The following is an 81,648-nucleotide window of genomic DNA, read 5'->3' as shown; positions in this document are numbered from 1 at the left end:
GCTCCAGAGCCGAGGCCGCCATGACCGAACATTTCGAAACCGCAATCTCCGTCCTCATCCGCGCCGGAGTGACGTGAAAAACACCCGCAAAAACCGCCCCGGGGCTCGGCCGAGGCGGCGAACGGCGCGGTCGGACCCTGCCGGGGTCGCGCGGGAAACACGCGAAGCTTGCCGGTTCAATCGCCCGTCCCCATCCCTGGAACGGCACCGGCGCAGCGGAGTGCCCGCTGCCGATGTTGGGCCGGCAGAGCGCCGCTCCCATCTTGGGCCTGCAAGGCGTTTGAACCGCGCCGGGTTTGCCGAAAGGCCGATTGCGTTTGGTTGCGCGGCCGTGTCTTCACGCTTCCAGCGTCGCCGAGATGTTTGCCTTTGTTTCCGCTGGCGGGCCGTTGATCTTCTCTGCGAGAGCGGTGTCCTTGCTGTCGCCAAGGCTGCCGACCGAAGGGTCGATGATGCGCCATGTCTACGCCATTGGGTCACGCAGAATGGCGAAGGCTCGCCCAGCCCCTCGGTGTCGCGAATGGACGGGGATCGCGAGCCCCGCTCGTTGTGATTGACCACTCCCCAGGCTTTCGAGGGGTCCCGTTCATGGGCCGCCGGGCCACGGACATCCAGGACGAAACCGGTCTGCGCTGACGTGCCGGCGCGCCAGCCGAGGATCTTGCAAGGGACGCCGACCTGCCCGTTCTCCTCGAACACATGGCGGATCTCGGGTCGCAGGATGGCATCGCGGCGGGCATGGACGAGCGGGCCGGATCACCCGGCTTCGCCAGGTGATCGCGGTCGGAGTACGGGGGCAGCACCGCGCGGATCGGGCCGCCAGTGTCGCTCGGACCAGGGGCGCGTGGCTGGCTTGCCCGCGTGCGTATCCCGATGCGCCTCGATGCAATCCATCACCACCGCGACCGGCGGTCGCGCTTCGCCATGGCGACATGCGTCGAGGCTTTGCGAAGAATTTCATTTGCCTGACGTAGCTTTCGGCTCGCCCGCTCGGGCGCCGTCATCCTCTTGCCCAAGTCGCCAAGAACGTCCGCGAGCCCGCCGCTGTCGACCTCGGCCTTTGTGGACCCGGAGGTTTGGCGTCTTCGCCGAGCAGCCGATCATCGCGACAGTCGACGTGATCGCTTTCCAGTCAGAGCTGTGCGGGCCGATGCCACCTCAAACCCTCCGCACCGCGCTTTCGCAGACCTGAGGGGGGGCTTGTTCACTGTCTTTGCGCACGATGCCCAATGTTCCTCGGGGGTTGCAGCCCGCGGCAAGCTTGGAGCGGTTCACCGTGGGTCCTCGGCGCAGCGCGGGGAAAACCCCGGAGCCCCCGTCCAAAGCGACAGGGCTTCAGCCGCGCCGCCCTCCGCTCGAGGTCAGGAAATCATAGGCGACGAGGCCGATCGTCAGAACCGACACCGCAATGAGATCCGGGCTTGGCACCTTGACGATCAGGACCAGAACGAAGCCGGCAAGGGCAAGGAAGGCAATCAGCGCGAGAAGACGGTTCATCTCGTTCTCCATGGTCTGAGGTCATTGGTCGGCCCATGCGTGGAGCCAGCGGGCCGTGCGTAGGAGCCGCGCGTCATTGCCGCGCGCCCCCACCAGCTGGACCCCCATCGGCAGGCCGTTTTCCGCGGTCAGGATGGGGACGGTGACCGCAGGCGTTCCCATCAGCGTCCAAAGGCCGTTGAAGATGGGGTCCCCGGTCGAGCCAAGGCCCTCCGGAGCCGGTCCCGGCGCGGCGGGGCAGAGGATCGCATCGCAGCGCTCGAAGACCTCGGCGAGGCCCGCGTGCAGCACCTTGGCCCAATCCAGCGCAGCGAGGTAGTCGCGGGCACGGATATCGTCGCCTTCGGCCAAGGCCGCGCGGGTGCTTGGTCCCAGCAGCGCGGCCCCGTCGCGGCCATAGCGATGGAAGTTGCGCGCCATCTCGGCGAGGTTGATGCACCGGCGATGCGACGCGGCGCTGTCGAACTGCCGCGGCAGCTCGACCTCGAAGACCTGATCGCCGAGCGCCGCGCACAGCTCGTCAAAGGCGGCGCGGAGTTGCGGCTCGGCGATGTCCCAGCCCGGAGGCCGCAGGAAGGCAAGGACAGGGAGGAGAGGCGGGGCCGAGAGGGTGGTTTCCAGCAGCCGTGGTGGCGGGGCGAGGGTGGTGGCGCTGTCGGCCTCGTCGTGGCCGAAGAGCACCTCGGCCAGCAGCGCGGCACCTGCGGGATCGCCTGCAAAGACGCCGACCGTATCGAGCGACTGCGACTGCAGCAGCACCCCGCGGCGGGGGATGGCGCCGAAGGTCGGCTTGTAGCCGGTGACCCCGCAGAACGAGGCGGGGCGGATCACCGAGCCGCCGGTCTGCGTGCCGAGGGCCAGCGGCACCATGCCGTCGGCCACCGCTGCCGCAGAACCCGCAGACGAGCCGCCGGGCGTGTGGGCCGGGTTGTGCGGGTTGCGCGTTGCCGACGGGTCCATGAAGGCCAGCTCGGTGCTCACGGTCTTGCCCAGGATCACCGCCCCCGCCTGCCGCAGCCGCTCGACCACGAAGGCATCGCGCAGCGGCACCCGCCCGGCATCGACCGCGCAGCCGTTCTCGGTGGGGATCCGCGCCGTGTCGATCACGTCCTTCACGCCGACCGGAAGGCCGTGCAGCGGCCCGATGGGCTTGCCCGAGGCGCGGTGCGCGTCGAGCTGCCGTGCCTGCGCGCGGGCGAACTCGGGGTCGTGCCAGGCCCAGGCGCCGACCTCGTGCTCGCGCGCCTCGATGCGGGCGATGCAGGCCTCGGTCAGCTCGAGCGCCGAGAGCGCGCCCGAGGCGAGCCGGTCCCGCAATTCCACCGCCCCGAGCGACATCAGGAGCGGCCCTGCGCCCTGTCGCTGCCTTGCCCGATCAGCTGCCATAGAATTTCTCCGGAAGGTAGTAGACGATCTGCGGGAAGAGATACATCAGGATCATGGAAACGAAGACGCAAAGAAGGAACGGCATCACGCCCGCGAAGATCTGTGTCAGCCGTACCTCGGGCGGGGCGATGCCCTTGAGGTAGTAGGCCGACATCGCCATCGGCGGCGTCAGGAAGCTGGTCTGCAGGTTCAGCGCGACGAGGATGCCGAAGAACAGCGGGTCGATCTCGAAGAAGCGCAGCAGCGGCAGGAAGATCGGCACGAAGATGATGATGATCTCGGACCATTCCAGCGGCCAGCCGAGCAGGAAGATGATCAGCTGCGCCATGATCAGGAACTGGATCGGCGTGAGGTTCATCCCCTGCACGAATTCCGAGATCACCTGCTCGCCGCCAAGATAGGAAAACACCGCCGAGAAGGTGTAGGAGCCGACGAAGAGCCAGCAGACCATCGCCGTGGTGCGCGCGGTGAGATAGACGCTCTCGCGCAGGCGCCGCCAGGTCATGGCGCGGTAGATTACCGCCAGGAAAATCCCGCCGAGGGCGCCGATCGAGGCCGCCTCTGTGGGGGTCGCGAGGCCGAAGAGGATCGAGCCCAGCACCGCGAGGATCAGGAAGGCCAGCGGCAGGAAGGAGGTGACGATCATGAAGATCAGCCGGCTCATCGGGATGTCGGGCACCTCGTCGTCGGTCGGCCTTGGGGCCGAGGACGGCTGCAGGATCGAGCGGCCGACCACATAGACGAGGTAGAGCCCGACCAGCGTGAGACCGGGCAGCAGCGCCCCGGCATAGAGCCGGACGATCGAGACGTTCGCCGCCGCCGCGTAGACGATCAGCATGATCGACGGCGGGATCAGGATGCCGAGCGTGCCGCCGGCGCAGATGATGCCGCTGGCAAAGGACGGGTTGTAGCGCGCCTTGAGCATCGCTGGCAGCGCCAGCAGGCCCATCAGCGTGACCACAGCGCCGACGATGCCGGTGGCCGTGGCGAAAAGCGCGCAGGTGATCAGCGCCGCCACCCCCATCGAGCCGGGGATGTTCTTGGACGCGATGTTGAGCGTGGTGAACAGCCGGTCGACGATGTTGGCCCGTTCGACGATGTAGCCCATGAACAGGAACAATGGCACCGCCGTCAGCACCTCGTTCGACATCACCGTGAAGGTCTGGTTGACGAAGAGGTCGAATATCCGGTTGTTGAAGAAGCCCTCTATCCAAGTGCTCCACTGGTCCCAGGTTCCGGCGGCCTCGTCGAGCCGGTCGAAGGCGCGCCACATCCGACGCGCGTCGAAATAGGCGTAGTAGCCAAAGCCGATGCCCATGGCCATCAGCGTGAAGGCGATGGGAAAGCCGAGGAACACGAAGCAGATGAACAGCCCCAGCATCATCAGGGCGATTTGCGGGTCGGTCATATGTGGTTGTCCTTCTCGGCCGCGCTGGCCTGTTGCATCAGCAGGTCCTCGGTCTCCCTCACGTCTTCCTCCGCCTCGATCCACGCGTTGGTGCGGATGGCGATGATGCAGCGCATGACCTGGGCGATCCCCTGCACGAACAGCAGGACGCCGGCGACCACGATGACCGTCTTGAACTGGTAGATCGGGACGCCCGCCGGGCTGTTCACCGAGACCTCGCCGTACTGCCAGGACCGCGCCGCGTATTTCCAGCCGGCGAAGATCAGCGCGAGCACGCCGGGGAAGAAGAAGAGGATGTAGAGCAGCAGGTCGATCGCGCCCTGCGTGCGCGGCTGCCACAGCCGGTAGAGGAAGTCGCCCCGGACATGCCCCCCGCGAGACAGCGTGTAGGCCCCGCCCATCATGAAGAGCGCGCCGTACATGATGAACGACACGTCGAGCGCCCAGGCGGTCGGGCTGTTGAGCACGTAGCGCACGAACACCTCGTAGCCGGTGCCCACCGACATCAGAATGATCAGCCAGGCAAAGGCCTTGCCGAACCAGGCCGACAGGTTGTCGGCAAAACGGATGAAACCGATCATGCGGCCCTCCTTGCGGATCTTGGCGGCCCGGGCCGAGAGTGACCAGGGCCGCCTTGTTCTCTTCAGATGCCGTTCAGAGCTTCAGCCGGCCGGGGAAGTAGTGCTCGTAGGCGAGCGCGTAATCCGGTGCGTTCATCAGCTCGTAGAAGGTGACCTGCTCGACCCAGGCGCGCTGGCTGTCGAGGCACTTCTTCATGAAGGGGTCGGTCTCGAGATCGGTGATCAGCCCGTCCCAGGCCTTGATCTGCGCGTCGAGAATGTCCTTCGAGGTGCGGTGCACCTTCACCCCGGCCTCGTCCTGCAGCCACTTCAGATCGGCCGAGTAACGCCGCATCGCCTTGGCGGTGTTGGCGGTCGAGACGGCTTCGACCGAATGCACGAGGATGGCCCGCAGGTCCGGTTCGAGGTCTTCCATCGTCAGCTTGTTGAACAGGAATTCGAAGCTTTCAGAGGCCTGGTGGTAGGACGACAGATAGTAGTTCTTGGCCACGTCCTGCGCGCCAAAGTCCTTGTCCGACGACGGGTTGTTGAACTCGAAGGCGTCGATCACCCCGCGCTCCATCGCCGGGACGATCTCGCCGCCGGGCAACTGGGCGACGGACATGCCCATCGCCTGCATGAGGTCGGCGGCAAGCCCGACGGTGCGGTACTTGAAGCCCTTGAGGTCGGCGGCGGTGTTCACCTCTCCCTTGAACCAGCCGAAGGGCTGGGCAAACATCGGGAAGCCGAGGTAGCCCTCGACGTCGAGCCCCATGATGTCCTGCGTCAGCTCGCGGTAGAGCTCGGCGCCGCCGCCCTCGTAGAACCAGCTGAGCATGGTCGTCGCCGAGCCGCCGAACACCGGGCCGGTGCCGAAGAGCGACGCCGCCTTGTGCTTGCCGTACCAGTAGACCGGCACCGAATGCGCCGCGTCCAGCAGCCCGTCGTTGATCGCGTCGAGAACCTGAAATGCCCCGACGACCGCGCCCGCGGGCAGCAGGTCGATCTTCAGACGTCCGCCGGCCATCGCTTCAACGCGATTGACGTAGTCCTGCGCGAACTCCTGCCAGATGTTGGACGCCGACCACGAAGTCTGCATCTTCAGCACCAGCGGTGCCTGTGCCAGCACGGCGGGCGCGGCGAGCGTGCTGCCTGCCATCGCGCCCCCGGCGAGTGCTGTCCTTTTCAAGAACGACCGGCGGCCGATCTTCAGTGCTTCCGTCATCTTTCTTCCTCCCTTGATGATGTTTCCGGTCTTCTGCGTGGCGCGGTCTGCAGACCGTTGCCGCGCGGTCCGGGCGTCCTGTCGCGACGCCCGCCCCTTTCGGCGACCCGCCCCTCCCTCCGTGGCATCCTCCCTCCCAAGAGGATTGCCGGGGGCGCGGCACCGGTGTCCTGATCTGCTTCTTTCCTTCTCTCCTTCTCCTCCTGCGGTCGCGCGCCGGTCAGACCGGCCCGCTTGGAACAAGCACGAAATCGAATTCCGAGCGCCAGCGTGTCTCGCCCTCGTCCATCGGCTCGAAGCTGGCGATCAGCGAGGATTTTACTCCGAAGACCGCATCAGAGGACAAATATGCGTCCCCAGCGACGAAACTATGGGTCACGACGGTCTCGTAGCCTTCTGCCGAAACGATGAAATGCATGTGCGCAGGCCGGTAGGGGTGACGTCCGAGCCCAGCGAGCAGCTGGCCAACCGGCCCGTCATCCGGGATCGGATATGACACCGGCCGGATGCCACGGAACCGGTAGTGCCCATCCGCCCCCGTGGTGAACACCCCGCGGTTGTTGAAGGCAGGCTGGAGTCCGGGCTGCTGGACGTCGTAGAAGCCGTCCTCGTTGTCACACCAGACGTCGAGCGTCGCCCCCTCGACCGGTGTGCCGTCCAGGGTGAGCACCCGGCCCTCGAAGAGGCAGCGCTCGCCGCCGCCGTCCAGCGAAATGTCCGTGCCCATCTCGTAGCGTGGCGCACCGTCGACGTGGAAGGGCCCCAGCACCGTGTTCTCGGTCGCGCCGGGCGGGCGCCGGTTGTTGATCGCATCGACCAGCATCGAGGCTCCGAGCACGTCCGAAAGCAGGATGAACTCCTGCCGCGTGTCGTCGCAGATCTGCCCCGTCCGGGTCAGGAAACCGATCGCCGCTTCCCATTCAGCCTGCGTGAGGTGCACGTCCTTGATGAAGTCATGAAGGTGACGGACCAGCGCGCGCATGACTTCGGCGAGCCGGGCGTCCGCCTCCGCGCCGATCCGGGCATTGACCGTCTCGGCAGAGGTGTCCTCGGAAAAATGGCCGCTCAAGCCCTCGTGCTGCATCGGATATCTCCTGGATCGGTGGCCACCGGGCGCGTGCCGGCAAGGGCCCCGCGCAGCAGGTCGTTCAGCCCCGCGGGGGTCAGCGCGCGGGGATTGGGGTAGGGTTTCGCAAGGGCAATCTCGACGGCGCGCGGCACGTCGGTTTCGGCAAGCCCGAGATCCGCCAGCGCCAGCGGCGCCCCGATGTCTGCGGCGAAATCCCATAGTCCGCCACCAAGGTCGCCACCGAAGAGCTGCGCTGCCTCGGCGAGCTGCCCCGTCGCCGCCGCCGCGTTGAATCCCGCGCTGTGCGGCAGGAGGATCGCGTGGGTCTCGGCGTGGGGCAGGCCGAACGAGCCGCCGAGCACGTGGCAGAGCTTGTGGTGCAGTGACATGGCGACCGAGCCCAGCACCGTCCCGCAGAGCCAGGAGCCGTAGAGCGCTCGGCTGCGCGCCGCGAGATCATGCGGTGCCGTGGTGATGACCGGCAGCGCCACCTTCAGTGCGCGCAGACCTTCCAGCGCCATGAGCGAGGTGACCGGGTTGGCATCCGGTGCATAAAGGCCCTCGATCGCATGGGCCATGGCGTTGAGCCCGCTGGCAACGCTCATGGCCACCGGCAGGCCGAGCGTCAGCTCCGGGTCGTAGATCACCGTCTCCGGCCGGATCCTCGGGTCGCGCAGGGTGGTCTTCACCCCGTCTTCGGTCTGGCCCAGGATGTCGGTGACCTCCGATCCGGCGTAGGTCGTGGCGATCACCAGTTGCGGCGCGTCGTTGCGCCAGGCAATCGCCTTGCCGAGCCCGATGGTCGACCCGCCACCCAGCGCCAACACGCAATCCGCGCCGCTCTGGTCATAGGCGGCCATCGCGGCCTCTGTCACCTGGGTTGGCGTGTGCATGGCGGCCGCGGTGAAGCACCCCGCGGCGCGGGGACCCAACCGCCGCGCCAGCGCGGCAAGGTCCGCGGCCTGGGCGGGGGTCGACAGCAGCAGGGCGCGGGATCGGCCGAGCGCCTCGACTTCCGCGCCTGCCTCACCGATCGCCCCGGCGCCGAAGACCACCCGCCCCGGCGTGCCTTGGTATCGAAACGCCCTCATCGCTGCCCCTCCTTGCGCAGCTGGCCCCGTGGCCTGCGCCGGCGGAGCTCCGACCCGAGCAGGAAGATGATGATCAACAAGGTCAGCGCGAGGATCGCGCCGCTGATCGGGCGTTCGACGAAGGTCATCAGGTCGCCGCGCGAGAGCATGAGCGAGCGCCGGAAGTTCTGTTCCAGCAGCGGCCCGAGCACGAGGCCGAGCAGCAGCGGCGCGGTGGGAAAGCCGTGACGGCGCATCACGTAGCCGCCCAGGCCGAAGACCGTGGCGACCGCGACGTCGAAGACCGAGCTTCGGATCGAGAAGACGCCGACGCAGATGAACACCAAAATCGCGGGATAGAGCGCCGCGTAGGGAATGCGCAGGATGCGCACCCAGAGGCCGATCAGCGGCAGGTTGAGGAACAGCAGGACGACATTGCCGATCAGGAAGCTGACGATCAGCCCCCAGAACAGGTCCGGGTGGTCGCGGATCAGCTGTGGCCCGGGCACGATGCCGTGGATGATCAGCGCGCCGAGCATGATCGCGACGATGGCATCGCCGGGAATGCCGAGGCTCAACGTCGGCACAAAGGCGGTCTGGGCGGCGGAATTGTTGGCCGACTCCGGGGCGACGATGCCCTCGAGCGCGCCCTTTCCGAAACGATCGGGGGTCTTCGAGGTGCGCTTCTCGACGGCATAGGCCACGAAGGTTGCCAGCGCCGCCCCGGTGCCGGGCAGGATGCCGAGGATCGCGCCGATGGAACTGCCGCGCAGCGCCGGGAAGATCGCGCCCCGCGCCTCGCGCGCGGTGGGCAGCATGTCCCGCATCCGGATCCGCGCGACCTGAGCGTCTCGCGCGCCGATCCGCCCGACGTTGGCCAGCACCTCGGCGATCCCGAAGAGCCCGGTGGTCACCACCACGAGGTTCACCCCGTCGGCCAGCGACAGCAGTCCGAAGGTCATGCGGTCGACCCCGGAGTTGGGGTCGGTGCCAACCATGGCCAGCAGCAGCCCGAAGAGCGCCATGGCCAGCGATTTGCCCTTGGAGGCATTGCCCACCATCGCCGCGGCGAGCAGCCCGAGGACGATGAGCGAGGCGTATTCCGGCGAGCCGAAGCTCAGCGCGACGCTTGCCAGGAGCGGCGTGAAGGAGGCGACGACGATCAGCCCGAAGATGCCCCCGAAAAAGGACGACAGCGTCGCGGTGAAGAGCGCGACCCCGGCCCGGCCCGACTTGGCGAGCGGGTTGCCATCGAGACAGGTGACCGCCGCACCCGCGGTACCGGGCAGGTTGAGCAGGATCGCGGCGGTCGAGCCGCCATACATCGAGCCGTAGTAGATCCCCGCCAGCATGACGATGGCGTCCGTCTGCGGCACGTAGAAGGTCAGCGGCAGCAGCATCCCGACCGTGGCCAGCGGACCCAGCCCCGGCAACACGCCAATGAACATGCCCACCGTCACGCCCAGCACACAGTAGCCAAGGGTCGAGAGGTTCAGCATGACCGACAGGCCGAGCGCGATATTGTCCACGAAGGTCACGGCCTCACCACGTCACCAGGGTCATCGGGAGCTTCAGCAGGACGACGAAGACCAGCGCGCAGAACCCCGCGACCAGAGCCGCAAGCACCGCGACCTGCCAGAGTCGCAGGCTGCCGTCCGCCATGGCCGCAAGCAGGATGCAGGCGAGAATCCCCGGCACCGCGCCCGCCACCGGCGTGAGCAGGGCGAAGGCCAGAAGCCCCGCCGTGACGAAGAGCAGCACGCGGTAGGGGACGGGCTCGGCGCTCAGGTCGTCGCCCTCTTCTCGGCGCATCACGACGCTTTCGATCGCGATAAGACCCCCGGCCAGCAAGATCAGGACACTGACGATCATCGGGAAGGCTCCCGGACCGATGTTGCGCATCTCTCCCAGGCTGTACCTCGACGCCAGCACGACGCCGGTCAGGCCGAGCGCCATGACGGCGACAGCCACCGAAGCGTCGCGCCAGTCGATGGCTGCGAGCTTGTTTGGCAAGGTTCCTCCCCTTCTCCCGAGGTCAATGCTCGGTGTACTTCGGCGCTGTGTCAATTGCTTTGTTGTTCATATATGTGAACTGTTCATATTCTTGTTTACAGCTCGTCGCCGGCGCGCCTATCACAAATGCAAAAGCGTTCACTGGGAGGAGAACCAACGATGACACGCTTGATGACCGCAGCCGCCCTGGGGCTGGTGTTTGCGACAGCCGGAGCCGCCACGGCCCAGGACTGGCCGAAGCGGGCCGTGGACATGGTCGTGGCCTATGGCGCGGGGGGCGGAACCGACACGATTGCCCGCCAGCTTGCGGAGCCCATGTCGGCGAGCCTCGGCCAGCCGGTCGTGGTCAAGAACCTGGCCGGGGCAGGGGGGACGATCGGCGCGGCCGCCGTCGCCGGGGCGGAACCCGATGGCTACACGCTCTACATGATGGCCGCCGGGCACAGCGTGGCCGCCGCGATGTACAAGGAACTGCCCTACGATCCAGCCGAGGATTTCGTCGGCGTTTCGGGCATTGCCACCATGCCGCTGGTGCTGATCACCCGGCCTGAGTCGGAGATCGACAGCGTCGCCAAGCTCGTCGAGATGGCAAAGGCCGATCCGGGCGGGTTGACGATCGCCTCGGTGGGCGTCGGCTCGACGCAGCATCTCACCGCGGCGCTGATCGCCTCGGAACTGGGCATCGAGCTGCTGGAAATCCCCTATGCCAAGACCCCCGAGGGGTTGGCCGCGGTGATGTCCGGCGAGGTTGACATGATGGTCGAGGTCGCCTCGACCGTGATCGGCCAGATCGGCTCGGGGGATCTGCGGGGCATCGGCGTCACCTCGCCCGAGCCCCATCCCGCGATCCCCGAGGTCGGGAGTTTCACAGAGGCGGGCTATGATCTCGATGTATCAACCTGGTATGGCGTCGCCGCACCCGCCGGGACCGACGCGGCGATCCTGAGCGCCGCAAGCGCCGCCGTGGCTGAGGCGACCCGCTCGGATGCCTTCGCCAAGTCGCTGGAGGAGGGCGGCTTCATCCTGGCCCCATCGTCGCCTGAAGCTTTCACCCAGACCTTCCGCGACGCCGTGGGCGTCTGGAAGGCGGTCCGCGAAGAGGCGGGCATCGCGCAGAACTGACGCCCGCAAACCACAAGCGCGCCGGCCCGCCCACCGGCCGGCGCCACAAGGAAAGGTACGAAACTCCATGCAATTGCTCGTGATCTGCGGAAGTCTGAGAACGGGGTCCTTCAACCGCGCGGTCTGCAACACGCTGCCCGAGCTGGCGCCTGAAGGCTGCGAGATCCTCCAGGCGCCGGACTTCGGTGCGATCCCCATCTACAACGCCGACGCGCAGGGCGCGGACGGGTTCCCGCAGGAGGTCGTCGAGCTTGCGGAGATGATCGCGCGGGCCGACGGCGTGGTGATCGTCAGCCCGGAGTACAACTTCTCGGTTCCGGGCGGGCTCAAGAACACGATCGACTGGATCTCGCGGCTGCCGGATCAGCCTTTCAAGGGGAAGCAGGTCGCTCTGCAATCGGCGGCGGGCGGGATGCTCGGCGGCGCGCGCATGCAGTATCACCTGCGCCAGATCATGGTGTTCCTCGAGGCGAAGGTCTTCACCAAGCCCGAGGTCTTCGTCGCCTTCGCGAAGTCCAAGGTCGACGAGAGCGGCACACGGATCGCCGATGAGACAACGCGCGAGATGATCCGCGCCCAGCTTGCTGCATTCGCGGCGGAAATCGGCGGCTGAGGCATGGAGGTCACGTGGAACACACCCCCGACAAGCGCGTGCCGCGCATGAGTTCCGGCACCGGCGACGCCGAGGTCGCGCCGTCGTTCCGGCGGTCGCCCGCCCCCCCCGGCGATGTCAAATCCGCGTTGCGGGTGATCCAGGTGCTCGACCTGCTCGGGCAATGGGGCAGCGCGCGCACGCATGTACAGATCGCCGAAGAGCTGAACATTCCCAAGAGCAGCCTGACCCAGGTGCTGAAGACGCTGCTGCGCCATGATTACCTGTCCTTCGACGCGGAGGGCCGGGGGTATCTTCTGGGTCCGGCGATCACCGACCTTGCGGGCCGGTCGCGGGCCAAGCGGGATCTCGCGGAAGCCGCGGTGCCGGTGCTCGAATGGATCACCGAGCAGACCGGGGAAAGCTCGGCGTTGAACCTGCGCGAGGGGGACAACCATCGGGTGGCAGCCACGGTGCTCAGCCCGCACCGGATCGTCGCGCACCTCAGGCTCGGCGACCGGGCGCCCTTGCATGCCACCTCGGGCGGGCAGGTCATCCTGGCCCATCTGTCAGAGCCCATGCGCGAGGAATACCTCGCGCGTGCGCGCTACCAGCGGTTTGCCCGCAACTCGCTGCTGAGTGCCGAGGCCGTACGCGAGAAGCTGCGGGCGATTGCTGCCGCGGGCTATGCCACGGTCGAAGAGGAATATACGCCGGGCATCGGCGGCATCGCGCGGGTCATCCTGTCGCCACAGGGCCGGCCGCTGGCCTCGCTCAGCGTCACGGTGCCGGCCGAACGGATGACCGACGAGTTGCGCGCCAAGGCGCTTGACGTGATCGACCGGGCGGCGACCTCGCTCAAGCACCGGGCCGGGCTGACCTGACATGCCACAGGCGAAACCGTTTCACCCCCCATTTCCCGTGTCCGATTGCAGGAGGATCCGATGAACACAGCCCTATCCAAGGCGACGCGCCAGCGCGAGGACATGCAGGATCTGCGGGACCTGGTCGAGAACTGGGTGATTTGGCGCGATGCGGGCTTTTGGGAAAAGTTCCGCACCGTCTGGCACGACGACGGGCGGATGATGGCGACCTGGACGCAGGGCACGGCGGACGAGTTCATCGCGATGAACCGGGCGGGCTGGGACAAGGGGGTGAGCATCCTGCACTTCCTTGGCGGCTCGAACATCGAGATCGCCGGGAACCGGGCGATCACCCAGACCAAGATGACCATCTCGCAGCGTGCCGAGGTGCATGGCGTGCAGGTTGACGTGGTCTGCACCGGGCGCTTCCATGATTTCTGGGAAAGACGCGAAGGGCGTTGGGGGCTCTGCCTGCGCCAGCCGATCTACGAGAAGGACCGGATGGACCCGGTCGATCCCGCCGCGCGGCTCGAGCTCGATCCCGAGGTGCTGGCCCGCTATCCGACGGGCTATTGCCACCTTGCCTACCTGCAGTCCTCGATCGGCTATCCGGTCAAGACCGACATGCCCGGACTGAGGGGAGAGAAAGTGGCGGCGCTTTATGCCTGCGGCGAAAGCTGGCTCGCCGGTCGGCCGATCGAGTGGGAAGGACATGTCTGGGGACGCTGAGAGGAGCGGCGTCCCCGCCGCACTTTGTTGAAGCCATGGCGCCCGTTGCAGGGTGCCGAAGGGAGGAGAAGATGAAAGCCTACGTGATTGCCGGCCTCGCTGCCGGATTTATCGGCCATGGCCAGATGGTGCTTGCCCAGGCCGATCCCCCTGCGCCCGCCGCTCCGGCGACGGTCGCGCCTGCCGAGGGGCCGCTGCAGGGCCGCCCGGAAACGCCCGGCGCACAGGCGCTGGCGATCCAGACGCCGATGCCCCTGCCGACTGCCGAGGGCGACCTGCCGCTCGACCTGATCAAGGTCCCCGAGGGCTTCAAGGTCGAGGTCTTCGCCAGCGGGGTGAACAATGCCCGCGCGCTGCGCGTCACCGAGGCGGGGACAGTGATCGTCTCGAACTGGGAGGGCAACGCGGTCTGGGCGATCCCCAGCGGCGGCGCGCCGAAGATGATCTACGAGAACCTCGACTGGCCGAACGGCATCGCGCTGCACGGCGGCGATCTCTACATCGCCGAGCACCAGCGGATCGTGAAGGCGGCGGACATCGATGCGAACCTCGACAGCCCGCCGGAGCTGCAAGAGATCTACACCGATCTGGGCGAGCCCCGGCCGCACGGCTGGCGCTACCTTGCCGTCGGGCCGGACGAGAACCTCTACGTCACCAATTCCGCGCCCTGCAACATCTGCGCGATCGACGCGGGATTTGGCGAGATCCGCAAGGTCAGCCTCGACGGCAGAAGTGCCGAGACGATCCTGCGGGGGATGCGCAACTCGGTGGGCTTCGACTTCCACCCCGAGACCGGCGAGCTATATTTCACCGACAACCAGCGGGACTGGCTCAGTGAAGACCTGCCCGAGGACGAGCTCAACCGGCTGACGAAACCGGGCGAGCAGCATTTCGGCTTCCCGTTCTGCCACAACGGCACCTTCACCGATCCGGAATTCGGCTGGGGCTATTCCTGCGCGGATTTCGAGGCGCCGATCGCCCTGCTCGGGCCGCACAGCGCGCCGCTCGGGATGCGCTTCTACACCGGGGACATGTTCCCCGCCGACTACGCCGGGCAGATCTTCATCGCCCGTCACGGGCCGTGGAACCGGACCGAGAAGATCGGCGGCGATGTGGTCGTGGCCTATCTCGACGACGCCGGCAACGTGACCCGGATCGAGCCCTTCCTGACCGGGCTCATCCAGGACAATGAATACGTGGGTCGCCCGGTCGATGTCGAGGTCATGGCGGACGGCTCGCTGCTGGTCTCGGACGACTGGAACGGGGCGGTCTACCGGGTCAGCTATGGCGAGTAGGGCCGGCGCGGCCGTGCTCGGGGCGCTTCTGCTTGGGCCGATGCAACACGCATCGGCCCAGGAGGGTTTCCTGGCCGTGCAGGAGCAATGTGTCGCCTGTCACGGCTCAGGGGATTCCACCACGGCCGAGGTGCCCTCTCTCGGGGGCATCGACTCCTATTACGCGCTCCTGCAACTGGTCGCCTTTCGCTCGGGCAACCGCGCCGGTGATGCCATGCAGGCGCTGACGTCCGAGATGACCGACAACGACCTGCGAGCCGCCGCGGCATGGATCGCCGGCCTGCCGCCACCGCAGGTGCCGGCACCGGGCACGGGGGCGGGATCGGACGCGGGCGCGCTGGCACAGGACCACCGCTGCAACACCTGCCACGGCGCGGACTTTCGCGGGGGCAAACAGATCCCTCCGCTGAGGAACCAGCGCGCGGATTACCTGCGCAAGGCTCTGCTCGATTTCAGGGCCGAGCGGCGTCTGGGCAGTCGCGCCGCCATGGTCGAGATCGCTCAGGCGCTGACGGAGGAAGAGGTCGATCTTCTCGCAGATTACCTGGCAACGCTGCCCTAGCGCGGTGTCTCCCGGCGGCGCGCACCCGGCGGAAACCGGAAAGAGACGGCACGGTCGCCATGGGACATGTGGTCTTCGTGTCAGTTGCGACATTGCGATTGGGGCAAGTTGAGAGGAGCTGACGGTGCCTGGCTGGCCGCCGGTCAACGCCCAGATCCTCCGTGGGCGCAGCAGCGGCGCTTCGGCCCGGCTCTCCTGCATCCACGCAGCCGCGCTCCAATTGTCTGCGGTTGCGCAAAGCGGGAAGAGCCCTCCGCGAGGACGGGCATGGGTTGCGGAACGGCGCAAGGTCCTTGAGCCTTGGGACTGCGACGTCTCTCATGAAGCCGGCACCGTGGCGTCGGCGCAGCCCCGCCAAGGCCGCGCGCGGGCCACGTCGGTTGAAACCGAGCATCTCGCGTGTCGTGTCGGCCAAATCCTAGACACTCGCCTTCGGGTCCGCCCCTTCGACAATCCCGAGCAGATCAGCGGCGTTCAGGTCGGTCACTGCACCCCCCTCGGCGTCGGGGACGGCGCAGCAGGGCCGGGCATATCGCGCGACCCGCGCCTGCGCAAAGCGGGCGTTGGGATTTCGGCGTAGAAGACGCCGAGGTGGCTCTCGTCCTCGACCACGAGGGCGTTGGTCGGCGCACAGCCGGTGGTCTCGACGATGATCATCCGCGCCGCGGGCTGGTGACGAAGGCGTTGAAATTCCGGGCCGCCGGTTGCGTCTCAGCGTCATCGGTCAGCATGACGATATCCGAGCCACCGCGGGGAGGTAGACCTCGGTGTCCGGCGCCGTGACCGGCGACGCGGGTCATCAGCGACGTGCCGCCCTCGGAGGCGAAGCGGCCATGGAGCGCGGGGCTGATGGAGATTCCCAGTGTAGATGCGGAGGTGCCTAGCTGTGAAGTCTCGGAAGGTTGTTCACCCGCTGCCCAGTGGGCGTAGCCCGCGGCCTCTCGGTCTCGTGGTCATTCGGCGGGCGGGCCGGGCGGTCATCCTTTCAGTCCAATATTCGCCAGACCCTGCGTGACGGGGCGCTGCGCGAGCAGGAACCCCAGCACCAAAGGCGCGATGGCTTGCACGGCCCCGGCCATCAGCGGCCCGACATCGTCGCCGTTATCCGCGTCGAGGAAGAACAGGATGCCGCGCGACGGAGTGGCGATCTGCGGATCGCTGGCAGCGATCATCGGTCAGAAGTGGTCGTCTCGATGCGCAGTCACCGAGAGGATCGCGGCAACGTGGAGCGGGGCCGGGAACGCGGCGAAGAGCGACCCGTGCCCGCTGAACCGCAGGTGCGCCAGCGGGTAGGCGCAGGGCGCCGAGACCGGCAGTTGCAGCACGAGGATGCCGCCGGTGACAACCACGCCGTTGATCAGATAGCACGGGATCTCGGTCCGGATCAGCGCCAGCCGGTGGTTGGCCAGCCTCGGCGCCTTCGGCAGCGGGGCAATCGAGAGGGTGAAGACCTCTGGCTGCGGCTTGAACGAGACCGCGACCGTTCACGCAACGGGCAGCAGCGCCAGCGCCGCGCCGAGCGCCAGGGGACCAAGAAGGATCATGCGTTTCATCGGCAGTGTTCCTTGCGCTCGACGGCACAGACCTGCAGTGCGGTGAGCGGCAGAGCGAGGAAAAACACCGCGTGGAAGACGCCGGCATGGCCCGCCTTGAAGTGGACGAAGCCTTCCCGGTAGGGCGCTTAGACGATGGTGTCCGAGGCAAAGGCCGGGCCGCCCTTGGTCAGCGTCGCGACCGCCTCGAACTGGCGAAAGGCGTTGGCCGCGAAGGTCACCACCACGAAGAGCGTGGTCGGTCCCGGCATCGGCTTGGAGACCAGGCAGAAGCGCCACCAGCAGCCCATCCCGACCGAGACCGGGATGACGATCGCCACATAGGTCAGCGTGTTGAGGATGCGTTGCTCCTCGGCCGCGAGCCAAAGAGCTGGGCGAAATTGTCGAGACCCACAAGTCCTTGTCCCCTGCGCCGATCCGCCAGTCGGTGAAGGCGAGCACGAAGACCACGCCCACCGGCGCGAAGATGATCAGCAGCGCAGCCCCCGAGGTGGTGCGCACTTGCAGCAGGGTCTCCTCGAAGGCGGCGCTGTTGAGCGTGCCACGGCGCGTCCCCTTCGGGTCGATCCGAAGTCCCTCGGGCCGGATGCTGATCGTGTCCCGCGCGCCGCGCGGGTGCAGCGCCGGTGCCTCGACGCCGGGAGCGAGGATGTGCATCCAATGCGCCCCGACGAAGCTGGCGACCTCACGGCTGGCGGGGCGATGGCAGATATCGGCAGGCGGCGCGCATTGCGCGCTGCGCCCGCCGATCATCACCGGCGATCGACAGCACGTCGGCCCGGTCGTGGGTCAGCAGCAGGAAGGGTTGGCCGGTGCGCCAGTTCACCTCGCGGATTGCCCCGCAGGTGCTGTGGCGCAGCGCGGTGTCGAGGTTCTTCAGCGGCGCGTCGAGCAGGAAGGCCGCGGGATCGCGCACCAGCGCCGGTGCCAGCGCAACGTGCTGCTGCTGCCCGCCACAGAGCTGATCTGGCTTGCAGTCGAGCAGTGCGCCGAGCCGCAGCATGAGCGCAATTTCAAGCGTGCGGGCCTCGATCTCGGACGCCGCGGCGCGGGTCTGGGTGCTGAAAAGCGCCGCACCGGGCAGTCGTGCGGGAACCGTCCGCAGCAGGGAGGCAATATTCTGGCGCACGGTCAGATGCGGGGAGTGCGCGCTTTCCGATCCACGTAAGAGACCGCTCATTTCATGCGCCCCCGAGCACCGGCAAGCTGGATAGCTTCAGGGCGCGCGCGGTCTCGACCGCCTCGTCGGGGCTTCGGGTCTGGTGCGCGCCCTCCAGCGGTGCGGCCCCGGAAACCCGGTGCTGAGCGAAATTGCCACAAAGGGGTTGGCCTTGGCCAGATCGAATCCGGCAAGAAGACCGATGGGCAGGCCGCCAGCGGCGAGGACACCCTTGCAGGTTGCTGCCACGACACCGGAACGGCCGGCGCAGATCACCAGCGTCTGCATCTGGCGCCGGCGTATCGCCAGCGCACCGGGCCCAGGCATCCGGACCAAGCGTGCGCCCGACTGCACGGATCGTGCCATCGGCGGCTCGGGAGAGGATTCCGGGCGTCGCGGCAGTCTCTGACCAATGCAGACTTTCTTCCGAGGGTGATCGATAAATGACTCGGCTCGAGGACAGCTCTCTCTCCTGCGCAGAACTTGTCGGCGCTCCAGAATCGCGTCTTCGCGTCCGGTTTCGTGACCATGGAGTCTCTGGGAAGGCGCTGACCGAGGAGTTCGGCGTGTCGGTGAAGGCCGCCGCCGCGGTCCGCCTGGCGCCGCGGCCCGGATTCCGGATTTTCATCACCGGCATCCGCACGGCGGTGCTGTTCGATGCCGACGCGCATGAGGTCGATCTGATCGGTGACCGACTGTTGGGCCGGGACGGACCGGCCTCGGGCGAAGAGGTGATCCTCCGGCGCCCGGACCTGCAGGACGATTTTGGGCTGATCGCCCGTTCAGCCGTCGACGAGCTTGGCAGTGTGATGGATTTCAACACGTCGAAGATCGCGGCGAAGCAGGCCGAGATCGCCTCGGCTTCTGCTGCCTATCCGCTGCCGGCCCGCAGCACGTTCCGGCGCACCGCCGTCGCGACGATTGCCCCATCTGGCCGGTTCCAGGCGGTGTTCACCGGGGCACCGGCCGCCAAGCGCGCCACAGGAGGCGGGAAGGGGAACTGCGCTCCCTCAAGGGCCATTTCTGCCGTCTTCCGGCGCGCCCGGATCGCCGGGCAGCGCAATGTCGCGACCTTGGTCCATCGCGGTACGGAGGAGCGCCAGCGTGGCCCGATGAATGCGCCGCAGCCGGTCCCCTTGGGTTTCGGTGCCGCGCAGCGGGCCGGGAATCTCGAGCCCAAGCGGCAGGTTGGCGGGCAGAACGCGCAGAAGCGAGACCAGGTCGATTTCGCCGTCGCCCGGCAGAAGGCGCTCGCGGCGGGCCGTGTCCAGCAGCGCCTCGGTGCTGTAGGAGGGGCAAACCGGCGCATCACACAGATGTGCGAAGGGCAGGCGCGCCGCGGGGATCTGCGCCAGTTGCGCCAGGGATGAACCGGAGCGGTCGAAATGCAGGCTGTCTACAAGGATGCCGGGCAGCGGACCTGCCTCCTGCACCACCCGCCAGCAGGTCGCGAGGTCGGGAACCGCGGTCCAGGGAAAAAACTCCAGCACGGCGCGAAGACCGCGTGCGTGGCAGGCTTCGGCCAGGTCGGCCAGGCGCGCCGCAAGGCGCGATAGGTCGCTGTCGTAAGGGGCGGCAATCACGTGGCGCGCCTGCAGTTCCGCCCCGGTGTCCAGCACGGGCAGCACGTCTTCGACGCGGAATTCCGGTGTCAGCCGCAGGAACTCGACGTCGGCGACCTCGAGCCCCGTGGCAGCGAGGGCATGCCGCGTCGCGCGCCTCTCGTGTGTGCTTGCAAGCGGGTAGCCGGGGCTGTCCTCCGTCACCCGCAGAAGGCGAAGGCCGACGCCATCGAAGCCGGCGCTTGCGGCTGCCTCGATCAGGGCAGGCGGGGCGAGGTCGATGGCGGTGAGATGGGCGACGGTCAGCTTGCGGTTCATGGCCGCCCCTCCGCAGCGTCGCGCCCGGCTATGAAGCCAAAGGTCATCGCCGGCCCGAGGTTGATGCCGCCCGCCGGGTAGGCCCCGCCGAAGACGCTCGCCATGTCGGTGCCCGCAGCCCAGAGGCCGGGGATCGGCGCCCCATTGGCGTTCAGCACCTGCGCGCGGCCATTGGTGGCAAGCCCGGCGAAGGTGCCGAAGCTGCCCGGCACCACCTCGACGGCAAAAAATGGCGCGCGGGCGATGGGTGCAACGCAGGGGTTCGGCTGCTGCTCAGGGTCGCCCTGGAGGCGCATGTAGGGGCTGGTGCCGCGGTGGAAAAGCGGGTCCTCGCCGCTGGCGGCGTGGCGGTTCCATTCGGCGACCGTGGCCTCCAGGCCCGCCGGGTCGATGCCGCAGGCCCGCGCCAGATCGGGCAGGGAAGCGCCGGTTTTCAGATAGCCGCGCCGCACCCAGTGTCGCCACGGAGCGGGCTGCGGACGGACCACGCCCAGACCGAAACGGCGCAGGAAGCGATGGTCGCAGACCAGCCAGGACCGCGCGGGCGCGTCTTCGGGCAGCGCGGCAAGCAGCGCTTCGACGTAGTCGTGGTAGCCCAGTCCCTCGTTGCAGAAGCGCCTGCCGCTCGCCAGGACGCCGATCACGCCGGGCTTGCCGCGCTCGATGATGTGGGGAAACTGACCGATGCGCCCGTCCGGCCAGCGCACCACCGAAACGGGACAGAGCGCGGCTGGCCCTGCCAGATCGGTGCGCAACTGGCCGCCGACGGCCCGCGCCATGGCAATCCCGTCGCCGGTTGCCTCGGCCACCGCCAGCGTCCGGTGTTCGGCGTCGCGGGCGAAGGTCCGAGCGCGCAGCGCCGGGTCATGGCCATAGCCGCCGGTGGCCAGCACGACTCCGCGACGGCACAGCAGGCGCGATCCGTCCGCCAGTCGAACGCCGCCGATCTTCTCCTCCTGCCGCAGCAGTTCCGCGACGACGGCGCCAGGGCGAAGTTCGACGCCGAGGTCGAGCGCCGAGCGGATGAGCCGGGCGACCAGCGCATTGCCGTTGCGCAGGTCCATGCCGCGCCCGTATAGCACCAGGTCGCGGGCGTGGCGCAGCACGCGGCGGGTGGCGTGCAGGAAGGCCGGACGTGAGCGTGTCATGGTCATGAAGGCACGCAGGTCTGGCCCGGCCTGGATCGTCATGCCGAAAAAGGTCGTCTCGCGCGGGGGCTTGCGCAGCAATAAGATTGTCTGTCCAAGCCGCCGCCCGTCGAAGGGCTTGGCGATGACCGATCGCCCGCCGGTGCCTGCGCCGGGCAGGTGGCCGTAGGTGTCGGGGATGGCGCTGCCGGGCTCGAACTCGAGCGCGGTGCGGGAGTCAAAGAAGGCCACCATCTCGGGCGCGGCAGCAAGGAAGGCATCCACCCTTTCGGGATCGAAGTGGGTGCCGAGCACGGCCTGCAGGTAGGTCCGGGGGGCGTCGGCGAGTTCATCAATGCCCGCGCGGCGGACGACGGGATTGCACGGCGCCCAGATCCACCCGCCCGACCAGGCGGTGGTCCCGCCAAGCACATCTGCCTTTTCCAGCACGGTCACCGACAACCCATGCGCCGCCGCGGTCACCGCCGCCGCAAGCCCTCCGGCACCGGAGCCGATCACCAAGAGATCGACTGTCCGGGTCATCGCGTCTGGCGTCGTCGCGTCTTGGGTCATCCCGTCCTCCTCCACCCGGATGACCCTGCTTACCCTTGTGGAGGGTATTAACGTCAATGACCATATATGCGATGAAGATAACATCAGGTTATTCAGGAGGCGTCGATGCGCGAAATCACCCTGCGGCAGGTCGAGGTCATCCGGGCGGTGATGCTCCGTGGCACGATCAGCGGCGCCGCGGAACTGCTCGGTGTCTCGGCGCCGGGCATCTCTCGGCTGGTTAAGCACACCGAAGAGGCGCTGGGGCTGCGGCTCTTCGAGCGCAAGGCCGGGCTCTTCGTGCCTTCGGTCGAGGCGGGAAAGATCTTCGACCAGGTCCGCGAGGTCTACAAGGGTGTCGAGAACCTGCAGAGCGCGATCAACTCGCTGCAAAAGGGCGAGGAGGTGCAGCTGTCCTTCGCCTCTGCGCCGTCCGTCGCGCAGTTCATCGCGGCGCGCGCGATCCAGACCATTCGCTCCCGGTACCCGGATCTCTATATTGACCTGAACATTCTCAAGATCGAGGAAACCACCGACTACCTGCTGCTCGAACGCGGGGAATTCGTGATCATGAGCTCCGCCGTCGACAACCCCGGTGTCCAGAGCGAGAAGATCGCGCATGGGAGGGTCGTGGCGATCTTGCCCGAGGGCCATGCGCTGGCCGAGCGCGACGTGATCTCGGTGCACGATCTTGCCAAGGAGCCGCTGATCGGCATCGACCCCGGCGATCCCTACGGCCGCATCGTCTCGCGTCCGTTCCGCGAGGCGGGGATCGAACTGCGCCATTCCATGCGCGGCCGTTTCGCGCAGACCATCGTCAGCCTTGTCCGCCACGGGCTCGGCGTCGCGCTGATCGACGAATTCTCTGTGGCAGAGGTGTACTTGCCGGGTGTCGTTCGCAAGCCGATCATCGAGGAGACGGCGATCGATATCTACGCGGTCACGAAGAAGGACCGGGTGCTCTCGAATTTCGCCGAGTACAGCATTCGACAGTTCCGCAAGGAGCTGAACGACGCGGGGCGAAAATGGGAAGAGAGCAACAGGTAAATTAACATAAGGTTACTCAACGTCCAAAATTGATATTTGACGTTACGCCCAGGGGAGGCCCAAAAAGGTGTCAACGGACGTGGGGAGGTTCACGTTCGGGACCTTTTGACGGGAGGAAACCATGAAGCGTTTTGTCTTTGGCGCCGCGTCGGCGCTTGTCCTTGCCGCGACCGCAGTCGCCGCGCAGGACTACCCCAGCAAGGAAATCCAGGGCATCATCCAATGGGGTGCCGGTGGCTCCACCGATACCGTGATGCGCTCGGTCACGCCGCACGCAGAGGACGTGCTTGGCGGCACGGTCGTCATGCAGAACGTCACCGGCGGCGTCGGTGCCATCGCGCTGAACCAGGTGGCGGGGCAGGCGGCCGACGGCTACACTCTGCTGATGGGCGCGGAAAACCCATTGCTCTACAAGGTGATGGGCCTCGGAGACAAGGACTACTCGGACTTCACGCCGATCAACATCCTGGCCCGCGGCACTCCGATCCTGGTGGCCAATCCCGATGCGCCCTTCGACGACTATCCAGGCATGCTCGCCTACATCAGGGAGAACCCCGGCGAACTGCGTCTCGGCGCGACCGGACCGGGCGGGCTGCCTTCCGTGGTGACGGCCATGATCAACACGGTCGAAGGCGAGATGGAGGTGATCTCGGTGCCCTACGACGGGGACGGCCCGGCGCTGACCGCGCTGCAGGGCGGTGCGATCGACGTCATGCCCGCGGTCCTGGGGGCTGCGATCGAAGGCATCCGCGCCGGCAACATGAAGCCGCTCGCCGTCTTCGATGTCGCGGCCAGCGACAGGCTGCCCGAGGTGCCCCCGGTGACCGATTTCAACGAGGGCTACAAAACCTACCTGCCCTGGGGTCCGTTCTTCGGTGTCTTCGTCAAGAAGGGCACGCCGGATGATGTCGTCGCCAAGCTGGTCGACGCCTATGCGGCAGGCGCCGAGACCGCCGAGTTCAAGGACCTGATGGAAAACCGCGGTTTCTCCATGCTCTCGATCTCTGGAGCCGAGGCCACGGAGTTTCTCGCCAAGTGGCAACAGGGCACCACCTGGCTGCTTCAGGACGCGGGTCTGACAAAGACCTCGCCGGAAGAGTTCGGCATCGCCCGTCCCTGAAACGGATCGGGGAACCGGCACCAGCCGGGCCTGGATCGCGCTGGCGCCGCACTTCTGCACCGGGAGTGCGGCGCTTTTCCTATCGACGTCCAAGACGACCCCAGGGAGGAGAGTCCCATGTCCCGAATTGAAACGGAACACCACGACGGCACGTCCGACGCTACGCCGGGCGGGTATGAGGGGCAGCGCCGCCCCGGCGAGCTGGTCTTCGGCGCGCTGATGGTGATCGGCAGTCTCGTGCTGCTGTGGAATGCCTACGGGATCTCGGGCTTCGAGGCGCTTTCCGCCCCCGGAACCGTGCCCATGGCGACAACCGCCGTCATGGTGGTGACCTCTGCCATCATCTTCCTGCGCGACCTGCGTCTGCCGCGCGTGGCGGGCGAAAGCGTGGCGAAGGACATTCTTCCGGGCGTCGTGCTGATCATCGCGCTGATGCTCGTGGCCTACGGGTTCCTGCTCAAGCCGCTTGGCTTCCTGCCGACGTCGGCGCTCTTCCTGATCGCCGCGCTCAAGCTGCTTGCCCGGCGCGGGTGGCTCTGGACCGCCTTCGTCGCGCTCGGAAGCCTGCTGCTGGTCTGGATCGTCTTCCGCATCGTCTTCACGGTGCTGATGCCTGCGGGCATCGTGCCCGAGGCCGAGGTGATCCAGGCCGTCCGCAATCTCTTCGCGGGAGGCCAGTGATGGACACGCTTCTTGCCTTCCTGACCGTCTTCACCCAGCCCGAGCTTTTGCTGCTGGTGGGGCTCGGCACCTTCGCGGGCGTCTACGTCGGCGCCATTCCGGGGCTCTCGGTGACCATGGCGGTCTCGATCCTGATCTCCTTTACGTTCTCCTGGGACGTCTACCCGGCGATCTCGCTGATGATCGGTATCTTCATGGGCGGCGTCTACGGCGGCTCGCGGACGGCGATCCTGCTCAACATCCCCGGCGCGCCCTCGGCGATCGCCACGGCGCTTGACGGCTATCCCATGGCGCAGCGCGGCGAGGCGGGCACGGCGATCGGCGTGACCACGGTCATGTCCTTCTTCGGCGGCTTCATCGGCATCGCGGTGCTGGCGCTCGCGGCGCCGCTGGTGTCGGATTTCGCGCTGAAATTCCAGCCGCGGGATTACATGCTGCTGGCCGTGCTCGGCATCCTGCTGGTGGGGTCGCTCTCGTCGGGCAGCCTGGTGAAGGGCATCTTCGCCGGCGCGCTCGGCATCGCCATCGGTGCGGTGGGGCGCGACCCGCTGACCTTCACCGAACGCTTCACCTTCGATCTGACCATCATGCAGAGCGGCATCAGCTTCATCGCGGTGATGATCGGCATGTTCGGCGTCTCGGAGGCGCTCATGCAACTGCACCACGTGGACAAGACCGCGGTGCGGCAGAAGATCACCCGCATCGTTCCCTCCTTCGGAACCATCCGCAAACACCTGCCCCTGTCGCTGCAGACCTCGACCATCGGGGTGATCATCGGCGCGCTTCCGGGCACCGGCGGCGACATCGCGGCGCTCATGGCCTATGACCACGCGAAGCGGGTGACGAAAAAGCCCGAGCGTCCCTTTGGTCAGGGCGCGATGGAAGGTCTGGTTGCGCCGGAGACCGCCAACAATGCGGCCGTCGGCGGGGCGTTCATCCCGATGATGACGCTGGGCATTCCCGGCGACGCGGTGACCGCAATCATGATCGGCGCGCTGTTCATCCACGGTCTGAATCCCGGCCCGATGCTGATGATCGACCAACCCGACATGTTCTGGTTCATCGTCGGCGCGCTGGTGATGGCCAATTTCTTCATGCTGCTCTTCGGCCTGACCGGGATCAAGCTCTTCACCAGGATCGTCGAGATGCCGCGCGGGGTGCTCATCCCGCTCATCATGCTGCTGTCAATCGTCGGCGCCTACGCGGTGAACAACTCGATCAGCGATATCTACTGGATGCTGGGCTTCGGCTTCTTTGGCTACTTCATGCGTCACTACGGCTACCCGCTGGGGCCGGTGATCCTCGGCGTGATCCTGTCGCGGCTGCTCGACGACAACTGGCGCCGGGCCATAATCTCGGAGCGCGAGGACCTCGGTCGGTTCTTCCACGGCATCTTCACCAGCCCTCTGTCGCTGGTGCTGTTCATCGCGGTGATCTTGATCTTCGTGTCGCAGACGCCGCTCTGGGCCCGCGCGAAAGCCAAGCTGTTTGGCGATCCCGCCGAAAGGGTGCAGCAATGACCACACTCAAGAGCCTCAAGCTCGGGCTCATCGGCGACAATATCGCGCGCTCGCGCTCGCCCCTTCTGCACCGCCTCGCCGGGCAGCAGAACGGCGTCGAAGTGACCTATGACCGGCTGGTCCCGAGGGAGATGGACCTCGGCTTCGACGAGATCTGCGATGGCTGCGCGCGGCAGGGCTATCGCGGGATCAACGTGACCTATCCCTACAAGGAGAGCGCCGCGAGGCGGGTCGAGGTGGATGATCCGCTTGTGCGGGCCATCGGGGCGGTCAACACGGTGATCTTCGGTGAGCCCCGCCCCAAGGGCTTCAACACCGACTATTCCGGCTTCATGGCGGCCTATCGGCGCGTGATCGGCGAAGCCGCCACCGGCACGGCGCTGATGATCGGCACCGGCGGGGTCGGCCGCGCGGTGGCCTTCGGGTTGGCGGGGCTAGGCACGCGCAGCCTTCGCCTTGTCGACCGCGATCCCGCCAAGGCCGAGGCGCTGGCCGAGGCGCTGAAGTCCGTCGCACCGGACATGGAAATCAGCATCTGGCTCAGTGCCGACAAGGCGGCAGAGGGGTGCAGCGGCCTGATCAATTGCACCCCCGTAGGCATGGTCGGCCATGAGGGAACGCCGCTGGCACCCGCTGCAATGAACGGCGCATCCTGGGCCTTCGATGCGGTCTACACACCGGCGGACACGCAGTTTCTGCAAGATGCCGCGGCAGCAGGGCTGAAGGTGATCTCGGGGTGGGAGCTCTACTTTTTCCAAGGGGTCCACGCCTGGCGGCTCTTCTCGGGCCTGGGGTTGGACGCGGTGGCACTGCGCTCTGCGCTCCTCGAAATCGGAGAAGCTCTATGAAAACCTGCATCGCAACGGTCTCGATCTCGGGCACGCTCTCCGAGAAGCTCGAGGCAATCTCGGCGGCAGGTTTCGACGGGATCGAGATCTTCGAGCAGGACTTCATCACCGACAGCGGCAGCGCGCGGGATGTCGGCAAGCGCATCCGCGACCAGGGGTTGAGCATCGACCTCTTCCAGCCCTTCCGCGACTTCGAGGGGCTGCCGGGCGCGCTGAGGGCCAAGGCCATCGACCGCGCTGAGCGCAAGTTCGACCTGATGCAGGAACTGGGTGCCGAGCTGATGCTGGTGTGTTCCTCGGTCCACCCCAAGGCGCTTGGCGGCATCGAGCGGGCGGCCGAGGACCTGCGTGCGCTCGGCGAGCGGGCGGCCGCCCGCGGGCTGCGGATCGGCTACGAGGCATTGGCCTGGGGTCGTTTCGTCAACGACCACCGTGACGCCTGGGAGATCGTGCGCCGTGCCGACCACCCGAACCTCGGGATCATCCTCGACAGTTTCCACACGCTTGGCCGGAACCTCGACCCCACGTCGATCCGGCAGATCCCCGGCGATCGCATCTTCTTCGTGCAGATGGCCGACGCGCCCCGGATCGACATGGACCTGCTCTACTGGTCGCGCCACTTCCGCAACATGCCGGGTGAGGGCGATTTGCCGGTCACCGACTTCCTGCGCGCGGTGCTGGCGGCGGGCTACACCGGACCGGTCAGCCTCGAGATCTTCAACGACCAGTTCCGCGGTGGCAGCCCGCGCACCATCGCGCGTGACGGCTATCGGTCCCTGGTGACGCTGCTCGACGACGTCCGGCGCGCGGAGCCCGAGGTGCGGGCCGATCTGCCGGTGATCCCGCCGCGGCAGCGGCTCGAGGGCACGGCTTTCGTCGAGTTCGCGACGCGCGGTGCCGAGGGTGACACGTTGCGCAGCCAGCTCACCGCGCTCGGTTTCGTCGAGACCGGCCGCCATCTCGCCAAGGCGATCACCCTCTGGCAGCAGGGCGACATCCGTATCGTGCTGAACGAAGAAGAGGGCGACTTCGCGGGATCCGCCTTCAACATGCACGGCACCTCGGTCTGCGACATCGGCATCTCCGTCGCCTCCTCGGCCGAGACCCTGGCGCGGGCCACGGCGCTTGGCGCGACCGGCTTCGCGCAGTCACCCGCTGTGGGACAGCTCGACATCCCGGCAATCCGCGGCCTCGGCGGCGGCCTGCTGCATTTCCTAGATGAGCGCCATGCCTCTGTCTGGCGCGACGAATTCGGCGTCGACCGCTCCGGCCCTCGGGGCGCCGGGCTGGTGTCGGTCGACCACATCGCGCAAACAATGACCTACGACGAGATGCTGAGCTGGTCGCTCTTCTACAGCTCGCTTCTGGGGATGTCCAAGGCGCCCATGGTCGATGTGATCGACCCCGACGGGCTGGTGCGCAGCCAGGCGCTGGCGGCCCCCGACGGCGCCTTCCGGGTCACGCTCAACGGCGCCGAGACGCACCGGACCGTGGCGGGCTCCTTCCTGGCGTCGAGCTTCGGCGCGCCGGTCCAGCATATCGCCTTCGCGACCGAGGACATGTTCGCCACCGCACGCGCCTTCGCCGCGGCCGGGTTCGAGGCGCTGCCTATTCCCGGCAACTACTACCACGACCTCGCCGCCCGCTTCGACATCGCGCCGGCAGAGCTGGCACGGATGCAGCGTCACAACATCCTCTACGACGAGGACGAGACCGGGACGTTCCGCCAGCTCTACAGCCGCCCGGCGGCGGGCGGGCTGTTTTTCGAGATCGTCGAGCGGACCGGCGGCTACTCCGGTTACGGCGCGCCCAACTCGCCATTCCGGATCGCGGCGCAGAAACGGCTCGCCCCGCCGAAGGGATTGCCACGGGACTGAAGCGCGATCCGGGTCCTGCCTCATCCAACCTCATACGCATTTCATTGACCGGCCTTGCGAAACACTTCCGCTCGAGGTCGCGGCAGCCGGTCCGACATCGAGGCATTGGTCGGCAGCGACGACGAGGCGATCACGCGCCCGTTCAAGGCAGCGGGCATCCATCGCGGCGGCCCATGGCGTAGTTTCCGGGCTGCCAAATACATCGGGCGGAGCGGGCCGGCTCGTCCAAAAGCCGCCGCCTCCGCGGACCCATCAAGAACATCCTTTCGGCCGAGGCTGAGGCCAAGGTCCGCGCGGAGCCCGCAGTACCCCGGAACATCGCCTTGGCTGGTGTTGGAAAAAACCCGCATGGCCAGCACCCTGTCGGTGGCCACCCATGCAAGGTGTCTGTGAGCAAGCGGCGCGAAGCATTGGGTCGTCGATGCGCCTTCCAGCCGACGGGGCATCCGATGATCGCGGCGGGGCGCGGGCAGGCCGAATACGGTGCAGGCCTCGAGCTGGCCAACGGTCATGCCTCGGCTTTAGCTGTCTATCTGGCACCGAGCGGGCATGTGGCTCATGAACGGGGGCCCTGCTCGGCAGGGCGCCTACGGCGCAATGTTGCGACTTCAAATGCGGCAGAGACCTGGGGGGGTTCGCCGCCTTCGCGTGACCCAGCGCCTGTCGCGTTGGCCATCTGCGGCGCACATCGCGTTCGATACGGGACACACCCACAAGGTAGCCTGACCCGAAGCCGGACGGCCCCGCTTGCTTGCAAAGGTCGCGCGAAAGCGGTTTCGGTGGCGCGGGGGCTGCGAAGTTTCGCGCCCCGGCTTGTCCCTGGGTCAACATGCGGCTATTTCGCGACGCGACTGCCCGTGTGTCGACCAACCGACACATCGGGACGCGACGCAGACTCTGGGGAGGAGCAGGTTCATGCTCGACGAGACCACGATCGCCGAAATGCTCGGCCAGCATTACGACCTTGCGCCTTCGCTGGAGGCCGCCGAGCGTCTGGCGGATGTCTACGCCAGCATGAGCCGCGTTGTCAGCCCCGCCGACTGGGCGATCCACGCGCCCTATGTCGAAGCGATCAACAAGCTCAAGAAAGAGCGCAACGCGGTCATTCTTGCCCACAACTACATGACCGCGCAGATCTACCACGGCATCGCCGACGTGGTCGGTGACAGCCTGCAACTGGCCATCGAGGCAACCCGTGTGAAGGCCGATGTCATCGTGCAATGCGGGGTGCATTTCATGGCCGAGACCTCGAAGATCCTCAGCCCCGAGAAGACCGTGCTGATGCCCGACATGGACGCCGGCTGCTCGCTCGCGGAAAGCATCACCCCCGAGGGCATCGCCGAGATGCGCCGCCGCTATCCCGGCGCGCCGGTGGTCACCTACGTGAACACCTCGGCCGCGGTGAAGGCGGCCTCAGACATCTGCTGCACCTCGTCGAATGCCGCGCAGATCGTCGCTGCGCTGGATGCCGAGACGGTCATCATGACGCCCGACAAGTACCTGGCGCAGAACGTCGCCAAACAGGTGCCGCAGAAAAATATCGTCTGGTACGACGGCTCCTGCATCGTGCACGAGCGCTTCACCGCCGCCGAGCTGCGCGACTTCCGCAGCTGGCAGCCCGACACCCGGATCATCGCCCATCCCGAGTGCCCGCCCGACGTGGTGGCCGAGGCCGATTTCTCGGGGTCGACCGCCGGGATCATCGACTACGTCACCCGCGAGCAGCCGCAGAAGGCGATGCTGGTCACCGAATGCTCGATGGCTTCGAACATCTCGGACGCGCTGCCGGGGATCGAGTTCGTCGGCCCCTGCAACATGTGCCCCTACATGAAGATGATCACGCTGGAAAAGGTGCTCTGGTCGCTGCACAGCATGGAGGGCGCGGTCGAGGTCGATGCCTCGGTCGCCGAGGAGGCGCGCCGCGCGGTGCAGCGGATGATCGACCTGTCGAAGCGCGCGGCGGCCTGACCCGGTGACCGATGTCGCGACCGACCGCGTGGTCATCCTCGGCGCGGGTCTGGCCGCGCTCTACGCGGCGCTGGCACTGGCACCGCGCCCGGTGCTGCTGGTCTCGCCCGACCCGCTGGGCACCGGCGCAAGCTCGGCCTGGGCGCAGGGCGGCGTCGCCGCCGCCATGGCCCGGCCCGACAGCCCCGAGGCCCATGCCGCCGACACGCTGCGTGCCGGCGCCGGGATCGTCGATCCCGAGGTGGCGCATTCCGTCACGCGCGAGGCGCGGGACCACATCCTGAACCTGACCGATCTCGGCGCCCCCTTCGACCGCGACGCGGCGGGGGGCTACCTGCTCTCGCGCGAGGCGGCGCATGGCTTTGCCCGCGTGGTGCGGGTGCGCGGCGATCAGGCCGGCGCCGAGATCATGCGCGCGTTGGTGGCGCAGGTGCGGCAGGCAGCCTCGGTGCAGGTGCTCGAGGGCTGGCTGGCCACCGGGCTGCGCAGCGCCGAAGGCCGGGTCACAGGTGTCGAGCTGGCGCCCTCCGACGGCGGCGCGCCCGTGGCGGTGACCACCCCGGCTGTGCTGCTGGCAGGCGGCGGCTCGGGCGGGCTCTACGCGCTGACCACCAACCCCGCGCGCATCCGCGGGCAGGTCGCAGGGCTGGCCGCGCGGGCCGGGGCGGTGATGGCCGACATGGAGTTCGTGCAGTTCCACCCCACCGCCATGGACATCGGCCTCGATCCCGCGCCGCTCGCAACCGAGGCGCTGCGCGGCGAGGGGGCGGTGCTGGTCAACCGGCTGGGCCAGCGCTTCATGGAAGGCCAGCACCCCGACCTCGAACTTGCCCCGCGCGACGTGGTCGCCCGCGCCGTCTACGCGCAGAGCCGGTCCGGCCTGCGCCCGATGCTCGACACCCGCGACGCGCTCGGCCCCCGGATCCGCGAGGACTTCCCGGGCGTCGCCGCCGCCAGTATCCGCGCGGGGATCGACCCGGTCACCCAGCCCATCCCCGTCGCCGCCGCTGCACATTACCATATGGGCGGGATCGCGACCGATGCCGCCGGGCGCGCCTCGCTCGCCGGGCTCTGGGCCTGCGGCGAATGCGCCTCGACCGGACTGCACGGCGCGAACCGGCTGGCCTCGAACGGGCTCTTGGAGGCGCTGGTCTACGCCCGCCGCTGCGCGTCGGACATCGCCGGGGAACTTGGCGAGCTCCGGGACGCACCGCCGCTCGCCCTGCCGCAGACCGGCCCTGCCGAGGCGCCCGACCCGCAGCTCGTGGACCGCCTGCGCGATGCCATGACCGCCGGCGCCGGGGTGATCCGCACGGCAGAGGGCCTCGCCGCCTGCCTGCGCGAGATTGCCGTGATCGAGGCCGCGCAGCCGGGCTGCACACCGCTGCGCAACATGACCGCCACCGCGACGCTGATCGCCGCCGCCGCGCTCACCCGCCGCGAGAGCCGCGGCGCGCATTTCCGCTCGGATGCCGGCGAAGACGCGCCCGAGACCGGCAGCCGCAGCCGCATCACCCTTACGGAGGCCATGGCCCTCCGCGACACGCTCCAGAAGGAACCCGCCTGATGTCCCTGCCTCCGCTGCCCGACATGATCCTCGACCCGCTGGTGCGCGCTGCGCTGATGGAGGACCTCGGCACCTACGGCGACCTGACCACCCGCACGGTGATCCCGGCGGGCACCCGCTACCGCGCGCAGCTGCGTGCGCGCGAGGCGGGGGTGGTCTCGGGCATGCAGATCGCCCGCATGGCGTTTCACATGGTCGACCCGGCGCTGGAGCTGACCCTTCACAAGCCCGACGGCAGCCCCATCGCCCCCGGCGACGTGCTGATGGAGATCGAGGGCGAGGCCGCCTCGATCCTCACCGCCGAGCGCGTGGCGCTGAACTTCGCCGGGCGGCTCTCGGGCATCGCCACGATCACCGCCGGTTTCGTGGCGCAGACGCAGGGCACCAAGGTGCGCATCACCTGCACCCGCAAGACCACGCCGGGGCTGCGCCTCGTCGAGAAACAGGCAGTGCTGCACGGCGGCGGCTTCAACCACCGCTTTTCGCTGTCGGATGCGATCCTGGTGAAGGACAACCACATCGCCGCGGCCGGGGGCATCCGGCCGGTGCTGCAGGCGATCAAGGGGCAGGCCTCGCACATGGTGCGGGTCGAGATAGAGGTCGATACGCTGGACCAGCTTGTCGAGGTTCTGGACGAGGGCGGGGCGGATGTGGTGCTGCTCGACAACATGGATACCGGCACGCTGCGCGAGGCAGTCACTGTGAATGCCGGTCGGTTGGTGCTCGAGGCCTCGGGCAACATGAAGCTGGAGCGCATCGCCGAGGTCGCCGCGACCGGGGTCGACTACATCTCGGCCGGGGCGCTGACCCATTCGGCGCGGACACTCGATCTGGGCCTCGATTTCTGAGCGACGAGAGGGTGTCTTTCGGCCCGCGTTTCGCAGAGACCAGGGCAGGGGGGCAGCCACGCCGGTGACCATTCGCTGATGTGCGCGCTGGCACCACCTGTGCATCGGTTCGTTCCGGGCTGGTCCTTGCACGGAGAGCCCCGATCTCGACGTGGCCCGAAGCAGTGCGTCTGGGACGTCAGTCGGGCTTCGGCAGCGCGCGAAAAGTCACGCTTGCGCCTTCCAAGTGCTGTTGCGCAGCTTCACCGACAAGGCCCGCGGTTGACCGCAATTTCAAGAGCCGACCCGAGCGGGACAGGCATGAAGATGCGCTTGCTGCTGGACCTCGCCCGGCGCTCGCAGGTTCTTCACGGGCGATGACGCGTGGCCCGGGAGCTTGCTCAAGCGGCGGCCCATCGCGGCAAGGGCCCGTCGCCACACCACGCGGAGACGCGCAGCGGTGGAGAAAGCTGTACGGGCTGGAAGGTGCTTTGTTGCCGTATTTCCGATGCTTCCGGTCCGGAGCCGGCGGTCAATGGCCCAGCCTGTCGATTTAGCGTGGCGTCGCTGGAGCAGAGGGTCGGGCCTTACCGAAAAAGGCCGGCTGTCGAAGCTCCCGCCCGCGAAGCCGATCGGCTATTTCCTCGCCTGTCCCGGCCAGGCTCGCCACGCTCCGGCCCAGGGCCTGAGACGCGCTGCGGTCAGCGCCGATGAGCCAATCACAAGCGCGCACAGCAAGGTCTTCGACACGCTCCCCATCGTCCCTTCGATCAGCATCGCGTGTGCCACGCTGCCGACCACGACGACGGCGGCCGCCGTGCAATGCGCAAGCCGCCACGCCTGCGGACGCAGGGAACGTCTTTTTCTGACGCCCGCCAGGAGCGCCGCTGCGACCAGAGCCCACATCGCCACGACACCAAAGACCGAGAACAGGGTCGGCGCGGTGAAGGTCAAGGCATCCAGCATGTCGGGCGGACTCGCGATCCCAAGGCCGGCGACATGCATGGCCACGGCCAGCACCAGGGCCACGCCGGTCCACCGATGGACCCGTCGCCCAGCCCGCAACGGCAATCCGGGCAGCATCCCGGTGGCGAGCAAGGGCTGCACCAGCAGCAGGCACAGCGCAACCACGCCCGCGAAGCCTGCCGCAACATAGACCGGGGTTCGATACTGCAGGTACGAGCTCCCAGCAGCGACGAACAGCGCCGTTGCGATGACGGCGATGATCGCGGCCCAGCCGAGGATTGCGCGGCAGACGACTGCCAGTGTCACGCGGGTTCCAGCACGAAATGTGCCGAAAGACTCGTGTCACGCGCACTGGCCATGACCGGGCGGAGAAAGACTGTCCTGAAGCCGCCGCTGTCATAGGCGAGGTGCCCATGCGGTTGTCCGAAGATCGGTACAATTTGCGGCATATCGAGCTGGAATATGCCGTCCGCGTTGGTCAGGGTCGCGCCGTGGCTTCGGACCTCGCTCTCGCGTCCCTCGACGGTGTGCGCCCAGATCTGGATCCGAATACCCTTCAGGGGCGTGCCGTCACCCGCGCGGCGTACGGTTCCGGACATCGTGAAGCCGCCGCCGCCGATCCGGTCCACTACGGGAGCACCCGGCAGGTAATTGTTCGCACCGCCGCGCATGGATTTGGTCGGAGCGAGACCCTGTACGCGGGCAGGCGATGTCAGGCCGGGACCAGCGGCCAACAGGGCCGCAGCCCCCGCTGCCACAAACCTTCGGCGTACCATTGGAACTTGCGACATTGGTGAGCCTCCCTTCGACAGAGCGCGTGGCCACGCAGGAGTGTACCGCAATTTCGGGTCGAGACCTCGTTTTTTGGGTCCCGCCGCACGGTCTTGTGACCAACCCAGAGGTCGTGTCTCGCGGCGTGGAATGGCGGACCGAGACATGCCACTCCCTGTCGACACACGCCGCAGACGTCCGGCCCTCGCGCGTGGTTCTGCACAGGGCGTGCGTACGGCAATGAAGGGCTCGCAGCGGCCATGTGATCGCGCCACCGCTGGCTGCGTGCCGGAGGGCCGCTTCACGGGATGTCCGCGAGTCCGAGCAAGCCCCCCGCGAGCGTCGCAGCGCCAGGCACGTGTGTCACGCCGGGCTTTGGCCGGAAAACCGCGAAACCGGCGGCCTCGCCACCACACGCATTACCCCGGTCCGGATCAGGTGGATGGCGAACCGGAAGGTAAGGTCCGAGATCCCCCCGACCACCGCCTCGGCGACGGCCTTCCGGGCCCCGGTAGGCCTCAGTCGCCCCGGCGAGGCTGGGCCACGGGCGCGCCCGCGGTTTCGCCTTGTCTTGTGGCAATGTCGTATCGGTCATCGTGCCGCTCCGGGCCGGTCGGCCGGTTGTGGGTCTTCTCGCCCGCATCCCGGCACATCTGGAGGGAGGTCGGGCCGTGCGGTATGCGCTCCGCGCAGACGCCGCGCCAGCCGGTCAAGCGCGGGGGGGCGAAAGACCGAATTACCGGAGCATCGTGACTAAGCCGCAGAGCGCGCCGCAGTGGCTTCACAACGCATCCTCGCTCAGTCGAAGCCTCGTCCTGATCGATACGCGATGTATCGCGCGGCCGTATTGCCGGCCCAAAGGCCCGTTCAGAAGATCCCGTCGGTACGGCAATTGATATGGATCTCGGGGACTGAAGCCGTGTTCGACAGGCCAATCGCTTCCATCACCAGATGCGCGACCTCCTCGGGCTGGGTCATCTGCTCCGCGGGGCGGCTGCCGGCCGAAGCGGTTTCGCCCATTTCGGTCGCCACCAGCCCCGGACAGACCGCGGTGGCGCGGATGCCGTGGTCCCAGCCCTCGTAGCGGAGCGCATGGGCAAGTCCGACTGCCGCGAACTTGCTGACCGAATAGAGACCCGATCCGGCCGAGGCGACGCGCTTGCCCGAAAGCGAGCCGAGAATGACAACGCGACCGCGACCGCCCGCCTTGAGCGCTTCCCAGCCCGCCATCGCAAGCCGGCGCGGTGCGCGCAGATTGACCTCCAGCAGGGTATCGACCTCACCTTCCGACGCCTCGACGATGCTGCTCGAGGTGAAGAGCCCGGCGCTCGCCACGATGGCATCGATACGGCCATGCCTGGCGATCACGGCCTCGGCCCAACGCGCTTCGGCGGCGCGCTCGGTCGCGTCATAGGCGAAGGTGTCGAGCCGTTCGGGAACCATGCCCTCCGGCACTGCGGAGAGGTCGCGCAGACCAAGGCTCACGTGCCAGCCGCGCGCCTGAGCGGCGCGCGCGATTTCGGCACCGATGCCGCGGCTTCCGCCGCTGAGCAGCATCACGGGACAGTCGGTCATCTGTCGTCCTTTCGGTCAGTAGGCCAGCGATGGCAGCCAGAGCGTCAGCGCCGGGAACAGGATCAGGATCAGCAGCGTCGCGAGGTCCATCAGCAGGAACCACCAGATGCCGCGGAAGATCTCGGGCAGGGTCACCGCGTTGTTGAGCGCGCCGTTGATCATGTAGACATTGAGCCCGATCGGCGGCGTGACAAGGCCGATCTCCAGCAGCTTGACAATGATGATGCCGAACCAGATCGCGTCGATCCCGGTGGTTTGCACCAGCGGCACGAGGATCGGCAGCGTCAGCAGCAGCAGGCCGATGGAGTCGATCAGCATCCCGAGAACCAGGTAGATCACCGTCACCGCGAAGAGGATCCACCAGACCTCGCTGCTGACCGAGAGGATCGCGTTGGAGAAGGCTGTCGGCAGGCCCGAGAGCGCGAGGAAGCGGGTGAAGAACAGCGAGCCGATCAGGATGATGAAGATCGACCCGGTGGAGACCACCGCCTGCGTCACCGCCTCGATCACCGCGGCGCGGGTGAGCTTGCCGCGCACCGCTCCGATCACTGCCGCGAAGAAGGCGCCGAGCGCGCCCGCCTCGGTGGGCGAGAAGGCGCCCGAGAAGATGCCGCCCAGCACGAGCAGGATCAGCGTCGGCAGCGGCCAGACGTCGCGCAGCGCCTCGCGGCGTTCCGCCTCGGTCGGCGGCGGCGGGGTTTCCCCGGCCAGAGAGGGGTTCAGCTTCACGCGGGTGACGATCATCGCCATGTAGATCAGCGCCGAGAGGATGCCGGGGATGAACCCCGCCATGAAGAGCTGGCCGACCGAGACCTGCGCGTAGACGCCGTAGAGGATCAGCAGGACAGAGGGCGGGATCAGCGAGCCGAGGGTGCCCGAAGCGGCGATGGTGCCGGTGGCGAGTCCCTTGTCGTAGCCCTGTTTCAGCATCTCGGGCACCGCCATGCGCGACATGGCCGAGGCGGTGGCGACCGAAGAGCCCGAGGCCGCGGCGAAGAAGGCGCAGGCCCCGACCGAGGTGATCGCAAGCCCGCCCGGCAGCCGCGCGAGATAGAGCCGCAGCGACAGGAAGAGCCCGCGTGTCATGTCGGTCGAGGAACACAGGAAGCCCATCAGCAGGAACATCGGGGCGGCTGAAAGCTCCCATTGTCCGACGTAGTCGAAGGGCGTGGCCGAGATCATTCCCCAGGCGACGTTCATGTTGAACATCTGCGAGATGCCGACGATCGACACCAGGCCGAGCGCCAGGCCGATCGGCACGCGCAGCGCGATCAGCACGAGGGCGATGACGGTGCCGAGGATACCGATATCGAGATTGCTCATGGGTTCAGGTCCTCTCGGCGGTTACAGCGCGCGCCGCAGCGTCACGGATTTCAGCAGGTTCGACAGCACCGCCAGCCAGATGCCGGCGAAGCCCAGTGGCAGCGCCCAGCGGGCGGGCCAGATGTAGAAGGTGAAGTTGCTCATCGCCTCTTCGGCGCGGGAGGTCGCGCCGATCGCGTCCTGCGCGGATTGCCAGAACAGCATCCCGAAGAAGACCAGCCCCAGCCCGCAGGCCAGCACGTAGAGCGCAAGCTGCACGCCCTGCGGCAGCATCTTGGCGAAGAGATCGACCCGGATGTGCTCGCCGCGCAATTCGACGTAGCCGAGCGACAGGAAGACGATCACCACCATGTAGTAGTAGGAGACGATCTCGAGCGTGCCGATCAGCCGGCCGTCGAAGAAGTACCGCAGCGCCACGTCGGCGGTGATATGGGCCATCATCAGCAACATGAAGGCGCAGGCGAGCGCCATGACGGCGCGGTTGGTCCAGCGGATCAGGGCGTGCATCGAGGCACCTCCTTGGGGCGTGCGGAAACAGGGGCCCGACAAGGGGCCCCTGGCAGGTCGGATGCGGGGGAGTTACTTGACGCCGTAAGTCGCCGGATCGACGTCGCCGTAGATCTCGGACATGGCAAGCGCGGTCAGCGCATCCTCGTCCGAGGTGTCGACCTCGGCCAGAAGCGCGGCCCACTTGTCCATCGTGGCGCGGAACTCGTCGATCACCGTTTTGGCGTTGGTTAGCCCGTAGGTTTCCGTTGCCTCGTCGTAGACGCCTGCCAGCGTCTCGGCGCGGAAGTCCTCGACCGAGGCGAGCAGGTCGGCCTCGGGCTGGTAGACGTTGCCGCCCTTGTCCTTGGCGGTCTCGAGTGCCGCCTCTGCCTGCGCGGTGTAGTTGATGATCATCCGCGCCATGGAGCGGGCCGAGGCCTGCATGAACACGCTGCGCTGATCGGCGGTCAGGCCGGACCAGAAGCCGGGGTTGAATCCCCAGTTCGGCCCCGACCAGTACATGCCGGTGGGCAGCAGGGTCGTGTGCTCGGCCACTTCCAGAAGCGAACGGTCCACGAGGTCATTGGCCGCGTTGGTCGCGCAGTCGAGCGTGCCGCGCTCGATCCCGGTGTACATCTCGGACGAGGGCACGTTCACCGGAATGCCCCCGGCAGCCTCGACCCAGGCCGAGACGGCCGAGCCCGCGGTACGGATGCGCTTGCCCTTCAGCTCGGCGAGGGTGCGCACCGGCTCGGCGCACATCAGGATGTAGGGCGGGGTGGCATAGGCGCCGAGATAGACGATGCCCTGATCGTCCCACTCGGCCAGCTGCGCGGCGTTGTGCATCGAGAAATCGGTCACGGCGAAGATCGCGACGAGCGGGTCGGAGTAGTTGAAGCCAAGCTCCTGCACCGCGTTGGCCACCGGCAGATCCGAGGGCGTGTAGATGGCGGCGTGGTGGCCGACCTGCACGACGTTGTCGCGGATGCCCTGCATCGAGGCGCGCGGGGCCAGCAGCACGGTGCCGGTGAAGACCTGCGGGGCAAGCTCGCCGCCGGACAGGTCTTTCACGATCTCGGCCCATTCGGTGTAGCCGTATTTGGCCAGCGGATGCTGCGCGTCGTAGAAGGTGTTGGCGATGAAATCCGTCGCCAGGGCAGGGCTTGCGAGCACGCCGGCGAGCAGCGTGGTGGTCAGGAACTTCTTCATGTCTCTCTCCGAGTTGGTCGGCGGGCGGCTCGGGCCGCCCGCGCTTGGGGAAGTCTTTGCAGGGGATTAGAGGCTTGCCGCCTTCTTGATCGCGCGGCCGCCCTGCATGATGAGCGGCATGTGGGCGCCCTGCCCGGTCAGCAGGTCGAGGTTCTGCAGCGGGTTGCCCTCGACCGCGATGATGTCGGCATGGGCACCGGGAGCGATGACGCCGACCTCGCCTTCCATGCGCAGCACCTTGGCCGCGTCGACGGTGGCCGAGCGGATCACCGCGTCGGCGGGGATGTAGCGGCCGCGCAGCGGGAATTCGCCCGACTGCTCGGTCTGCATGCCGCCCAGCAGGTCCGAGCCGTATCCCATGGTCACGCCCGCCTCGTGCAGCTTCACCACGCGCTCGAGGCCCGCCTCGCGCACGTCGGCGACCTTGGCCACCGACTCCGGCGGCAGACCGAACTCGGCGCCCTTGCGGGCCAGCAGGTCGTAGGTGATGTTGGTCGGCACGACGAAGGCCCCCTCGCGGGCGACGCGCTTGATGGTCTCGTCACCGATCAGGTTGCCGTGCTCGATGCAGGTGATGCCGCAGTCGAGTGCCCGCACGATGGCCTCGTCGGCATAGAGGTGCGCAGCGACGTAGGTTCCAAAGCCATTGGCGACCTCGACCAGCGCGGTCAGTTCGTCGACCGAGTAGACGAGGTAGCCGATCGGGTCCGAGGGCGAGGAGACGCCGCCGTCCGCCATCACCTTGAGGAACTGCGCGCCCCCCTTCAGCTCTTCGCGCGCGGCGCGCAGAAGCTCGGGTTTGCCGTCGCAGATCCGCCCCAGCGTGCCGAGCGCCTGCGCGTACCAGCTGACGTCGCGGTTGTCATAGGGGCCGCGGTAGTCGGTGTGGCCGCCGGTCTGGCTCAGCGCCTTGCCGCAGATCACCAGCCGAGGGGCGGTGAAGTGACCTTCTTCCACCGCCTGTTGCAGCCCTCGATCGGCGCCGCCGAGGTCGCGCACGGTGGTGAAGCCGCGCAGGATCATGTTCTTCATCAGCGTCGAGGCCCGCGCCGCCACCAGCGAGGAGGGGAGCGAGGCATTGAGCCCGAGGTTCGCGGTCGAGGCGATGGTGTGCACGTGACAGTCGATGAGGCCGGGCATCACGGTCAACCCGTCGAGGTCCAGCTCTTCCCCGGCGGTGAAGCCGACGCAGGCGCCGACCTCGCGGATGCGGCCGTCTTCGATGGCGATCTGCATCGGGTCGGTGGGTTCTAGCGCGGTGCCGTCGACGATGCGGGCGTTCTTGATCAGCAGGGAGGTCATCTTGGTCATCCTTTCGGGTGTCAGATCAGCGCCGGCGCGAGGGTCTGCGCGACGAGGGTCATGTCCGCCATGTCGTCGGGGCTGTAGGCGTCGCGCGCGTCGTTCAGCGACAGCACGCCGACGCAGCGCCCGGCCCAGAGCACCGGGGCGCAGGCGCAGGCCTCGCAGCCCTTCGACAGGATCAGCTCGGCGTCGGGAAAGGCCCAGCGGACATCCTCGGCGGAATTGCCCAGCCAGCTTTGCCCGCCGTCGAGCACGACCTTGCCCCATTCGGTCAGCCCCATCGGCTTCAGCGCGCCGGTCGGGTAGTCCTTCTCCGAGCTGTGCATCCGCATGACGTTGCCGGTGCCCGGCAGGTTCCGCAGCACGGTCAGGAAGCGGAAGCCGAAGCGAACGCGGCAGGTCTCCTCGACAGCGCGGAAGAGCGTGTGGGGCTGGTTCAGCTGCGCCTGCGCGCGCAGCAGGGGCGCGAGATCGAGCGCGCGGGTAGCGGGGGAGGTCATTGTCTTATCCGTAGAAGAAGTTCGGGAGCCAGAGCGCGATGCCGGGGAAGACCGCCAGCAGCGCGACCCCCACCAGCATCAGCACGAAGAAGGGCAGCGCGGCGCGGGCGACGTAGCTGATCGAGCGCCCCGAGATGCCCTGAAGCACGAAGAGGTTGAAGCCGACCGGCGGGGTCACCTGCGCCATCTCGACCATCAGCACGAGGTAGACGCCGAACCAGATCGGGTCGAAGCCCGCCTGCAGCGCAAGCGGCAGCGAGATCGGCAGGCTCATCACCACGATCGAGGTGCCGTCGAGGAAGAAGCCGAGCCCGAGGTAGAAGAGCGAGAGCACCACCAGTAGTCCCCAGGGCGGCAGGTCGAGCGACGCGATGCCGTCCGCCACGTCCGCCGGGATGTGCAGGTAGCCGATGGCGGTCGACATGAAGGCGGCGGTGATCAGGATCGAGCAGACCATGGTCGAGGTGCGCAGCGCGCCCATCAGCGTGTCGCGCAGCAGCGTGAGCGACAGCTGGCGGGTCACGGCGGCGATGGCGATGGCGGCGATGACGCCCACGGCGGCGGCCTCGGAAGGGGTGGCGATGCCGGTGTAGATCGAGCCGAGCACGATGGTCATCAGCACCACCAGCGGCGCGAGATCCCAGAGCGCGCGCAGGAAGTCCATCGCGCTGCGGCGCTCGCGCGTGGCCGGCACCAGGCCGGGGTCCAACTTCGCCCGCAGCATGATGTAGCCTGAGTAGAGCGCGGTGATCATCAGCCCCGGCAGAACACCGGCGGCAAAGAGGCGCGAGATCGACTGCTCGGCGAGGATGCCGTAGACGATCATCACGATCGACGGCGGGATCAGCAGCCCGAGGCTGCCCGCGCCCGCCAGCGAGCCCAGCGACAGCCGGTCGTCATAGCCGCGCTGGCCCAGTTCTCGCGTGGTGATGCGGCCCACCGTGGCGGTGGTGGCGGGCGACGAGCCCGAGACCGCGGCGAAGAGCGTGCAGCCGAGCACGTTGGTGTGCAGCAGGCGGCCGGGGATGTAGTCGACGAAGGGCGACAGGCCGCGGAACAGCCGGGTCGAGATGTCGGTGCGGAAGATGATCTCTCCCATCCAGATGAACATCGGGATGGCCGAGAGCTCCCAGCTGGTGGAATAGCGGTAGATGATGCCCGCGGCGATCGAGCCGATCCGCGACAGGTCCATCCCGTGCAGGAAGAACAGCGCCGAGGTGGCGACCAGCGCCAGCGAGATGAAGACCCAGACCCCAAGGCCAAGGAACAGCAGAAGGAAGGCCAGCGTCGCGGCCGCGGTCAGGAGCGTGTCCATGTGATCTCTCCGTATGGGGCGGCTTATTCGACCGGGGTCGCCAGCGGCGTGCGGGGGGCGGGCGACGGGTGCCCGGTGAGGTGGCGCAGCCCGTGCGACAGCGCGGCCAGCGCAAAGAGCCCGAGCCCCAGCATGAGCGCGCCCTCGGGAATCCAGGTCGGCACCGCGGCGACCGACGAGGACACGGTGCCCCGCGACCAGGCCCGCGCGACGCGGATCCAGAACATCCAGGCCAGCCCCGCTGAAAGCGCGCAGGCCACCAGCGCGGCCCCGGCGGTCATCAGCTGCTGCGCCCGCTCCGGCAGGCGGTCGAGCACCAGCCTCACGCGGATCAGGTCGCCCTGTTCCAGCACGTAGCCCAGCGACCAGATCACGCAGACGCTGATCGCGTAGCCGACGAATTCGTCCAGCACGAAGGTCGAGGTGGCGAAGAAGCTGCGCAGGATGATCTCATAGGCGATGTGGCCCACCATGTAGATCAGCGCGCATGCGGCGATCACGGCGGCCAGTCGCGACAGGGCGAAAACGCCTGAATAGAAGCGGGTCATGCGAAGCTCCGGGGAAAGCGAAAGAAATGCGCGGGCGGCAACAGGAGCCACCCGCGCCAGTCGGGGAGAAATCAGCGGGACTCGTAGGCGCCCATGATGGTCTGCGCGCGCTCGCCGGTGTCCGCGATCCACTGGTCGATGAAGGGCTGCGCCGCGTCGGTCAGCGCCTGCGAGAACTCGGCGGGGATCTCCTCGGTCACCGTCATGCCGTTCTCGCGCATCGTGTCGAAGTCCTTGGCAGTGGCTTCCGTCAGCAGGCCCCAGCCGAAGTCCTCGGCCTCGGCGGCGGCTTCCTTCACGGCGGCCTGCTGCTCTTCGCTCAGGTCGTCCCAGGCATCGAGGTTGAGGTGGATCGCCTGCAGCGACGAGGCGTAGTTGACGTTGGTGAAGTCCGATTGCAGTTCCCACATCTGCACGCCGACGCCGCCGTTCGGCGAGGTCAGCACGGCGTCGATGGCGTTGGTCGAGAGCTGCGCGGGCACGTCGGCCCAGGAGATCTGGATCGGGAAGGCACCGGCGTTCTTGATGGTCTCGGTCGAGGCGACGTCATAGGTCCGCACCTTCACGCCCTCGAGGTCGGCGAGCGAGGTGAAGGCCTTGTTGCACCAGAGGCCGGACGACGGCCAGGGCGTTGCCAGCAGCAGCATCTGGTTGTTGTCCTCGAGCACCTTCTCGTACTCGGGCTTTGCCAGCTCGTAGAGGTCATGCACGTCGGCCGATGTCGGCGCGAGGAAGGGCAGCGACGAGAGCTGGAAGATCGGGTCGATGCCGGTCCAGAACACGAAGGCCGAGGAGGCTGCCTGCAGCGCGCCATCGCCCACCGCATCGAAATGGTCGACGCTCTTGTAGCCGAGTGCTGCGCCGTGGTGGACGGTCACTTCGACCTCGCCGCCGGTCTTCTCGGCAACGGCCTTTGCGAAGAAGTCGGCGGTCTGGCCCTGCAGCGAGCCCGCTGGGTATTCGCTGGAGAGGTCCCAGGTGGTGGCCAGCGCCGGCGCGGCGGCGAGGCCAAGGCCCGCGACGGTTCCAAGAAGCGTTCTGATGGTCATGTGGTCTTCCCTGTTGCGGCCCGTAGGACCGGGCGATTCCTCCAGCCTGTTCGTCGGGCATCGCGGCACTTACGAACAGTATTGTCCGCATCATGCGGTCAGCGCTGTTCGTAAATCAACTGTAGAGGTGCAAAAAAATGCATCGCAGAGGGAAAAAATCGGCGAATGGCGCGATCGACTGCGCAAGCCATTGATAAAGCGAGGCCTTGGCTGTGCTGAATTTACGAGCAACATTGTCCGGAAGTTCGGCTGGAACCGCAGATTACGCCTTCCGCGCGATCCTCTTCCACAGATCGACCAGCTTGATGGCGGTCTGCGGATCGGAATCGAAGCTCTGGTGCATGGCGATTCCGCGCAGCACCGAGAGGTGCAGCTGCACCTTCAGATCGGCCTCGGCATCGTCGACGTCGCCGCCGACAAGCCGCACGGTGATCCGGTCGCGCTTGCGGATCCAGGTCACGAGGATGTCGCGCAGCGCGTGGCCGAGCTCATTGTCCTGTCGTGCCGCCAGCATCAGTTCCATGGCCGCGATGTAGCGACCATCGGCGAAGATGTTCGCCCAAAGCGCGTCGATCAGCTCATCGACCGAAAGCTGCTCCTTGTCCGGATCCAGCCCGAAGGGGTAGCCGTCGCGCCAGTCGCCCACCAGCTTTTCGAAGGCGGCGACCAGCATGTCGTTGCGGGTCGGGAACTGGTGGGTCAGCGCACCGCGAGAAACTTGCGCCTTCTGAGCGATCAATGTGGTGGAGATCTGTTCGTAGCCTACTTCGACAAGCGCCTGAAGCGTGGCTTCGCAGACCTTGTTGCGGGTCTCCTGCGAGCGTTCGGCCTGTGTGCGACGTGGGCGTGCGACAGGGGGCGATTTGGCCTCGGCGCTCATGCTGTGTCCCGTGCTCGTGAAGTTACGAACTGGTCTACCTGTTTTTGAAGGCCATGCCAACGGCGATGGCAGAATAGCCGCTGCTGTTGGCGATTTTGCGGGTTTCGCGCACAAAAAACGCAAGGGTTTGCCTATGGGGCTGCCCGGACGGCGCGTCTTTCCACCGGCATCGCGGAGTGTGGCCTGCTGCCGGTGCGGGAGATGCGGCCGATCTAAAAAAACTGCGCGGCGAAATCCGGGGATGCCCTGTCGCGCCGGCCAAGCGCTCCAGCGACGAATTCGTTCCGGCGGGCGATATCGAGCTGAAACTCTGTTTCGGCCCCGGTTTTTGCGGCCTGCACCACGATGGTACGTTCGATCCCGGCCTCGGACGTCGGCGGCAATGTCACTGTGCCCAGCTGCGGGAGGCGCTCTGCATTGCCTTCGCATGACTGTCGCGACTTGCGCGCCGCCCTCCCTGTGTGCCCTCGGCTGTTGGCGTTGATCGCGCACAGCAGCGCGTCCACGGCCTCGTCGCCGATACGCGAGCGGATCGTATCCTGCAGCGGAGCGGTTACATCGCGGAACTGAAGCAGGTCGTCGTGCGGGCTTCCGTGCCACATCTTGTCGATGAGGTTCACGTTGGCCGGCACACTGTGGTTAGGGTCAGGACCCTTTGATTTGGTTGGGCGAACATGCCTCATCGTTCGGAAACGAGCGGTGAGCATGTCAGTTCTCTTCTGGGTGAACGATGCCGGATGGCGGGTCTGGAGCCTTGCCTTCCGAAGTCGGATGGCAAGCCCCGAGTTGATGACGGGCGTGTCCTGAGCGGGATAGTCATTCCTCAATCGCAATGGCTTGCGGTGGCCAGATGCCCCGAAGGAGGCTGGCTCCACAAGGCGCTCTCCACCGCGTTGGACGCGGTGGAGGTGGGCGGCCAAACGCCACCGGTTCGAAAGAGACCACGAACGGGGGCGTCATCGCCCGGATTGCGGCGGGGCTGGCGGCCGAGCACGGTGAGGATACGACCGTGGTGATCGACGCAACTCATCTGAAGGCCCATCGTACGGCGTCCAGCCTCGGCGTCAAAATGGGGGGCGTGGGCGTCTGATCGGCCGAACCAAAGGCAGCAGGAACACAAGGCTGCACGCCTTCTGCGACAGCCAAGGGCGGCCCATCGACCGGTTCCCGACTGCCGGCCCCGTCAGTAACCACATCGGGGCGCGTGCGCTGGTCAGCGGGCCGCCCGACGTGAAGCGGCTGCTCGGAGATCGTGGCCAGGCTGCCGACTTGTTCAGAGACGCCCTGCAGGGCAAGAGGATGCGTCCTTGCATCCCGTCCCGGAAGAAACGGAAGACGCCCGTCCGGCACGACAAGCGCAGGTACAAGCGGCGCAACCGGATCGAAATCAGTTTCGGCGGACTCAAGGGATGGCGGAGTGTTGCGACCCTTTGTGACCGCTGCCAACAAACCCTCTTCACAGGAATCGCACTCGCCGCGACCATTACCTTCTGCCTTTGAGAGTGAACGAGTGCTGACCCTGGGCAAGGCCTCGGGGAGCGAAAACCCGAAGAGTTCCCGATGCGACGCAGACATCTCAACGGCGCTCATGCGATTCCGGAACGGGTAGGTCGGTCCCCTCCCGACCGCGCTCATAGAGGGTCACTGCGACCTTCCGCGCGTGGCGTTGTTGGCACATGGATGGCGGACGTCAGGTCCGGGGCACATCGAGGCCCGCGGCACGCATCGAGATCGTCTCCAACGGATGCCGGACCCCGACGTTGCAGAGCCCTTTTCGGGCTGAACGCGCCTCGAGCCGGGCCTGGGCGCGCAGCAGGGACTTGCGCACTCTTTGGGTCTTGTTCGCGAAGGGTGTGACCGGGGTGCCGAGCGTGACGCTCGATGGCGGCACCGCAGCGGGCGCATCCTGCTGCCAGGTCGCTTGAAGGTGCGCGGCCAATTCGGCCTCCATCTGGTCGGGCGCGGGCAAATCGGCGCTGCGAGCAAGGCATATGAACCTGCCGTTGCCGTCGTAGCAGGTCAGTGCCGATGATGATTTCACAAAGGTCTGCAGCCCCTCCGCCACCTCCACAAGAAGGCTTCCGAATTCGGGCGTCGTTGTGCTGCGATAAATCTCCTCGAAGTCGTCGAGCCGGGCCCCGAAGATGCGGCTGCGTTCGATGTCGCGGCGCGGCAGCTGCGCGAGATAATTTCCAAGCGAGAACGGGTCGATCATCTGACCGGTGCCGAGGATGGTGACACTCTGTGATGCGGAGAAGGGATGCGCCCCGCGGGGCCTGCCGAAAGTGCTCAGCCGGCGGCGGTCGCACCGGAACATCCCGGGCGCGTCGCGCAGCCGTTCGGCGACACGCAGGCGTCCCCTGAGCGCCCGCGTATTCAGCGTCTTGACGATGTAGTCATTGGCGCCGGCGGCGAATGCGGCCTCGATGCTGCCCCCGTCGGTGCGGGCCGTGAGCATGATGACCGGGGTCAGCGTGTAGCGGGGGAGGCTGCGCACCTGTCGGCACAGCTCGATCCCGTCCATGCCCGGCATTTCGATGTCGAGCAGCAGGCAGTCAAAGGGCTGTTCCGAGCCCTGCAACATGCTCAGGGCCGCTGATCCCGAGGCCGCGCTCCTAACCACCATGTCGGTGTCAACGAGCAGCGGAATCAGATCTCGCATCACTGGGCTGTCATCGACGGCGAGCAGTCGCATGAAATGGTCCTCTTCGGTCAGTGGAGACAGGGCGGTGTCTTCAGGGCTCGCGGCAGCACGACCGGGCGGGCCGGATTACAGTACCGCTGCAAGCAGCGCGACCCAGCCCAAGGTGCCAAGGCAGGCTGCCGGAGCGATCCACCAGCCGGAGCAGAATACGCGGGGGGTGCTGTCCTTGTGGGTCGGGTCCATTGCGTGGGAGCGGAAATCGGCATCTCCCGCGGCTTCGTCACCTGCTGCAGGGGCAGCGCAGCGGTTCGCTGCGCCGCGCTGCCCGGCGGGCAATTGCGCCCAGGTCGTTCGGCAGCGGTCGCGAGCGGCATAGGTCAGGGTCCATGATGGCCGGGAGGGCTTCGGGCGCGGGTCCATGGGGCAGGCCTCTCGGTTGGAAACTGGGGGATCACTGGGAATTTGGGGGGCCTGCCCCGCCGAAGGGGGTGGGGGAGCGGGGCAGGCCGGTTTCAGCTGTTGTTCCGTGAGTGGGGTCAGCTGAAATCTTCTTCGCCGGGGCCGGAGAGGCCGCCGAGCAGGTCTCCGCCGAGCAGGGATCCATCGTCGCTCAGGCCATCCGTCAGCCCTCCGAGCAGGGACTCGCCGCTACCGAGCAGGCCTTCGTCGCCCAGAAGTCCGCTGTCACCCAGCAAGCCGTTCTCGCCGAGGATACCGTCCAGCGGGGTCTCGCCGCCGAGAAGGCTTTCGGTGGAGCCGCCATCGATGAGTTCGCCGAGGAGCTCGTCCACGCCGCCGCCACCGCTTCCGTCGCCGTCACCGAGCAGTCCCGTGCCGGTCAGCTCGCCGACAAGCCCGTCATCGCCGGTGATCTCGCCGAGCGCGCCATCGTTGCCGACCAATTCACCGAGCAGACCGTCGGAACCAGTGACCTCTCCAAGTGCGCCTGAATTGCCGGTGAGGTCGCCAAGCAGGCCGTCATCGGCGATCACCGGGTCGAGCACTCCCTCGCCGCTGTCGAGCAGTCCTCCGAGAACATCTTCGGTGCCACCATCGAGCAGTCCGCCAAGCAGGTCCTCGTCACCATCGGCGGCATCTCCGTCACCGAGCAGTCCCGTGCCGGTCAGCTCGCCGACAAACCCGTCTTCGCCGGTGATCTCGCCGAGCGCGCCGTCGTCGCCGACCAGCTCACCGAGCAGACCGTCGGACCCCGTGACCTCGCCAAGCGCGCCGGTGTTGCCGGTGAGCTCGCCGAGCAGGCCGTCATCGGCGATCACCGGGTCGAGCAGACCCTCGCCGCTGTCGAGGACGCCAGAGAGCAATCCGTCTTCGCCAAGTACGCCGTCAAGCAGCTCACCGGTGCCCGGTGTCCCGTCGGATGTGCCATCCGTGTCGCCGAGCAATCCGGTTCCGGTCAGCTCGCCGACAAGCCCGTCGCTGCCGGTAATCTCGGCAAGCGCGCCATCGTTGCCGGCCAGCTCGCCCAGCAGGCCCTGCGAGCCTGTGACCTCGCCGAGGGCGCCGCTATTCCCGGTGGCGTCTCCCAGAAGGCCGTCGTCGGAAACAAGTCCGTCGGCAATCCCGGTTTCCGAGCTGATGGTGCCGTCGCCGAGCAGGGGCTGGCCGATCAGGGTTTCGAAGGGCTCACTGAGCTCGGATTGAGGTCCGAGCAGTTCGCCGAGCAGGCCCTCAGACCCCGTCACCTCGCCGAGCACCCCGTCATTTCCAGTGACATCTCCAAGCAGGCCCTCGTCGGCGACCAGCGGGTCGAGGAAGCCCTGCGTGCCCACTCCATCGGTGCCATCCGTGGGATCGGTTCCGTCTGTCCCGTCGGTCGGGTCAGTGCCGTCCGTTCCGTCGGTCGGGTCGGTGCCGTCGGTTCCATCGGTCGGGTCGGTGCCGTCTGTCCCGTCGGTCGGGTCGGTGCCGTCCGTTCCGTCGGTCGGGTCGGTGCCGTCTGTCCCGTCGGTCGGGTCAGTGCCGTCGGTTCCATCGGTCGGGTCAGTGCCGTCGGTTCCATCGGTCGGGTCAGTGCCATCCGTTCCATCGGTCGGGTCGGTACCGTCGGTGCCATCGGTCGGATCGGTGCCGTCAGTTCCATCAGTCGGATCGGTGGCGTCGGTTCCATCGGTCGGATCGGTGCCGTCTGTTCCGTCGGTCGGGTCGGTGCCGTCTGTTCCGTCGGTCGGATCGGTGCCGTCGGTTCCATCGGTCGGGTCGGTGCCGTCGGTTCCGTCGGTCGGATCGGTGCCGTCGGTTCCATCAGTCGGGTCGGTGCCGTCGGTTCCGTCAGTCGGGTCGGTTCCGTCTGTTCCATCGGTCGGGTCGGTGCCGTCGGTTCCGTCGGTCGGATCGGTGCCGTCGGTTCCATCGGTCGGGTCGGTGCCGTCCGTTCCGTCGGTCGGGTCGGTGCCGTCTGTCCCGTCGGTCGGATCAGTGCCGTCGGTTGGGTCCTTCTTGGAGCCTCCGCCCCCGCCACTCGCCAGGGCGATGCCAAGAGCGCCGATGCCCGCTGCGGCGAGCGCGGCCTGTTCTTCCATGCTCATTCCGAGGCCGGCAGCCCCTTCGCCCTCGACCGCCGCCTCTTCAGAATCGCCAAGGATCAGGCTGTGCAGCGAATTGTTTTCTGCCGGCGTGTAATAATCATTGATGATCACCCGGTCGCCGTTCTTCAACTCGACGATCAGCGTCTTTCCTTGCCGCGTGTAGCGCGCAATGTCCGCGGAGACAGCATCGATGCGGATGCCGATTTCCTGACCTGCCTGAATAACCGTTTCAGCCATCTTTCAACCCTTGCAATATCACCCGCGCATTCGGTGCGGGGTCGTGAAAATAGAAGTACACTATTTGGTATGTATCAAAACATACGAAAGTATCGTCAGTCAACATACTATTGTCGTTTGGTTGGGTTGGAGAATTTTCACCGCGTTTCCAGGGCCTATTGCGCTTCCAGGGCGACATTGGGCGGGAAATTGGAAACAAAAGTAACGTAAATTACGGCGAATTGATGGAAAAATGCCTCTTTCGGCGCGCCGCGTTCTGGTCATGAGTGGTCGCTGGAATCATGAAGTCCCGGGTGATACATACGATAGTATGTGATTCAGTTGCTCGGACCCGAGACTTTTGTAGCGGACGGGGCGCAATCGCATCACAAGTGTCTATAATCACACCCTGGGCACGACTTGCTCGCCAGGCCGCAGGAGGGAACGCGATGACAGGAGAACGCCGTGTGCCGTCGCCGGAAAGCGGCGCGGAAGAGGATGTCTCGGTCTATCGGCCGGTGGTGCAGGTGATCGCCCGGCTCATCGCCACCGACCGCCGCGCGGCATTGCTGGCCAGCGAGGCGGGGCAGATCCTGTTGGCCAATGCCCCGGCCAAGGCGCTCGGACTTGACGCGGCGCGGCTTCGTTCGGTGCTTGACTGGCCCGAGATCAGCGCGCGTGCGCGGCGTGCCGGCAGCGCCCGGGTTGCGGTGACGCTGATGGGGCAGGAGCTGGAGGGCGAACTTGTCGCGCTGCCGGTCGGCCCCGCGACGGGCCTGTTCCTGCGGCTGTCGGACAGCGAGGACGAGGCGACATGGCTGCGGAACCGGGCGCGGGCGGCGACGCTGCTGCGCGTGGCGCATGACCTGCGGACGCCGATCCAGTCGCTGCTGGCCTCGGCGGAGGCGCTGGTCACCGGAGCGACCGCCGGTTCCGGGGCGCTGGCCGGCCTGCGCCGCGCGGCGGATCTGTCGTTGGCGCATGTCAGCAACGTGCTCTCGGTGCTGCGCGGCGAGCAGCGCGGCAGCGGGCTGCAGCCCGACGCCGCCTTCTCTCCGGCGGCCGAGGTGGAAGCGCTGGTGGCGATGCTGCAGCCGCTGGCCGCGCAGCGCGGCGCTGAACTCAGGCTACACGCCGGGTCCGCCGGGCCGGAGCAGGTCCACGGACCGGTGCGCTTCGTGCGGGCCCTGTTCCAGAACATGCTCGACAACGCGGTGAAACACGGCGGCGCCAAGATCGAGGCAGAGCTGTGGCTGACGCCTCTGCCGAAGCTTGGCCCGGACGGGGAGCCATTGTTGGAGATCAGGTTCGAGGTGCGCGACCTCGGTGGCGGCCTGCCGCCCGCGCAGCGCGCGCGGCTGCAGGAGGCGCTTGGCCACGTGGCGGCTGGGAATATGTCAGCGCTGGTCCCGGCCACGCCGGCAGATGCACGCCCGGCTCAAAGGCGTTCCGGCGGCCTAGAGGTGCTCGCGCATGCATTGATGCAACTGGGCGGCACGCTGGAAATCGAGGACAGGGCCGATACGGCCAAAGACGGCGCGGAAGTCATCGGCACGATATTGCGGGCGCGTTTCAGGTTGCCGACAGCGATCGACATCCCCGAGCCGGAACCCGAAGCCGACGCGGAGCGGGCGCTGGTCGGGGCGCGGATCCTGGTGATAGAGGACAGTCCCGCAAGTCGAAGCTGGCTCTGCCAGGTTCTGCGCAATGCCGGTGCAGAGGTGCAGGAGGCAGGGCGCGGCGCAGAGGCGCTGGAGTTGCTTCGCTTGGCCGAAGGCGGCCCGGCCGATATCGTGCTCTCGGATGTCACGCTGCCCGAGTTCCACGGCGTCGAGCTGGCGCGGCGCATCAGGGCGGGCGTGAGACAGGGCCTCTTCCCGGCGGCGCTGCGGATCGTCGGGCTCACCGCACATGTGGATACCCGGATCCGCGCGGCTTGCCTGAAGGCGGGTATGGTCGAGGTGCTGGAAAAGCCGATCCGACCCGGGCAGCTCTGCGCGGCGCTGGCGGCCCTGCGCGGCGGAGCTTCCGATCCCCTCGATGCGCCATTGGCGGACCCGGCGGACGGCGCGGCGGAAACGCGGGAACCGGTGATTTCGCTGGAGGTGGTCTCGGAACTCGCGCGCGAGCTGGGCCGCGACCGGGCACTGGCCTTCATGGCGCGGGCGCTCGCCGAGGCCGAGCAGGCAATGGCGCTGCTGCGCGGAGGGCTCAATGCCGCATCGGGATGTGCCCTGCATGCCGCCACCGGCGCCTGCGGCCTGACGGGGCTTGCCCTGGCGGAGCGGCGGCTGCGTGTGCTCGAAGATGCGGTGAAGGCGGGGCAGGGTGCCGCCGAGGCCGAGATGTCCGCCTTGGCCGAAGCGCTTGAGCGCACCGCCGCGGCGCTGCGCGACCCGCCGTTCTGAGGCCCGAGGAGTGGTGCTGGCGGAGCGCCGCGTTCCTTGCCATATTGAGGCCTGATATGGACTTGCGGTGCGGTCCGCGCCCTCCGCAGAGTCCGTGCCCGAAGGATAGAGAGACATGACCAGCAAGAGTGCGGATCCGGTTCGCATCCTCATCGCCGACGACCACGCCATGGTCCTCGAGATGTTTGCGCAGTTCATCGAGAACCTCGACGACGTGAGCGCGTCGACGGCGCCGGATCTCGATACGGCGTTGTCGGCGATCGACCGCGACGGGCCCTACGATCTGGTACTGCTTGATCTCAACATGCCGGGCATGAACGGGCTCGAGGGGCTGGGCCGCGCGATCAGCCGCAATGGCGGCAAGCCCGTGGCGCTGCTGACCAGCAATCCGCCGGCGCACCTGGTGCCCGAGGTCCTGGCGCTGGGGGGGGCGGGCTTCGTGCTCAAGACCACCTCGCTCAAGGCCTTTGCCAACGAGATCCGCTTCATGGCGGCGGGCGGGCGCTACATCCCGGTCGAGTTGATCGAGAGGCAGCGCGTTGCCCCGCGCGAGCCGCGAACGGCGGCGCAGCTGTCCGAGCGCGAGAACGACGTGCTGGCCGAACTGGCCGAGGGCAAGTCCAACCGCGACATCGGGGCAGCGCTGGGGCTGAAGGAGGCGACGGTCAAGATGCATGTGAAATCCATCTGCTCGAAGCTGGAGGCCAGCAACCGCACGCAGGCGGTGATCGTCGCACGCGATATGAACATCATCTGAGCCCGGTGGAGCGTGGCGGAACTGCCGCAACCCACGCGCGACTCTCCAAAGTATGTATTCTTCGGTTAAGGAGTCTCCTAACCTACGCGCGAGCCTTGGCTTTGTCCGGGCGATGATGCGAGGTGAAATACATGCGAAAGCCGGTCATCGTGTTTGCCGGGGCGGTCTATCCGGGGCAGTTCGGCCATCTGTGTGACTACCTGCGGCAAGCCAGGCTGGCCGAGACCTATTTCCTGACCACCCCCGGCCACCGCGCGCGCAACGCCCATCGTGGCGAGCACATTCTGGAGTTCGCGCCCGACGGGCCCGTGGTGGGGCCGCAGAACTACTATTATACCGCCAAGCTCGAGCGCTCGGCGCGGATCGGGCGAGGGCTGCTGCGTGCGGTGCAGCAGTTCGAGGAAAAGAAGAAGATCGACGTGATCCTCGCGCATTCGCTCTGGGGCGCACCGCATTTTCTCTATGGCGAGACCGGGGCCGCGATCGTCAGCTACATCGAATTCCCCAGCTACCGTGCCCACGGCTGGAGCAGCGACTACCCGCCGGACCAGTCGCAGCGCATGGGCGACAAGAACCTCGAGATGTTGAATTTCCACCAGGCGCTGCGCAGCGATCTGGTGATCTGCCCCAGCCAGCACGCCAAGCGGATGTTCCCCGAGGCGCTGCAGGCCAATATCGAAGTGCAGCTCGAGGGCTTCGCCTTCGAGGATGAGACGGCCGCCCCGCGAGAAGGAGCCCGGCCTTTCACGATCGGGTTCTCGGCGCGCGACCTGTCCAGTTCGAAGGGGTTCGAGGTCTTCGTGCGGCTGGCCGACAAGCTGGTGGCGCGCGGCTTGCAGGCCGAGTTCGTGGCGCTTGGCGGCGCGGAAGGCAGCACCTACGGCTACGAGCAGCAATGGGTGGCGCGCAAGTACGGTGGTGCCGTGGCCAGCTTCCGCGATCACCTGCTGCAGGTTTATCCGCGGGCCGCCGAGGTGATCCAATTTCCCGGCAAACTCCCCTACGAGGCGTTCGCGCAGCGGCTCTCGGACATCGACCTCTTTCTCTACCCGCTGCAGTTCGGCGTCGCCAACTGGGGTCTGGTCGAGATCCTCGGTCGCGGCGGCTGCGTGCTGGCGCCCGACCGGGGGTATGCGGCCGAACTGATCCTTGACGACATCAACGGGCGGCTGCTGCCCGATGACGACGACGCCTGGATCACAGAGATCGAGGCGCTGGCCCAGGATCCGGCGCGGCGCTTCCGCTACGGCCAGAAGGCGCGCTATCTCGCGCGCCTTCACTACAGCCTGCCCGCCGTCGCGCCGCGCTACATGGGTCTGTTCCGGCAGGCCATGGCAAATCGGGACGCGCGGACCAAGGACGCGGGGGGCTAGCGCTGCCGAACGGCCTCAGAACCGGGCGCTGAACGATAGGCCGAAGGCCTGCGTCTCGTCACCGGGCTCCTTGCGCAGCGGCTGCGCCAGAAAGAGCGACACGGGAATTTCGGCGACGTCAAAGGTCAGCGACAGCCCGGCCGAGCTGCGCAGGTGGCGGGCGTCGTCGATCTGCCCGTCCAGCGTGTCGTCCAGTCCCCAGGCCGCGCCGGTCTCGACGAAGACACCGCCGCGCAGCGGTAGCGACAGGACCGTGCCGAAATTGCGCTGCAGCTCGAGCGAGGCGACGAAATAGCTGTTGCCGCCCAGCATGTCGTCGCCGTCGCGCGGGCCGATGCCGCGCGGCGCGAAGCCTCGGAACGTGTCGGCACCGGGGAAATACCGGTCGGTGGCACGGGTGTTGTTGTCGTTCAGCCCGGTCACGTTTCCGCCGCGCAGCGTGGTCAGCAACGCAAGCTCGGGCGCCAGCGGGGAACGTGCGCGCAACTCTGCGCGGCTGTCGGATATCACATCCTCGGTGCCGAGGTTCCACAGGTACTGCTGCAGCTCGACGGAATAGGCGGGGCGTGCCCAGTCTTCGTCAAGGACCAACTCCGCGCTGGCACCGAAGGTCAGCGCGAGCCGGGCGTAGGGCGCCGAGATGCCATCGGTCTCCTCGCGCTGCAGCAGCAGACTGGCATCGCTCTCGACGTCGTACATGCGGTAGTCGCGCCAGCCAAGCCCGGCCTCGAGCCGGAGGACCTCGGTCGGGGTCCAGGCGAGGTAGGGCTCGACGCGGTAACCGCCGTCCGAATAGCTGCGGTCGTCATAGTTGGTCTCGCGCCAGATCGCGTCGAGCCCGATGTCCAGCGTCTCTCCGAACTGGTCCGCACGATAGAGATGGCCCTGGAGCTCGCGCACCTGCCTGTTGAAGGAGAGCTGAACGGAACCGAAAGTGCCCGGCAGCAGGTCGTATTGCTCGTAGGAAGCTTCGGCCAGAAATCCGTCCTGCATGATGTAGGAGAGCGCACCCTCGATCCGTCCCGGGCGGGTGTCGATCTCGGTCACGTCGATGACCAGCGTCGAGCCCTCGCCGCGCAGCTGCACCCGCTCGAACACGCCGGTGAGCATCAGGCAATCCTCGATCGCGCGCAGGTCGTAGTCCTGGTAATCGGCGCCGGGCAGGGCACTGCAGGTGGCGCGGATGTCGTCCTCGGGGATGAAGCGGGCCCCGCGCACCTCGACCTCGCGGTAGACCCGGGCCTGGCTGGGGGCGGCAAGGGTAAGCAGCACGAGAGCCAGCGCCGAGGCGCAGGAGAGCAGGCGATGGCGGCGCAGCGCGACAAGGCCGTGCGGCGGGGCAGGACGCCGGGGCGCGCGCAGCACGCCGTCTTGCAGATGAGGGGTCATTGATTGCCTTCTGTCAGCGCAGCCGGGCGTTCAGCAGCGGGCGGGTCAGATAGCTGAGCACCGAACGGTCGCCGCTCTCGATATCAACCTGTGCCACCATGCCGGGGCGGATGAAAAATTTCTCGCCGTAGCGCTCGAGGTAGTTCTGTTCGGTGCCGACCATAACCCGGTAGAAGTCCTGCGGCCCCTGTTTGGTCTCTTCTTCCACCGTGTCCTCTGAGATTTGCATCACCGTGCCACGCAGATCCCCGTAGGTGGAAAAGTCGTAGGCGGTGATCTTCACGCTTGCTGCCATGCCGGGCGCCACGAAGGCGACGTCGCGGGGCAGTACCTTTGTCTCGATCACCAGCTGATCATCGATCGGGGTGATCTCCATGATCGGCTCGCCGGGCTGCACCACGCCGCCGAGCGTGGTGATGGCGATGTTGTTGACCCTGCCCTCGACCGGCGAGCGCACATCGGTCCGCTGCAGCTCGTCGCGTTTCTGCACCACCTCTTCCTGCAGCGTCGCGAGCTTGGCGCGGCGCTGCGCCAGATCCTTGTAGGCGTCCTGGACATACGCATTGCGCGCCTCGCCGATGCGGCCGTCGAGTTCGGCCTTCTTCTGCTGCAGCTGCAGCAGGTCGATGCGGCTGACCGAGCCGCGCTCGGCGAGCGGGGCGGTGATGGCGATCTGCTCCTCTATGGCGTTGCGCTCGCTTTCGAGCGCGGTGAGCGACGCCTCGAGCTTGGTGCGGCGCGCGGTGAACAGGCGCAACTCGGTGCGCTCGGCCTCGTTCGGGGTGTCTCCGAAGTCCAGTTCGGGATGTTCCAGCACCTCGGCTTCGAGCCGGGCCACCTCGGCGGTGAGTGCGGTGATCTGCGATTGCGTGGCCATGAACGCCGATTGCGAACGCGTGGGGTCGAGCCGGGCCAGCACCTGACCCTGCTTGACGATGTCGCCTTCGCGCACCGCCAGCTCGGAGAGGATGCCCCCCTCGAGGCTCTGGATGGTCTGCATGCGCCGCGCCGGGATCACGCGGCCGTCGCCGCGGGTGACCTCGTTGACCTGGGCCACGGCCGACCAGCCTATCGCCGCGAGCACGCTGAGCACGACGACCTGTATGGTGAGCCGCGACTTTGCGAGGGTCTGGCGGCGGAAGCTGCCATCGACATGGCTTGGGTCAAAATACTCGGGAGAATTCATCAGACCGCCTTCACCTTGGCATTCTGCACGGTGCGGGCGCGGGCGGCGTTGAGGATCTGCGCCAGGTCACCATCGCGCGCCACCTTGCCGTCCTTCAGTACGAGCGTGCGCTGGGTCAGCGCCAGTAGCTCGCGCTTGTGGGTCGAGATGATCACCGTGCGCCCCTCGAGCCAGGTCTTGAGGTGTGCGATCACCCGCGCCTCGGTGATGTGGTCGAGCGCCGCGGTTGGTTCGTCGAGCAGTACCACGCGCGGATCCTGCAGCAACACGCGGGCAAGGCCGATCGACTGGCGCTGCCCGCCAGAGACGTTTCCGTTGCCGCTCAGCTGCAGGTCGAGCCCGCGCACATGGCGCCGCACGAAGCTGCCGAGCCCCACGGCATCCAGCGCGGCAAGAAGCTCGTCATCGCTGTGCAGACCGTGGTCGAGCAGAAGGTTGTCACGCAGCGTGCCCTGGAACAGCGCCACCGACTGCGGCAGGTAGCCGATCTGTCGGCGCCGATCGAGCGGGTCGATCTGCCCAAGTGCCAGATCGTCGAGCAGGATGCTGCCCTGCTGGGCGTCGATGTAGCCCGCCATCAGCCGCAGGAAGGTGGATTTGCCGGCGCCATTGCCCCCGAGCAGCGCAATGCGCTCGCCCGCGTCGATGCGGAGCTCGGGGATGTGCAGGACCGGCGGCGCTGCCGGGTCGTGACGGAAGGCGACATCCTCGATCCGGTAGCCGCCCTGGATGTCGCTGGCGCGGACGAAGTGGCGGTCGGCAGGGCGTTCGACCGGCAGCGCCATGATGCGGTCAAGCCCTTCGAGCGCGGCGCGGACCTGCTGCCAGCGCGCCAGCAGCCCCGCAACCTGGCTCATCGGCGTCAGCGTGCGGCTCGACAGCATGGTGCAGGCGATGAGGCTGCCGACGGTCAGCTCGCCGGCGCTGATCAGGTAGACGCCGGTGATGATCACCCCGGCGTAGGCAAATTTCTGCACGCCGCCGACCATCTGGGTCATCAGCGTCGTCAGGCGGCGGGTGTTGACCGAGGTGTTGGCCATGGTCGCGGAGAGCTGCGCATGGGCGCGCTGCAGCCGGGTCTCGGCACGGGCGGCCTTCACCGTCTCGAGGTTCGAGATGGTCTCGAGCAGCAGCCCGTTCAGCGCCGCGGCCTCGCGGGTGTTCTCGCGCGAAGCGCGGGCGAGGCGGGATTGCATCAGCAGTCCCGGCACAACGGTCATCGCGACGCCGGCGAGGGTGACGAGGGCGATCGGCCCGCCGATGAACCAGATCACCGCCACGAAGATCAGCACGAAGGGGATGTCGCAGAGCGCGGTGACCGTGCCCGAGGTGAAGAATTCTCGGACCGTGGCGAAGTCTCGGACCTGATTGGCAAACACCCCGGTCGAGGCGGGCTGATGCGCCAGCCGCATGTTGGCGACCTTGTCGAAGAGCTGCGCCGAGAGCCGCAGGTCGAGGTCGCGGCCCGAGACATCGACCAGCGCGGCGCGGGTGATGCGCAGCACCAGCTCGAGCACGATCGCGAGCCCGACGCCCGAGGCGAGGATCCACAGCGTGTCGAAGGCATTGCTCGGCACGACCCGGTCGTAGACCTGCATCGAGAAGAGCGCGGTGGCGATGGCCAGAAGGTTGGCGGCGAAAGAGGCGATTACGACATCGCGATAGACCCACCAGTTGCGCAGGACCGGGCCGAGGATCCAGTGGCGGCGGTCGGGGGCCTTTTCGTCGAGCCGGTCCGAGGTGACGTCGATCGGCTTCGACACCAGCACTCGCCCGTCATGCAGCGCCTCGAGCTCGCGCCAGCCCCAGACCGCGCGGCCGCCGTCGGCCTCTGGCAGCACCACGGTCGCGCTGACCTTGCTCAGCTTCTCGAGCACCACGGTGCGCCCGCAGCGCAGGAACAGCAGGACCGGAAGGCTGTGCGCCGGGAAGGAGGAGAGTGGCTCTCGGCTGACCCGGCAGCTCATGTTGACGCGCCGCAGCGCCGCCGCCGCGGTGTCGAGCGACATGGTGCCATCCTCGGGCAGGGGCAGCCCATCGGTGAGCCGCACTGCCGAGGTCGAGACCCCCTGGCTACGGCACAGCTCGATGAGCCCTGAGACAAGCGGGTCGGTCTGCGGTCGATCGGACATGCGGCTTCTCCAGAACTCGTCAATCAGGTCACGTCGTTAGGTCCGGCTGGCTTCGAGGATAAGCGTGCCCAGGACACCCAGGTCATGCGCCGCCTCGTATTCGGTTCGTTTGCGGTCTTCGTAGGTCTCTACCTGCTCGATCTGTGCATCGTAGAGATCGCGCCCGGTGGTCAGCACGTCGATCAGATCGCGCTGACCGGCGGTGAACTGTTCCTCGTAAGTGTCGAGCACGCGGCGCGATTCCTCGAGTTGCCCGGCGCGGGCGGCTTCGGTCGCGCGCAGGGCGTTCAGCTGTTGAAGCGAGGTCTGCGCCACATTGGTGAGCTGGCGCTCGACCCCCTGAAGATTGAATTTCGCCGCGGCGAAGTCGCGCTGCGAGATCTGCAGGCTGCGTCCGCCGACCGTCGAGGCGTTGAGGTCGACACCGGCGGCAATGCCGAGCGCGGTGCGGGTGCGCCCGCCGTTGAGATCGGTGCGACCCTCGGCCTGCAGGCTGATCGTCGGCAGCCGGGCGGCCTTGGTGCGCTGGACCTCGGCCTCGGCCTCGGCGGCGCTGGCCTGGCTTGCAACGTAATCTGGGGCGATACGCACGGCTTGCCGGATCTGCTCCATGCTGCCGTAGCGGCGGGCGTAGCCGAGCGACGGCGGCGCGGCAACGCCGCTTGGGTTGCGCCCGGTCAAAAAGCCGATTTGCGACAGGCTGAGCGCGCGGTCCGAGCGCAGCGTGGCGAGCCGATCTTCGGCGCGGGCGATTTCGAGCCGGGCCCGCGCGACCTCGCCGTTGTCCCCCAGCCCGGCGCGGGCGCGATCTTCGGCCTGCCGCGCGAGACGCCCGGCATAGTCGGCGTATTCGTTGGTCAGCGCGATCTTGCGATCGGCGATCTCGACATCAAGGAAGGCCTCGGCGACATCGAGCGTCAGCGCCTCGACCGCCATCTTGAGGTCGGAGATCGAGCGTACCCTGGCCTGGGTCGCGGATTTGATCTGGCTGCGGATGAGCCCCCAGTCATAGAGCACCTGGGATATCGTCAGGGTGATCCCGGGGCCGTTGGCATCAGTGGTGTTGCTGTCGGCAGAGACATTGACGCTGGGATAATAGGCGTCGCGCGCTTCCTGTATGCCTATTGTTCGGCTGGCCACCACCTGGCGCTTCGCGGTCACCGTCGGGTCGAGCTCTGTGGCGAGCCCCAGCGCCTGCGTCAGGGTCATCTGCGCCGCAAGCGGGCCGGGCGCGAGGCATAGGACCAGCACTGCGCCAGCGCCGAAACGGCTCAGGAGCCCGCGAAGGCCGGAAGGTCGGTAAAGTTTCATAGCTCGCTTTCAATGGGATCGTTTTGCAGGAGCTCCGGTACGCTGGCGACGGCCACGAGGTCGGCTCCCATGTCGAGATGAATGTCGTCCACGGGGACAAGACCCTCGGTTGCGTCCGGCAGTGCCGTATCGGTGTCGCCTTCAGAAGCTGTGGCGGCGGGTTGCAGCAATTCCGCGAGTTCATCGTCGAGCGCCGCGTCACCGGAAGATGGCCCGAGCAGGTCGGCGATCTCGTCGTCGCCGATCGTTGCGCTTGTGACCGACGCGCTCGAGGTTTCGTTGGGCTGGTCGGAGGCGGAGCCGCTGTCCGATCCGGAGGCGTCGGAGAGCAGCGAGAGGCCGCCGAGTCCCGACGCGATTCCCAGCCCGAGAGGCCATGTCGGGCCGGGGTCTATTTCGGGCTCACCGGCCATGGATTCGGCAAAGGAAAGCGCGGAGCCACTCGCAAGATCCAGCTCGGATATTCCCGTTGATTCTGCACTGGTCGCGTCAGGAATATCGTTTACGGCACCAGCCAATCCCAATGACTCGGCATCCGGTTCAGGGGCGAGAAGGCCAGATACCAGCGTCGTGCCGTCGTCATCAACGAGAGAACTGAACTCCCCATCGGGTCCTGAGACAAAGAAATTCTCTATATTCAACGCTTGACCGTCCTGAAAAGATATCTCCAGGTCAGGTCCGGACTTCAGATATCCGGAAATGCCACCACTTGTTTCCGTGAGGCTGATTTCCATGGATTCCCGCAAGGTTAGATGCGAAGTCACAACCCGCGACGCCCCAGAATTTCCAGACAGGGCGCGCGCCAACACTTCTATTGCCATACCACACACTCCTCACCGAATGGACGGCAGCGTCTATCCCCACAATCTCCTCATTTGGTTGACACCTTGAAACGGTATCAGCACGAGTTTCCACGCATTCTGATTGAGACAGGGTCGTGAAGCACTGCTCAATGCGGAAACATGTACTTGCTATGCATCTTTATTTCTGCCGCAATCAACCGCTGGGTGCAACGCCTTTTTGCACTCCCGGAAGCCGAATGTAAGTAATTCAGATTTCGGAATGCCTCGGCAGTTCCTGGAATTTTGGCATACAAGTTTGGCTTAAATTTGGCGCGCCGTGCACTATTGAACCGCGGGCGGCCAATGGGATTAGATCAGCTGTTCTCGCTGTCCAGCCCGTCGCTGTCGCCACTCAGAAGGCCGGAAAGCAGGCCGTCTCCGCTGCTGCTCTCGAACAGCCCGGCAAGGGTGCCGTCGATCGCGGTGTCACCGAGAAGGCTGTCGTCGCCCTCCGCCACCGGCTCCATCGTATCGCCTTCGCTGTCGCCAAAGTTGAGCAGGGAGTCAAAGGCTCCCTGGGAGCTGGAAAAGAGATCACCATCGACCGAGCTTCCAAGAATTTCGGTCAGAAGGGCATCGACCTCGGCGCTGTCCTCGACATCCATAGCCGCGGCGTCGACGACGCCCTCGTCGACGAGGGTGCCGCTGAGACCGTCTTCGATGCCAAGTCCGGCAAGCAGCGCGCTGGTGCCGTCGTCAAGGGTGCTGCCCTCCGCGTCATCGGGCGAGAGCGCGAAGGGATCATCCTCGCCGAGGAGCCCGTCGAGCACGCTGTCCATCTGCTGATCGTCCGCTTCGGAGAGGAGCAGCGAGTCGAGAAAGTCGTCCTCCGATGTCTGATCTTCCGTCGCGCCGGAGAGTCCCAGCATCCCGCCCAGAAGACCCTCGTCGCCCGCGACGAGCTCGAGGGTGCTGTCGAGCAGCCCGTCTTCCCCGGCGATGGTGTCGAGGGCACCGGTGACGATGCCGCTGTCGCCGGTGAGCGTGTCGAGGAGACCCTCGTCGCCCGTGACGAGGTCGAGGGTGCTGTCGAGGAGGCCGTCCTCCCCGGCGATGGTGTCGAGGGCGCCGGTGACGATGCCGCTGTCGCCGGTGAGCGTGTCGATGAGACCCTCGTCGCCCGTGACGAGGTCGAGGGTGCTGTCGAGCAGCCCGTCCTCCCCGGTGACGGTGTCGAGGGCACCGGTGACGATGCCGCTGTCGCCGGTGAGCGTGTCGAGAAGGCCCTCGTCGCCGGTGACGAGGTCGAGGGTGCTGTCGAGGAGGCCGTCCTCCCCGGCGACGGTGTCGACGGCACCGGTGACGATGCCGCTGTCGCCTGTGAGCGTGTCGAGAAGGCCCTCGTCGCCCGTGACGAGGTCGAGGGCGCTGTCGAGGAGGCCGTCCTCCCCGGTGACGGTGTCGAGGGCGCCGGTGACGATGCCGCTGTCGCCGGGGAGCGTGTCGTGAGCCGGGTCCGCGTCCCTGTCGGTGCCCGTTGCACCGTCGTCGGACCCTGCTGTGGCGAGCTGCGAGTCGACCTCCGCAGAACCAGCGACGGAGGGGGAGCTTTCGGAGGTCTGCTGCGCGACCGGCGCAGTGGCCTGCACGAGGGGTGGTGCGACGGGGGCGGTTGCCGCGGGGCCGGAATCCGCCGTCGCAGTTCCTTCGGCAGGACGGTCTCCTGCCGCGGGCGTCGAAGAGGGCGCGGGCTGCGTTGCGAAAACGTCCGAAGGAATCGCCGCGGCGCTGGCGGTGCCGCTCGTCCGATCAGCCTCTGGCTGAGCGGTCGTGAACACGCTTGCGGAGTCGCCTGCATCTGGCGCGTCGCCCAGCGTGTCTGATGCCGTTTCAGGGCTGACTTGCCCTTGCGCTGCCTCGAAGAGGTTTCTCGCGGAGCCGTTGTCGGGCTCCTGCAACGACGTGTTTTCGGCGTCGCCCTGGGTGTCATGCTGGGAGCCAGCCTCGGCCTGTGCCGCGAGGCCCATCCCAATAGCCGCCGCATTGGCCGCTGTGGCGATCTGTGCGAAGTCGGTACGGAGGTTCTGGGTCTGGTTGTGCCGCGGCGCGAGAGGTTGCTCGACGGCTGTCTCTGTCGACAGTCGCTGCTCGCCGCTGCGGTCCTTGCCTTTCACTTCAGACACCAGGGTCTCTCCTAAAGTGTGGCTTGCGGCGATGTCTGCTGTGCCGCATGCCTTCGAAATGCACCAGATTTTCTCCGATAAGCGCCTTTGGCGCGGGAGAGTCTCCCTCCAGATTTCCCCACACTACAGGAAATAACATCACAAAGTCTATAACCCAAAGTATGTAACCTGTCCATGACGCGGAGAAGTCGATCACACATATCGATCAAACCGAACTCTTGCTCGATGCGCGCAGGGGCGAAGATGTCTTGCTCCGGAAACACGGCGTGAGACGCGCATCAAGCGGACGGCTTTCCCCTATCGCAATGCAGGCCTTCTGGGGCGTGCCGTGGAGGTTCTCAGCTCGCTGGTCTGACTTTGCAATCTCCGTGGGCGCCGCCGATCACGCACGGCACAGCTTCCTTTGCCGTGTGCTCGGAGCAGCCTTGCGGCGTTGCGGCAAGGTTTGAGGTGTCCGGGCAATTTCTCACCCAGCACGTCTTGCAGTGCACATGCGGCGCGCCCGAAATGAACTGGCGCTTGTGCGGTGCGGAGGCCGGGTGGGGAGGTCGCAGAGCGTAGATCTGCGGTTCCAGGATCAGGACGGCATTTCCAGATCGTTATTCTCGGCGCCGTCCATCTGAGCGCTGTCGATGGTCTTGAAACGCGGCTTGTGCGGTGGAAACTTGGCGCGGTCCTCTTCGAGCAGACCTGCGTCCGTGATAATGAGGTCAATGGAATTGATCGGTACCGTGCGGTGTAGGGCGCAGGACATGAACCGGCTGCTGTCGGCGATGAGCACGACCTCTCTTGCGGCGGCGGCCATCGCCCGCTTCATGTGCCCGAGTTCCAGATTTGTTTCCGAAGTGCCATTCTCATCGATCGCTGTGGCCGACGTGAAGAAGATATCGCAATGGATGTTCTTCAGGAAACTCAGCCCGGGTTCCCCCAAAAGGCTGAAAGAGCCGACACGACATGCGCCTCCTGGCACGATCAGGGTGATGTTGTCGCGGTAGGTCAGCTGCTTGGCCACGTAGAGATCATTGGTGATGACGGTCAGTGGAAACTCGATCTTCGCGACCTCGTCGGCCAGGCGATGACAAATGACGGCCCCGGTATCGATCAAGAGGGACTGGCCCGGCTCGATGAGCGTGAGCGCCTCGCGCACTATGGCCAGCTTTTCCTCGACCGCTGTGCGCTGCGACAGATCGGTGGACGGCTCGTAGCTCGAGCGCGAACGGATTGCCACCGCGCCGCCATGGGTGCGCCGCACGAGACCCTCGCCTGCCAGGACATCCAGGTCGCGACGAATGGTCGATACTGAAATCCCCAGCATCCGAGCCAGATCCTGACCGGATCCCGCTTGGTTCTCCTTGAACCAGTCGATGAGATGTTGCCGACGCTCTGCCGGCAGCATTTCTTCATTCAATGTGTCCTCTGACTTGCGCAAGGGGACCTCCTAATCTGGCATTTGGTCGGTTTGACGTCACCATCGGTATCTAACTGCGTCATAGCAGGCTAGGTAACCAAAGGACGATCTGCGGGAAAACGGCGAGAATGACTGTTCCGAGACACAGCAGCAGGAAGAAGGGCATCGTTGCGCGCACGGTTTCGCCAAGCGATCGCTGCGTGAGGCCCTGCAGAACAAAGAGGTTCAATCCTACCGGCGGGGTCAGGGCGCTCATTTCTATCATGATGACGAGGTAGATGCCAAACCACAGCGGGTCGAAGCCAGCCTGCACTATGAGCGGAACCGCGATGGGTACCGTCATCACGGTCATCGAGGTGCCGTCGAGGAACATGCCCAGCACGATATAAAGGCCCGCGAGGATCAGCAGAACGCCATAGGGCGACAGGTCGAGCGACGAGATGGTTTGCGTGATCTGATTCGGCAACTGCAGGAAAGCGATGGCTGCCGACAGGAAAGAGGATGCGGCGATCAGCATGAGGATCATGGCCGAGACGCGGATGGTCGCGGCCAGGCTGTCACGCATGAGTTTGAGCGTGAATTGACCGGTGACGATGGTGATCACGATGGCCCCGAACACGCCGACCGCGGCTGCCTCCGAGGGGGTCGCGATGCCGGAGTAGATCGATCCCAGCACGACAAACATGAGCAGCATGATCGGCAGCAGCTCGACAAAGCCGCGTGCGATCGCGCGGGCGTCCACCTTACCTTCGTAGCGCGGGGCGCGTTCGGGGTGCAGCAGCGAGACAAGCGCGATGTAGCCCGCATAGAGCGCTGCCATCATCAGGCCGGGAAGCAAGCCGCCGGCAAAGAGCTTGGCGATCGAGACTTCGGCCAGGACCCCGTAGACGATCATGGCAATCGAAGGTGGGATCAGTAGCCCGAAGGAGCCCGCTCCGGCCAGCGATCCTGCGGCGAGGCGCAGGTCGTAGCCGCGCGCCTGCAGTTCGGGGATGGTGATCTTGCCCACCGTCGCCGTTGTGGCGGTGGATGAGCCGGAGATCGCGGCGAAGACCGTGCAGCCGAAGACGTTGGTGTGCAGCAGGCCGCCCGGGATGCGCGCCACCATGGGTGCGAGACCGCGGAACAGCCGCTGCGAGATGTCGGTTCGGAAGATGATGTCCCCCATCCACATGAAGATCGGGATGGCGGCAAGCTCCCACGAGATGGCGGAGGAGGAGATCACCTTGGTGGCAATGGTCCCGATGCGGGCCGCGCTGAAGTCGAGCACGAAGTACATTGCCGAGGCCCCGACCAGCATCAGGCCCGAGAAAATCCACGCGCCGGAGCCGAGGAAGAGAACGAGCAGCAGAAGGATGACCGCGGCGGAAAACGTAATGGACATGGACTCTTCCGATCAGAGGGTCAGGGCGCGTTCTTCGGCGTGACCGACCAAGACGAGCCGGAGCGCGCGTACGAGCATTTGCAGGAGCAGCAGGACAAGACCCACGAAGAAGAAGCTCTCGGGGATCCAGAGCGGGATCGGGATCAGGTGTTCGCTGACCGAACCGCGCTCGAAAAGTTTCGCCACCGTCTTCCACTGGTGGATGGCGAGGAACCACATGATGGCGGCGGAGGAGCCGAGGGCGAAGGCCTCCACGATCCAGCGCACCGGGCCGGAGAGCATGTCGGTGAGGGCTGTCACACGGATCATTGCACCCTCTTCCAGCGCCCAGGGCGCAGCGAGGAAAGTGATCGCGGCAACGCCGAAGCCCACGAGAACATCGGCCATATAGGTCGAGGTGGAGAACATCCGCATGCAGATCTCGAGCAGGATGAGCAGGGTCATCGCGACCAGAAGGATCGCCGAGACGACGGCTGCTGTCCTGTTGAGGATCGTCGACAGCCGCGCGATGGAGGCAAGCCAGGCCGGATCGTCGTTGCGGTCGGGGTGGTGGTGCTCTTCGATCTCGGGGAGTTCAGGCTTCTCTACGGGACTCACTGCAGGCTCCATGGTTTGTCATTCCTGGGGGCTCCGCGCCCCGCCGTGCGGGATGCGGAGGAGAGGAGGGATCAGCCTTGCTGGGACTTCAGTTCCTCGAAGCGGGCTAGGATGCGTTCGCCGCGCTCGCCGGTCTCGGCCAGCCAATTCTCGCGCACCTGAACACCGGCCTCTTTCAGGAAGTCGAAGACCTCCTGAGGCACGTCCGCGCTGCGGGTGATGTTCATGCCGTTCTCGGCCATCTTTGTGTAGGCCTTGTCGATCGAGGCGCTGATGATGTCCCAGTTGTAGGCGTCGCAGGCCTCGATGGTCTCGAGCATGGCGGCCTGAACGTCTTCGGGAAGGGCATCGAACTCGTCCTTGTTCACGTGGCACATGAACAGCCCCATGGCGTAGCTGAGTTCGGTGAAGTCGCTCAGGTAGTCCCAGATCGACAGCTGGATCGCGCCATCCGCGGAGGTGAGCACCGCATCGAGGCCGCCGGTCGACAGCTGCGGGATCAGGTCGGACCAGGCCACCTGCAGCGGAGCCGCGCCCGCGTTCTTGAGGGTCTGGGTGCCGTTCACGTCGTAGGTGCGCACGCGCAGGCCCTTGAGCGCATCTTCCGAGGTGATCGGCATCTTGGCGTGGATGCCCGAGGGCGCGTTCGGCATGGCCCAGAGCAGCACCATGTTGTTCTCTTCGAAGACCTTCGCATATTCCTCGCGGGCGGCCTGCCAAAGCAAGTAGGCCTCGTCGAGGTCCGAGGCGATGAAGGGCAGCGAGGACAGGTTGAACAGGGGGTCAATGCCGCCGAGTTGCGTCATCAGCGTGACCGCTGCCTGCACGCCGCCATCCTGCACGGCATCGAAATGGTCAATCGACTTGTAGCCGAGGGCGCCGCCGCCCTGGTAGTTGATGGTAAGCTTGTCGCCGACCTTCTTGCTGACTTCCTCCACAAAGAAATTGCACGCCTGGCCAGACAGGGACGTGGCGCCGTACTCATCGGACATGTCCCAGCGGACGTTGGCGAGGGCGGGGCCGGTCAACGCGACGAGCGCGCCGGTAGCGGTGGCGGTGCGCATGAACGCGCGACGAGTGAATGTCATGGTAAAGCTCCCTGCGATTGCTATCGTTTCGGGCGGATACGTTCGCCGCACCGATCATTGAGGCGTGCACAATGATGCGTGTATGCAGGCACATCCCGCGGCATGTCGTCAAGAAACTTTCACGTTCTCGCAGCGATTCGCGTTATGGTTGCGTGTTTCTGAGAGTTATCGACAATAGCGCACAAGATATGAGCAATAACTCCCACATAGAACTGCACCTGAAAGATTTTCATTCACATTCATCCACAAATGAGCAACGTTTGGTCCTGCAACGGGAATTCTTCACGATTCTTCTAAACCACACAGGACCAAGGCAGCAGTCCATGCCGTCGATGATCGAAATTGCAGTGCAGGGCTCCGGTCGCCGCCCCGCAAAGACCGCAGTCGGCGCCCGCCTTCGGCCGGGCGCAATCGGGGCGCAGGCGACCCGAGAGGGCTGGTCGGACCGCGGAATGCGTGGCGTCGGGATCGGCAGTCTTTACCCTGTTTTGACGCATTGTGACCGAAATCTATTCCAAGCTTCACAAACCGATCAAATCGGGCGCGGGCCGGCACATGCGGGTCTCATGCATGACTCCGCGGCGAAGGCCCGTCCCGCGACGCCAGTAACCGGCGTCCTCGCGCGCCGCTCCGCGGTGCGACATATTCCAGAAATGGGCCGCGCATGCGGCCTGAACCAAAGGTAGGAAGGCAGAAATGGCCTGGAGAATTGGCGTAGATTCCGGAGGCACGTTCACCGACGTGTGCCTCTTCGATGAAGACAGCGGCAAGGTCGAAATCTGGAAGGTCTCGTCCACGCCCGACGATCCTTCGCGCGGCATTACCACGGGTGTGGTCGAGGGGCTCGATCAGGTCGGCAAGACCGCCAAAGACTTGTCCTTCCTCGGTCACGGCACAACCGTTGCCACCAATGCGCTGATCGAGCTGCGCGGCGTGAAAACCGGTCTTATCGTCTCCGATGGCTTCCGCGACCTGCTGGAAATCGGCCGGCAGAAACGCCCGAACCTCTATGACATGAATGCCGAGAAACCCGAACAGCTGGTCTCGCGCGATCTGCGTCGCGAAGTGCCCGAGCGCATGAAGTACGACGGCACTGTTGATGTGCCGCTCGACGAGGCCGCACTTCGCGCCGAGCTGCGCGAACTTGCCGGCCAGGACATCAAGTCGCTGGCCGTGTGCTTCCTCTATGGTTTCCTCAACACCGAACATGAAGAACTCGCGAAGCGCGTGATCGCGGAGGAGCTGCCGGATGTTTTCGTCTCGACCTCCCACGATGTCGCCCCCGAGTTCCGGGAGTTCGAGCGTTTGTCGACGACTGTGGTCAATGCCTACCTCGGGCCGGTCATGCAGCGCTATATCCGGCGCCTGAAGGAGAACCTCGCCGAGATCGGTCTGGAAATCGCGCCTCAGCTCACCCAGTCGAACGGCGGCGTGATCGGCTTCGACACTGCCGCGAACCTGCCGGTGCGCACCGTGCTGTCCGGTCCCTCCACCGGCGTGGTTGCCGCGCAAGCCATCGGCAAGATGTCGGGCTTCGACAACATCATCACCTTCGACGTGGGCGGCACCTCCTCCGACGTGGCGCTTCTGCAGAACGGTGTCTGCCAGCTCACCGGCGAGGCCGATGTGCATGGCTACCCGATCAAGGCCCCGATGCTCGACATTCACACCGTGGGGGCGGGCGGCGGCTCCATCGCCCATGTCGATACCGGTGGCCTGCTGAAGGTCGGTCCGCGCTCGGCCGGAGCCCATCCGGGTCCGGTCTGCTACGGCCTCGGCTCCACCGAGCCGACCGTGACCGACGCCAACATCGTGTTGCAGACGCTGAACCCCGTCGAGATCCTCGGTGGCCGCATGAAGGTGCGCCGAGATCTGGCCGTCGAGTCCGTGCAGCGCCTCGCCGACAAGCTTGGCCTGAGCGTGATGGAAACCGCGCAGGGTATCATCTCGGTCGTGACCGCTAATATGGCGAAGGCAATCCGAGTGATTTCCGTACAGCGCGGCCACGACCCGCGCGACTACGCGCTGATGGCCTTCGGCGGGGCGGGCCCGCTCCACGCCGCACGTCTGGCTCGCGAGCTCGACATGGGCAAGGTGATCGTGCCGCTGACCCCGGGGACGCTCTGTGCGCTCGGACTGCTGCTCACCGACCTGCGCGCCGACTTCGCGATTTCACGCCTGTTGCCGCTCGACGACAGCGCTCTTGCCTCCATCGATGCGGGCTTTGCTGACCTCACGGGGCAGGCGGGGGCATGGTTCGATGCCGAAGAGATCTCCGGGGACCGCCGCGTGATGACGCGGACCGCGGACATGCGCTACATGGGCCAGAACTACGAGCTTTCCGTCGCCGTGCCTGCCGGTCCGATCACGTCCGAGACCTTCAAGGCGCTCGAGGAAGGCTTCGAGGCCGCGCACCGCCAACGCTTCGGCTTCGTCGCGGAAGGCGAGCAGATACAGCTTGTCACCCTGCGTCTCGAAGCGGCCGGTGTCGTTAAAAAGGCCGAGTTCAAGCCGCAGCCGGTCGAAGGCCCCGATGCCTCGGCCGCGCAGATCGACACCCGCGACGTCTATATGGCCGAAGCTGGCGACTTCGTGGCCTGCGCGGTCTATGCGCGCGACAGGCTGCGCCCAGGAAATATCATCCAGGGTCCCGCAATCGTTGAACAAATGGATACGACCACGGTCATCCTGCCAGACATGTCGGGCACCGTGGACACCTATCTCAACCTGATCCTGGAGGTGAAGGCATGACCGCGACCGAAAAAACGACTATCGATCCGATCACGGTCGAGGTGATCGGATCGGCACTTCAGAGCATCGTCGAGGAAATGGGTGAGGCGCTGGTGCGCGCGTCCTACTCCACCAACATCAAGGAGCGGCGCGACTGCTCCACCGCGCTCTTCGACCACCGCGGCAACACCCTGTGTCAAGCCGAGCACATCCCGATGCACCTCGGCTCCTTCCTCGGCGTGATCCCTGCGATCCAGACGCGCTTCGACATGGCCGACATCAAGCCCGGCGACGTGTTCATGGCCAACGACGCCTATGCGGGCGGGGCCACGCACCTGCCAGATATCGTGCTGGCAGAACCGATCTTCGTCGACGGCACGCTGGTGGCATGGGCGGTCAACACCGCGCACCATTCGGACTTCGCCGACCGTGGTCACGAGCATATCTATCAGGAAGGTATCCGCATCCCGCCGGTCCGCCTCTACCGCGAGGGCGTGCTCAACAACGACCTGCAGGAGATGTTCCTGCTCAATTGCCAGGTGCCGCGCGAGCGCATCTCGGACCTGCGCGCCCAGATGTCCGCGAACCGGCTCTGCGTGCAGCGGATGACCGACCTCTGCGTCAAATACGGTACCGCGAAAGTGCTCGCCGCCGGTGACGCGCTGCAGGACTACGCCGAGCGCAAGATGCGTGCGGCGATCGAGACGATCCCCGACGGCACCTACAGCTTCGAAGACCAGTTCGACAGCAACCAATGGTCCGGCGCAATGACCTTCAAGGTCGACATCACCGTCACCGGAGACGAGATGCTGCTGGCGTTCGATGGCCCGCCGCAGGTGCGCGGCGGCCTGAACCTGATCTATACCTCGCTTCTGGCAGCGGCCTATTTCACGGTGAAATCCGTGCTTGACCCAACCGTCCTGCCGAACGCGGGTCTGGCGCGTCCGCTCACCGTGACGGCGCCCAAGGGCTCGATCCTCAACTGTGCCCATCCGGCGGCGGTCGAGGGGCGGATCGCGGCGTCGCAGCGTGTGACCGACCTGGTCTACGGCGCGCTTGCCAAGGCGCTCCCGGGCAAGGTCATGGCGGCCGGCAACGGCTGCTGTACCGGCGCGATCTTCAACGGCGCCGACGAGCACGGCAACATGTGGGTCTACCTCGAGACGATCGGTGGCGGTGGCGGCGCACGCCCCGGCGCGGACGGGCTCTCGGGCATCCATGTCGGCCTGACCAACACCTCGAACCTGCCGGTCGAGGCGCTGGAGCTGGAATACCCGCTCACGTTGCTGCGCTACGAGCTCGTGGACGACAGCGCGGGCCTGGGCCAGTTCCGCGGTGGCATGGGAGTCCGTCGCGTCTACCGTGCCGAGAAGGCCTGCCGCTTCACCGTCGAGAGTTCCCGCGTGGGGTCGCAGCCCTGGGGTCTCGACGGCGGCCATAGTGCCAAGGGCACCACGCTCGACTTCGGCGACGAACGCACGAGTTTCGCGGGGATGGTCGACCTGAAGCCCGGGCAGATCGTGTCGATCACCACCCCGGGTGGCGGCGGCTACGGTGATCCGGCGAAACGCCCCGAAGAATCCGTCCTGCGCGACGTCGCAGAGGGCCGCATCAGCGCCGCGGTCGCCAGGGCGACCTTCGGCCTCGGCGCCTGACGGGCCTCGCAGCGCATCGAGGGGCGGTCACGGAAGATGATCCGTGGCCGTCCCGCCGACACGCCGCGACCAATTTCCTCCTGAGCAAAGAATTTATGATGATTAACAGTGAAACCAGAGGGTTCGTCCCCTCGCTGAACACGGTCGTGAGCGAGTCCGAACTTCCGGCCGAAACTGATGTGGTGGTCATCGGCGGCGGGACGGCGGGCGTGTCGACCGCACTTTTCCTCGCGGAGAAGGGCGTCCGTGTCACCCTGTGCGAAAAGGGCGAAATTGCCGCCGAGCAGTCGTCGCGCAACTGGGGCTGGACCCGCCAGATGGGCCGTGATCCGCTCGAGATGCCGCTGACGATCCAGAGCCTCAACCTCTGGCGCACGCTCAAGGACCGTTTCGGGATCGAAGCGGGCTACAAGGAAACCGGCATCGTCTACGTGTGCAAGAAGGACTGGGAAGTCAAACAGGCCGAGGGCTGGGCCAGGACCGGCAAGGAACACGGTCTGCCCCTGCGTGAACTGACCGCCCGCGAGATCGCGGACATCGTTCCGGGAATTGCGCCGGGGCAAAACTACGGCCTGCACACGGCGACGGATGGGCGTGCGGAACCGGCGCTTGCGGTCCCTGCCTTTGCCGACGCCGCCCGCCGGCTGGGGGCAAAGATCGTCACCCGATGCGCGGTGCGCGGTTTCGAGAAGACCGGCGGCGCGGTCTCTGCGGTGGTGACCGAAAAGGGCACAATCAAATGTTCTGCCGTGGTGGTTGCCGGAGGAGTCTGGACCCGCCCCTTCCTGTTGAACATGGGTGTGCACCTGCCGCAACTGAACATCATTGCCGCCGCTGCGCGCGTCGAAGCGGTCTCGGGAAATCTTCACAACGGCCCTGACTTCCCCATGGGCGGCGCAGCCTTTGGCCTGCGCAAGCGGATGGACGGCGGCTATACCGTGGGTCCGCGCAATATCAACATCGCTCCGATCACGCCGGACAGCTTCCGTCTGTTCACCGACTTTCTGCCCGTGTTCCTAAAGAGCTGGCGAGAGCTGAGTCTGCGCTTCGGCAAGGACTTCTTCGAAGAACTCATGTCGCGCAAGCGCTGGAGCCTCGACCAGATGACGCCCTTCGAAGCTGTACGGGTGTTGAATCCTGAACCTTCGGACTGGATGCTCGACCGCGCCCTGAAAGGGATGCGCGAGACCTTGCCTGCCCTGCGCGATGCGCGGGTGACCCATGCCTGGGGCGGCGCGATCGACGCCACGGCTGACGGTGTCCCGGTGATCGACGGGGTCGAACAGGTCCCGGGCCTCTACATCGCGGCGGGCCTCTCGGGCCATGGCTTCGGGGCGGGTCCCGCAGTTGGCCAGCTGATGGCGGAACTGGTGGCGGGGGACCGTCCGACCGTTGATCCGACACCCTTCAGATACAACCGCTTCCGCTCCACGAAGCGCTTTGCCGCATGGGAGCCCAAGCAGGCCTACGCCTGAGCGCCGGATCCGCGCGCCGGGCTCCTCACGAACCGACCAGACCAAGGATGGAAGGACTATCCATGACCTATTCGCCAAGCGAAACCCGCTACGAAAAGATGACCTACAACACCTGCGGCACAAGCGGGCTGAAACTTCCGGCGATCTCGCTGGGTCTTTGGCACAACTTCGGCCACGACACGCCGCATGACACCAAGCGCGCGATTTGCCAGACCGCCTTTGACCTCGGCATCACCCACTTCGATCTGGCCAACAACTACGGCCCGCCCGCAGGCTCCGCCGAAGAGGCGTTCGGGGAGATCCTGCGCACCGACTTCAAGGGCTATCGGGACGAGCTTTTGATTTCGTCCAAGGCAGGCTGGGATATGTGGCCCGGGCCTTATGGGGACGGCGGATCGCGCAAGTACCTGATGGCGTCCTGCGACCAGTCGCTGAAGCGTCTCGGCGTCGACTACGTCGATATCTTCTACTCGCACCGTTTCGATGCGAACACGCCGCTCGAGGAAACCATGGGCGCGCTGGACAGCATCGTGCGTCAGGGCAAGGCGCTTTATGTCGGCATTTCCAGCTACAATTCGGAAATGACGCGCAAGGCTGCCGCGATCCTGAAGGATCTCGGAACGCCCTGCTTGATCCACCAGCCGAGCTACAACATGCTCAACCGCTGGATCGAACGCGACGGCCTGAAGGATACGCTGGCCGAGCTCGGCATGGGCTCCATCGTCTTCACGCCGCTGGCGCAGGGGATGCTGACCAACAAGTACCTGAAGGGCGTGCCCGAAAACAGCCGTGTCGCCCGAGGAACGACGCTGAGCGAAGGTTTCCTGTCCGAGGCAAACATCGAGAACATCCGCCAGCTGAACCGGATTGCTGAGGGCCGTGGCCAGACACTGGCGCAGATGGCGATCGCGTGGTGCCTGCGGGGCGGGGCGATTACCTCTGCCCTGATCGGCGCGTCCAAGGCGCAGCAGGTCATCGACTGTGTCGGCGCGCTGGAGAACCTCGAATTCACCGCAGAGGAATTGGCCGAGATCGACCGCTACGCCGTCGAGGGTGACATCAACCTCTGGGCCGGTGCCACCAACAGCTGACCGGAAATTTCCCGCTTGAGCCGCGCCCCCTCCGATCGAGGGGGCGCGGCCATCATCGGATTGAACGTCCGCCCAAGCGCCCTTGGCCCCGCTCAAAAAGATCGCGCCAAGGACGGCCACGGGTCGCGATGCATCTTCGACCCCGCAGGGCAGATCCTCCAGCCCCGGAACCGCGCAGGCAAAGGCTTCGACCATCTGTGTGTGCTTGTCGCGGGGTGGCAGAATTTCGCGCCGGCCCAGGCTGCCGTGCAGGTTCAGGCTGGTATCACCCAGCCAGGCTGTGCCCGCGTCGGCAGGCGGACTGAACGGGGTTAGCAGTTCGGCAGTGCCTTTCGTCCCGGTCAGTTCGAGCGATTGAACAGGCGACAATTGCGTCGACACGCGGAAGTTCAGCTGATGGCCTTTGCCGAAATGCGCGATGTCGTTGGCTCCGCGGTCGGTGCCGATAGCGGATCCCGGTCGACCAGCGTTATTGCTTGGTTGGTTCTGCATCAAAGGAGGAACGCCCTGCGATCCTGGGCTCGGCACACGTCAGGTCGGGGCAGGCAGCGGACCTGGCTCGGGTGAGTTCAGGTCTCAAAAGGTGAAGTTCGCGCGAAGCGAAACCTTCGAGCATTTCCAAGCCCTATCGCTGCGGCCAGCCGAATTTCTTGGTCATTCATTCCGAAAAATCCCTGCGAGCCAAGCGGCGGATCACGGCGCTGCAGGCTCGTCTCGCGAGTGGGGAATTCCTCATACATCTTGGACGAATGGCCCCGGAATGGCATTTGATCATCAGGAAAACTCCGGGCCACCTGCGAGAATGGAGGCCAAGTCGCCGATGATCCCGATCTCCTGCATCTGGGCCACGTTGAACCGCATGAGGCCGCCGCAGCCCTGAGACACGCTGAAGGCATTGCCGGGGGCAAGTACAATCCCGTCCTCCCAGGCCGCGCGCGTCAGGGCCGCCCCATCGACGCCGTTCGGCAGGCGGCACCAGAGGAAGACCCCGGCCTCGGGCCTGTGCCAGGGCGTAATGCCGATGGCTTTCAGCTGGGGGATAAGCGCGTTCATCGCCCCTGCGAGCCGGGTTCGCATGCCTTGGACATGCCGCCGGTAGCTGCCTTCCTTCAACAGGTGCAGCACCAGCTCGGCCGACATGGCACCACCGCCGAAGGAGGTGGCGAGCTTCAGGTCCACAAGCGCGTCGACCCACTCCGGCCGGGCCGCGATGTAGCCGCAGCGGATCGAGGCAGAGAGCGTCTTGGAAAAGCTGCCGATCTGGATCACGTGCTGCAGCCCGTCGAAGGCCGCCAGGCGCGGGGCAGGGCGCTCCTCGAAATCGGCGAAGATGTCGTCCTCGACGATCAGCAGATCATGCGCCTCGGCCAGCCGTAGGATGCGGTGACAGGCGACGGGCGACAGCACCGTGCCGGTCGGGTTGTGGGGGCCGGAATTGGTGATGTAGAGCCGCGGGCGATGCTCTTTGAGCGCGGCCTCGAAGGCGTCGAGGTCGGGCCCGGCTGGCGTGCGCGGCACGCCAATGGCCTCGACACGATGCGCGCGGAAGAGCGCGAGGAAGTTGAAATAGCACGGATCGTCGATCAGCACCCGATCGCCGGGTTCGAGGAGCAGTCGGCATACGAGATCGAGCGCCTGCGTCCCGCTCTCGGTCAGCATAATCTGGTCCGGGTGCGCCTCGACGCCACTGTCGGCCATCCGCACGGCCAGAAGGCCTCGCAGCTCGGGCAGACCGAGCGGCGTGCCGTATTCGGTGAGGCTGGCCTCGGGGGCGCGGGCAAGGCTGCGCAGGGCGCGCCGGATCTCCTCCTGAGGCATCCAGCTGCTCGGCAGCCAGCCGCAGCCCGGGTTGGAGCGGATGCGGCGACTGTCGAGGGCCTGCCGGGTGATGCGCAGCGGGTCGATCTCGCGGGCGAGGGCCGGGCCGCTGTCGCTCAGCGAGAAGGGCGGCAGATGCCCGGCCACGTAAAACCCGGAGCCGCGGCGCGATTGCACGATCCCCTCGGCGACAAGGCGGTCGTAGGCCTCGACTACGGTCGAGCGGGACACCCCCAACTGATCGGCAAGCTGCCGGATCGAGGGCAGCTTCGTGCCCGGCGCGGCCTTGCGACCTGCGATCCGCGTGCGCAGGGTCTCCATGACCTGCTCGACAAGGGTCTGGCCGTCGGTCCGGGAAAGCGTCAGCCCATCCATGTGTACTGCCCATTCAATCAATACAGTTTGGACAAACTGTATGGCATTGTCCCTGTCGGAACCAGAGCCCTGGCGGCAATCTGATTGGACTGTTCAGCCCTTGAGGATCCCATGCCCCGCTTGTCCGTTGCCATCCTTGCGCTCTGCCTCTTCGCGGTGACCTTCGCCGTCAACCTGCAGGCGCCGCTCTATCCGGCCTATGTCGCATCAAGCGGGTTTGGCGCCATGGCGGCGACCGTGGCCTTTGCCGCCTATGTTGCTGGCCTGATGCCGACCCTGATCTTCCTGGGGGGGCTGTCGGACAGGATCGGGCGAAAGGTGCCGCTGATTTGCGCCCTCCTGCTGAGCGGTGGCGCGACGCTACTGCTCGCTCTGTCTCCGGGATGGGTGCAGCTGGTCATCGCGCGGGGGCTTCTCGGCGCCGGGACCGGGCTCGCCACGACGTCGGGCACCGCCTACATGATTGAGCTGATGGGCGAGGCACGCGCAAAACAGGCGGCGCTGAGGGTGACCTCGGCCACCTCCCTGGGCTTCGGCGGTGGCGCGCTTGCCACTGGCCTGAGCCTGATAGCGCAGGGTCCGAGCTTTGCCCCCGCGAGCTTCTGGCTGCTGCTGCTCGCCGTTCCGGTGCTGGTCCTGGCTAGCCTGTCCCTGCCGCGCGCATGGGTGCCGCGACATGTGTCGATGCTCCGCTTGCCGGTCTTTCCGGCAGGCAGCGCGCCCTATGGCATCGCAATGGGGCTGAGCTGGGCCTCCACCGGCATGACCATCGCCGTGGTGCCGCTGCTGCTCGACCGGCATGGGCTGGGCGCCTGGTCCGGGCCGGTAATCTTTCTCGCGCTCTTTGTCGGGTTTCTCTGCCAGCCTCTGGCACGTCGCATGAGCAATCCACGCGCCCTGCGCCTGGGTCTTTGCCTGATCCCGCTCGGCTTTTCCGGTCTGCTTGCCGGCGCGGCGCTACAGTCGATCCCGCTGATCCTACTGGGCACGGCGCTCACGAGTGCGTCCAGCTATGGCTTCACCTATCTCTCCTCCCTGTCGGAGGTATCCATGCTGGCCCCTGAGAACCGCGCGCGCGCCACGGCGGGGCTCTTCGTCTACGCCTATTGCGGCTTCTCCATCCCGGTGATTGCGGCCGGCGGCCTCGCGGATTGGATCGGCCTTGTGCCGGCGATGGCCGTCTTCTTTGCCATGCAACTGACATGCCTCGCGGCGCTTGGCCCCATAAGGCGGCTCCGGCACGAAAGGCTGGCCAGAGCCAACGCATGATCCTCTCAACGCCCCGCGATCATGCGCCGCTTGGCCTTGCGGCAAAGCGGCCGGTCCGGGCGATCGCGCGGCGAACCGGCTTCTCGCGGATTGCGGTGATCGGAGCTTTTTTGCCAAATGACCGACACTTGGCGTCCACATAAGGTCATGCCCCGCTTCTTCCTGACAGCCAGCTTGAGAAGACGCGCATCGCGGGGGTCGCCCGCCGGTCAGACGGCCAGGCGAGGTAGTATCGGCCTGCGGGCACGGTAACGCCGAAAGGCTGCGCGAGGCGTCCCTGCGCGATGTAGCTTTCGAACATCGCCACCGGCAGCAGCGCCGCCCCCGCGCCCGAAGCCGCGAGTTCGGCCAATGCGACGGAACTGTCGAAGACCGGACCGGTCACCGGCGGGCAGGCCGTGCCGGCCGCCTCGAACCATCCTGCCCATTCGGCGCTCCGATAGCTGCGCAGCAGGGTAATCTGCGCCAGATCGGCCGGGTGCTGCAGACGCGCGGCCACCGCGGGTGCGCAGAGCGGCGCCAGAGGAGCCTCCATCAGCGGGATCACCTCGTGCCCCGTCCAGCCACCCGTGCCGAAGCGGATCGCCATGTCGAGCCCTTCGCGCAGGATCTCCACGCGGTTGTTGTTGGTCGAGATGCGCAGGTCGATTTCCGGATGCGCCTGACGGAACAGCTCGAGCCGCGGCATCAGCCAGCCAAGGGCGAAGGTCGTGTTGACCCCGACCTTCAACACTTCGATATCGCGGCGACCGCCCAGCCGGTCCAAGACGCGGGCCATCGCATCGAATCCATGCTCGAGAACCGGGAAAAGCATGCGCCCCTCGTCGGTCGGCACGAGCCCCTGCGAGGTCCGCTGGAACAGGGTCGCTCCCAGCAGGTCCTCGAGCCGCGCGACCTGGTGGCTTACCGCAGCCTGGGTGACGCGCAACTCGATAGCGGCCTTGGTGAAACTGCCTTGCCGCATGGCGACTTCAAAGACCCGCAGGGCATTGAGTGGCAGGTCGGGGCGGTCCATCGCAATACCTCAGCTTATGGGAAGGTATAAGATTTGTCGTTTGAGGCCCGCGTGCAAGGAGAAATATACAGCTCCCATGACCTGACCTGATGTCTTCGACCGGGCGCCTCGGGTGCCCCCACCTCAAAAAAGGATACTCTGATGCGGTTCACCGCTTCCGTCCTGTCGCGCGCCGCGGCAGTGCTCACTCTCGGCCTGTCTCTGGGTTCGGCGTCGCTTGCCCAGACGCCCATCGATACGCTCGCGGACACCGTCGCGCAGGTCGAGGCGCGCCTCGGCGCGCGCGTCGGCGTGTCGCTTGTCGACACCGCGTCGGAGCTGTCGTGGCTTCACCGCGAAGACGAACACTTCCTGATGAACAGCACCGTGAAGACACCGATCTGCGGCGCTGTGCTTGCCCGTCGCGATGCTGGTGAATTGTCATTGTCCGAGACCCTGCGCGTGGCGCAGGAGGACATCCTGTCCTATGCGCCGGTCACCGAAAAACAGGTCGGGGCAGAGATGACCCTCTCTGACCTCTGCCTCGCCGCGCTCGACATGAGCGACAACACGGCGGCAAACATGCTGATCGGTCACCTCGGGGGTCCGCAAGCGGTGACCGAGTTTCTCCGGGGCGCTGGAGATGAGGTTAGCCGGCTCGACCGGTACGAGCCCGAACTGAACACCTTCGCGCCCGGAGACCCGCGCGACACGACCACCCCGACCGCGATGACCGCGACACTGCGGCGGCTGCTGCTCGGAGATGTGTTGTCCGCCAACTCCCGCGACCAACTGGCGGAATGGATGAGCCATGGTGGCGTGACCGGCAACTTGCTGCGTGCGGATGCGCCGGATGGTTGGCAGATCCTCGACAAGTCCGGCAGCGGCAGTCACACGCGCAACATCATCGCTATGATCACACCCGAAGGCGGCACGCCCTGGGTCGTCACCATCTTCGTCTCCGGGTCCGATGCGGATTTCGACACGCGCAACGCCGCCCTTCAGGAGATCGGCAGCGCGGTGATGGCGGTGATCCGGAACTGAAGGCGGACTGCCCCGGGCCACTGTCCGGGGCAGTTCCAGTCGCGATCAGGTCGATGGCCCGGCGGGCGGTTTCCATCTGTCCCGTTGCTCGCGGTGGCCGCGCCTGCGAGCGCGGCGCAGCGGGGCTCTTCCGCGAGCGTTGTTCGGGCTTCGCCCGAGGCGCAGCCAAGGCCGATGATCCACAGAGCGACGGCGGCGTTCGGGCGCTTGGTCGCTACGGTCGTGACATTCGAGATCGATAAAAGCCTCAAGGTTCTCGGCAATTTGTGTGCTTTCTGCGGACCCAGCATGTAGGAATTCGATCCCTTTGGATGGCACCCAGAACGCTTCGAACGTCGACTTTTTCAACAATATCTCCGCGGAGATGGCGCTCCATGCGATCACTCGATTGATCCTTTGAAGAAAACAAAAACAAACCAAGGGCTTGACCGGAAGATTCGAGATCTCTGGCGCTGAAAGGCGGGGCAGACCGCACCTGTTTCCATTAGGTCATCAGGCGCGTCCAAGCGCCCAGAACATCGCTTGTTTTCACTGCCGCGGGAGCCCACGCCTTTCGCGTTCTCAGGTGAGCTACGGAAGATGCTGCGCCGTGGCCATGCAACCGGTAGAGACAGGGGATGGTCTTGCGACAGCGCAGGGAGCAAAATTCAGGTGGATACTAGACCCTCGGGATAGTGCCCCGCGGCGTGGTGTAGGAAGCCGCGAGCGTCGCTGATCGCGAGGCTGGCGGTCATCGTCGATCTTCG

The 81,648-nt window shown here is 66.4% G+C and carries 67 protein-coding genes and 1 pseudogene; 25 read left to right on the top strand and 43 right to left on the bottom strand.

The annotated features are described in order from the left end of the window. Positions 1 to 1,335: 1,335 nt before the first annotated feature. From IQ782_RS25140 to IQ782_RS25100, 9 genes are all read right to left on the bottom strand, one after another. Positions 1,336 to 1,497 carry a hypothetical protein gene (locus IQ782_RS25140; RefSeq protein WP_194137422.1) on the bottom strand — a complete coding sequence of 54 codons (162 nt, stop codon included), beginning with the start codon at positions 1,495 to 1,497 and terminating at the stop codon, positions 1,336 to 1,338. Positions 1,498 to 1,518: 21 nt separating this feature from the next. Further along, a complete protein-coding gene (locus IQ782_RS25135) occupies positions 1,519 to 2,883 on the bottom strand; it encodes an amidase (RefSeq protein ID WP_194137421.1) in 1,365 nt (454 codons plus the stop codon). Beyond that, entirely contained in the window at positions 2,873 to 4,291 is a 1,419-nt protein-coding gene (locus tag IQ782_RS25130) for a TRAP transporter large permease (RefSeq protein WP_194137420.1), read from the bottom strand. The genes IQ782_RS25135 and IQ782_RS25130 overlap by 11 nt, the downstream gene beginning before the upstream one ends. After that, positions 4,288 to 4,872, bottom strand: a complete 585-nt coding sequence (locus IQ782_RS25125) for a TRAP transporter small permease subunit (RefSeq protein ID WP_194137419.1) — start codon at positions 4,870 to 4,872, stop codon at positions 4,288 to 4,290. The genes IQ782_RS25130 and IQ782_RS25125 overlap by 4 nt, the downstream gene beginning before the upstream one ends. Before the next feature lie 73 nt (positions 4,873 to 4,945). Beyond that, entirely contained in the window at positions 4,946 to 6,076 is a 1,131-nt protein-coding gene (locus tag IQ782_RS25120; RefSeq protein ID WP_194137418.1) for a TRAP transporter substrate-binding protein, read from the bottom strand. 220 nt (positions 6,077 to 6,296) lie between these two features. Continuing rightward, a complete protein-coding gene (locus IQ782_RS25115) occupies positions 6,297 to 7,160 on the bottom strand; it encodes an intradiol ring-cleavage dioxygenase (RefSeq protein WP_240989561.1) in 864 nt (287 codons plus the stop codon). Then, positions 7,142 to 8,236 (bottom strand): maleylacetate reductase, encoded by a 1,095-nt coding sequence (locus IQ782_RS25110; RefSeq protein ID WP_194137417.1) that lies wholly within the window; start codon positions 8,234 to 8,236, stop codon positions 7,142 to 7,144. The genes IQ782_RS25115 and IQ782_RS25110 overlap by 19 nt, the downstream gene beginning before the upstream one ends. Further along, positions 8,233 to 9,753, bottom strand: a complete 1,521-nt coding sequence (locus tag IQ782_RS25105; protein WP_194137416.1) for a tripartite tricarboxylate transporter permease — start codon at positions 9,751 to 9,753, stop codon at positions 8,233 to 8,235. Before IQ782_RS25105 ends, IQ782_RS25110 begins: the two co-directional genes overlap by 4 nt. 4 nt (positions 9,754 to 9,757) lie before the next feature. Then, complete coding sequence (locus IQ782_RS25100) at positions 9,758 to 10,228, bottom strand: tripartite tricarboxylate transporter TctB family protein (protein ID WP_194137415.1); 471 nt, start codon at positions 10,226 to 10,228, stop codon at positions 9,758 to 9,760. Positions 10,229 to 10,387: 159 nt separating this feature from the next. On the opposite strand from IQ782_RS25100, the gene IQ782_RS25095 reads away from it, so the two are divergent. The 6 genes from IQ782_RS25095 to IQ782_RS25070 all read left to right on the top strand — a co-directional run bounded on the left by IQ782_RS25095 (position 10,388) and on the right by IQ782_RS25070 (position 15,391). Continuing rightward, positions 10,388 to 11,350 carry a Bug family tripartite tricarboxylate transporter substrate binding protein gene (locus IQ782_RS25095; protein WP_194137414.1) on the top strand — a complete coding sequence of 321 codons (963 nt, stop codon included), beginning with the start codon at positions 10,388 to 10,390 and terminating at the stop codon, positions 11,348 to 11,350. Positions 11,351 to 11,417: 67 nt separating this feature from the next. Further along, positions 11,418 to 11,963 (top strand): NADPH-dependent FMN reductase, encoded by a 546-nt coding sequence (locus IQ782_RS25090; protein ID WP_194137413.1) that lies wholly within the window; start codon positions 11,418 to 11,420, stop codon positions 11,961 to 11,963. 14 nt (positions 11,964 to 11,977) lie between these two features. After that, positions 11,978 to 12,826 (top strand): IclR family transcriptional regulator domain-containing protein, encoded by an 849-nt coding sequence (locus tag IQ782_RS25085; RefSeq protein ID WP_194137412.1) that lies wholly within the window; start codon positions 11,978 to 11,980, stop codon positions 12,824 to 12,826. A 60-nt stretch (positions 12,827 to 12,886) separates the two neighbouring features. Further along, a complete protein-coding gene (locus IQ782_RS25080) occupies positions 12,887 to 13,534 on the top strand; it encodes a nuclear transport factor 2 family protein (RefSeq protein WP_194137411.1) in 648 nt (215 codons plus the stop codon). Between the two features lie 71 nt (positions 13,535 to 13,605). Beyond that, positions 13,606 to 14,829 carry a PQQ-dependent sugar dehydrogenase gene (locus IQ782_RS25075; protein WP_194137410.1) on the top strand — a complete coding sequence of 408 codons (1,224 nt, stop codon included), beginning with the start codon at positions 13,606 to 13,608 and terminating at the stop codon, positions 14,827 to 14,829. After that, positions 14,819 to 15,391, top strand: coding sequence for a c-type cytochrome (locus IQ782_RS25070; protein WP_194137409.1), 573 nt, complete (start codon positions 14,819 to 14,821; stop codon positions 15,389 to 15,391). The genes IQ782_RS25075 and IQ782_RS25070 overlap by 11 nt, the downstream gene beginning before the upstream one ends. A 977-nt stretch (positions 15,392 to 16,368) precedes the next feature. On the opposite strand, the gene IQ782_RS25065 is transcribed toward IQ782_RS25070, so the two are convergent. The 6 genes from IQ782_RS25065 to IQ782_RS25040 all read right to left on the bottom strand — a co-directional run bounded on the left by IQ782_RS25065 (position 16,369) and on the right by IQ782_RS25040 (position 21,683). After that, the gene (locus tag IQ782_RS25065; RefSeq protein WP_194137408.1) at positions 16,369 to 16,563 is read right to left on the bottom strand and encodes an ABC transporter permease family protein; all 195 of its coding nucleotides are present in this window, start codon (positions 16,561 to 16,563) and stop codon (positions 16,369 to 16,371) included. A 3-nt stretch (positions 16,564 to 16,566) separates the two neighbouring features. Beyond that, complete coding sequence (locus IQ782_RS25060) at positions 16,567 to 16,740, bottom strand: hypothetical protein (RefSeq protein WP_194137407.1); 174 nt, start codon at positions 16,738 to 16,740, stop codon at positions 16,567 to 16,569. Positions 16,741 to 17,072: 332 nt separating this feature from the next. Beyond that, a complete protein-coding gene (locus tag IQ782_RS25055; protein ID WP_194137406.1) occupies positions 17,073 to 17,264 on the bottom strand; it encodes a sugar ABC transporter permease in 192 nt (63 codons plus the stop codon). 365 nt (positions 17,265 to 17,629) lie between these two features. After that, entirely contained in the window at positions 17,630 to 18,124 is a 495-nt protein-coding gene (locus tag IQ782_RS25050; protein WP_194137405.1) for an ATP-binding cassette domain-containing protein, read from the bottom strand. A gap of 989 nt (positions 18,125 to 19,113) precedes the next feature. Further along, complete coding sequence (locus tag IQ782_RS25045; RefSeq protein WP_194137404.1) at positions 19,114 to 19,983, bottom strand: sugar phosphate isomerase/epimerase family protein; 870 nt, start codon at positions 19,981 to 19,983, stop codon at positions 19,114 to 19,116. Continuing rightward, entirely contained in the window at positions 19,980 to 21,683 is a 1,704-nt protein-coding gene (locus IQ782_RS25040) for an FAD-dependent oxidoreductase (RefSeq protein WP_194137403.1), read from the bottom strand. Before IQ782_RS25040 ends, IQ782_RS25045 begins: the two co-directional genes overlap by 4 nt. Positions 21,684 to 21,788: 105 nt before the next feature. Between IQ782_RS25040 and IQ782_RS25035 the strand changes: the two genes are divergently transcribed. The 6 genes from IQ782_RS25035 (at position 21,789) to IQ782_RS25010 (ending at position 28,755) form a co-directional block, all read left to right on the top strand. Next, positions 21,789 to 22,709 (top strand): LysR family transcriptional regulator, encoded by a 921-nt coding sequence (locus tag IQ782_RS25035; protein WP_194137402.1) that lies wholly within the window; start codon positions 21,789 to 21,791, stop codon positions 22,707 to 22,709. Between the two features lie 121 nt (positions 22,710 to 22,830). Beyond that, positions 22,831 to 23,829: a tripartite tricarboxylate transporter substrate binding protein gene (locus IQ782_RS25030; protein WP_194137401.1), complete on the top strand. Its 999-nt coding sequence runs from the start codon at positions 22,831 to 22,833 to the stop codon at positions 23,827 to 23,829. Positions 23,830 to 23,946: 117 nt separating this feature from the next. Next, entirely contained in the window at positions 23,947 to 24,510 is a 564-nt protein-coding gene (locus IQ782_RS25025; protein ID WP_194137400.1) for a tripartite tricarboxylate transporter TctB family protein, read from the top strand. Then, entirely contained in the window at positions 24,510 to 26,030 is a 1,521-nt protein-coding gene (locus tag IQ782_RS25020) for a tripartite tricarboxylate transporter permease (protein WP_194137399.1), read from the top strand. The genes IQ782_RS25025 and IQ782_RS25020 overlap by 1 nt, the downstream gene beginning before the upstream one ends. Beyond that, positions 26,027 to 26,878 (top strand): shikimate dehydrogenase family protein, encoded by an 852-nt coding sequence (locus IQ782_RS25015; protein ID WP_194137398.1) that lies wholly within the window; start codon positions 26,027 to 26,029, stop codon positions 26,876 to 26,878. The genes IQ782_RS25020 and IQ782_RS25015 overlap by 4 nt, the downstream gene beginning before the upstream one ends. Continuing rightward, a complete protein-coding gene (locus IQ782_RS25010; RefSeq protein ID WP_194137397.1) occupies positions 26,875 to 28,755 on the top strand; it encodes a bifunctional sugar phosphate isomerase/epimerase/4-hydroxyphenylpyruvate dioxygenase family protein in 1,881 nt (626 codons plus the stop codon). Before IQ782_RS25015 ends, IQ782_RS25010 begins: the two co-directional genes overlap by 4 nt. 41 nt (positions 28,756 to 28,796) lie before the next feature. Here the strand turns inward: IQ782_RS25010 and IQ782_RS25005 are convergent, their stop codons facing one another. Continuing rightward, positions 28,797 to 29,267, bottom strand: coding sequence for a hypothetical protein (locus tag IQ782_RS25005; protein WP_194137396.1), 471 nt, complete (start codon positions 29,265 to 29,267; stop codon positions 28,797 to 28,799). Positions 29,268 to 29,670: 403 nt separating this feature from the next. Between IQ782_RS25005 and nadA the strand changes: the two genes are divergently transcribed. From nadA to nadC, 3 genes are read left to right on the top strand one after another with little or no spacing between them, the layout of a single operon-like run. Further along, a complete protein-coding gene (gene nadA, locus IQ782_RS25000) occupies positions 29,671 to 30,723 on the top strand; it encodes a quinolinate synthase NadA (protein ID WP_194137395.1) in 1,053 nt (350 codons plus the stop codon). Positions 30,724 to 30,727: 4 nt separating this feature from the next. Next, positions 30,728 to 32,290 (top strand): L-aspartate oxidase, encoded by a 1,563-nt coding sequence (locus tag IQ782_RS24995; protein WP_194137394.1) that lies wholly within the window; start codon positions 30,728 to 30,730, stop codon positions 32,288 to 32,290. Continuing rightward, a complete protein-coding gene (nadC, locus tag IQ782_RS24990) occupies positions 32,290 to 33,138 on the top strand; it encodes a carboxylating nicotinate-nucleotide diphosphorylase (RefSeq protein WP_194137393.1) in 849 nt (282 codons plus the stop codon). Before IQ782_RS24995 ends, nadC begins: the two co-directional genes overlap by 1 nt. Positions 33,139 to 33,753: 615 nt before the next feature. Here nadC and IQ782_RS24985 read toward each other — a convergent pair. The 13 genes from IQ782_RS24985 to IQ782_RS24925 form a co-directional block, all read right to left on the bottom strand. After that, a complete protein-coding gene (locus tag IQ782_RS24985; RefSeq protein WP_194137392.1) occupies positions 33,754 to 34,389 on the bottom strand; it encodes a ferric reductase-like transmembrane domain-containing protein in 636 nt (211 codons plus the stop codon). After that, entirely contained in the window at positions 34,386 to 34,874 is a 489-nt protein-coding gene (locus IQ782_RS24980; protein WP_194137391.1) for a peptidase associated/transthyretin-like domain-containing protein, read from the bottom strand. The genes IQ782_RS24985 and IQ782_RS24980 overlap by 4 nt, the downstream gene beginning before the upstream one ends. Before the next feature lie 847 nt (positions 34,875 to 35,721). Further along, the gene (locus IQ782_RS24975) at positions 35,722 to 36,429 is read right to left on the bottom strand and encodes an SDR family NAD(P)-dependent oxidoreductase (protein WP_194137390.1); all 708 of its coding nucleotides are present in this window, start codon (positions 36,427 to 36,429) and stop codon (positions 35,722 to 35,724) included. A gap of 15 nt (positions 36,430 to 36,444) precedes the next feature. Next, entirely contained in the window at positions 36,445 to 37,752 is a 1,308-nt protein-coding gene (locus IQ782_RS24970; protein WP_194137389.1) for a TRAP transporter large permease, read from the bottom strand. A gap of 21 nt (positions 37,753 to 37,773) precedes the next feature. After that, the gene (locus IQ782_RS24965) at positions 37,774 to 38,259 is read right to left on the bottom strand and encodes a TRAP transporter small permease subunit (RefSeq protein ID WP_194137388.1); all 486 of its coding nucleotides are present in this window, start codon (positions 38,257 to 38,259) and stop codon (positions 37,774 to 37,776) included. 72 nt (positions 38,260 to 38,331) lie between these two features. Beyond that, complete coding sequence (locus tag IQ782_RS24960; RefSeq protein ID WP_194137387.1) at positions 38,332 to 39,450, bottom strand: C4-dicarboxylate TRAP transporter substrate-binding protein; 1,119 nt, start codon at positions 39,448 to 39,450, stop codon at positions 38,332 to 38,334. A 66-nt stretch (positions 39,451 to 39,516) separates the two neighbouring features. Then, positions 39,517 to 40,752 carry a metal-dependent hydrolase family protein gene (locus IQ782_RS24955; RefSeq protein ID WP_194137386.1) on the bottom strand — a complete coding sequence of 412 codons (1,236 nt, stop codon included), beginning with the start codon at positions 40,750 to 40,752 and terminating at the stop codon, positions 39,517 to 39,519. Positions 40,753 to 40,772: 20 nt separating this feature from the next. Then, entirely contained in the window at positions 40,773 to 41,255 is a 483-nt protein-coding gene (locus tag IQ782_RS24950; protein ID WP_194137385.1) for a GAF domain-containing protein, read from the bottom strand. Between the two features lie 4 nt (positions 41,256 to 41,259). Continuing rightward, positions 41,260 to 42,570 carry a TRAP transporter large permease gene (locus tag IQ782_RS24945; RefSeq protein WP_194137384.1) on the bottom strand — a complete coding sequence of 437 codons (1,311 nt, stop codon included), beginning with the start codon at positions 42,568 to 42,570 and terminating at the stop codon, positions 41,260 to 41,262. A gap of 23 nt (positions 42,571 to 42,593) precedes the next feature. Continuing rightward, the gene (locus IQ782_RS24940; RefSeq protein ID WP_194137383.1) at positions 42,594 to 43,118 is read right to left on the bottom strand and encodes a TRAP transporter small permease subunit; all 525 of its coding nucleotides are present in this window, start codon (positions 43,116 to 43,118) and stop codon (positions 42,594 to 42,596) included. A gap of 71 nt (positions 43,119 to 43,189) precedes the next feature. Beyond that, positions 43,190 to 44,167, bottom strand: coding sequence for a TRAP transporter substrate-binding protein (locus IQ782_RS24935; protein ID WP_194137382.1), 978 nt, complete (start codon positions 44,165 to 44,167; stop codon positions 43,190 to 43,192). A 262-nt stretch (positions 44,168 to 44,429) separates the two neighbouring features. Beyond that, positions 44,430 to 45,047 carry a TetR/AcrR family transcriptional regulator gene (locus tag IQ782_RS24930; protein ID WP_194137381.1) on the bottom strand — a complete coding sequence of 206 codons (618 nt, stop codon included), beginning with the start codon at positions 45,045 to 45,047 and terminating at the stop codon, positions 44,430 to 44,432. Positions 45,048 to 45,259: 212 nt separating this feature from the next. Next, a complete protein-coding gene (locus tag IQ782_RS24925) occupies positions 45,260 to 45,667 on the bottom strand; it encodes a hypothetical protein (protein ID WP_194137380.1) in 408 nt (135 codons plus the stop codon). 85 nt (positions 45,668 to 45,752) lie between these two features. Between IQ782_RS24925 and IQ782_RS24920 the strand changes: the two are divergent. Next, positions 45,753 to 46,547, top strand: a pseudogene (locus IQ782_RS24920) (IS5 family transposase). A gap of 190 nt (positions 46,548 to 46,737) precedes the next feature. Here the strand turns inward: IQ782_RS24920 and IQ782_RS24915 are convergent. Both IQ782_RS24915 and IQ782_RS24910 read right to left on the bottom strand, forming a co-directional pair. Further along, on the bottom strand, positions 46,738 to 47,742 hold the full coding sequence (locus IQ782_RS24915) for a response regulator (protein WP_194137379.1): 1,005 nt from the start codon (positions 47,740 to 47,742) through the stop codon (positions 46,738 to 46,740). Between the two features lie 485 nt (positions 47,743 to 48,227). Continuing rightward, positions 48,228 to 50,474: a BapA prefix-like domain-containing protein gene (locus tag IQ782_RS24910; protein ID WP_194137378.1), complete on the bottom strand. Its 2,247-nt coding sequence runs from the start codon at positions 50,472 to 50,474 to the stop codon at positions 48,228 to 48,230. A gap of 428 nt (positions 50,475 to 50,902) precedes the next feature. Between IQ782_RS24910 and IQ782_RS24905 the strand changes: the two genes are divergently transcribed. The 3 genes from IQ782_RS24905 to IQ782_RS24895 all read left to right on the top strand — a co-directional run bounded on the left by IQ782_RS24905 (position 50,903) and on the right by IQ782_RS24895 (position 54,991). Next, complete coding sequence (locus tag IQ782_RS24905; protein WP_194137377.1) at positions 50,903 to 52,861, top strand: hybrid sensor histidine kinase/response regulator; 1,959 nt, start codon at positions 50,903 to 50,905, stop codon at positions 52,859 to 52,861. Positions 52,862 to 52,976: 115 nt separating this feature from the next. Next, entirely contained in the window at positions 52,977 to 53,618 is a 642-nt protein-coding gene (locus IQ782_RS24900; RefSeq protein ID WP_194137376.1) for a response regulator transcription factor, read from the top strand. 131 nt (positions 53,619 to 53,749) lie between these two features. Beyond that, the gene (locus tag IQ782_RS24895; protein WP_194137375.1) at positions 53,750 to 54,991 is read left to right on the top strand and encodes a glycosyltransferase; all 1,242 of its coding nucleotides are present in this window, start codon (positions 53,750 to 53,752) and stop codon (positions 54,989 to 54,991) included. Between the two features lie 15 nt (positions 54,992 to 55,006). On the opposite strand, the gene IQ782_RS24890 is transcribed toward IQ782_RS24895, so the two are convergent. The 10 genes from IQ782_RS24890 to IQ782_RS24845 form a co-directional block, all read right to left on the bottom strand. Then, entirely contained in the window at positions 55,007 to 56,380 is a 1,374-nt protein-coding gene (locus tag IQ782_RS24890) for a BamA/TamA family outer membrane protein (RefSeq protein WP_240989560.1), read from the bottom strand. A 13-nt stretch (positions 56,381 to 56,393) separates the two neighbouring features. Continuing rightward, the gene (locus tag IQ782_RS24885) at positions 56,394 to 57,566 is read right to left on the bottom strand and encodes a beta-barrel domain-containing protein (RefSeq protein WP_194137374.1); all 1,173 of its coding nucleotides are present in this window, start codon (positions 57,564 to 57,566) and stop codon (positions 56,394 to 56,396) included. Beyond that, a complete protein-coding gene (locus IQ782_RS24880) occupies positions 57,566 to 59,698 on the bottom strand; it encodes a type I secretion system permease/ATPase (protein ID WP_194137373.1) in 2,133 nt (710 codons plus the stop codon). Before IQ782_RS24880 ends, IQ782_RS24885 begins: the two co-directional genes overlap by 1 nt. A 36-nt stretch (positions 59,699 to 59,734) precedes the next feature. Beyond that, positions 59,735 to 61,009, bottom strand: a complete 1,275-nt coding sequence (locus IQ782_RS24875) for a TolC family protein (RefSeq protein WP_194137372.1) — start codon at positions 61,007 to 61,009, stop codon at positions 59,735 to 59,737. Further along, positions 61,006 to 61,830: a hypothetical protein gene (locus IQ782_RS24870; protein ID WP_194137371.1), complete on the bottom strand. Its 825-nt coding sequence runs from the start codon at positions 61,828 to 61,830 to the stop codon at positions 61,006 to 61,008. Before IQ782_RS24870 ends, IQ782_RS24875 begins: the two co-directional genes overlap by 4 nt. Before the next feature lie 335 nt (positions 61,831 to 62,165). Further along, positions 62,166 to 63,974, bottom strand: coding sequence for a hypothetical protein (locus IQ782_RS24865; protein WP_194137370.1), 1,809 nt, complete (start codon positions 63,972 to 63,974; stop codon positions 62,166 to 62,168). A 577-nt stretch (positions 63,975 to 64,551) separates the two neighbouring features. Further along, positions 64,552 to 65,403: a DeoR/GlpR family DNA-binding transcription regulator gene (locus tag IQ782_RS24860; RefSeq protein ID WP_240989559.1), complete on the bottom strand. Its 852-nt coding sequence runs from the start codon at positions 65,401 to 65,403 to the stop codon at positions 64,552 to 64,554. A gap of 58 nt (positions 65,404 to 65,461) precedes the next feature. Continuing rightward, positions 65,462 to 66,766, bottom strand: coding sequence for a TRAP transporter large permease (locus tag IQ782_RS24855; protein ID WP_194137369.1), 1,305 nt, complete (start codon positions 66,764 to 66,766; stop codon positions 65,462 to 65,464). A 12-nt stretch (positions 66,767 to 66,778) separates the two neighbouring features. Then, complete coding sequence (locus IQ782_RS29990) at positions 66,779 to 67,363, bottom strand: TRAP transporter small permease (RefSeq protein WP_338092647.1); 585 nt, start codon at positions 67,361 to 67,363, stop codon at positions 66,779 to 66,781. Positions 67,364 to 67,434: 71 nt separating this feature from the next. Then, entirely contained in the window at positions 67,435 to 68,451 is a 1,017-nt protein-coding gene (locus IQ782_RS24845; protein WP_194137367.1) for a TRAP transporter substrate-binding protein, read from the bottom strand. A 696-nt stretch (positions 68,452 to 69,147) separates the two neighbouring features. Here IQ782_RS24845 and IQ782_RS24840 point away from each other — a divergent pair. The 4 genes from IQ782_RS24840 (at position 69,148) to mgrA (ending at position 75,402) form a co-directional block, all read left to right on the top strand. Further along, positions 69,148 to 71,202, top strand: coding sequence for a hydantoinase/oxoprolinase family protein (locus tag IQ782_RS24840; protein ID WP_194137366.1), 2,055 nt, complete (start codon positions 69,148 to 69,150; stop codon positions 71,200 to 71,202). Continuing rightward, positions 71,199 to 72,836: a hydantoinase B/oxoprolinase family protein gene (locus tag IQ782_RS24835; protein ID WP_194137365.1), complete on the top strand. Its 1,638-nt coding sequence runs from the start codon at positions 71,199 to 71,201 to the stop codon at positions 72,834 to 72,836. The genes IQ782_RS24840 and IQ782_RS24835 overlap by 4 nt, the downstream gene beginning before the upstream one ends. 146 nt (positions 72,837 to 72,982) lie before the next feature. Then, positions 72,983 to 74,311, top strand: a complete 1,329-nt coding sequence (locus IQ782_RS24830; RefSeq protein WP_338092646.1) for an NAD(P)/FAD-dependent oxidoreductase — start codon at positions 72,983 to 72,985, stop codon at positions 74,309 to 74,311. A gap of 62 nt (positions 74,312 to 74,373) precedes the next feature. Further along, positions 74,374 to 75,402, top strand: a complete 1,029-nt coding sequence (gene mgrA / locus IQ782_RS24825) for an L-glyceraldehyde 3-phosphate reductase (RefSeq protein WP_194137363.1) — start codon at positions 74,374 to 74,376, stop codon at positions 75,400 to 75,402. 774 nt (positions 75,403 to 76,176) lie between these two features. Here the strand turns inward: mgrA and IQ782_RS24820 are convergent. Continuing rightward, positions 76,177 to 77,595, bottom strand: coding sequence for an aminotransferase-like domain-containing protein (locus IQ782_RS24820; RefSeq protein WP_194137362.1), 1,419 nt, complete (start codon positions 77,593 to 77,595; stop codon positions 76,177 to 76,179). 111 nt (positions 77,596 to 77,706) lie between these two features. Here IQ782_RS24820 and IQ782_RS24815 point away from each other — a divergent pair, with 111 nt between their 5' ends. Next, a complete protein-coding gene (locus tag IQ782_RS24815) occupies positions 77,707 to 78,864 on the top strand; it encodes an MFS transporter (protein ID WP_194137361.1) in 1,158 nt (385 codons plus the stop codon). A gap of 145 nt (positions 78,865 to 79,009) precedes the next feature. Here IQ782_RS24815 and IQ782_RS24810 read toward each other — a convergent pair whose 3' ends face one another. Beyond that, positions 79,010 to 79,879, bottom strand: a complete 870-nt coding sequence (locus IQ782_RS24810) for a LysR family transcriptional regulator (RefSeq protein ID WP_194137360.1) — start codon at positions 79,877 to 79,879, stop codon at positions 79,010 to 79,012. A gap of 141 nt (positions 79,880 to 80,020) precedes the next feature. Here IQ782_RS24810 and bla point away from each other — a divergent pair, with 141 nt between their 5' ends. Further along, entirely contained in the window at positions 80,021 to 80,902 is an 882-nt protein-coding gene (gene bla / locus IQ782_RS24805; RefSeq protein WP_194137359.1) for a class A beta-lactamase, read from the top strand. Positions 80,903 to 81,648 lie beyond the last annotated feature (746 nt).

The sequence above is a fragment of the Salipiger mangrovisoli genome, from assembly GCF_015223355.1.
Taxonomy (GTDB): Bacteria; Pseudomonadota; Alphaproteobacteria; order Rhodobacterales; family Rhodobacteraceae; genus Salipiger; species Salipiger mangrovisoli.
This window is presented reverse-complemented; position numbering and strand designations above follow the sequence as displayed.

Excerpts from the sequence above, each read along its gene's own strand:
- IQ782_RS25140 (WP_194137422.1), bottom strand. The coding sequence starts at position 1,497 with ATGAACCGTCTTCTCGCGCTGATTGCCTTCCTTGCCCTTGCCGGCTTC.
- IQ782_RS25135 (WP_194137421.1), bottom strand. The coding sequence starts at position 2,883 with ATGGCAGCTGATCGGGCAAGGCAGCGACAGGGCGCAGGGCCGCTCCTG.
- IQ782_RS25130 (WP_194137420.1), bottom strand. The coding sequence starts at position 4,291 with ATGACCGACCCGCAAATCGCCCTGATGATGCTGGGGCTGTTCATCTGC.
- IQ782_RS25125 (WP_194137419.1), bottom strand. The coding sequence starts at position 4,872 with ATGATCGGTTTCATCCGTTTTGCCGACAACCTGTCGGCCTGGTTCGGC.
- IQ782_RS25120 (WP_194137418.1), bottom strand. The coding sequence starts at position 6,076 with ATGACGGAAGCACTGAAGATCGGCCGCCGGTCGTTCTTGAAAAGGACA.
- IQ782_RS25115 (WP_240989561.1), bottom strand. The coding sequence starts at position 7,160 with ATGCAGCACGAGGGCTTGAGCGGCCATTTTTCCGAGGACACCTCTGCC.
- IQ782_RS25110 (WP_194137417.1), bottom strand. The coding sequence starts at position 8,236 with ATGAGGGCGTTTCGATACCAAGGCACGCCGGGGCGGGTGGTCTTCGGC.
- IQ782_RS25095 (WP_194137414.1), top strand. The coding sequence starts at position 10,388 with ATGACACGCTTGATGACCGCAGCCGCCCTGGGGCTGGTGTTTGCGACA.
- IQ782_RS25090 (WP_194137413.1), top strand. The coding sequence starts at position 11,418 with ATGCAATTGCTCGTGATCTGCGGAAGTCTGAGAACGGGGTCCTTCAAC.
- IQ782_RS25080 (WP_194137411.1), top strand. The coding sequence starts at position 12,887 with ATGAACACAGCCCTATCCAAGGCGACGCGCCAGCGCGAGGACATGCAG.
- IQ782_RS25075 (WP_194137410.1), top strand. The coding sequence starts at position 13,606 with ATGAAAGCCTACGTGATTGCCGGCCTCGCTGCCGGATTTATCGGCCAT.
- IQ782_RS25070 (WP_194137409.1), top strand. The coding sequence starts at position 14,819 with ATGGCGAGTAGGGCCGGCGCGGCCGTGCTCGGGGCGCTTCTGCTTGGG.
- IQ782_RS25065 (WP_194137408.1), bottom strand. The coding sequence starts at position 16,563 with ATGATCGCTGCCAGCGATCCGCAGATCGCCACTCCGTCGCGCGGCATC.
- IQ782_RS25050 (WP_194137405.1), bottom strand. The coding sequence starts at position 18,124 with ATGAGCGGTCTCTTACGTGGATCGGAAAGCGCGCACTCCCCGCATCTG.
- IQ782_RS25045 (WP_194137404.1), bottom strand. The coding sequence starts at position 19,983 with ATGAACCGCAAGCTGACCGTCGCCCATCTCACCGCCATCGACCTCGCC.
- IQ782_RS25040 (WP_194137403.1), bottom strand. The coding sequence starts at position 21,683 with ATGACCCAAGACGCGACGACGCCAGACGCGATGACCCGGACAGTCGAT.
- IQ782_RS25035 (WP_194137402.1), top strand. The coding sequence starts at position 21,789 with ATGCGCGAAATCACCCTGCGGCAGGTCGAGGTCATCCGGGCGGTGATG.
- IQ782_RS25030 (WP_194137401.1), top strand. The coding sequence starts at position 22,831 with ATGAAGCGTTTTGTCTTTGGCGCCGCGTCGGCGCTTGTCCTTGCCGCG.
- IQ782_RS25025 (WP_194137400.1), top strand. The coding sequence starts at position 23,947 with ATGTCCCGAATTGAAACGGAACACCACGACGGCACGTCCGACGCTACG.
- IQ782_RS25020 (WP_194137399.1), top strand. The coding sequence starts at position 24,510 with ATGGACACGCTTCTTGCCTTCCTGACCGTCTTCACCCAGCCCGAGCTT.
- IQ782_RS25015 (WP_194137398.1), top strand. The coding sequence starts at position 26,027 with ATGACCACACTCAAGAGCCTCAAGCTCGGGCTCATCGGCGACAATATC.
- IQ782_RS25010 (WP_194137397.1), top strand. The coding sequence starts at position 26,875 with ATGAAAACCTGCATCGCAACGGTCTCGATCTCGGGCACGCTCTCCGAG.
- IQ782_RS25005 (WP_194137396.1), bottom strand. The coding sequence starts at position 29,267 with ATGACCGTTGGCCAGCTCGAGGCCTGCACCGTATTCGGCCTGCCCGCG.
- nadA (WP_194137395.1), top strand. The coding sequence starts at position 29,671 with ATGCTCGACGAGACCACGATCGCCGAAATGCTCGGCCAGCATTACGAC.
- nadC (WP_194137393.1), top strand. The coding sequence starts at position 32,290 with ATGTCCCTGCCTCCGCTGCCCGACATGATCCTCGACCCGCTGGTGCGC.
- IQ782_RS24980 (WP_194137391.1), bottom strand. The coding sequence starts at position 34,874 with ATGTCGCAAGTTCCAATGGTACGCCGAAGGTTTGTGGCAGCGGGGGCT.
- IQ782_RS24975 (WP_194137390.1), bottom strand. The coding sequence starts at position 36,429 with ATGACCGACTGTCCCGTGATGCTGCTCAGCGGCGGAAGCCGCGGCATC.
- IQ782_RS24970 (WP_194137389.1), bottom strand. The coding sequence starts at position 37,752 with ATGAGCAATCTCGATATCGGTATCCTCGGCACCGTCATCGCCCTCGTG.
- IQ782_RS24965 (WP_194137388.1), bottom strand. The coding sequence starts at position 38,259 with ATGCACGCCCTGATCCGCTGGACCAACCGCGCCGTCATGGCGCTCGCC.
- IQ782_RS24960 (WP_194137387.1), bottom strand. The coding sequence starts at position 39,450 with ATGAAGAAGTTCCTGACCACCACGCTGCTCGCCGGCGTGCTCGCAAGC.
- IQ782_RS24955 (WP_194137386.1), bottom strand. The coding sequence starts at position 40,752 with ATGACCTCCCTGCTGATCAAGAACGCCCGCATCGTCGACGGCACCGCG.
- IQ782_RS24950 (WP_194137385.1), bottom strand. The coding sequence starts at position 41,255 with ATGACCTCCCCCGCTACCCGCGCGCTCGATCTCGCGCCCCTGCTGCGC.
- IQ782_RS24945 (WP_194137384.1), bottom strand. The coding sequence starts at position 42,570 with ATGGACACGCTCCTGACCGCGGCCGCGACGCTGGCCTTCCTTCTGCTG.
- IQ782_RS24940 (WP_194137383.1), bottom strand. The coding sequence starts at position 43,118 with ATGACCCGCTTCTATTCAGGCGTTTTCGCCCTGTCGCGACTGGCCGCC.
- IQ782_RS24935 (WP_194137382.1), bottom strand. The coding sequence starts at position 44,167 with ATGACCATCAGAACGCTTCTTGGAACCGTCGCGGGCCTTGGCCTCGCC.
- IQ782_RS24930 (WP_194137381.1), bottom strand. The coding sequence starts at position 45,047 with ATGAGCGCCGAGGCCAAATCGCCCCCTGTCGCACGCCCACGTCGCACA.
- IQ782_RS24915 (WP_194137379.1), bottom strand. The coding sequence starts at position 47,742 with ATGCGACTGCTCGCCGTCGATGACAGCCCAGTGATGCGAGATCTGATT.
- IQ782_RS24910 (WP_194137378.1), bottom strand. The coding sequence starts at position 50,474 with ATGGCTGAAACGGTTATTCAGGCAGGTCAGGAAATCGGCATCCGCATC.
- IQ782_RS24905 (WP_194137377.1), top strand. The coding sequence starts at position 50,903 with ATGACAGGAGAACGCCGTGTGCCGTCGCCGGAAAGCGGCGCGGAAGAG.
- IQ782_RS24900 (WP_194137376.1), top strand. The coding sequence starts at position 52,977 with ATGACCAGCAAGAGTGCGGATCCGGTTCGCATCCTCATCGCCGACGAC.
- IQ782_RS24895 (WP_194137375.1), top strand. The coding sequence starts at position 53,750 with ATGCGAAAGCCGGTCATCGTGTTTGCCGGGGCGGTCTATCCGGGGCAG.
- IQ782_RS24890 (WP_240989560.1), bottom strand. The coding sequence starts at position 56,380 with ATGACCCCTCATCTGCAAGACGGCGTGCTGCGCGCGCCCCGGCGTCCT.
- IQ782_RS24885 (WP_194137374.1), bottom strand. The coding sequence starts at position 57,566 with ATGAATTCTCCCGAGTATTTTGACCCAAGCCATGTCGATGGCAGCTTC.
- IQ782_RS24880 (WP_194137373.1), bottom strand. The coding sequence starts at position 59,698 with ATGTCCGATCGACCGCAGACCGACCCGCTTGTCTCAGGGCTCATCGAG.
- IQ782_RS24875 (WP_194137372.1), bottom strand. The coding sequence starts at position 61,009 with ATGAAACTTTACCGACCTTCCGGCCTTCGCGGGCTCCTGAGCCGTTTC.
- IQ782_RS24870 (WP_194137371.1), bottom strand. The coding sequence starts at position 61,830 with ATGGCAATAGAAGTGTTGGCGCGCGCCCTGTCTGGAAATTCTGGGGCG.
- IQ782_RS24855 (WP_194137369.1), bottom strand. The coding sequence starts at position 66,766 with ATGTCCATTACGTTTTCCGCCGCGGTCATCCTTCTGCTGCTCGTTCTC.
- IQ782_RS24845 (WP_194137367.1), bottom strand. The coding sequence starts at position 68,451 with ATGACATTCACTCGTCGCGCGTTCATGCGCACCGCCACCGCTACCGGC.
- IQ782_RS24840 (WP_194137366.1), top strand. The coding sequence starts at position 69,148 with ATGGCCTGGAGAATTGGCGTAGATTCCGGAGGCACGTTCACCGACGTG.
- IQ782_RS24835 (WP_194137365.1), top strand. The coding sequence starts at position 71,199 with ATGACCGCGACCGAAAAAACGACTATCGATCCGATCACGGTCGAGGTG.
- mgrA (WP_194137363.1), top strand. The coding sequence starts at position 74,374 with ATGACCTATTCGCCAAGCGAAACCCGCTACGAAAAGATGACCTACAAC.
- IQ782_RS24820 (WP_194137362.1), bottom strand. The coding sequence starts at position 77,595 with ATGGATGGGCTGACGCTTTCCCGGACCGACGGCCAGACCCTTGTCGAG.
- IQ782_RS24815 (WP_194137361.1), top strand. The coding sequence starts at position 77,707 with ATGCCCCGCTTGTCCGTTGCCATCCTTGCGCTCTGCCTCTTCGCGGTG.
- IQ782_RS24810 (WP_194137360.1), bottom strand. The coding sequence starts at position 79,879 with ATGGACCGCCCCGACCTGCCACTCAATGCCCTGCGGGTCTTTGAAGTC.
- bla (WP_194137359.1), top strand. The coding sequence starts at position 80,021 with ATGCGGTTCACCGCTTCCGTCCTGTCGCGCGCCGCGGCAGTGCTCACT.